The sequence below is a fragment of the Novosphingobium sp. BL-S-34 genome (assembly GCF_056857015.1).
Window position 1 is genome coordinate 843892 of the sequence record NZ_CM166473.1, and the last position, 113022, is coordinate 956913.

Consider the following 113022-nt stretch of genomic DNA (forward strand, 5'->3'; position numbering starts at 1 on the left):
GCGGAAGGGGAAATCGTCGCCGACGGTATCGGAGGCCCCGACGGCCGCGATGTGGGGCGTAACAGCTATTTCCTGGAAGGCTGGCTTCCGCCAGACCCGCCGCCGGGTCATGGGCTGCATGATTATGTCTTCCAGCTCTTCGCGCTTTCCGAGGTGATCGACGTGGATGACAATCCCGGACGGTCGGAAGTGGTCAGTGCGATCAGCGGCCGTGTGCTTGCCGCCGGGATGCTCGTTGGGAACTATTCGCGCGATGAGCCGGCCCGGGTGGAGGATGCTGCCGAAGCGCCAGTGATGGCTGGCACTCCGGGTATACAGGCCGCCTGACGCCTGTAGAACCGAAGCGGGCGCGCTCTCCGAGAGGGGAGCGCGCCCGTCGCGCATCTGATGCTGCTCCGGGAACTGCGTGTCACCGGCCAAATTCGGGATACGCATAAGGGGCGTCGCCGTTGTTCTCAGAGACTGGCGCAGCACGGCGCCCCAGCATCCGGAGAATGTCATGCCGCAAGGTGACAAGAGCAGCTACACCGACAAGCAGAAGCGCAAGGCCGAACATATCGAGGAAGGCTACGAAGATCGCGGGGTCAGCCACAAGGAAGCAGAACGGCGCGCCTGGGCTACCGTGAACAAGGAATCGGGCGGCGGCAACAAGTCGGGCTCCGGTCGCGGCAAGCCCGACACCCACGCCTCGTCATCGCGCGGGGGCAAGGCGCACAAGTCCGGTTCGCCGGAACAGCGCTCCGCTGCCGCGCGCAAAGGCTGGCAAACCCGCAGGCGGAACGGGAACGGCTGAAGCGCTGCGGGCTGAAGGATCTACGCCGACACGCCCCGCTCTAATCCTTTCAGAATCCACACTAACCCTTGTTGCTGCTTGCCGGGCACAAAGGGCGAGCGCGCCTTCGGAGGCGGGCGCTGGACGATCTCTATAGTATAATGGCGGGTCTCGGTGACTTCGCCTAAGTTCGTCCACGGATTGCCAATTATCCGGGAAAAGACCCTTGAGCGGCCTAGCAAAGCGCATCGTGAACAGGCTGCTGCCACGGCCGGTGGCGACCCGGCTCTGGAGCGAGGCGCAGTATAGGCAGATTGCCAGGGCGTTTCCTGCCGGTGCGCCGAAACCTCATGGCCTGCCGGGCGAATTGATCGTCTCGCTCACCTCCTATCCGGCGCGCTACGCCACCCTGCATCTTACCTTGCGAAGTCTCCTGCGGCAGGACACGGCGCCTGACCGGATCGTCCTGTGGATTGCCAAGGGCGATGACGCAGCGCTTCCCGGCAAGACGCGGGAATTGCTGCGCCAGGGTATCGAGATGCGGATCGTCAGCGATGCCCGCAGCTACAAGAAACTGATTTTCGCGCTGCCCGCCTTCCCAGCGGCCTATGTCGCGACGGCCGACGACGACGTGTTCTACCGGCCGGACTGGCTCACCGATCTGGTCGAGGGGCAGCGCGGCGGCGATCCGGTGATTACCTGCCACCGCGCGCACCGCCTCGCTGCGCAGGAAGGCGGCGGCCTGGTGCCTTATCACGATTGGGAATGGGACGTTCAGGACGCCCGCGCACGGCGCCCCAGCGTCGACCTGATGCCCACCGGCATCGGCGGCATTCTCTACCCGCCTCACGCACTTCATCCCGATGCCATCCGGCAGGACCTGTTCGAGCGCTATGCTCCTTCTGCGGACGATTTGTGGTTCTACTGGTGCGCCAGGCGTGCTGGGACGGCCTACAGGAAAGTGGGCGGGCGCTTCGACCAGACGGCCTGGTGGTCTTCGCAGAAGGAGCGTCTCTACGATCACAACCAGCGGGAAAACGACCTTCAGATCGCCTCTCTCGTGCGGGATTTCGGCAATCCCCTGCGCATGCCGGTAGCGGTGAGCAGGGATGCAGCCGCCCATCCGGCGCCGGCCGGCTAGGGCTGCCCCGATGGGAGCCGCGCTAGCCATTTATGGTCATTGATCGCCTTTCGACGCCAAGCCTAACAGAGGCTCCACAACAAGGACGGGATGGTCGCGTGACGTCTATTTGTGTCGTCATTCCATTGCATAACAAGGGCCCGCATATTGCGCGCGCCCTCGATTCCGTCCTGCGTCAGACGGTGCAGCCGGCCGAGATCATCGTGGTGGACGACGTATCGAAGGACGATGGTCCGCAGATCGCGCGCAGCTATGACGGCGTGCAGGTCCTGAGCCGGGATCGGCCGGGACCGGGAGGCTATGCGGCGCGCAATCTCGGTATCCGTACGGCACAATCCGACTTCATCGCCTTTCTCGACGCCGATGACGAGTGGGATGACGCCCACCTGGAAACGCTGGACCGCATGATCCGCAGTTCCCCGCAGGACACCGTCCTGTTCGGCACCGGCTATGACGAGATCCATCCCGGCGGCAGAACGATCGCAGACGTCTACCGGCGCTCGGGCGGGCGGGAGAGAGTGCTCTCCTTTGCGGATTTCGTGAGCGCCTGGCTGGATTGCGGGGAATGCCCGGTCTGGACCTCGGCCATTGCGGCGAGGCGGACGGCGCTGATCGAGGCGGGGCTTTTCCCCGACAAGCGCTGCCGGCGCGGGGGCGACAAGGACCTGTGGCTGCGGCTCGCGCGGCAGGGCGGCACCTGCGTGAATCCGGTGCCGACGGCGATCTACTTCAAGGACTCCCAGAACATGGTGACGTCCCTGTCTCACGACAACGTCTGCCACTGCATGATCGAGACGATCATGACCATGGAGCAGAGCGAGCCGCCGGCGACGCGGAACCTGCTGGTTCGCCTGGCCAATCGCGAAACCTTCCAATATGCGCTGCGCACCGCCAAGAGCCAGCGGGTGCGGCGGGCCAGCTGGAAGCACTTCAAGCCCTGGTACAATCCGTTCCAGTTCGCGGTCCTGCTGGGCCTGTCCTCGCCGCTCGGCCATCCGCTGGCGCTGCTCGGGGTACGCCTCAAGAAACTGTCGGCCAGGGCCTAGGCGGGATGAGGAGATGACCATGCCTGTTCCCATGCGGATCGCGCTGCGATGAGCCGGAAGCCGCAAGTCCATCTGGTGAACCCCATGCTCAACCCTTCGGGCGGCAGCGAATGGCGGACGGTCAGCCTTTACCGGCAGCTCCAGCCTTCGGCCGACGTCAAGATATGGCATTTCCGGGAAGCCCCGTCCGAGGCGTTCTCGGGCATCAGCCTGGCGAAAATCGATACGCGCCGCCTGTCATTTCCGCGCGGGGGCACGCTGGTTTTCGTCGGGGTCTATTTCAACATCAGCCACTGGATCCGGCTCGCCCGGCCCAGGCGGGTGATCCTCACCTACAACACGCCCGATGCCGAACGCCTTGCAGCCAGGGTCGATCTCATCCGCAAGACCTGCGGGATCGAGCCCGAGATCGTGTTCTGCTCCAAGGAACTGGCGGCGCAAGTCCCCTATCGCGGCATCGTGGAGCCTTCGCTGGTGGACCTCGATGCCTTCGCCCCTACCGACAGGACAGGGCGGGACAGCTTCCGTATCGGCCGCTTGAGCCGCGATGCGCCCGAAAAGCACCACCCGGAAGACATGGCGCTTTATGCCCGCCTCGCGGAGCAGGGCTACGAGATCGACGTTCTGGGCGCAACCGCTGAAATGCAGGCCGCTGGCCTCGCCCCCGAACAGGTTCACATGCGCGCGATCGGCAGCGTGAAGGCGCCGGTATTCCTGCAGGGCCTCGACTGTTTCTTCTACCGGACCGCTCCGGAGTGGCCCGAACCCTGGGGACGCGTGATCATCGAGGCCATGGCCAGCGGCCTGCCGGTGGTGACCGATCGCACTTCGGGCGCATCCTCCGTGATCGATCACGGCCGCAACGGCCTGCTGTTCGACACGACGGAAGAGGCCTTCGAACTGCTCATGCGGTTGAAGGATGATCCTGCGCTGCGGCAGTCGCTCGGCCAAGCCGCGCGGTCCACCGCGGAGAGCCTGCTCAGCGAAGAGGTACGCGCGCAAGTGCAGGCCTTCTACCTCCAACCCGATGCGCCGACCTGACCGCCAATTCGAGGAAGACGACATGGAATATCGCTCGTTCGCAGACCTGGCGGAGACCGTGTTCTTCAACGCCCACGCCATTCCGGAAGACGTCGACCTGATCGTGGGCGTCCCTCGCAGCGGATTGCTGCCGGCCAATCTTCTGGCGGTTCAGCTGCACAAGCCATTGCTCGACCTGGAAAGCTATCTTGAGGGGCGCACGCCCACCGTCGGACGAACGGCGCGTGAGACGATTGACGAGAAAGTCCGGCCGCGGCGGGTGCTGATCGTGGACGACAGCATCGCCTCGGGCGAATCGATGCGCGCGGTGCGCGAGCGGGTGCAGGCCGCGGCACCGCAAGTTCCGGCAACCTACCTTGCCGTATATGGCACCCGCGCCGCCCATGAGGATGCCGATCTGATCTTCGAGGCCGTACCGTCGCCGCGCATCTTCGAGTGGAACCTGATGCGGCACAAGCGACTGGCCGATGCCTGTTTCGACATCGACGGTATCCTCTGCCACGATCCGCACAGCTCCCAGAACGACGATGGCGAGAAATACCGCGATTTCCTGCTGACGGCCAAGCCGCTCCTGCGGGCCAATGTGCCGATCAAGCATCTCGTGACCAGCAGGCTGGAGAAATACCGTCCCGAGACCGAGCAATGGCTCGCGGCCAACGGAGTGAAGTACGAAAACCTCTGGATGCTGGATCTGCCATCGGCGGAGGAACGGCGCCGCCAGCGTGCCCATGCCAGTTTCAAGGCCTCGGTCTACATCAAGACCGGTGCCGGGCTGTTCGTGGAGAGCGAGGACAAGCAGGCGCAGGAGATTGCCCAGCTCAGTGAGCGGCCGGTACTGAGCATCGAAGGCCAGCGCATGGTCTGGCCCGGCAACGCCACGGCGGCGCGGCGCAGCTATATCCGGCGCGGCGAAAGCAGCGGCGGTGCCGCGAAACGACTGGTGCGGGCGGTAGCTTTCGGCATTCTCGGAGACCGGACGATCGCGAAGATCAAGCGAAGCCTGCGCCGCTAGGCCCGGCCGAGCCCGCGTCCCTTTCGCACCTGCCCAAGTGGAGGTTTCATGCCCCAGGTTTCAGTCATCATGCCCTGCTACAATGCGGCCACCTTTCTCGACCGCGCGATCGGCAGCCTGCTGGACCAGACGCTGCAGGACTGGGAACTCCTGGCCATCGACGATTGCTCGACCGACGACACCCGTGCCCGGCTGCAGGAATGGTCGCGCCGCGATCCGCGCGTGCGCTGCCTGCAGACGGTGAAGAACGGCGGGCCCAGCGTCGCGCGCAATATCGGGATCCGGGAAAGCCTGGGCGACTGGCTGGCGATCCTGGATGCCGACGATGCCTTCAAGCCCGCCCGCCTCGCCAGCCTGACCGCCCTGGGAGACGAGCGCGCCGCCGACCTCGTCTTCGACGGGCTGATCTATTACGACGATCAGGAACGCCGGGAAACGGGATGCTCGTTCGAGAAGGAGGGCATTTCGACGGTGACGATTGCCGAACTGATCGATGCCGAACGGCCCGGTTCTCCGCTGAAATTCGGGTTCCTCAAGCCGATGATGCGGCGCAGCTTCATCATGGAAAAGGCTCTGCGCTATTCGGAAAGCCTGCGCTTCGCAGAGGACTTCGATCTTTACGCCCGGTGCCTGCTTTCCGGCGCGCGCGGGTTCCTCGATCGCCGGGCGTACTATGTCTATACCACCCAGCTCGGGCAAGTGAGCGGTGCCCGCTCGCAGGGAACCCGAACCCGTTTCACGCCGCAGACCCGCGTCGATATCATGGACGGGCTGATCTCGGACTACGCCGCCAGCACGCCGCCTTCCACGATGGCGGCCCTGCGGCAAGGGCGGCAATGGCAAGTGCTCTATGCCGATGCCCACCGCCTTGGCGAGCTACGCCGGACGGGGCAGTGGGGGGAGTTCCTGTCGCTGGCCTTGCGCCATCCGCGCGCTCTCTGGCGCTTCGTGTCGCGCTCGCGCGTGTTCCGGACCGGCGGCGGGGGCAACAATTCCGCGGCGGGGATCTGAACGCGATACCGGCCTTCGCAAGGCCGGTATCGGCGCTAGGCCGGCTTGAACGTCAGGGCTGCGCCGTTCATGCAATAGCGCTTGCCGGTGGGACGCGGGCCGTCATCGAATAAGTGGCCCAGATGGCCCAGGCACCGGGCACAGCGGACTTCGGTGCGAACCATGCCGAGGCTGCCGTCCCGGCGCAGATTGACCGCGCCGGGCAGGTGGTCCCAGAAACTTGGCCAGCCCGTGCCGCTCTCGAACTTGGTATTGGACGCGTAGAGCGGCAATGCGCAGCCTCCGCAAGCGAACTGCCCCTTCCGGTGCTCTTTCAAGAGCGGACTGGAATAGGCGCGTTCGGTGGAGGCCTGGCGAAGGACGGCATAAGCCTGCGGCGAAAGCCGACGCCGCCATTCCGCGTCCGGAAGGTTCCAGTTCGCCGCATCGGCGCGCGGCGTTAAGACGGAGAAGTCGCAGATCACGGCGGCGACCGCTGCCATGCCGCACTTCGCCAGGAATGCGCGCCGAGCCTCCCTGATGCCAAGGTTCGTCATGGCCGGACCAGCACGGCATTGTTCCGATAGGAACGTGGGAACGCCTGCCTCAAGGCGTCGACCTTGGGCTGGTCGTTGATGCGGATATAGCTCGATTCAGGATGGCGGGTCAGAAAGTCCTGATGGTAGCTCTCGGCCGGGTAAAAGCCCTTGAACGGTTCGATCCGGGTGACGATCGGGCGTTTCCAGACACCGGCCTGCCCAAGCTGCGCAACATAGCGTTGGGCTATGTCGCGCTGGCGCGGGCTCTGGGGGAAGAGGGCGGTGCGATACTGGGTCCCGTGATCCGGGCCCTGGTAGTCGCGCGTCGTGGGGTCGGCCACGACCGTGAAGTAGATCCTGAGCAAGGTGCCGTAGCTGACCTGCCGGGGATCGAAAGTGATCTTCACGGCTTCGGCATGGCCGGTATTGCCGCCCGACACGCTGTCATAGCGCGCGGTCCCGGAGGCTCCGCCGGAGTAGCCTGCCACGGCGCTGCTCACGCCCTTCACATGCTGGAACACGCCCTGCACGCCCCAGAAGCAGCCTCCGGCCAGTACGGCGGTTTCGCTGCGCGCGGGGTTGGGGGTGTCTACGAGCGGGGCGGGCACGGCAGGCCTTGCCTGCGCAGGCACGGCCACGGCCTGTTCCCACTGCCCATGGAGCGATGCTCCCAGCACGGTCGCGAGGCCGGCGATCATCAAAAGGCGCTTGCCGATTATCGGTTGCATGTCGAGCTTTCCACAGCCTTGGCCCTCATAGTACGCGCCAGGAAGCCGGACGGATGCACCCCGAACGGAATATTCGTGCTTTGCCGTTTGGACAGCTTGCGTTCATGCTGAGGGGCGATCTGATCCCTTCTTTCGGCCATGGCGGAGATTGACCATGATCCTGTTTCTCCTCTCCTACCTGGCCGGTGCGCTGACGATCATCAGCCCCTGTATCCTGCCGGTCCTGCCCTTCGTCTTCGCCCGCGCCGACCAGCCATTCCTGCGCAGCGGGTTGCCGCTGCTGCTGGGGCTGGCCGTCACTTTCGCCGGCGTGGCGACGCTGGCGTCGGTCGGCGGAGGCTGGGTCGTCCAGGCCAACAGCTACGGTCGCGCTGCGGCGCTGGTGATCCTGGCGATCTTCGGTCTGCTGCTGCTGTTCCCCGCCATTGCCGAACGCGCGACGCGGCCGCTTGTCGCTCTGGGGGCGCGGCTCTCGCAATCGGCCGCGGGGCCGGTCGCGGGAGCGGGGCAGGGCGGCGCCTCTCCATTCGCGGCCTCGCTGCTGCTGGGGGTGGCAACCGGCCTGCTCTGGGCGCCCTGCGCCGGACCGATCCTCGGCCTGATCCTTACAGGCGCCGCGCTGCAGGGGGCCAGCGGGCAGAGTACCCTGCTGCTGCTGGCCTATGCCCTGGGTGCGGCCAGTTCGCTGGCGCTGGCGCTTCTGGTCGGGGGCAAAGTCTTCTCCGCCATGAAGCGCTCGATCGGCGCGGGCGAGTGGATCCGGCGCCTGCTCGGGCTGGCGGTTCTCGTGGCCGTGGCAGCGATCGCGCTTGGCCTCGATACCGGCCTGCTGACGCGCCTTTCGCTCTCGAGCACATCGACGGTCGAACAAGGGCTGCTCGACCGTTTCCGCGCGGGTACCGGCCAGTCGGCCAGGCCGCGCAGCGACGGGAAACTCGGCGTGGAGGGCGAGTTCCCCTCGCTGTCCGGCGCCACGGAGTGGCTGAACTCCCCGCCGCTCACGCCCGAACAGCTGCGCGGAAAAGTCGTGCTGGTCGATTTCTGGACTTACAGTTGCATCAACTGCCTTCGCTCCCTGCCTTATGTCCGGGCCTGGGCGGAGAAGTACAAGGATCAGGGTCTGGTCGTCATCGGCGTTCACGCACCGGAATTCGCTTTCGAGAAAGACCCCGCGAACGTGCGCAAGGCGGTCCGGGACCTTGGGGTGACTTATCCGGTGGCGCTCGACAACGACCGCGCCATCTGGCGCGCGTTCCAGAACCTCTATTGGCCGGCCCATTACTTCATCGATGGCCAGGGTCGCATTCGCTACCACCACTTCGGCGAAGGCGATTATGCCCAATCGGAACGCGTGATCCGGCAACTGCTCGCCGAGAACGGCACCGGCAAGAGCGACAGCGACATGGTACTTGTGGAAGGTACCGGCATCGCCGCACCGGCCGACCGCAACGCGAACCGCTCGCCCGAAACCTACATCGGCCATTCCCGAGGCGAGCGCTTCGTCTCTGCCGGCGGCTATGTTCCGAACCGGTCCCAGGACTATGTGCTGCCCCGGTTGGAAACGCTGAACGATTGGGGTCTCGCGGGCGCGTGGACGGTGAGTGCCGAGAAAGCCACGCTGGACCGGGCAGGAGGGCGGATCGCCTTCCGCTTTCATGCGCGCGACTTGCACCTCGTGCTCGGCCCGGCAAAAGCCGGCCGCCCGGTACGCTTCCGGGTGACGGTCGATGGGCAGGCTCCCGGCAATGACCATGGCGTCGATATCGATGCCGAAGGCCAAGGCGTGGTCCAGAGCGAACGGCTCTATCAATTGGTTCGCCAGAAGGGCCCGGTGCGAGACCGGACGTTCGAGATCGAATTCGCGGATCCCGGCGTGCAGGCCTTCGCGTTCACGTTCGGATAGGGCAGCCTGAGGACGGACATGAAACTGGGGCGGGGGACCGAAAGTCTCCCGCCCCAGGCATTTTATCTGTCAGAGTGGAGCGGGTCTCTGCCGCGCCTGACCGTTCGCAAATCCGGGAAATCGGCAGATGAGCAAATTTTCCCATCGTGTGCGAATTTTGCAATTGTCGCATACTTCGTAATATCGTATACGATATCTCAATTCAGAGAGAGTAGGAAGATTTACATGGCAATTGGTTGGAAGGGTGTGTTCCCGGCGGTCACCACGCAGCTCCGTGAGGACCTGTCGATCGACCTCGCCGATACGCAGCGCGTCGTCGACGATCTCATCAACGATGGCGTGACCGGCGTGATCGCGCTCGGCACGGTTGGTGAAAACAACTCGCTGGAATACGACGAAAAGGTCCAGGTTCTTTCGGCCATCGTGGAAGCCGTGAACGGCCGCGTTCCGGTCGTCACCGGCGTTTCGGAATTCGATACCCGCCGCGCCGTTCGCTATGCCCAGGCCGCTGAAAAGGCCGGCGCCGATGGCCTCATGCTGCTGCCGCCGATGGTCTACGTGACGAAGCCGCACGAACTCGTCGCCCACTTCAAGGGCGTGGCCGACCAGACCGCCCTGCCGATCATGCTTTACAACAACCCGCCGGCCTACCGCACGGTGATCGACAAGGACGTCCTCACCGCCCTGGTCGACGTGAAGAACATCGTCGCCGTCAAGGAATCGGCTCCCGACACCCGTCGCTTCACCGACTTCCGCAACACCTTCGGCGATCGCTACACCCTGTTCGCAGGTCTCGACGATGTCGCTCTGGAAGGTCTCTACCTCGGCGCCCAGGGCTGGGTTTCGGGCCTCACCAACGCTTTCCCGAAGGAATCGGTCGAGCTGGTCAAGGCATTCGAGCGCGGCGATCACGCCAAGGCCATGGAAATCTACCGCTGGTTCATGCCGCTCCTCCACCTCGATGCCGACCACGACCTCGTCCAGTCGATCAAGCTGGCCGAACAGGTCATGGGCCGTGGTTCGGAGCGCGTCCTGCCTCCGCGCTACGTCCTTCAGGGCGAACGCCGCGCTGAAGTGATCGCGATGGTCGAACAGGCCGCCGCAACCCGCCCCGACCTTTCGGTCGCGGCAGCAGCCTAAGGGAGCGTCGATGCGGCACACGTTTTTCTGCATCGACGGCCACACAGCCGGTAACCCCGTTCGCCTTGTGGCGGGCGGGGCTCCGCTGTTGAAGGGCGCCTCCATGTCCGAACGGCGGCAGGACTTCCTGTCCCGCTTCGACTGGATCCGCACCGGCCTGTGCTTCGAACCGCGCGGGCACGACATGATGTCGGGCGGTTTCCTCTATCCGCCGACCGATGCCGCCAACGACATCGGCATCCTGTTCATCGAGACCAGCGGCTGCCTGCCCATGTGCGGCCACGGCACCATCGGCATGGTGACCTTCGGCCTCGAACACGGACTGATCCAACCCGCGACGCCCGGCAAGCTGCGCGTGGAGGTTCCCGCGGGCGTGATCGAGATCGCCTACGAAACCGATGGCGCCAAGGTCACTTCGGTGCGCATCACCAATGTGCCCGCCTATGTTGCCGAGCACGGCATCGCGGTGGATGTCGAGGGCATTGGCCCGCTCACCATCGACGTGTCCTACGGCGGCAATTACTACGCGATCGTCGAACCGCAGGGCAACTACACCGGCCTCGACGACCTGGGCGCCTCACGCATCGTCGAGCTTTCGGGCCGCATTCGCGAAGCCGTTCGCGCGAAGTACGAGCCGGTCCACCCGCTCGATTCCACGATCCGCGGCGTCAGCCACGTCCTTTGGGCCGACAAGCCCAAACATGACGGCGCCGATGGTCGCAACGCCGTGTTCTACGGCGACAAGGCGATCGACCGCAGCCCCTGCGGGACCGGCACCTCGGCGCGCATCGCGCACCTGCACGCCACCGGCCGCCTGAAGGTGGGCGAGCGTTTCGTGCACGAGAGCTACATCTGCAGCCGCTTCATCGGCCGGGTGGAGCAGGAAGTCATGCTGGGCGACAAGCCGGCCATCATTCCCTCTATCGAGGGTTCGGCCATTGCCACCGGCTTCAACACGATCTGGATCGACCAGGCCGACCCATTCTGGGCCGGTTTCCAGGTCACCTGACCCGGAGGACGGGAAGGCGCAAAGCGCGCCTTTCCGTCCTCGCGCTTTATTGCGGCGCGCGCTCCAGAGGCACGACGAAAGGCAGCGGCCCGGTCATGTCGACATGGCTGGTCACCCCGTAGACCTTGCGAAGCCGCTCGGCCGTCAGGACCTCGCGCGGCGATCCATCGGCGACCAGCGCACCGTTATCGACCAGCAGCAGGCGGTCGCAATAGCGCGCGGCCATCGTCAGGTCGTGCAGCACGGCGACTACCAGTTTGCCGTCATGGGCTTCGCGGGCCAGCAGATCCATGACGTCGATCTGATGTCCGGGATCGAGCGAGGCCAGCGGCTCGTCGACCACCAGCGCCGGGGCGCCGACAGCCAGCGCCCGGGCCAGCATGGCGCGCGCGCGCTCGCCGCCCGAGAGTTCCGTGGCGACGCGTGCAGCGAGCGCCGTGACATCGGCTCGCGCCATGGCTTCCTGGACCGCTGCGCCGTCCGCCGCAGATATTCGCGACATCGGCCCGAGGTGCGGCAACCGCCCCAGTGCGACCAGGCGCTCCACGGTGAGCGGCCAGTGCAGTGTCTGGCCTTGCGGCAGATAGGCGACCTGCCGCGCCAGATCGCGCGGCTGAAGACGGGTCAACGGCGCGCCATCCAGCGACACGCCGCCGCGCTCTGCCGGTACGAGCCCGAGCATGGCCCGCACGAGTGTCGATTTGCCTGCCCCGTTGGGTCCGATAACCCCCACCAGCGCGCCGGGCCGCAGCGTGGCGGAGATCCCCCGCAGGACCTCGCGGCGGCCGAGGCGGACGGCCAGGTTCTCGATGGCGATGGTCACCACAGGCGGCGCTCCCGAAGCAGATGGAAGAGGAACACAGGAACGCCGAGGAATGCCGTCACCACGCCCAGCTTGAGTTCGGCGCCGGTGGGAATGAGGCGAACGAGGATGTCGGCGGCGGAGAGCAGCACCGCGCCGCCCAGCATGGATGGCAGGAGCAGCGCCGAAGGGCTGCGGTCCGTCATCGGGCGGATGAGGTGCGGCACGATCAGGCCGATGAAGCCGATCGAGCCCGAAACGGCCACGGCCCCGCCCACGCCGATCGCCACGCCCAGCATCAGCCGGCGGCGCGTGCGGCGAAGATCGACGCCGAGCGAACGCGCGCCGTCCTCGCCCAGCGAGAGGGCATCCAGCGCGCGCGGATGGGCCAGCAGGAGAACGGCACCTACCGCTACACAGGGCAACGCAATCCAGACGTGCTGCATGGACCGGTTCTCGATGGAACCGAGCAGCCAGGACATGATCTCCATCGCCGCGAAGGGGTTGGGCGAAAGGTTCAGCGCCAGGCTGATCTCGGCGCCCGCCAGCGTCGAGACGGCGATCCCTGCAAGGATAAGGCTCAACGGGCTTTCGGAACGTCCCGCCAGCGCGAAAAGCAGGGTGATGGACACCAGGCCCGTCACGATGGCGAGCAGGGGGAGTATGACCGGGCTCCATTCGGAAATGCCGAAGTAGAGCGCGATCACCGCGCCGAGTGCGGATGCGTTCGAGGCGCCCAGCACGGAAGGTTCGGCCAGCGGATTGCGCAAATAGCCTTGCAGGACCGCGCCCGCGAGCCCGAGCATGGCGCCTACCAGAACGCCGACCACCATGCGCGGCAGCCGCAGTTCGAACAGGATCGCCTGGGCGACGCGGTCCCCCTGATCGCCGAAGGCCGCGATCGTCCGGCTCCACCCCAGCGCCACCGGACCGATACAAAGCGATGCGACGGCAACGAGAACCAGCGCCGCGGCCAGAAGGGGGATCAGTGCGGGATGGCGCGCCGGGGGTGAAATGAGGGGCGGTGAAGCGAGGGGCGACGAACTGGGGCTCTGCACGATAACCTCGCATGCGATCGGCTACCCGTCACGCTTGTGTCCCGGGTCCGTGTTGGTAAGGAGCCCATGACATGGGCATCGGAAAAATCCATCGCTATCTTCGGCTTGTCCCCTGCCTGCTGCTGGCGGGCATGGCCGGCGCAGGCGTGCAGGGCGCTGTTCCGCCTGCCGCGTCCCGTTCCATCGCGGCAGCGAAGCCCAGGCCGCAGCGCATCGTCTCGCTCAACCTTTGCGCGGATCAGTTGATAGTGGCGCTGGCGGATCGCGGCCAGATCGCCGGACTGACCCGCTATGCCTCCGATCCCGACATGTCCGACGTGGCAGACAGGGCGCGGAGCCTGCCCGTATTCGGCGGCTCCGCCGAAGAAGTCATGGCGGCCGACCCGGATCTCGTCATCGGCATGCCCGCAAGGCGCAATTCGGCCATCGCCGTGCTGGCCAGCCAGCACTATGCCTCGGTCGATCTCAAGTCCGCGCATGACTATGCCGGGATTCTGGCATCGATCCGCGAGGTCGCCCGCGCGGTCGGCCATCCCGAGCGCGGCGAGGCCATGATCGCGCGGATGAATGCCGGGTTGGTCGGCCTGGGCACTCGGGGGCATGGAAAAGTTGCGGCCTATTACCAGCGCCGAGGCTACATGACCGGCACCGGCACGCTCGTGGATGACCTGATGCACCGCGTCGGCCTCGTCAATCTGGCCGGGAAGCTCGGCAAACCGGCGCTCTCGCAGATGAGCCTGGAAGAAATGGCCGAAGCGCATCCGGACTTCATCGTGATCGACAGCGCCACGCGGCGAGTGAGCGACCAAGGGACCGAGATGATCAATCATCCGATCCTGCAGGACATTCCACGTATCGCCATCCCCCAATCCTGGACGGTCTGCGGCGGTCCTGCCTACGTCAAGGCTGCCAAGGCGCTGGCGGAACAGATCAGCGCTCGCTGACATTTTCGCGCCAGCCGAGCCGTGCTTGCCAGCCGCGCCGTTCGAGTTCGGGCACCAGGTCCGGCTCCCGTGGATGGCCAAGACAGAGCAGCGCGATCAGGCGCCACTGTTCGGGGACGTCCAGCAGGGCCGTAACGATATCGGCTTCCACCACCGAGACCCAGCCCAGTCCCAGACCTTGCGCGCGGGCCGCAAGCCAGAGCGTATGGATCGCCAGCACGACTGAAAATCCGCGTGTTTCCGGCATTGTCGCTGCGCCAAGCCCGCTTCCGGCCGTCGTCGCCTCGTCGCAGAACACGGCCACGACCTCGGGTGCTTCACGGATCCCGTGGAGCTTCAGCGCGGAATAGGCCGCGCGTCGCTCTTCGCCCATCGCCGCGCCGGCGCGGGCGACTTCCCGATCCGCATGGGCGGCCAGTGCCTCGCGCAATTCCGGCGACCGGACGCGGACGAAACGCCAGGGCTGCGAATTGCCCACCGAAGGCGCGAGTTGCGCGGTTGCCAGCAGTTCGGCCACCATGTTCTCGTCCAGCGGATCCCGGCGGAAATGGCGCACATCGCGCCGCCAGGCTAGCAGCGCGGAGAGTTCATCCTGAAAATCGGGGCCGAACCGGGGCGGCATTTCTAGAACTCGATGCCCGCCTGCGCCTTCACGCCGGAGCGGAACGGGTGCTTCACGAGCGTCATCTCGGTCACGAGGTCCGCCGCCTCCATCAGCCCCTCGGGCGCATTGCGACCGGTGACGATCACATGCTTCATCTCGCCGCGCGCAGTCAGCACTTCCAGCACTTCGTCCAGCGGCAGGTAGTCGTAGCGCAGCACGATGTTGAGTTCGTCCGCCAGAACCATGTCGTAAGCAGGGTCGGCGATCATGCGCTTCACTTCCTCCCACGCTTCTCGCGAAAGCTCGATGTCGCGGGCGCGGTCCTGCGTGTTCCAGGTGAAGCCTTCGCCCATCGGCTTGAATTCCACCTGATCGGGAAAGGCATCGAAGACGACCTTCTCGCCGGTGGTCATCGCGCCCTTCACGAACTGGACGACGCCCACTTTCTTGCCGTGGCCGATCATGCGCACCACCATGCCGAGAGCAGCGGTGGTCTTGCCTTTGCCCTTGCCGGTGTGGACGACCAGAAGGCCCTTTTCGACCGTCTTGCCGGCCATGATCTTGTCATGCGCGGCCTGCTTCTTCTTCATCTTCTCGGCGTGCTGTTCGTCGGTACGCTGCACCATGATCATGCTCCAGAGAGTTCGGCGAGCATCACGCCCGCACTGTTGGATCGGGGTTTCCAAAGGCCGCGCTCCAGCGCTTCGGCCAGCCGCGCGGCAGTTTCCCGCAAGGCCGCCGGGTTCGCCTCGGCCATGAAGGTGCGCACCGTCTCGTCTTCGATGAAGGCGGCGTGGACGGCGTCGAAGTGGTGATCCTTCACGGCGTGGGTCGTCGCGGCGAAGGCAAAGAGATAGTCGACCGAGGCAGCGATCTCGAACGCGCCCTTGTAGCCGTGGCGCATCACGCCCGCGATCCACTTGGGATTGGTGACGCGCCCGCGCACGATGCGGCCGATTTCGTCCTCCAGGGTGCGGATCACCGGGCGCTCGGGGCGGCTGTGGTCGTTGTGATAGCTGAGCGGCGCGCGGCCCTTCAGATGCTCGACGGCGGCGGCGATGCCGCCTTCGAACTGGTAATAGTCGTCGCTGTCGAGCAGGTCATGCTCGCGGTTGTCCTGGTTCTGGACCACGGCATCGACGGAGGCGAGGCGGGCTGCGAAAAGCCCGCGCTCGGCATCGCCTTCGACGCCGCTGCCATAGGCGTAGCTGCCCCAGTCGAGATAGACGTCCGCCAGATCGCTGCGTTCGTGCCAGATCTTCTCATCGATCATGGCCTGAAGCCCGGCCCCGTAGGCGCCCGGCTTCGATCCGAAGACACGCGTGCCGGCGCGGCGGGTGGCCTGCGTTTCCGCCTCGCCGCCCTCAACGAGTGCGGCGGCTTCGGCGCGGTGGCGTTCGGCGGCGGGATTGTCGCCCAGCGGCTCGTCGAGTGCCATTACGGCGCGCGCGGCGCTGTCGATCAGGTCGATCTGCTCGGGGAAGGCATCGCGGAAGAAGCCGGAGACGCGCAAGGTCACGTCCACGCGGGGGCGGCCAAGTTCGGCCACAGTCATGATCTCGAAGCCGACCACCCGGCCCGAAGTCCAGTCCCAGCGCGGCCGCGCGCCCATCAGCGCGAGGGCCTGGGCGATGTCGTCGCCGCCGGTGCGCATGTTGGCGGTGCCCCAGGCCGAGAGGGCGATGGCCTGCGGGTATTCGCCCTCGCGCTGGAGGTAGTCCTCCACCAGCAGATCGGCGGACTTGCGCCCGAGTTCCCAGGCGACGGCCGTGGGCACGGCGCGGGTGTCGACCGAGTAGAAGTTGCGGCCGGTCGGCAGCACGTCGGGCCGTCCGCGCGTGGGCGCCCCAGAGGGGCCGGGCAGCACGAAGCGACCGTCGAGACCCGCCAGCAGCGCTTCGGCCTCACGCGGGCCGCAGAGGTCAATGCGGGGGGCGAGGTCGGTCTGGATGGCGTGGAGGACGGCGGTGGTCTCGCTGCCGAGGTTGTCACTCGGCGTGTCGACCAGTTCGGCCGCCAGGAGTTCCAGTCTCTCGACGGTATCGCCATGCGTGCGCCACGGCTCGTCCGATACCGCAGCGAGCGCCTGCGGCCGCGCGCCGTCCCAGCGATCGCCCATGCGGCAGTCTAGCGGATCGAAGTCGAGCCCCAAGTCGATGGCCATGGCGCGCAGCAGCGAGGCCTGCCCGGCATGATCGTACCCGCGCGGCGTACGGGCCAGAGCCACCAGCAGATCGCGCCGCAGCCGGCCCTCGGGCGATTGCGTGAAGACATGCAGCCCGTCGCGGATCTGCAATTCCTTCAACTCGCACAAGTAGTTGTCGATGGCGGAAAGCGCATCGTCATCATCGCCGCTGGCGCCGGCATCGCGGTCCAGCCCATGGCTGCGCGCAAGGTCTAGAATGTCGCGTCGCAGCCGGTCGAGGCGGCGCGGGTCCATGCCGGCCGCGAGGTAGTATTCGTCCACCAGCGCTTCCAGCTGCTTGAGCGGGCCGTATGTCTCCGCGCGGGTAAGCGGCGGGGTCAGGTGGTCGATGACCACCGCGCTGATGCGGCGCTTGGCCTGCGTGCCTTCGCCGGGATCGTTGACGATGAAGGGATAGAGCTGCGGCAGCGGCCCGGCACAGATCTCCGGGAAACAATCGCGCGAAAGCGAGATTGCCTTGCCCGGTAGCCATTCCAGATTGCCGTGCTTGCCGACATGGACGAGGGCCTGCGCGCCGAAGTCCTGCGCCAGCCAGACGTGGAACGCGAGGTAGGCGTGCGGCGGAGGCAGGGCCGGATCGTGGTAGCTGGCCTTGGGATCGATATTATAGCCGCGCGCGGGCTGTACCGCGATGGCGAGCTTGCCGAAGCGATGAACGGGCAGCCGGAACGTGCCGTCGCGCACGAAGGGATCGGCGGAGGGTTCGCCCCAGCGTTCCAGCATCGCCTTGCGCGCGCTTTCGGGGACTGCGGCGAAGGCGCTTTCGTAACTTGCGAGCGGCAGGGAGACTTCGCCGGACCGGTCCAGCGAGGTAAGATCGTTGGTCACGCCGCCGGTCATGACGCGCATCAGTGCGGCGCCGTCGCGCGGGGCATCACCGGTATCATAGCCCGCCCCGGCCAGCGCGGCGATGATGGCGGCGGTGCTGGCGGGGGTGTCGAGTCCGACGCCGTTGCCGATGCGCCCATCGCGGTTGGGGTAGTTCGCGAGTACCAGCGCCACGCGGCGCTCGGCCGGGGCGCTGCGACGCAGACCGGCCCAACCGGCGGCCAGATCGGCGACGAAGGCCACCCGGTCCGGTGCGACGCGGGGGACGACGATGCCGCATTGGGTCACGTCGTCGAAACGTTCGGCGGCCTTGAAGGCCACTGCGCGGGTAAAGATGCGGCCGTCGACTTCGGGCAGCGCCACGTTCATCGCCAGATCGCGCGGGCCAAGACCGCGCGCGGCGCCCTGCCAATCGGCTTCCTCCACGCCCGCGAAGGCGACTTGCAGGATCGGGCAGTTCGCCTTTTCGAGAATGCCAGGCTTGCGGTCGTCGCCTGCGGAGGAGGAGGCGAAGCTGGTGGCGTTGACGATCACATCGGGCGCGATTTCGCCGAGCAGGCCGCCCAGCCAATCCACCGCGAAAGGCTCACGCAAGGCGCGGACGTGGACGGCGGCGACATTGAAGCCGCGCTCCCGCAGCGCCGCGATCATGGCGTCCACCGCGTCGAGCGTGCCTGCGATCATCAGCGCACGGTAGAACACCAGCAGCGCCAGCGGCCGGCCTTCGACCCATTCGGCCTGCACGTCCGCAAGCCCGGCGCGCTCCGTGCCTGCAAGATAGAGCCCGGCATCGGCCACCGGCACGGGATCGTCCGGCTCTCCCGCATCATGGCCGATGGCCCGTGTGGCGGTCCGCAGGAAGGAGAGGGCATTGGCAGTACCGCCCTGCCGCAGATAGTCGCGCAACTTCTCGCGCATCTCGGCAGGCAGGGTGGAAGCGTGATCGAGCGCCGGATCGGCCTCTCGCCCATCGGCTATCGCGGCGAAGGCAATGCCGTTCTCGCGCGCGACGCGGGCGATCTCGTCGATGCCGTAGCCCCAGTAGCTCTTGCCGCCGAGCAGGATCACGCAGACGAATTTGGCGTGCGCGATCACTTTCTCGACATAGAGGTCGATCGAGTAGGGATGGCGCAGTTGCAGCAGGTTGGCGAGGCGGACGCTGGGAGCATCGGAGGGCAATCGCGCCGCCGCGCTTGCAAAGCAGGCGAGTTCGCTGTCCGCCACGGTGAGGATCACCATGTCGCCGGGAGACTGGTCGAGGTCGATCGCCTCTTCGCCGTTGGAGATCGTCCCCGGCGTGGCGGACAGCAGGTGCATCAGGCGTTCCCCCCGACACCGCGACAGAACTCTTCCTCGTCATTGCGAGCGAAGCGAAGCAATCCAGGGCGGCTCTGCACAGCTCTGGATTGCTTCACCCGCTTTGCGGGTTCGCAATGACGAAGTGGGGAGGGGAGCCTGTGCTTCACGCTGCCACAGTGCCGAGAACTTCGGCCAGGCCCGCTTCGATGGTCGCGCGGTTCAGTCCCTTCTGGCCGATGGCCACGAGCTGGGTGCGACGCGCTTCCTGCGGCAGCCAGGCGCGGTCGTAGAAGTGCTGGATGCGCGGGCCGACGGCCTGCACCACAAGGCGGCTCGGCTTGCCGCCGACCGCGACCATGCCCTTCACGCGCAGCACGTCATGCTCCGCGATCAGGTCCTTGAGGCGGGCGAGCAAGGCGTCGAGATCGGCGACATCGCCGCCCGAGACGACGAAGCTGTCGAAGTCGTCATGGTCGTGATCCGCGTCCAGTCCGTCGATGTGCGAGGGGCGGGAATCGAGGTCGTCCTCGGCAGCGGCAGTGATGCCCAGCAGCGCCGCGATATCGACCGCGCCGTGATCGGCGCGCACGATCTTCACGCCGGGGCGCGTTTCGGCCAGCACCAGCGTTTCGACATGGGCGAGAGCTTCGGCATCGACGAGGTCGGTCTTGTTGAGCACGACCATATCCGCGCAGCCGAGCTGTTCCTCGAACAGTTCTTCCAGCGGGCTTTCGTGGTCCAGCATCGGATCGGCGGCGCGGGCTGCGGCGAGGGCGACCTCGTCGGTGGCGAAGCGGCCGGCGGCAACGGCATCGGCGTCGATCAGAGCGACCACGCCGTCCACGGTGGCGCGGGTACGGATGTCAGGCCACTGGAAGGCCTTCACCAGTGGCTTTGGCAGGGCAAGGCCGCTGGTTTCGATAATGATGTGGTCGGGCTTGTTCTCGCGGTCGAGCAGCTTCTGCATGGTCGGCAGGAAATCGTCGGCGACGGTGCAGCAGATGCAGCCGTTGGCCAGTTCGACGATGTCGTCTTCCGGGCAGGCCTCGTCATTGCAGCCCTTCACCAGTTCGCTGTCGACGCCGACGTCGCCGAACTCGTTGATGATGAGCGCGAGGCGGCGGCCCTTGGCGTTCTGGAGCAGGTGGCGGATCAGCGTGGTCTTGCCGGCGCCGAGGAAGCCGGTGATGACGGTGGTGGGAACTTTGCTCATATCTCGTCTCCCGCGCGCCAGCGACCTGAAACGGCGGGGCGTCCCGTCGCGGGCGCGACGATGGCGGCACGCCGCGACGGACCGGCGCACGGGCGCCCGACGCGATATGCCGCTGCGGCCCCGGCCGCATGCATCACGTCGCTCAGACGGAAGAGTTACCGTGCCTTGGCCATTCCCTGGACCCGGGCAAGAGCGACATCGACGCCGGCAGGTTTCCTGGCTCGCGGGTCATCACGCGATGCACGGCCTTCCCAGGCCTCGCATGACTTAGCGTCCGGCCCAGTGGCTGCGGTGGGGGGCTTGCCCCGCCGCGAATGTGCATCGCGCTCGCCGCTTACAGTTGCAGGGACAGCCGCGGATCGGGACGGCGAACCGTCCTTACCGCGTTCCCGTATTAAGCCCCTTGCGGGGCACCGGCGCGATCTTCGTCGGGCCGCCAGAAGGCATCCCGAACCCGGAGGCGATTAGCCGGGGACGCCCCGCACCGCAAGACCCAGAGACTGCAATCGCCAACTCCGGTTGAAGGAAAGAACGGTACAGGAGAGCGGCGCCACATCGATGGCGAGCGCTGCGCGCAGCGGCAGTTCCAGCGCATGGGAGATGGCGGCGCGGATCGTCATCGGGTGCGTGATGGCGCAGGTCGGCGCGTCGGAGCCGGCAACGCGGTCCATCCATGCACCGATCCGCGTGCGAACCTGATCCAGTGTTTCACCCGCGGGCGCGCCTTGCGCGGGTTCGGCCAGCCACCGGCCAAGCTGTCCGGGATCGCTTGCCTCGATCTGCGCGAAGGACAAGCCTTGCCACTCGCCATGATCGATATCGGCAAGCGCCGGTTCGGTCCTGGCCGTAAGCCCCATCGCCGAGGCGGTCTCGGCAGCGGCGCGGGCAGGGCTGGCTTGCAGCGCGGCGTGGTAGCGTTGGGGCAACCTGGCCAGGGCGGCATCGCGTCGCCCTGCCGCATCCAGCGGTTCCGCCGGCTCGGGAAACCGGCCTTCGCGGCTCGACGCCGTGGCGGCGATGCAGATCAGCAGGAGGGGTGTCGCCAAGGGTAAATTCCGTGGGGTCGTTGACGCCGCGGCCCGCGCGGTCCTAAGGAAGCGGCGTCGAGTATCGAAGAAGCCGGTGAGAATCCGGCGCGGTCGCGCCACTGTAATCGCACGGGAACCATCCCGTCGAGAGCCAGACCTTCCTTCTTGGCAACAGGTTTCCCGGGGACGCGCAATCCCGCCAAGGAGCATGACAATGGCTGTTTCCACCGCAGTTTTCGACGACGCTTTCATTCCCGTGCCGGGCGGTAACGCCATTCCCCTGGAAGACATCGCGCCCTGGGCCGTGCTCGGCACGCTGCTGGCCGTCATCTTCATCTATTTCGTCAGCACCGAACAGGGCGCCTTCTCCCTGTTCCAGGGCATGTACGTCCACGAATTCGTCCACGACGGGCGTCACCTCCTCGGCTTCCCCTGCCACTGAGGCGCTGCACATGACCAGGGACTTGCTCTGGCGCGGGATGCTTGCCGGCATTCTGGGCGCACTTCTTGCCACGCTTTTCGCGCGGGGCTTTGCCGAACCGCAGATCGATCTGGCGATCGGTTACGAGGAAAGCCACTCCGCGCATGATGCCCCGTCCGGCCATGCCGGGATGGCCATGCCCCACGCTGGCACGCCGGCCGAGCCGCAGGAAGAGGAACTCGTCAGCCGCGATACGCAGAAAGGTGCGGGACTGGTGACCGCGCTCGTGCTGTACGGCGCTGCGGTGGGCGGGATCTTCTCGCTCGTCTTCGCTTACGGCTACGGGCGCATGGGAAATCTGGGCCCGCGCAGCTTCGCACTCATGCTGGCCGCGCTGACATTTGCGCTGGTGGTGTTGGTACCGGCGATCAAATATCCCCAGACCCCGCCAGCCGTGGGCAAGCACGAAACCGTGGCCCTGCGCACTGCCGCCTATTTCGGCATGATCGCGCTGTCGCTCGGCGCGGCCGTCGTGGCAGCGCGTATCAGGAGCGCCCTTGCACGACCGGGACGCGGTTTCGATGCCACGCTGCTCGGTCTTGTGATCTATCTGGGCCTGGTGGGCCTGGGGCAGTTTCTGCTGCCTGCCGTGAACGAGGTTCCCACGGACTTCCCGGCCGTGCTTCTGTGGAACTTCCGCGTGGCCTCCATCGGCACGCAGCTGGTTCTATGGGCGACGATCGGCCTCGCTTTCGGACTTTGGGCCGAGCGCGTGCTGCAGAAGGCAAAGTGCTGATCGTTCAATCGGTTGGAGTGCAGAGCTGCCTGGTTCAGGAACTCTGCACTTTGGCCACGAGACGGAGCGGCGCACGGCTCATCTCGTTGCCCGCCTGCGTGGCTTTCTGGAGCACTCTCAAGAAGACATCGCGCTCGTCCCGCGACAGGTGGACGACGAGATCGTCCTGAACCTTGTCGACCCAGGGTTCCGCGATATCGAGCGTCACCAGTCCCGCACTGCTGAGCATGAGCACTCGCGCCCGCCGGTCGGTAGGGCTGACTTCCCGGTCTACGAGGCCTTTCTGCACCAGCCTGTCGATGACGCCGCCAATGGTCACGCGGTCGTAGGCGATCATGCCGGCGAGGGTCTGCTGATCCAGTCCGGGGTGGTCGCGAAGCGTGAGCAGCGCCGCATATTGCACGGACGTGAGATCGAGACCGGCTTCCGCCATGCGCGAGGCAAAGCGCGCAAGGGAAATCTGCTGCAGGCGGCGGATCAGATGTCCGGGCATTGTCTCGAGGTCGCTCATGGATAGCCACCTAGCGTGAGAACCGCCGCCTGCTCAAGATGATGTTGCGCCGGAAGGGGTTGTCGGCGTTATTTTACAAGGATTTCATCCGCCCCGGCGATCAGGATCGTTCTCCGGCATGGTCCTGAGCGGTAAAAATCGGCGACGTGTCTAGATTTCGTATTCCGGTTGCCATGTTTTGGCGGCGACGCGTTCCTGCTTCTTCACGGGCAGCCCCTGTTGCCGTCGGGCCATCTCGCCATGAAGCTTGCGAACCATGTCGCTGCCGGCGTGGGTGAGCAGGCCGGGAACGAACCCGTGCAGCATGGTCCCAAGGCCGGCCACCACCATGCGCAGGCCGAAGCGATTGGCGACCAGCCAGTGCTCCCCATAGCTTTCGTTTACTTTTCGCGGGTGCTCGATGAAAAGGGCTTTGAACATCCTGGCTTCCTCTTTCCGCCTTCGATCACGCGGTGGGCGGATAGGGGTGATGGCCGAAGACCCAGTGCGTTCGCGGATCGGCCTGATCGTCAATCAGGAGGACCTTGGCGCTGTGCCCCTTCATGCCGACCTGATGCGCGGCATCGATGGCACGGTTGAGTGCGGCTCGCTGGCTTTCGAATGCGGCCAGGAACACGCCATGAAGGCTTACCGCCCAGTCGAGGCCCTTGCGGACGACGTGGAAATCGCTGTGAGGCATGAAACCATACTCCCTTTCGATTTTGACACTGGCCAATCCCGTTTGTGACGTAGCGTCGCGGTTGGCTCGATCGCTGTCAATCTGCCCCTTGAGGGGCGGTATTCTCGGAGGCCGGCTCGCGGCCTTGTTTGTCAACTTATTTACTTGAGAATGTATCGTCAAGCCCGGTGTTCCCATCCCCGTGGATCTGGCGGTGAATGGCGGCTACCTTGCGACCGGCTGCAAACGATCGTCCGTCGACACGATCTGCAAAAGCGGAAAACTGCCATTTTTCGCACTTCACAAGGGTATCATCCGAAACTCGAACGCGTCCGGCGCGTTTCAGGACAGGACAAGTTCGGCGCGCCGCTGTCCGGCCGCCGGCACCATTGGGAGCCAGGAAAAGTGGATATCTACGCAGGACCGCGGAGCCATGTCGCAAGGCCCGCTTCGCGAGAGGACGAGTCGCTCGGCAAGCAGGGGCGCAGCGACGCGGCCGTTCTTCAGGTACATCTGCTGGGCGATTCGGTGCGCGCCGCAGGGCAGTTCCAGCGCTCCGCGCTCGGCCATATGGACCACGAGAACTGGATAGAGCGCGTCCGGGCAGACGGGCAACGGCTGATGGATCTGCTCAGCCAGATGGGTTTCAGCCCGAATTCGAGTGGTTCGGCGCGAACCTCCGAAGTTCGCCGATAACACCGGCTCCCGCTGCAACCCACGGAAGAGTTGTCGGTTTAACCTCTTCGGAAAAAGCCATGCTCCGCGAGCATTGGAAAGGAGAGGGACATGACGGCACCGCGCGAAAGCAAGACGTCCATCGGCAACCATCGGCTTCATCCCGATACCCTGATGCTCAATTACGGCTACGACCCGCTCCTGTCCGAAGGAGCGGTGAAACCGCCGGTATTCCTTACCTCCACATTCGTATTTCCCACCGCCGAAGAAGGCCGCGACTTTTTCGACTATGTCGCGGGCCGCAAGGAACCGCCGCCGGGACAGGGGCGGGGCCTGGTCTATTCGCGCTTCAACCATCCCAACAGCGAGATCGTCGAGGACCGCATGGCGGTCTACGAAGGGGCGGAAGCGGGGGTGGTGTTCTCCTCGGGCATGGGCGCGATCACGACCACGATCCTGACGTTCGCCCGGCCCGGCGATGTCATCCTCCATTCCCAGCCCCTTTACGGCGGCACCGAAACGCTTCTTGCCAAGACACTGGCCAACCTCGGCATCAAGGCGATGGGTTTCAGCGACGGGCTGGACGAAGAAGCCATAGCCGGCGCCGCCAGGCAGGCCATCGCCAATGGCAGAGTGTCACTGGTGCTGATCGAAACGCCGGCAAATCCCACCAACAGCCTCGTCGACATCGCACTGCTGAGGCGCCTGTGCGAGGATATCGAGCGGCAGCAGGGGCACCGCCCGCTGCTGGTTTGCGACAATACGCTGCTCGGTCCCGTCTTCCAGCATCCCCTGCGGCTCGGCGCGGATATTTCTCTCTATTCGCTGACCAAATATGTCGGTGGTCATTCGGACCTCGTGGCGGGTGCGGCCCTGGGGTCGGCCAAGCTGATGCGCGAGGTGCGGCTGCTGCGCAGTGCCATCGGCACCCAGCTCGATCCGCATAGCTGCTGGATGCTCGGCCGCTCGCTGGAAACGCTGGGCCTGCGCATGGAGCGGGCCAATACCAACGCCGCGGCGGCGGCGAACTTCCTGCGATCCCATCCCAAGATCGTGGGCGTGGCCTATCCGCCCTTCTACCCCGAAGGAAGCCGGCAGGCCGAAGTCTTCGCCGCGCAATGCAGCGGCGCGGGCTCCACGTTCGCCTTCGATATCGCGGGCGGACAGCCGGCCGCGTTCCGCTTCCTCAACGCGCTGGAGATATTCAAGCTGGCGGTGAGCCTGGGTGGTACCGAGTCCCTGGCCAGTCATCCGGCGACGACGACGCATTCCGGAGTTCCGGTGGAAGTCCGCGATCGGATCGGGGTGATGGAATCGACCATTCGCCTGTCCATCGGCATCGAACACCCGGACGACATCGTGGCCGATCTCGCCCAGGCGCTGGACGCCAGCTAGCGCGATCAATCGTCGATGCGATAGTCGATCGGCTTGAACGTCCCGCCATTGCTCGCATAGGCCGAGCAGGCGGTGAGGCCGATGACAAGGTCCTGTTCGGCACGGAACGACACGCTGTCACCGGCACGACTGGGCGGCGGCAGCACGGAAATGCCCCCGGTGCTGTCTACCGGCACGTTCATGAAGCAATTGAAGGCCACCGGAATATCGTCCGGCGAGACACCGTAGGGCGCCAGCGCTTCCGCCAGGTTGCCGAAGCAGCCCCGATGTTCCGGCTTGTCCGGATAGAAATGCCTGAAGGTATCGACGCTGCACGGGGTCAGCAGGAAATCATGGCAGCCCACGCTGTCTTCCTCGATCGTGAGCAGGACGCGGGAGCGGTTGGACCAGATCCGGTTGCCGCGCGTGAGCCTGAGGGTTTCCTCATAATCGAAGGTCCGGCCATTGCTGATCACTTCGCGCACATCACTGGCGGAGAAAGCCAGCAGGTCGGACACTTGCGTACCGAGCGGATCGACTACCGTGAGCAATTGTCCACGCGCCAAGGGAAACGCCGCGCCGCTGCGGGGCATGATGCGGTTCATGTCGCTCACCGTGCGGAGCGCGGGTTCTGGAAAGGGCACTGCCATTCCGGGCCGACCAGGCGGCCGCTATATTGCGCCGCCTCGCTCACCTCACCGTGGCGCGCGAGCATGGGATTGATCGAACCGGCCATCTTCACATCGCGCTCCAGGATCGTTTCGCGTATCTTTTCATAGCTTCCCTGCGCGCGAAGCTGCTCGAATTGGTCATGGAGATTGAATACCATGACCGGCCGCTCGAAACGACGGGCAGGGCGACTGGCCTGCGGGTGCATGCCGACGACGAAGAACGCCTCGCCGCCAAAGCTCAGCGAGAAATGCGGGTCGTCCGGATCGCTGCTGACGCGGCGATCGTAAGGCAGACCCAGCCAGGCATCCTTGTCCGTGAGGGACTGGACGCGGTTCCACAAGGCATGTTCGAACCGATCTTCGCTCAACGGGCCGTCATCCGCGAAGATCACGGCCAGACTGCGGAACAGCGACGGGTCCTCCTGATAGCTTGCTGACCAGTCCAGCAGCTTTTCATAGATGACGAGATCGTCCCACGAACTCTCGATCGAATGGCACACGGCAATCGCCAGAGTACCGCGCGAGAGCGCCGATTTCGCGCCAACGCAGGGGAACGCCCTGGACTCGATGAATGCCCTGAAACGTTCTTCCCAGAGCGAACGATCTTCTTCGGAAAACACGCTGCTTCCTCTCCAGCTTCGGCTTCGGTGGCAGTGAACCGATGCTTCGATTATCTTGCGTTTCAGTTCAGGCCCTTGCGTTCCTGAACACCGGTACGTTCTTCCTGATCGAGGCGCTCCGCGTGCCAGATGTTGCGGCCGACGAAGATCAGCACGATCATGGCCAGCAGGATCACGACAACGGTGATCCCTGCGCGTTGCAGGCGGCGCTGGCTGGGCTTGTCGCGGTCCCTCATCATGCCGCCAGCAGATTGAGAGCGGTCGGCCGTGCCGGGGGAAGGCCGTCGGCCCTGGCCTGGGCGATCAGTTCCTGCTTGCGGGCCATCATGCGGTCTCGCAAGTCGACAAGATCGACACCGGCCTTTCGGCATTGCGCGAACATGCCTTCGGCGGGCATCTCTTCCTCGTGAACATGGTGCTTGATCTCTTCGGACAGCACTTTGACCTTTGCCACGAAGAAATCGTCCTCGGGAGAGGCCGCTTCGATATCGTTGATCAGGACTTTTGCGCCATCGTGCTCGACATAGGCCTCGTCCAGCGTGTCATTCTCGATCTTGCCGCGGAATGCCGGATAGAAGATTTCCTCTTCGATCAGGGTGTGGATCTTCAGCTCGATACAGACCTGATGCGCGATCTTCTTCTTTTGCGACGAAGACTTCGCAGCGGTGAAGGTATCGAACAGTGTTTCGACCTTGCGATGATCGGCCTTGAGGAGGGCAATGGCGTCGGTGAAGGATTCGGTCATGGCGTCTTCCTTGTCGGATTTGCCCTGTTAAGCTCGCAGATGTTCCACGCGTTCCCGCTCTATTGATCTATGTTTCTTCGATTGTCTGGGCTTGCTGCAAGAGACCGGAATAGTGCGATGAACCGTTATTTCCCGTATTGGTGCGCTTGAAGCGGAACGAGTACGCGGGCTCGCGACTTGTCCTGGCTGAGCGGCTTAGCCCGCACTTCCAGCAAGGACGCACCGCTCCATGAAGAACCAGGCCGACGCTCACACCGAAACGCCCAGCCTCAAGGGTCGCAAGGCGATCATCACCGGGGGAACGACCGGCATCGGCCGCGCCATCGCCGTGCTACTGGCCAGCGAGGGCGTGGACGTGTTCATATGCGGTCGCTCGCCGGAACACCTTGCCGATGCCCTGGAGCGGATCCGGGAAGTGGGGAACGGCGAGGGCGTTGCTCTGGACCTTGCAGATCCCGAACAGCTGGACACCTTCTTCGCAGAGGCGCGCGCCAGTCTGGGGCAGCCAGACATCGTGGTGGTGAATGCCGCCGTGCCCGCCCGCGCCCTCTCGGACATGACCTCGGACGAAATCCGCTATGCCGTGGCCGTGGACTTCACGGCCTATATCCTGAGCGCCAAAGCCGCGCAGGAAGCGCTGGTGGACCAGGGCGACATCGTCCTCATCGGCTCCATGTCAGCCCATGTGCTCGGCCCCGGCTCGACTGTCTATGCCGGAATGAAGGCCGGGATCGCCGGCTTTTCGGAGGCGCTTCGCCGCGAACTCGGACCGCAGGGGATCAAGGTCGCACTGGTCGAGCCCGGCAAGACCGGCGCCGATTTCCAGTACCCCGACATCCCGGCGGAAAAGCAGCGCGAGATGATCGCCGAGGAAACCATGCTGCGCGCAGAGGACATCGCTGTGGGCGTTCACTACCTGTTGACGCAGCCGCGCCGTGCGGTGGTGCAACAGCTCACCATCGCGCCCCGCGCTCAGGCGCAGGAATGACCGCGCGCGCCTTCCGTTACAGCGACACCGCAAGGTGGCCCAGCGCGAGGGCAATTCCTGCGCAGGATATGGCGGCACCGAGGCCGAGTTGGACGGGGCCGACCCATTGGCGGAGGGGCAGGGCGAGGTCTTGTTCAAGCTTTGTCATGTCGCCAGACTAGCGCGCCTGGGCTTCAGGAAGGATCGCGAAAAGCCGTTATCTGTGATCGGCTTCCGTCATGACTTCGCAGGCAAGCCTGCGAACCATTCGGCATAAGGCGTGTTCGGGACCAGATGTCGATTGAGGTCCGGCTCGCCGTCCTTCCACCATACCGGACCTCGCTCGCCCAGGGCGCGTTTAGCATGATCGACCTCCTGCCGCGCGGCGGCTTCCCCGGCGGCATCACCGGTGCGCATGGCTGTTCCCACGGCGCGCCGCGCGCGCATCAGCTCCTTCACCAGGGCGCTGCGGTGCTCCTCTGTCAGCGAGGGGTCGGACTTGCGCCACAACCGCCCGCGCACCACGAAGTAGCGACCGTCCGGTGTCTCGGGATATTGCCCTCCTTCGCTCATTCCCGTCCAAACCCGCAGAAGAGGGCAGGGTTTCCCCGAGCAGCGGCCCGAGGGATTTATCGTTGCGGCTTTATCGTTTCTCCGGCGTGGGATAGAGCGCGCATCCTGGACGAGAGCAAGGACGACAGGTGAAAGCTGAAACGAAGGGCCGGGGTAACAGCCGTGCCGCGCGCGGACTGTTCGTCGCGACCATTCTGACAGGCAGCTTCCTGCTGTTTCTGGTGCAGCCGATGGTCGCGCGGATGGCCTTGCCGCGTCTCGGCGGCGCACCCAACGTCTGGAACAGCGCGATGCTGGTCTACCAGGCCCTGGTGCTTGCAGGCTACGCCTACGCCCATCTGCTCGGCAGGTTGTCCTTGCCGAAGCAGGCATTCGTCCATCTCGGCGTGCTGGTCCTGGCAGGCCTGACTTTGCCGGTCGGACTGGTGGATCTCGCCCAGCCCAGGGGTCTGCCCGAAGCCCTCTGGGTGCCGGTACTCATGGGCCTGAGCATCGGCCCGGTGTTCTTCGCCGTCTCCGCGCAAGCCCCGCTGATGCAGCGCTGGTTCGCTGCAGACCCGGCGGCGGGAGCGCCCTGGGCGCTTTACGCGGCCTCCAATCTCGGCAGCTTCGCCGGACTGCTGGCCTACCCGCTCGTGGCCGAGCCGATGTTGACGCTGCGCAGCCAGAGCCTTGCCTGGTCGCTCGGCTTCGGCGTGCTCGTACTGCTCGTCGGGGTCGCCGCGGCGAGCCGGAGAGGGCTGCCGCCTATCTCTCTAGCGCAAGAGGTCCAGGAACCCGCGCCCCGGATCGACGGCCGGACCACGGTGCGATGGCTGGCGCTGGCGGCGGTTCCCTCCGGCCTCATGCTCTCGACGACGACGCATCTGACCACCGACATCTTCGCCATGCCGCTGCTCTGGGTCATTCCGCTTGGTCTCTACCTCCTGAGTTTCGTGGTGGCCTTCGCTGATCGGCGCGGGCCGGCGCTGGCGATTTCCCGGATAGCGCCTGTCGTGGTCCTTTTCGCGGGCAGTTATGCCATGTTGTCCAATGGTTCCGGCACGCTGTGGATCGCGGGCGGGGCCTGTCTCATGCTGTTCTGCATCGCCGTTTCCCTTCACAAGCGGCTCTACGACCTCCGGCCGGGACCGGCGCAATTGACCCGCTTCTATCTCGTGATGTCAGCGGGGGGAGCGTTGGGGGGGCTGTTCACGGCCCTGGTCGCACCGCTCGTTTTCGATTGGGCATGGGAGCATCCGCTGCTGGTTCTGGCCGCGGCTATGCTCATGCCGCTCGAACCGCTGCTGCGCTGGCGTAGCGGCGAGGGGATCGAGCCGGGCATGGCCGGCGTGGCGCTTGTGCTCCTGCTGGCGTTCGCGGCGTTTCTGGGCTGGCAGCTCGATCAATTTGCCCTGCGCCCGGAAGAAGGCCTGGCGGCGGTCCTGCTCACGGTTTTCCTGGTGGGCACCGGCGTCATGGTCATGGCCTGGCGCTGGGCTTTCGTAGCCGTCCTGGCCGTGGCGATGGTCGCGCAGGGCGGCATCTGGACGATCCGTGCGACGCTGGGCGGTGAGCGTACCCGCAGCTATTTCGGCATCTATACCGTGCGCGACACGGCCGACGGCACCTTGCGCACGCTGGCGCACGGCACGACACTCCACGGCGAGCAATCGCTGGAGCCCGGCCGCGCGCGGGATGCCTTGACCTATTACGGCCCGACTTCGGGCGTGGCCCTGGCGCTGGCCGCGGCACCGCACCTCGAAGGACCGGGCGCCCGCGTGGGTGTCGTCGGGCTGGGCACCGGTTCGCTGGCCTGCCGCGCGGCGTCGGGGCAGCACTGGACTTTCTTCGAGATCGACCCGGTGATCCTGCGCTTCTCGACCGAGGGCCGGTTCACGTTCCTGCGCGACTGCACGCCTCAGGCCAAGGTCGTCCTCGGCGATGCGCGTCTGGAACTGTCGCATATGCCGGCCCGCGCTTTCGACGTGCTGGTGATCGATGCCTTTTCGAGCGATGCCATTCCGGTCCATCTGCTCACGACGGAAGCGCTGCAAGTCTATGCGCGGGCACTGACGCCGCGCGGCCTGCTTCTGCTCCATATCTCCAACCGCTACATCAATCTGGCGCCCGTGGTGGGCACCAATGCGGAAGTCAGCGGAATGGCGGCGATGTCGCGCCTGGACCATCCCACGGACACGGATCACTACACACCGTCACGCTGGATCGCGCTGTCTCGGGATGGGGGCGTGCTGAAGGCTCTGGACCGGATGAGCGCCGACGCGCCCTGGGCGCCGCTCGACGAGCGGGCGGCTCGATCCTGGACCGACGATCACGCCTCGATCCTGCCATTCGTTCGATGGGACCGGATGACCGGTCAACCATGAAGGGGCCGTCCCGTAGATCCGAGACAGGGCGGCGAAAAGCGCCAAGCTCGAAGCTCCTTATACAGGATCGATAATATAGATTATGTTAAACTATGGGAGTGACTAACGCACGGTTTTCACGGCGCTTTCGAGGCCCCTCCCGTGCGGCTCTCATGTGGGCGCTACGGAATGGCCCTGAAGCCGAAGCTCCAGGGCCATTCGGCAAACGTCAGTTCGCCAGCGTCGCGTTGTCGATCACGAAGCGGTACTTCACGTCGCTGCGCTGCATGCGGTCGTAGGCCTCGTTGATATCCTTGATGTCGATCATCTCGATATCGGAAACCACACCCTTTTCCGCGCAGAAGTCGAGCATCTCCTGCGTCTCGGCGATACCGCCGATCAGCGAACCGGCGATGGTGCGGCGGCGGAAGATCAGCGCGCCGACGTTCGGCGACGGATGCGGATGCTCGGGAACGCCCACCAGGGTCATCGTGCCGTCGCGCTTCAGCAAGGCCGTGAAGGCATCGAGATCGTGGCTGGCGGCGACCGTGTTCAGGATCAGATCGAAGCTGTTGGCATGGGCTGCCATCTCGTCGGGATTGCGCGAGACGACGACCTCATCGGCGCCCAGCTCCAGCGCCGCGTCGCGCTTGCTTTCCGAAGTCGTGAAGGCAACCACATGCGCGCCGAGAGCATGGGCGAGCTTGACGCCCATGTGGCCAAGGCCGCCGATGCCGACGATGCCGACCTTCTTGCCCGGTCCGGCATTCCAGTGACGCAGCGGCGACCAGGTGGTGATGCCGGCGCAGAGCAGCGGCGCCACGGCGGCGAGCTGTTCGGCCGGATGGTTGATCTTCAGGACGAACTTGTCGCTGACCACGATGTTCTGCGAGTAACCGCCAAGCGTGTGACCCGGCGCATCCGCAGTCTGGCCGTTGTAAGTGCCGACGAAGCCATTGTCGCAATATTGCTCCAGGCCTTCGTCGCACGCCGAGCAATGCTGGCAGCTGTCGACCATGCAGCCGACGCCGACCGTGTCGCCGACGGCGAAGGCAGAGACTTCGCTGCCGACGGCGCTGACCGTGCCGACGATCTCGTGGCCCGGTACGCAGGGATAGAGGGTCCCTGCCCACTCGCCGCGGGCCTGGTGAAGGTCGGAATGGCAAACGCCGCAATAGGCGATGTCGATTGCGACGTCGTGCGCGCCAGGCGCGCGGCGCTCGATATCGAGCGCCACGAGCGGCGTCTTTTCGGTGACGGCTCCGAAAGCTTTCGTCATCGTTGCTGAATCCTTGATGCTGAGAGAATGTGGTGACGGTCCGCCACCAGCTCCCAATTAGTGCGCAAACGAATGCATATCATCCCCGCGCGCGTCGAACGCAGCGATGAATGAAATTCAGCTTGATCGCCTCGGGACGCCCTAGAGCCCCATCGGGCGTATCTCCCGGATCAGGTCGATCAGCAGGCGAAGTCCCGAAGGCACCTGCCGCCGACTGGAATAGTAGATGTGGAAGGCCTCGCCCATCGAGCCCCATTCCTCCAGAACGACCCGAAGACGGCCGGCAGCCACCTCGGCGGCGATCGACGGTTCCGCCGAATAGACGAGCGCCGCGCCGCTGAGCGCCATCTGCATGCCGATCCGCGAATTGCCGATCGTCACCGGACCGGGCGCGGCAATGACGTAGGCCTCTTCGCCGCGTTCGAACTCCCAGTTGTAGATGCGGTCGTTGCCGAGCCTGATCCTCATGCAGCGGTGACGTTCCAGGTCCTGCGGCACTTCCGGCACGCCGAAACGCTCGAAATAGGCCGGCGATCCTGCCACGACCCAGCGCATGGTGGGGGACAGCCTCTGGACGATCATGTCCTCGGGCACGGTGCCGCCATAGCGGATGCCCGCGTCGAAACCCTGTTCGATGACGTCGACCATGCGGTTGTCTATCGAAAGGTCGATCTCGATGTCGGGATAACGGTCGATGAACGTGGGCAGGACCGGCGCCAACAGGAGTTCGGCCGCATCTTCGGGCACATTGAGACGGATGCGCCCGGCCGGTGCGTCCCTGAAGCGGTTGAGGACTTCGGCGGCATTGTCGATGGCATCGAAATGGTCGGAAATCGCATCGCGAAAGGCTTCGCCCGCGGCCGTGAGGGTTACACTGCGGTTGGTGCGGTTGAGCAGACGCACGCCGTGGCGATCCTCCAGGCCCTTAAGCGCATGGCTGAGCGCGGAGGCGCTGATGCCCAGTTCCAGGCTGGCACGGCGAAAACTGCGGTTACGCGCAATCGCCAGGAAGTAGGCGAAGTCCGCGAGATCGGAACGGCTGAATTTCATGCCGACCGTTCTTGGTCGAGCCTGCCGCCATGTCCAGCCCTGCCGTGCAGGGAAGTTGAGAGAAATTCGCCTCGCAAGGGCAGTCCGGCCGGTATCGAGGCCATCGAGACCGGCCGGACCCCTGCAGGGTTTCAGTTCTGCGGCGTGGCGGAGGCCCCTGCTCCGCCCGATCGTTGTCCTGCCGCCTGCTGTTCGTCAGCGAGGCCGCCGCCCAGCGAGCGGTAGAGTTCCACCAGGTTGCTGGCCTGGGTCAGGCGGGTGCCGACCAACTGCTGTTCCGCCGCGTAGGCGGTGCGCTGGGCGTCGAGCGAGGTCAGGAACGAGTCCACCCCGGCCTTGAAGCGCGCGTCGGAAAGGCGCGCGGCAACCTGGGCGGATTCGGCGCGGCTCGACTGGGCGCGGACCTGGTCGCCGATCTTGCCGCGCTGCGCCAGAGCGTCCGCCACTTCGCGGAACGCGGTCTGGATGGACTTTTCGTAAGTGGCGACGGCCGCCACTTGCGAAGCCTTGGCATAAGCCAGGTTGCCAGCCCGCTGGCCACCGTCGAACAGCGGCAGGGTCGCTCCCGGAGAGGCGGTATAAGTGAAAGTGCCGCTCTTGAAGAGGCCCGACAGCGCCGTGCTGATCGTGCCGATGGTACCGGTGAGCGAGATCGTCGGGAAGAACGCCGCGCGGGCCGCGCCGATATTGGCGTTTTCCGCGATGAGCAGATGCTCGGCCCGAAGCACATCCGGGCGGCGCAGCAGGACATCGGACGAGATATCCGCCGGCAGCGCATCGCGCGTCACCGGGGTCGACGAGAGCCCTGTCGGCAACTGCTCCTGCGGCACCGTGGTGCCCACCAGAAGGTTCAGCGCATTCTGGTCGAGCGCCACGCTGGCTTCCAGCGCGGCAATGTCGTTCACCGCGCCCTGATAGTTGGTGTCGGCCTGCCGCACTTCGAGTTCGGACCCGACACCGATGCGGAACTGCTCGCGGGTCAGGCGAAGCGTTTCCTCGAAAGTCTTGAGCGTCTCGCGCGAGAGGCGGAGCCGCTCATTGTCCGAGGCCATGGTCAGCCAGGCGGTGGCGATTTCCGAGATCAGGCTGATGCGGGTGGACCGCTGCGCTTCCTCGCTGGCGAAGAATTGCTCCTGCGCGGCCTTGCTCAGGTTGCGGATCCGGCCGAAGAGGTCGAGTTCGAACGCGGAAATCCCGGCGGTCGCCGAATAGATCTCCACGTCCTGAGCGCCGACGACACCCGCGCCGGTGCCGCCGCCGACGGCGCCCGCGATATTGTTGGTATACGTCGCGGTGCCGCCCGCATTCACGGTCGGGAACAGCGAGGAACGCTGGACCTTCAACTGCGCGCGGGCCTGGAGCACGTTGGCGGCCGCGATCCGCAAGTCGCGGTTGTTGGCAAGCCCGGTCTCGATGACCTGCCGCAGCCGGTCATCGAGGAAGAAATCGCGCCACCCGATACGGGTCACGTCGAGGGCGTCGGTCGGGGCGACCGGATAGACACCGCCTTGCGGCAGCGCCACCGGAACCGCACCCACGGGCCGCTCATACCGCGGCGCCAGATTGCACCCTGCCAGCATCGTGGTGCCGGCGATCAGGGCGATAAGGGACTTTTTCATGTTCAGATTCCCTGCGGCTCGGTGCCGTCGGAGGAGCGGGGACCGGCTTCGGTCTCGACATGGGCCTCGGTTTCCTCGTGGCGGTCGGTCTGCCCGTGCTTGAACAGGCGGCTGACGACCACGAAGAACATCGGCACCAGGAAGATCGCGAGGATCGTGGCCGAAAGCATGCCGCCGACGACCGCACGGCCGATGGCGTTCTGACCGCCTGCGCCTGCGCCTGTCGAAACCGCCAGTGGCAGCACGCCGAACACGAAGGCCAGCGAGGTCATGAGGATCGGGCGAAGGCGAAGCCTTGCCGCCTCGATGGCTGCGCTGAAGGCATTCATGCCGGATTGCACGCGTTCCTCGGCGAATTCGACGATGAGGATCGCGTTCTTCGCGGAGACGCCGATCGTGGTGATCAGGCCGACCTGGAGGTAGATGTCGTTGTTGAGGCCGGTAAGTTTGGCGGCAAGAACGGCACCGATGACGCCCAGCGGAACCACCAGAAGCACTGCGATCGGAACCGACCAGCTTTCATAAAGCGCCGCGAGGCAGAGGAAGACCACGAAGAGCGACAGCGCATAGAGCGAGGGTGCCTGACCGCCGGACAGGCGTTCCTCGTAGGACAGTCCGGTCCATTCCAGCGAAGTGCCCGCGGGCAGCTTCTGCTGGATTTCGGTGATGGCCTCCATCGCGGCGCCGGTGCTGACACCCTCGCCCGGTGCACCCTGCAGCTGCACGGCGGGCCGGCCGTTATAGCGGGTGAGGATGACCGGAGCCGTCTTCCACGACAGGTTGGAGAAGGAACCGAAGGGTGCCATCTGGCCGTCGCTGCTGCGAACGTAGAAGTTCTCGATCGCCTCGGGCGAGGAGCGATACTGCTCGTCCGCCTGGAGGTAGACGCGCTTGGTACGGCCGCGGTCGAGGAAGTCGTTCACATAGGCGCCGCCCCACGCGGTCGAGATTTCGCTGTTCACCGCGCTCAGGTCGAGGCCGAGCGCACCCGCCCTGTCCTGATCGATGTTGACGTCGAGCTGCGGGGCGTCGTCGAGGCTGACCGGGCGAACCTGCGCCACGCGCTTGTCCTGAGCGGCAAGGCCCAGAAGCTGGTTGCGCGCCGCGATCAGCTTGTCATGGCCGATGTTGTTCTGGTCGACCAGCCACATGTCGAAGCCGGTCGCATTGCCGAGTTCCTGCACCGCCGGCGGAACCAGCGCGAAGATCATGGCATCCCGGTACTTGGAGAAGGCGCCCATGGCGCGGCCGACGATGGCCGGAGCACGGTTGTCGGCACCGCTGCGGTCTTTCCAGTCCTTCAGCTTCACGAAGGCCATGCCCGCGTTCTGACCCTGGCCGTTGAACGAGAAGCCGCTGATGGTGAAGACGGATTCGACGTTGGCCTTCTCATCCTTGAGGAAGTGGTCGCGCACCACGTCCAGGCCGCGCTGGGTACGCGGCAGCGTGGCACCCGGAGGCGCCTGGACCAGCGCGAACATCGTGCCCTGGTCTTCCTCGGGAAGGAAGCCGCTCGGCAGGCGCCAGAAGATCAGGCCCATGGCGACCACGATCAGCAGGTAGACGAGACCGGAACGCTTCCAGCTGCGTGCCGAAGAGCGCACGCCCTTCTCGTACTTCTCCGTGCCGCGGTCGAACTTGTCGTTGAACCAGCGGAAGAAGCGCGAGAGCAGTCCGTTGCCCTCGTTCTTCGTGGGATCGTGCGGCTTGAGGATGGTGGCGCAGAGCGCGGGGGTGAGGATCAGTGCGACCATGACCGAAAGCGCCATCGACGAAACGATCGTGATCGAGAACTGGCGGTAGATGACGCCGGTGGAGCCGCCGAAGAAGGCCATCGGCAGGAACACCGCCGAAAGCACCATGCCGATGCCGATCAGCGCGCCGCTGATCTCGTCCATCGATTTTCGCGCCGCTTCCTTCGGTGTCAGGTGCTCCGTCTGGATCAATCGTTCGACGTTCTCGACCACGACGATGGCGTCATCGACCAGCAGGCCGATCGCCAGCACCATACCGAACAGGGTGAGCGTGTTGATGGAGTAGCCCAGTGCCTGCATGACCCCGAAGGTGCCGAGCAGGACCACGGGAACCGCGATCGTGGGAATGATCGTCGCGCGCCAGTTCTGCAGGAACAGGAACATGACGAGGAAAACGAGCACGACGGCTTCGAACAGGGTGTGGACCACCTGCTCGACGGAGAGGCGAACGAACGGCGTGGAGTCGTAAGGATAGACGACCTTCACGTCCTGCGGGAAGTTCTTGGCGATGCGTTCGACTTCGGCCTTCACCAGGTCGACGGTGTCGAGCGCGTTGGCGCCCGATGCCAGCCTGACGCCGAAGCCCGATGCGGGCTTGCCGTTGTATTGCGTGTCGAAGCCGTAGATTTCGGCGCCGAGTTCCACCCGGGCGACGTCGCGCAGGCGCACGACCGAGCCGTTCTGGCCCTGGCGAAGACGGATGTTGCCGAACTGCTCGGGCGTCTGAAGGCGGGACTGGACGGAAACGGTGGCGTTGAGTTCCTGCTCCTTCGAAGCGGGAAGCTGACCGATCTGGCCGGCGGAAACCTGCGCGTTCTGCGCCTGAACGGCCGTGCTGACATCGGCGATGGTCAGGTTGTAGCTGCGCAGCTTCAGCGGATCGACCCATATGCGCATGGCATATTGGGTGCCGAAGATCTGCAGTTCGCCAACGCCGTTGATGCGGCTGACCGGATCCTGCACCTGGCTGACGATGTAGTCCGACAGGTCGTTGGCGCTATGGCTGCCGTCCTGCGAATAGATCGCCGCAACCAGCAGGAAGCTCGCCGCCGACTTGGCGACGGTGACGCCCTGGCGCTGGACTTCCTGCGGCAGCAGTGCGGTGGCCGCCTGCAGCTTGTTCTGGACTTGAACCTGGGCGATGTCGGGATCGGTGCCCTGCTCGAAAGTCAGGGTGATGGTGACATTGCCGGCCGAGGACGACTGCGCCGAGAAGTAGCGGAGCTGGTCGATGCCCTTGAGCTGCTGCTCGATGATCTGGGTGGTCGTGCGTTCCAGCGTTTCCGCGTCGGCGCCGGGATAAGTGGCGCTGATGGTGACGGTGGGCGGCGCGATCTCCGGGAACTGCGAGATCGGCAGGCTGCGGATGGCCAGTGCGCCGAACATCATCAGCACGATGGCGATGACCCATGCGAAGATGGGTCGGTCGATAAAGTAGCGTGCCATGATCGGTTACTGACCCTGTCCGGCCTGATTTTGGCCAGTCTGAGTTTCGCCGGCCTGATTTTGGCCGGCCTGCGGCTGACCGGCACCCTGGCCTTGTGCGGCAGGTGCCGCGCCTGCGGGCTTGGCGGCCTGTGCGGCCACCGGCTTCACGGCGGCGCCGGGACGCAGCATTTGCGCACCGTCGAGAACCACCTTGTCGCCAGCCTTCAGGCCCGACGTCACCAGCCAGCTGCTGCCGACGGTCCGCGGCGCGGTGAGCTTGCGCATCTCCAGCTTGTTGCCGGCGCCGACCACGAGCGTCGTCGGATTGCCCTTCTCATCGCGGCTGACTGCCGATTGCGGGACCAGGATGCCGTTGCTCCGGGTGCCTTCGACCAGCTCGGCCCGGACATACATGCCGGGCAGCAGCAGGCCGCGCGCATTACCGAACTGCACGCGCACCACCTGGCTGCCGGTCGAGGGATCGACCGTCACATCGGTGAACTTCAGCGTGCCCTCTTCGGAATAGTCGCTGCCGTCTTCAAGCTTCAGGCGCACGCGGGCGGCGCCGCCGCTCTGCGAAAGGTCGCCCGAGAGCAACTGCTGGCGCAGGCGCAGCACGTCGGCGCTGGACTGCTGGATGTCTACGAAGATCGGATCGAGGCGCTGGATGGTGGTCAGCGCGTCGGCCTGCGAGGCGGTGACGAGCGCTCCGGTCGTGAAAGTGGAGCGGCCGATGCGGCCCGAGATCGGTGCGCGAATGGTCGTGCGGCCGAGATCGATCTGAGCGCTACGCAGCGCCGCTTCCTGTGCGGCCACGTCCGCCCTCGCCTGCGCGGCACTGGCGGATGCGTTCTCCGCCTCCTGCCGCGAGATCGCGTTGATCTTGACCAGTTCGCCGTAGCGGCGGGCCAGCGCAGCAGTGTTGGCGATATTGGCACGGGCACGGACGAGCGCGGCGCGCGCGCTGGCGGCCTGGGCCTCGTAAGGCGCCGGATCGATGCGATAGAGCGGCTGACCGGCGCGCACCATGTCGCCCTCCTGGAACAGGCGCTGGAGGATCAGGCCGTTGACCTGCGGGCGGACGTCTGCGGATTCGTAGGCCGTGGTACGGCCCGGAAGCTCGGAGCTGAGCGTCACCGCGCCCTCCTTCACAGTCACGACTCCGACCTCCGGGGGACCGGCAGGAGCCGGCTGCTCTCCACCGCCGCCGCACGCGGTCAGAAGCAAGGCAAGAGCCGGGGTGATCTTTTTCATGGAGCAAGCCCGCAATGAGAGTTAAAACGTGAGTGAATGTTCACTCATTGATTCGCGCGATGTGTATTGGGTCGCTAGAACGATTGCAAGGTGAGGAGGATGCAGTGAAAGATGACACAATTATGGATCGCTCGCGAGCGGCGCGTTCGGTCGCCCGCCGCGAGCATCTTCTGGACACGGCCAGAAAGCTCTTTGTGGAGCAAGGGTTCCATCGCACCGGCATGGCGCAGATCGCCCTGGCCTCCGGGATCAAGGTCGGCCAGATCTACCGGGACTTCGAGAACAAGGAGGCGATCATCGCTGCCATCTGCGAGATCAACCTTCTCGCCTGGCTGGAGGAAGACAAGCTGGAAGCCGCGGTGGCAGCCCGCGATACGGCGGCAATCCGCGCCTGGATCGAGCGTTTCTGCCTGGACGAGCCGACCCTGGAAGACCGCCGCTTGATGGCAGAACTCCTGGCAGAAGTCGGTCGTAACCCCATCATTGCCGCCATAAACCAGAAAACCGACGACCGCGTGCGGCTGCGGCTGGACGAAGCGCTTGAATCCCTCTTGCCCGGCGTGTCGCGAGAGCGCCGGTCGCTGGTCGTGGATCTCATCTTCCTGCTCTCGTGGGGGATGATGGCGATGATGGAACTGTCGCCCGACAAGAAGCATGCGCCGGTGCGGGATCACATCGTTTCGGTGCTCCGCAAAGAGCTGGCCGCCTTAAACGATTGAGGGACGGACATTATTCCCGGCAGCCAAGTGATATTGCGTTTGTTTCGCAAGATGGTCGGTTTCGAGACCGATCATTGCGCAAACCTGTCATGATGACTGGACAGGCCGTTCGAATCGTATCATCCTCCAACGAGACGCGACCCTCCAGAAAAGTCGCGCGGAGGATGCCGATAATGATCGAGAAGAACGAGGTGGACTCAGGCGAGAAGGCGATGATCCTGTTGCAGAGCCTGATCTGCTATTTGCGTGAAAAGAATGTCCTCACGCGTGCCGATATCGAAGAGCTGCGCGACAAGGTCGAAGCGCGGATCGCCGATGCCGAGAGCCACCTGCCCTGCGCCAGTGCGCTGGCAACGGCCGCCGCCACGGAAATGCGCCAGCTCGAACAATTCTGCGGAAAGAAGTTCGGCGGCAAGCACCGTCACCGGGTCAACTGACGCACGCGATCTTCGATCGCGTTTGGCGTCGGATGCGAAGGTGATAAGCCAAGGCTGATGTGAAAGATGCAACTCAGGTTGCAGTCTTTGCCGAGGCCTTGAGCGCCCTTAGTTGCGCCTTACGCAAATCATCTGGCTCAGCAGGAGCCAAGAATCGAGGTGCTCCTCAGACCCGATTCTTCGATCATCGTGCAGAACGTCATCGAACTTCGGCCGAGTGGTTCCGATCGGGATCAGTTTCCTGCGGACACAGCGCCTTCAGGCGCCGCATCCGCAGGTATCGGGTTCAGACCTGCTCGAGTTGAGCGGCTGCGATAGCCGTGAGATTGAGGATGCCGCGCGCGGTGACGCCAGGCGTCAGGACGTGGATGGGCTGGGAAAGGCCCATCAGCATCGGGCCGACAGTAGGCGAACTGGACGAAGCCGAGAGCGCCGTCAGCGTAATGTTCGCCGCATCGAGGTTTGGCATCACCAACAGGTTCGCGGGTCCCTCGAACCGGGCATCCGGCACCAGGCGATCGCGAAGGGCCTGGCTGAGCGCGGCATCGGCATGCATTTCACCGTCGATCTTCAGATCCGGTGCTGCGGCCTTCACGATGTCCAGGGCGGCGCGCATCTTGCGCGCGCTCGGGCTATGCGAAGCGCCGAAATTGGAGTGCGAGAGCAACGCGACGCGAGGACGCAGGCCGAAGTGCTTGAGCTGGGTGGCACCGAGCTGCGCCATTTCGGCGATCTGCTCCGGTGTGGGATCCGGCACCATGTGCGTGTCGGTGATAAACAGCGCGCCGGCATCCAGGATCAGACCTGAAAGTGCGTAGACGCGGCTGCTGCCCGGCTCGCGGTCGATCACGCGCAGGACGTGCTCGATCTGGCCCCAATATTCGGAGCGCCCACCGACCAGGGCCGCATCGACCCGGCCGGTGCGCAGCAGGAGCGCCGCGGTCAGTGTCGGGCGCCGATAGACATGGCGCGGGATCTCGTCGGATGGCACGCCCTTGCGCGAAGCCACCGCGCGATAGGCCTCGACGAGCTCGCCCATGACCTCATGGTCGGTTTCGGGGTCGATCACTTCCACGTCGCGGTCGAGCTGGAAGCCGAGACCGAGGCCGGGCAGCTTTTCTTCCAGGACGCGGCGGCGGGCGACGATGGTGGGACGCGCGATTTCTTCGTCGAGCACGTCCTGGATGGCGCGCAGCACGCGCTCGTCTTCGCCTTCGCCGTAGACGATGCGGCGGCCGGAGCCGCGCGCCGCCTGGAACACCGGAAGCATGAGCTGTCCGGAACGCGTGTTCTGGCGCGTCAGCTTGCGCTTGTATTCGTCGAGGTCGACGGTCTTGCGGGCGACGCCGCTGGCCATGGCCGCCCGGGCAACAGCTACCGCGATCTCGCCGATCAGGCGCGGATCGAAGGGCGTCGGGATGATATATTCGGGGCCGAACACCAGCTTGCGACCGCCGTAGGCCTGGGCAACGCTGTCATGCGCGGGCAAGCGGGCGAGTGCGGCGATAGCCTCTGCCGCAGCCGCCTTCATTTCTTCGTTGATCGCCGTCGCGCCTACGTCCAGCGCGCCGCGGAAGATGTAGGGGAAGCACAGGACGTTGTTGACCTGGTTCGGATAGTCCGAGCGGCCGGTGGCGATGATCGCATCCGGGCGAACTTCGCGAGCGATTTCGGGGCGGATTTCGGGCTCGGGATTGGCGAGCGCGAAGATCAGCGGGTTCGGCGCCATCAGCGGCAGCCATTCCGGCTTGAGCACGCCCGGCGCCGAAAGGCCGAGGAAGAGGTTCGCGCCGGGCAGAACTTCCGGCAGCGACCGCGCATTGGTCTCGCGCGCGTAACGCGCCATGTTCGGCAACATGCCCTCGCGGCCCGAGTGGATGACGCCGTCCTTGTCGGTCAGCGTCACGTTCTCGATCTGGAGGCCCATCGAAACCAGCAGGTCGACACAGGCCAGCGCTGCCGCGCCCGCGCCCGAGGTGACCAGCTTGGCTTCAGCCAGGGTCTTGCCCTGAAGCACCAGCGCATTGCGGACCGCGGCGGCGACGACGATGGCCGTGCCGTGCTGGTCGTCATGGAACACCGGGATGTTCATGCGTTCCTTGAGCCGCGCCTCGATGGCGAAGCATTCGGGAGCCTTGATGTCTTCGAGGTTGATACCGCCGAAGGTCGGTTCCAGCAGAGCCACCGCTTCGACGAACTTGTCCGGATCGGTGGTGTCCACTTCCAGGTCGAACACGTCGATGTCGGCGAATTTCTTGAAGAGGACGGCCTTGCCCTCCATCACCGGCTTCGAGGCCAGCGCACCGATCGCGCCCAGGCCGAGCACTGCGGTGCCGTTGGAGATCACGGCCACCAGATTGCCGCGCGCGGTATAGTCCATCGCCTTGTCGGGATCGGCAGCGATCTCGACGCAGGGTGCGGCGACCCCCGGCGAATAGGCCAGCGCCAGGTCGCGCTGGTTTACCATGCGCTTGGTCGGCTCGATACGGAGCTTACCCGGCTGCGGATGGAGGTGGTAGTCGAGGGCGGCGCGGCGGAGATTGTCGTCCATGGCGGCCCTCATAGGCAAAGGATTCGCGCTTGCCTATGCCTTCCGGACCAGCATCTTTTCCTCTCCTTCCAGAAGCATCCTTATACAATGGACGGCGCGGCGGCCCGGTCCTCGCGAAGATGTGCCGCGTGCACGGGGGTTTTACCGCCCCATCCACTCGCTATCCCGCGGTTTTGCCGATTTTATCCACAGAGCATTTTTGACCGTTCGCGGCACCCGCAGAGCCACGCAGAACAAGCCGAAGCCCGCAGGAAACCTGGCTCCTCCAGCCCTGCAAAGGCGAGACGGGCCGGAATTCTGACTGTCATCAGAATGACTTGTTCACTTCGGTGCAAGGCCCTGGCCTCCACTCGGTGGCTGCCCGGAAGAGGGCCGGGGAAGAAAGATACTGGAGTTTGAATATGCGTATTGCACTTGTTTCGCTCGCCGCGGTTGCCGCCGTCGCTGCCGCCTCGCCCGCTTTCGCGAACGAGGCCCGCGTGGAAGCGCGCACCGGCGTGATCTGGGACGGTAGCGACAGCGATGCAGTAGCTGGCGTCGCTGCCGGTTACGACTACGATCTCGGCGAAAAGTTCTTCGTGGGCGTGGAAGGTTCGGCCGACAAGGTGCTGACCGACAACACCCGCGTCTCGTGGGGCGTCGGCGGCCGCGCCGGTGTGAAGGTCACGCCTTCGACCAAGCTCTATGCCGCCTCGACCTGGCAGTCGAAGTTCACCAAGTACGGCAACAGCGCCGTCGGCGTGGGCGGCGGCCTGCAGCAGGACCTGAACGACAAGTTCTACGGCAAGGTCGAATACAAGCACCTGCTCGTCGGCGACAACACGCCGGATGCGGATGTCGGCCTGGTCGGCGTCGGCATGAAGTTCTGATCTGACGCCTTCGTCCGGCCGGCATCACGGCCAGCCACCGGGAAGGCCGGACGAGGACGAGGAAAAGGCGGCTCGCGAGAGCCGCCTTTTTTGCGTTACGGCCGTGTCGGGCTGCCGAAGACGGTCATTTTCATCCAACCCCATTCCGCAACCGCTTCTGTTTCTATATCAAATCGGGGTGGGTGGGATTTTCGGATCACCAGACAGGAACACGGACATGACGGACATTGCACTGGGATTTGCAATCCTCGCCGCCGCGAGCCTGCCCGCCTTGACCGATGGCGAGGACCCCGCAGCACTCACCGGGCGCGCCGCCGTGGAGCGGCTTGCAGGCAACACGCTGGAAGAAGACGATTCCCAGCTTCCGGGCGAGCACGTCATTTTCCTCAAGCCCGGCGGCATCGCCCGCATGCGCGAGCATGGCCAGGGTCACAGGGTGATGCAGCAGCGCTGGGCGATCAGCCCCGAAGGACTGCTTTGCGTTTCCGAGCGCCGCGCAAAGGATGTCGGCGGCCCGGAAAACCGCGACAGCGAATGCGCCAGCATCTCCATCAGCGGCGACCGCGTGGAGATGAGCGTGCCGGACCTCGACGAACCGCTGACTGCCCGCCTGCTTCCCGGAAACCCCTACAAGCTTTGAGCCTCGCCCTGCCCTATGCGGCCCGCAGGTCGAAAGCGCGCCGCGATTCTTCCACTTCGTCGAGATTGTCGAGAGTCCACCGGTAGAGCGCCTTGAAAGGTGCATGGAGCGATTGGCCCAAGGCCGTGATCTCGTACTCCACGCCGACCGGCGAAGTCGGGATCACCCGGCGGGAAAGCAGGCCGTTGCGCTCCAGTTTGCGCAGGCACTGGGTGAGCGCCTTCTGCGTCACGCCCTCCATGTGCCGCTTGATGGCGTTGAAACGCATCGGCCCCGGAACGAGCACGGTCAGCACCATCATCGACCACTTGTCCGCGATCTGGTCGAACAGTTGCCGGCTCGGGCAGCCGATGTCGAAATGCTGGCATTCGGGCAAGCGGTATCCTCCAGTATACCTAGGCGATTAAAGGTGCCTCATTGACACTAGGTTTCCAGTTTATACCTAAGGGCCTTCCTGTTTCAATGGAGACCTGCCTGCATGTCGGCATCCAATACCGAAGTCCTGTTCCGCCCCTTCAGCATCCGTTCGCTCGACCTGCCGAACCGGATCGTCATGGCGCCGATGACGCGCGGATTTGCGCCAGAGGGCATCCCCGGTGCTCCGCAAGCGGCTTATTATCAGCGCCGCGCTGAAGGCGGCGTGGGGCTGATCCTTTCGGAAGGCACGGTGATCGACCGCCCCGCCTCTCGCAACATGGCCGGTATTCCGCTGTTCCACGGCGAAGAAGCACTGGAGGGTTGGAAAAGCGTGATCGGCGCGGTCCATGCCGCCGGTGGCAAGATGGGCCCGCAGATCTGGCACACCGGCTCCACGGTGGGGCCGGATGGCTGGGATCCGGGCGTGCCGGTCGAGAGCCCTTCCGGGTTGCTGGCGCCGGGTCAGCCGCGTGGTTCGGCCATGAGCGAGGAAGACATTGCCGATGCCGTCTCCGCCTTCGCCCGCGCCGCAGCGGCTTCGAAGCGCCTCGGCTTCGACACGGTCGAGATCCATGGCGCGCACGGCTACCTGATCGACCAGTTCTTCTGGTCCGGCACCAACGAGCGTGCGGACCGCTACGGCGGCGCCACGATCCGCGAACGATCGCGCTTTGCCGGTGAGGTCGTCTCCGCCGTGCGCGAGGCCGTCGGGCCCGACTACCCCATCATCCTGCGCCTCAGCCAGTGGAAGCAGCAGGACTATCTCGCCCGTCTGGCGGAGACGCCCGATCTCATGGCCGATTGGCTGCAGCCGCTGGTCGATGCCGGGGTGGACGTGCTCCACTGCTCGCAGCGCCGCTTCTGGGAGCCGGAATTCGCCGAAATCGACGGCGAAAAGGGCCTGAACTTCGCGGGCTGGGCCAAGAAGCTCACGGGTGCAGCCACGATAAGCGTCGGCTCGGTCGGCCTTTCCGGCGAATTCCTGGCAGCCTTCGGCGGCGAAAGCTCAACCTCCACTGCGCTGGACGATCTGGTCGAGCGCATGGAGCGCGACGAATTTGACCTGATCGCGGTCGGCCGCGCGCTGATTGCCGATCCGGACTGGGTCAGCAAGATCGGCAAGGGCGAATCCGGCAAGCTCAAGGGCTTCGACGCCGCCACTCTGGGCGAACTCGTCTGACACTGCGACGGGGAGCGCTTCGGGGATTAGTCCCCGCAGCGCTCCTCATCACCCTGTCGCCGTCTCCCGCGCGAGGCGCAGCCCGAACAGCGCGGCAGCCAGCGAGGCGAAACCGAGTACGCCGATCAATTCCGGCACGTCGAGCCCCGCTGCCAGCAGCCCCGTCATCGCCAGCACGACCCCGACCGTCACCGCGGCATTGACGATGTTATTGGCGGCAATGATGCGGGAGCGTTCCTCTGCGGCGCTGTACATTTGCAGGATCGCGTAGAGCGGCACGATGAACATGCCGCCCGAGAAGGCCACCAGCACCAGGTCTGCCAGGATGCGCGGCGCGCCGGGGTTTGCCAGGAACTGACGGAACGAAGCCTCCTGCGCGGCGGGGATGAAACCGCTGGTGGAGAGCCAGAGGTCGATCAGGCCGATCGCCAGCCCCAATGCCGAGATCGGCACATATCGCGCAGAGACTTCGCCGCCCAGCAGCTTGTTGACCGCCAGCGAGCCCAGCGCGATCGTCACCGAAAAGATCACCAGGAACACCGTCGCCACTTCCTGCCGGGCCGCCAGGGTACCACTCACCAGCGGCGCGAATTCCGACACGAGCACGGCGCCTGCCGCGAAGAACCAGCTTATGCCCAGGACCGAGAGCCAGACGGCCCGGCCGCTTCGCGCGGTTCGCAGCACCTCCATAGTCCCGCGCCAGAGGTTCCAGTCGACCGGATGCTCGCCGCGAACCGGCGGCGCCGGCGGGATGGCGCGAGCGAAAAGGTAGCCGAGAAATGCAATGCCCATGGCGGCCAGGCCCGCTTCCCAGGCCGGGATCACGCCGGCCACGAGCTGCCCGCCAAGGATCGCCAGGAATGTTCCCGCCTCGATCAGGCCGGTGCCACCCATGATCTCGTGCGCGGCAAGATGCTGCGGCAGGATCGAATATTTCACCGGTCCGAAGAGCGTGGAATGAAGCCCCATCAGGAACAGCGCCGTCATCAGCACGGGGATCGACTGGAGCCAGAACCCACCCAGGCCCACGGCCATGATCGCGATTTCGGCCAGCTTGATCCAGCGGACAAGTCGCGCCTTGTCGATCCGGTCGGCAAGTTGTCCGGCGAGGGCGGAGAACAGGAAATAGGGCGCGATAAACACCCCGCTGGCGATGGCCGCCAGCATTCCCGCCTTGTCGGCCTCACCGGCGAAGATCACGAAATTCGCCAGGAACAGCATGGCGAATTTCAGCAGGTTGTCGTTGAAGGCGCCCAGAAACTGGACGACGAACATCGGCGCGAACCGCCGCTTCGCCAGCAGCGAAAGATCAGGTGCGGACATGGCGAACTCCCCCCATGGAGAGTTCGTTAGCGGCATTTGCGAAAATGCCCGAGAGCTTTTCGCGTCCTATCGGCTCAAAACGGGTTGCCCCCGTTCAGGCTGCCTGGCGCTGGAGCCAGTTCCGCAGCAGGAAGTTCACCTGCTCGGGATGTTCGAGCGCCGCCATATGGCCGCAGGCGCCGATCATGTGGAAGCTGGAGCCTTCGATCCGCGAATGGATCTCACGGGCGTGATCGGGCGGGGTGATGCGGTCCCCCTCGCCTACCACGATCATGGTCGGAACGCGGATGGCTCCCAGGCTGTCCAGCGAATCCGGACGCATCATGATCGCATGCTGCTGGCGAATGAAGGCATCACCGCCGACGCGCGAGGCCATGCCGCGCATCTCGTCGGCAACCGGGCCGACGGTGTTGTCCGCATGGACCAGATCACCCAGCAGGCGGTGCGTGATGCCCACGAACTTGCCGCGGCGCAGGGACTCGATGCCGGCCTTGCGCTGCCGGCTGCGTTCGGGCGTATCGCCGCGAGCGCTGGAATTGATGAGAGCCAGGCGCGAAACGCGCTCGGGCGCCCGGCGCATGATCTCCAGCGCGACGTAGCCGCCCATCGAGAGACCCGCCAGCGAGAAGCGGCGCGGCGCGGCAGCCAGGGTGCGCTCGGCCATGGCGCCGATCGTGTCGTCGAGGGTAAGATCGGCGATCATCGGCGCAGCGACATCGGCCAGCGCATGGACCTGTCGGCGCCAGAGCGACTGGTCGCAGAGCAGGCCGGGCAGGAACACCACGGGCTCCAGAGCCGGCACATGGTCGGCGCTGGCGCGGTTCCATGCGGTCTGCCCCGGCGCGGAATGCGCCTCGGTCGTGAACTCTGCAGTGTCGGTTGCCAAACTAGCCATTTCAAATCTCCTGAGGCCGAAATGGGCTTGTGCGCTCCATCTGTCCAATTCATGATGAAGGCGATCTCAATATGTTTTAGATATGAAGCGAAGGCGGCAGATGGAACTCAGACACATCCGGTATTTCCTGGCCGTGGCTGAGGAACGCCACTTTACGCGCGCCGCCCAGCGCCTGGGGATCGGACAGCCGCCGCTCAGCCATCAGATCAAGGATCTGGAACGCGAAGTAGGCACACCCCTTTTCCACCGCATCCCGCAAGGCGCGGAATTGACCGAGGCCGGGCGGGCCTTCGAAGCCGGTGTGCGTCAGATTCCCGGTCTCGTCGGAGAGGCCGTCGTTGCCGCCCAGCGCGCCGCCGCCGGTGAAACCGGCCGCATTCGGGTGGGTTTCACCGGCTCGGCCGCGTTCAATCCCCGCGTTCCTCAGGCAATCCGCATCTATCGCCGCCGCTTCCCCGACGTCGAACTGAGCCTGGCCGAGCACAATTCCATCGGCCTGGTGGAGGGCCTGAAGAACGGTTCGCTCGATGCAGCCTTCCTGCGTCCCGACGCCGTGGACAAGCAGGGGCTGCGCCTCTTTCACCTGGCCGACGAGCCCCTGATTGCCGCCCTCGCCTCGGCGCGAATGCCGCATGGCGAGCCGATCCGGCTGGAGCAGCTTGCCGAAGACGCCTTCATCCTTACCCCGCGCGCGCTCGGACCCACCTTGTTCGACGCCACGCTGGAGGCCTGCCGCCGCGCCGGGTTCGAACCGATACTGGGCCAGTCGGCGCCGCAGGTCGCTTCGGTTCTGGCCCTCGTCGCGGCCGAACTGGGTGTGGCGCTTGTGCCGGAATCCATGCGCGACGCCTCGTTCAGGGGCGTGACCTATCACGACCTTACGGGCAACGCCCCCAAAGTCGCGCTGGCCCTGGCAACGCGAAACGACGAGCAGGCGGCAACCGTCGCGGCCTTCGTGGCGGAAGCGCGCTTCCCCTCGGAAGCGGAGCCCGGATGAGAGGCCGAGCCAGGCCGAAATGGCGCCCGGCGGAAACCCGCGGTCAGGCAAGTTACCCATTTACAGGATGCTAACCATATTCCACTAGCCATGCGCGATGCCCCGTTCGTTCCCCAGACGACTTCGCCTGCCGCTGCGCGAGGCCGTTCTGACAGCCACGACTTATTTCGTCTGCGCGGCCATCGCCCTGCAGCTGACGCGTTTCGACGCCGGCATCGCCATCGTGTGGCTTGCAGGGCCGATCCTTTTCGCAAGGCTGAGCAGCACGCCGCGCTGGCGCTGGGCGGGCATCGCGCTGGCATGCGCGCCGGTCGGGTTCTGCGCCTCCATGCTTTTCGGCTTCCACGGCCTGGTGGCCGTGCCGCTCTCCCTGCTCTGCATTGCCGAGGCGGTCTCCGCCGCCTGGCTGGTGCGCCGGCTTTATCCGCGTTTCGGCAGGTTCCAGTCGCTGCCCGAAGTCGGCATGTTCCTGCTTGTCGCAGGACTGCTGGTCCCGGCGGCAGCAGCTTTCGGCGCGGCCCTATGCGCCCATGCCGCAAGCGGCATCCCTTATTGGAAAGCCTGGCTCGACTGGTATGCCGGCCATGCGCTCGGCTTCGTGACTTTCGCACCGCCGGTGCTTCTGTCCCTGCGCGGCGAAACCCGCCAATGGATCGCCGCAGCCGGAAGCAAGCGGGTGGGCGAAGCGGCCATACTGCTCGGACTGGTGGTGGCGGCCTCGCTGATCACCTTCGGTCAGAACGTGATACCGCTGGTCATCATTCCCTTCGTGCCGATGGTCGCGGCCACTCTGCGACTGGGGCGGTTCGGTGCGATTTCCTCCATCGTCATCCTGGTGAGCATCGGCCTGTCGTTCTCCCTGGCAGGACGCGGGCCGACGACCCTGCTTCATGGTCCAATGGCCATGAAGCTCCAGGTCCTGCAGATCTATTTCGCCTCCATCGTGCTTATCATCCTGCCGCTGGCCGCCGAACTGCGCTCGCGCCGCCGCCTGGTGGACCGCCTGCACGCCGCCGAGGCGCTGCACCGCGCAGTGCTCGACCGCATGAGCGACATCGTCGTGCGCGTGAGCGCGGACGGTACGGTGCGCTACGCCTCGCCTTCGGCCAGGCAGGTCACCGGCTATGCGCCTGCCGAACTGGTGGGAAGCTCGATGTTCAAGCTCATCCTGCCGGACGACGTGCCCACCATCCTCGAAGCACGCAGCCGCGCGCTGGCCGACCCTGACCAGACGGCGATCCTCGAATATCGGGTCTGCTGCAAGAACGGCGACATCGTCTGGGTGGAAAGCCATATCCGCGGCATCCTCGACGAGGACGGGCAGACTTCGGGCACCGTCAGCATCATCCGCGAAATAACGCGCCGACGGCAGCTGGTGGAAAGCCTCACCGCTCAGGCCATGACCGACCACCTGACCGGCGCCTGCAACCGCCGCGCCTTCGACGAGGCGCTTCTCGCCGTGCTCGGCCAGTCCCTTGCGGAACCCGCTGCCGACGAAGCCCCGACGGGATGCCTGGCACTGTTCGATCTCGATCATTTCAAGCGCATCAACGACCGCCACGGCCATGCCACCGGAGACGATGTGCTGGTGCGCTTCGTCTCGATTCTGCGCGGCGCTGTTCGCGAGGGCGATCTCGTGGCCCGCCTTGGCGGTGAGGAATTTGCCGTATTGCTGGCCGGTCTCGGCGTCGACCAGGCCCATCTGGTCTGCGAGCGGATCCGCATGCGGTTCGAGGAAACGACGATCCGCGATCCCCTCGGCAACGCCGTGGAAGCGACCGTAAGCGTGGGAATTGCGCTGATCGTGCGGGGCGAAGAAAGCCGCACGATCATGACCCAGGCTGACGACGCGCTCTACCGGGCCAAGCAGGGCGGCCGCAATCGGACGGGCCTGCCGCTCCCCACCGACCCCGAGGAACGACGCAGCGCCTGATCGCAACCGCACTGCATCAACTGTGGCTCGTCATGCGCTAGGCTCTTGCGCCGAACCGTTGTCGCCTTCACAATGCTGCAATGCAAAATCTACCGAATACCGAACTGGCTTCTACACGCGCATGATCGATACCCGTCTCTCTCTCATGGAAGCGATCTCGTTTCGCCGCACCGTCAATGCCCGCTATAACGGCGGCATCATCAAGCTCGCCCCGCATTTGATGTTCGAGCGCCACGGAGACCTCTTCGTCAGCGCGCTGAACCTGAGCAAGGCATGGCGCTCGCCCGAAGAACGCCGCCTCGGCCAGTTCAAGCTCGCCGGCCTGGAAGTGACCGAACTGCTTGAAGAGGTTTTCGAACCGCTCCCCGATTTCGAGCCTGCAGCGCCGCGAAGCGACGACACGCTGCTGCTGACGGTCTGATCGTCCGCCTGCACTTTCAAATGACCGATGTCTGATCTCTTCGCAGGTTCCGGGCCGGCCGGCAGGATGCCGCTTGCCGCCCTGCTCCGCCCCGCCTCGCTGGACGATGTTATCGGCCAGGGCCATGTGGTGGGCGAAGGCTCGATCCTGCGGCGGCGCGTGAAGGCGGGAGCGCTGGGCAGCGTGATCCTTTACGGGCCGCCCGGCATCGGCAAGACCTCGATCGCGCGGGCCGTGGGCGCCATGCTGGGCAAGACCTTCCGCCCGCTCAATGCCACGCGCGCCGGAGTCGCGGAAATCCGCAAGCTGGCGGATGAAGCGCGCGTCCATCCCCTGCTGATCTTCGTGGACGAAGTGCAGCGCTTTTCCGCCACCCAGACCGACGACCTGCTGGCGATCTGCGAAGACGGCATCGCCGACTTCATCGGCGCGACCACCGGCAATCCCTATCATGTCCTCACTCCGGCGCTGGTCTCCCGCTCGACCATCCTCAAACTGGAACCGCTCTCGATAGAGGACATGGAAAAGGTGGTGCGCCGGGGGATCGAGCACCTCCACGCCGAGGGCGCTGCCATCGCCATGACGCCCGAGCAGGTACGCATGGTCGCGGGGCGGTCCGGCGGTGATGCCCGCCGTGCGCTGACGACCCTCGAAAGTCTGGCACTCGGGCATGGCGACGCGGCGTTCGAAGTTACCGATGCCATGCTGGAAGAGGCCTACGCCGCCGCGCCGGTAAACCACGACCGGTCGGGCGACGCCCACTACGATGTCGTTTCGGCTTTCGTGAAGTCCATGCGCGGCTCCGATGCGGATGCCACCCTCTACTGGTTGGCGCGCCTGGTCCACGGCGGCGAAGATCCCCGCTACATAGCGCGGCGGATCATGATCCACGCCTCCGAAGACGTGGGCCTGGCCGACAACACCGCCTTGCAGACAGCCGTGGCAGCGCTCCACGCCGTCGAGAAGATCGGCTATCCCGAAGCCCAGATCGTCCTGGCCCATGCAGCCCTGCACGTCGCCCGCGCGCCGAAATCGGCTTCCGCATCACGCGGCATCTCGGCCGCATTGCAATTCGTGGCCGGGCAGCCGCCCGCGCAAGTGCCGCTGCACTTGCGCGATGCCCATTACAAGGGCGCCAGCCAGCTCGGCCACGTCGGATATATCTGGCCTCACGACGATCCGCGCGGCTGGGTGGATCAGGTTTATTCGCCCATGCCCAAAGGCTCTCTCTACCGCAGCGAGGCACGCGAAAGCGGCACGTTCGAGCGCCGCGCAGACGAGCACTGGCGCCGTGTCACCGGCGCCGAGCAGCCCCGACGCGAGCCCGGGTAACCGGGCTTATCCGCGCCGGAACACGGGCGGACGCTTTTCGAAAAAGGCGATGAAGGCCTCGCGCGCCTCGGGCGATTGCAGCGCCTCTCGGAAGATCCGCGCCTCCTCCTCGATCCGGGCGGAAACGAGCGCCGGATCGCCTTTCATCAACCGGCGCGTCGCCAGCAGGGCCTCCGGCGGCTTGGCCATGAGTGCCGCCGCCTTGGCCCGGGCATGGCCGAGCAAGGCGTTTGCCGGCACTACCGCCGTGACCAGGCCCGCACGCTCCGCGCCTTGCGCATCCAGCGGTTCGCCCAGCAGCAGCATGGCCGCCGCCTTGGCATGGCCCAGAGTGGCAGGCGCGAGCAGGCTGGATGCCGCTTCCGGCACGATACCCAGGTTCACGAAGGGCATGACGAAGGCGGCGTCTGGGGCGGCATAGACGAGGTCGCAGTGAAACAGCATCGTCGTGCCGACACCCACGGCCAGCCCCTGCACGGCCGCAACCAGCGGCTTTTCGAAGACCGCGATCGCCCGGATGAAATTGAGCGCGGCCTCGGCGCCATCCGGCCCGGACATGAAATCGGCAAGGTCGTTCCCGGCGCAGAAGGCATCCCCCAGCCCGCCGACCAGCACCACACCGATGTCCGGCCGCGCCGACGCCGAAGCCAGAGCGGCCGTCATCGCGCGGTACATCGGCGCGGTGAGGGCATTCTTCTTTTCGGGCCGATCGATCAGGATCTCGAGAACGCCGCCGCTATCGATCACCAAAATGCCTTCACTCATGTTTCTCTCCAACGCCTGCCCGAATTCCATGCAGGAGGCCAAGCTCTAGCCGATTACCGCCAAGCCTCAAGCCTCCGTGAAATCAGCCTGCCTTCGAAGTCGCGCATGGATTTTGTTAAGCACGTTTATCGACATTCGAGAGATTCACCCGCAATTCAAATGTTGATTGCAACTTGTGAATGGTCCTAGACTTGAGTGCGACGGGGGCGTCATTTACCGCAGCGCCGCCGTGACCAGGGGATTTGACGCCGATGCCTTCAACCATCTGTTCCTCTATTGGCGCGCTGGCCGTGCTGCTGGCCGCCGGCATTGCTGCGCCGGCCCTCGCCCAGCCTTCCCCGGCCGTTTCGCCCATGGCGGCTGTCCCCTCCGTGGACGTTCCCGAAGGCTTCACCCTCGCGGCGGATGGGACCACGCTTGTCCACACCGCCAGCGGGCTGCGTTTCCCGGCAGAATTCCAAGGTTTCAAACGGCTTAGCGAGAAAGCCTACGACCCAAGCGGAGAATATGTCGCCATCGGCTACGACCGGCAGATCGGCAGCGGAAGCGACAAGATCGCCGTGCGCATGGCGATCCTCCATATCGACGATATGTCTGCGCGCGATCACTACATGATCATGCGCCAAGCCGCGATGGCGCACTTCGCTGCCCCCGCCATCGTCTCGGAAGGTCCCACCAAGATCCCGACCAACCGCAAGCTGGACGCCTATCGCGGCACGTTCAGCGGTTATCGGGACAACCAGCCCTGGCTGTTCAGCTTGACCACGGTGAACTACGGCTATTGGAGCGGGCGGATGACGGCCGCTTTCCCCAAGAGCCAGTCGGCCGAAGCCGAGAAATACCTCGGCCTGCTGCTGGGAGAAGTGCGATCCCAGAAACCGATGGCACCGAAGAACTGATCTCAGGTCTTTTCTTCGAGGCGGCATCAAACCGTTGAAATTGCTGAAAACATGGTGCAATTCCCGGTCATGAATCGTTTTGCCCTGCTCGTCGCCGCGCTGGCCGCACCTTCCCACGCTGCGGCGCAGACGCCGGACTTCCTTGCCGCTGCCCTTTGTGAACCGCCCTATTCCACCAGCAACGCCATGGACCTTTACGAAGCGGCGGAGAAGCTTGCCAAGCCCGACACTTCTTCGCTCGGCGCCGCGATCTATCATCTGCCTGCGCCGATCGAGCGGGACGGCTTCAAGACACAGGATGTCGTCTTTGCCGGGATGTCGGTCGGCGTGCTGCTGGAGGGCGCCGTGGCGGCGGAACTGGGCAAGCGGTACGCTCTGTCGGCCGAGAAGAGCCACCTTTTCGGCGCCTCCACGACTGGCTTTGCGCGGGTTCTGCCTGAAGAACAGCAAGGCATGAACGACCTGGGCCTGATCTCCATCGTGGCGCGGGAGGGTCCGGCGATGCCGGGCAAGACGCTGCTGGCCTGCGAATTCGTATCCAATGAAGACCGCGCGGCGCTGGAAGCCTACGACCAAGGGAGACCCTGACCCTGGCCCCCGGCAGTAAGGGCACGGATCCGCCGAAGCTGCCGGGCAGCTTGTCGCAAGCCGGACCCTCACCGAAAGTCGGAAGGAGGACAGCGGTTCGGCGCGATGCTAAGGGGCCGCCATGCGCGCCATCCACCATATCGCCATCATCGGATCGGACTACCAACGCTCCAGAGCGTTCTATCACGAGACGCTGGGCCTGCCGATCATCCGCGAGGTCTTTCGCGAGGAGCGCGCCTCCTGGAAATGCGACCTCGACGCGGGCAACGCCCAGATCGAACTGTTCTCCTTCCCCAAGCCGCCGCCACGTCCGTCGCGGCCGGAAGCCTGCGGGCTGCGCCATCTTTCCTTCGCCGTAGCCGACCTCGATGCCGAAGTGGCCAGGCTTGAAGTCAGGGGCGTGGCCTGCGAACCGATCCGTATCGATCCTTACACGGACAAGCGCTTTACATTCTTTACCGACCCCGACGGGCTTCCGCTCGAACTTTACGAGGTCGATCCGGTTGGATAGCGAAGGATGATCGTGTTTTAAAACAGTGACTTGTTGTTGATAGTGAGGACGAGAACTTACATGAACCGGCTTGGTTTGACGGCATGGCTCTGTATGGCGGGCCTGTTGCCGGCACCCGCTTATGCCACCCCCGGAAAGGTCATCCGGACCGTAGACCTGGCTGCTCCTTTCGAAGCGCGCTCGCCCTGGCAATTGACCGTAAGGCAGGGCGGCGAGGAGGAAGACCCTTCCGGCGAAATGGCCCCCGGACCCATCACAGCCTGTATCTCCCGGGATCGGGAACGGTCCTGCCATCCCGCGACTTCTGCGGCCTTGCGGCTTCCTGCTGGAGACGACGCGTTCTCCGTCCCGCACTATCTCCAACGTGCGGACGTGGTCCGGCCGGGCAGCGAACATCCGCTGCTGCTGGTCCAGTTCGCAAGTTTCCACGCCGGCAACAACGACCAGCGCATCGGCCTGCAACTCTACGCCTATGACCGGGTGAAAGACGATTTCGCCCTGGTATTTGCGCGGAGAACCGGCCGGAACAACAATCAGGAGCTGCGCTATGTCGAGGCGGGACCGCTGCAGGGCGCCGTGATCGCTGCCGAGCCTACTGGCGATGCACCCTATGGCTACTGGATCACCGTCGATCGCCCCTCTCCGCAAGGCCCCTATCGGCAGGTCCTGCGGTTCCGCAGTGCGACGACCTATGGGGACGGAAATCCTCTCGCGGTCATAGATGCCGAAATGCCGAACATCTACAATCGGCTCGGCCTGTGGCGCGCGGGCCAGCCTCTGCCGCTGCCCGCCTCTGGGTGCCCGCAGCCTCGTCTCGTGAAAATGGCACTCTGGTGCAGATAGCAGCCGCAGGCGATTGATTTGCTTGCGGCAACTGGCAAGAGCCTCCGGTTGCTGTATGGAGTGCACCATGCGTTATCCGACTCTTGCCGCCTCGCTCTTCGCTGCCCTCGGCGTCGCCCTCACCCCCACTGCGCCGGCCATGGCCTGGGGCGCGATTGGGCACCGCATCACCGGCGCCATCGCGGACGAGAACCTGAGCGGCGTCGCCCGGGCTCAAGTACGCCTCCTGCTCGGCAACGAAGACCTGGCCGAAGCAGCGACCTGGCCGGACGACATGAAGTCCGACCCTTCCGATTTCTGGCAGAAGAAGGCCAGTCCCTGGCACTATGTCACCGTGCGCGAAGGCGATGCCTACAAGGCTTCCGACGCGCCGCCGGAAGGCGATGCGCTGACCGCCCTGCCCCGCTTTGCCGCCACCTTGCGCGATCCGAAGGCATCGATCGAGGACAAGCGCCTGGCCCTGCGCTTCATCGTCCACATCATCGGCGATCTGCACCAGCCTCTCCATGTCGGCGGCGGCACGGACCGCGGCGGCAATGACTTCAAGGTGACGTGGTTCGGCAAGGAAACCAACCTGCACTCGGTGTGGGATTCCGGGATGATCGAACAGCGCTCGCTGTCCTACTCCGAATATGCGCACTGGCTGTCGCGCAAGATCACGCCCGAGCAGGTCGTTGCCTGGAACGTCCGCGACCCGCAAGTCTGGACCTCGGAGAGCATCGCCCTGCGCAAGACGATCTATCCGAAGCAGCCCTCCATTTCCTGGGACTATGCATATCAGCACCGCGCCGAAATCGATGACCGCCTCGAACGCGCGGGTGTCCGTATCGCGGCCTACCTGAACTGGATCTTCGATCAGGAAGCGCCCGCCGCAAAGTGACGGGCGGGGCCAATGATGTGCGGACATCGAAACCTGGGGACACCATGAGCTTTTGCGAAACGATCTGGGCCGATGTGGCGCCCCTGCGCCGTGCGATCCTGGCTCATCCGTTTCTGGACGAGCTGGCCGAGGGCACGCTCGCGCCCGAGAGCTTCCGCCACTACATCGTACAGGATAGCCTCTACCTTGCCGAATATGCCCGCGTGCTGGCAATCGCCGCGGCCCGCGCGCCCACGGCGGCAGGTCGACTGGAATTCTCGGATGGCGCCAAAGTGGCCGTTCAGGTCGAGGAAGCGCTGCACCAGGCCTTCTTCGCCCAGTTCGGCGTGACGGCGGAAACGGCGGCAGGCAGCGAGGCTTCGCCCGCGTGCCTGGGTTATACCGGCTACCTTGCAAGCCTGGCTGCGACCCGCAGCTACGAAGAACTGATCGCCGGAATCCTGCCCTGCTTCTGGGTCTATTGGGAAGTCGGCTGCGCGATCAAGCCGCGCGCGGCCTCTCCCAATCCCTATGCCGCCTGGATCGACACATATGCCGCGCCGTCCTTCGGAGAGGCGACCGACCGCGTGTGCAGGCTGATGGATGAAGCCGCAGCACATGCCTCGCCCGCGACCCGAGAAGCCATGGCAACGGCCTTCCGCAACGCCACGCGCTTTGAATGGATGTTCTGGGATTCCGCCCACCGCCAGGAGCAGTGGCCGATCTAGGCCTTCCCGGCGCCGGGCTTCAAACGCGTCAGGCGGATTCCGCGGCGACCCATTCGTCGAGATCCGGCGACTGCCCGATGAGCGCAAGGCCATGCGCGATCGAGGTCAATTCGTTGCCGGTGGCGATGCGGCCATCCCCGAAACGCTGCTCGAACAGAGCGCGCACCGCGGGAATGAGCGAGGAGCCACCGGTCAGGAAAACGTGGTCGATCTCATCGGCGAGCAGCCCGGCCTGAGCCAGAGCACTGTCGACGGTCTCGCCGATGCGCTGGAGATCCGGCGCGATCCAGCTTTCGAATTCATCGCGGCTGACATCGGCCGAGATGGTCAGTGCCTCGCTCTCGAAGTGGAAAGCGCCGTGGTCCGCGCCTGATAGCGCTCGTTTCAAGCGGCCGACAGCCTCGTAAAGCCCGAAGCCGAGTTCGTGCTCCACCACGGCGATCATGCGATCGATGGCGGCCGGATCGGTCGCTCCGTGCTTCAGCTTGGCCAACTGCTCCAGCGTGCGGCGGTTACGCATCATCGCCAGGCGCGACCAGTCGCCGAAGTCGGCGAAGTGGCCGGGCGGGATTTCCAGCACTTTGTCGAAGGAACGATAGGTGCCGCCCTTGCCGAGCAGCGGCAGCACCAGATGGTCCATGATGCGGTAGTCGAAGCGGTCGCCGGCGATGCCGATACCGGCAGAGCCCAGCGGCTCGCAGCGCCGCGCCGTGCCCGGTGCGTTCACGCGCACGATCGAGAAGTCGCTGGTGCCGCCGCCGAAGTCGGCCACCAGCAGGGTCGCGGGTTCCGTCAGGCGCGACGCGAAGCTGAATGCCGCGCCGATCGGCTCGTAGACGTAGTGAACCTGACGCCCGAGCAGCTTGAACATCGCATCGTAGCGTGTCCGCGCCAGGGCCTCATCCGGCCGGGAGCCGACGTAGCGCACCGGCCGGCCGACCACCACGCGCTCGGGCAAGGCGCGCAGGGCATCCCCGGCATGGGCGACGAGGTGCTTGAGAAATACCTGGCCCAACTCTTCGAAACGCAGGCGCTTCTCGAAAAGCGTGGCCTGCTCGAAAGCAGGATTGGCCGCTACCGACTTGAAGGATTGCAGGAAGCGCGAGCCTTGCGGGAATTCGAGGAATTCCGAGATCGCCCAGGGGCCGGCCTCATGCGCCAGCCCGCCGGGCACGCCCTCTTCCTGCCAGAAGCAAAGCGCCGAACGGAACACCGAACCGGGGCCACCCGGCGCGGCGAACTCCACGAGTTCGGCCCCTCCGGCATCGTCTGCCAGCGCGATGACCGAATTGGTGGTCCCGAAGTCGATACCGACCGAGCGAGGACCATCGGAACGGGAAGTGACCGTGCTGGCCGGCATCTGGGAGGTCCTTGCTGCAAACGCGAAAAAACGGAGCGCCGCGCCTATCGCAGGCGCGCCCCGCTCGCGCAACTCCCTCTCTCTCGGCTGCCCGCGGTTTACTTGCTCAAGGTTCGCCGCACGGCATCGTGCCAACCGTCGATCAGCACCTTGCGGGTCTGGCCGCTCATCTGCGGGGTGAACAGGCTTCCCTGAGTCCAGGTTGCCGCCAATGCGTCGAGGTCAGGCCAGACGCCCGTTGCCAGACCGGCATGGAAGGCGGCGCCCAGCGCGGTCGTTTCCAGATGGACAGGCCGTTCCACCGGGGCGTCGAGCATGTCGGCCAGGAACTGGCAGAGCCAGTCGTTCGCCGCCATGCCGCCATCCACGCGCAGCTTCGCAAGTTCCTCACCACCGTCCGAGACCATGGCGCGGGCGAGGTCCATGGTCTGGTAGGACACCGCCTCCAGCGCCGCGCGCGCGAGATGGGCCTGGGTGGCGCCAAGCGTCAGCCCGAAGATCGCGCCGCGCGCGTCCGGGTCCCAGTGGGGCGCCCCGAGGCCGACGAAGGCGGGCACCATGTAGACGCCGTGGTTGCTCGGAACCTGCGTGGCCATATCGTTGGTTTCGCGGGCATGGGTGATGACGCCGATGCCGTCGCGAAGCCACTTCACGGCAGCGCCAGCCACGAAGATCGAGCCTTCCAGCGCATAAGTCATCTTGCCGTCAAGGCGGTAGGCCGGGGTGGTGAGCACGCGATTCTCCGATGCCACCGCTTCCGATCCGGTGTTGAGCAGCATGAAACATCCGGTTCCGTAGGTCGACTTGGCCATGCCGGCTTCGAAGCAGGCCTGTCCGAAGAGCGCGGCCTGCTGGTCCCCGGCGACACCGGCCAGCGGGATCTCCACGCCGAACAAGTCCTTGCTGGTCATCCCGAAGATATGTGCATTATCATGCACTTCTGGAAGCATCTGCACAGGCACTCTGAACAGGCGGCACAGTTCCTCGTCCCAGCGCTGTTCGCGAATGTTGTAGAGCAATGTCCGCCCGGCATTGGTGACGTCGGTGGCGTGGACTTTCCCGCCCGTCAGGCGCCAGAGCAGAAAACTGTCGATCGTACCGAAGGCCAGCTCTCCGCGTTCGGCGCGCGCACGGCCATTGTCGACATTGTCCAGGATCCAGGCGAGCTTGGTCGCAGAGAAATAGGGATCGATCAGCAGGCCGGTGCGGGCGCGCACGTCGGGTTCGGCGCCGTCGGCCTTGAGCTCGGCGCAGAGCCGGGCCGTGCGCCGGTCCTGCCAGACGATCGCCCGATGGATCGGCTTGCCGCTTTCGCGCTCCCAGACGACCACGGTCTCCCGCTGGTTGGTGATGCCGATCCCGGCTATGGCCGCCGCACCGACGCCGCTACGTTCGATAGCCTCACGCGCCACTTTCACGGTGTCGCGCCAGATGTCCTCCGCATCGTGTTCGACCCAGCCCAGGTCGGGGTAGTGCTGCTCGAACTCGCATTGGGAAGTCGCGACCGGGCGAGCGGCGTCATCGAAGATGATCGCGCGCGTCGAAGTGGTGCCCTGGTCGATGGCGAGAACGTGGCGGGGCTGGGTCATAGCGGGGACTCTCCGAGGGTATCTTGTCGTTTCAGTCAAGCGTCAGATGCGGCGGCGTCCTGCCCCGATTTGCGACCCGAGGGCAGGTAGGGCTTTATGGCGATCTGGTAGAGGCCCGCTCCGGCCACGCCGCCCACAAGGGGCCCCGCGATCGGAACCCACCAGTAATTGCCGGGGCTGGGCAGCGCCGAACTGCCCCAACCGGCGAAGTAGGCAAACAGGCGCGGGCCGAAATCGCGCGCCGGATTGATCGCCCAGGCTTCGAGGTAACCGCCCGAAGCGCCGATCATGGCAACCAGCAGGCCGATCATCAAGGCGCCCGAATTGGCGCGCGGTGCCATGTCGTTGAACTCATCGGTAATGGCGAAAATGCCCAGGAGCAGCATGCCGGTGAGGATGACCTGATCCCAGAATGCGTGGATCGGCGTGATATGTTCACCGGGATGCGTGAAGAACACGCCCGCCGCGCCGCCGGTGGCGCGGGTCATGCCGTGGGCGGCGTTATAGGCGTCGATCACGGGATGATAGAGTTGCAGCACCAATGCCGCGCCGATCATCCCGCCCAGCACTTGCGCGGCCCAGTAGGGCAGCACTTTCCTTTTCGGAAATCCGCGAAACAGCATGAGCGCCAGCGTGACGGCCGGGTTGGCGTGAGTGCCGGAGACGGAGCCCGTCACATAGATCGCCATGGTGACGGCAAGGCCCCAAGCGATGCAGACGCCCCAATAGGCCTGGGCGTATGGGCTGGGATCGTAGAGCGTGATCATGGCAGCGGCGGAATCGCCGATCGTGATGATGATGATCACTGCCAGCATTTCGGAAATCAGTTCGCCGCGCAGCGCGCGCAGGTCATCTGCCACCATGGATCCTCTCGCAACTCTGCTTGGTTCGGGCATCTGCACACGCTTTCGAACGAACGTCAACAGTTTCGTTTGCATTTTCGTATTTCGAACTCTATTTTCAGAAAACGAAAGTCATCCCGTGAAGTTGCCAGAGAACCGAAATGCCCAAGCCCCAGGGAGAAGTCGCCATGCAGCCCCCCGCCCCGGACGATGTCTATGACCTTCTGATCGTGGGCGGCGGCGTGAACGGCGCAGGGATCGCGCGCGATGCGGCGGGGCGCGGCCTCTCGGTGCTGCTGGTGGAGCAGGACGATCTCGCCAGCCACACCTCCTCATCCTCCACGAAGCTCATCCACGGCGGACTGCGCTATCTGGAGTACTATGAGTTCCGGCTCGTGCGCGAAGCACTGATCGAGCGCGAGCGCCTGCTGGGCATGGCGCCGCACATCATCTGGCCGCTTCGTTTCGTACTGCCGCAATCGCTTTCGCCGCGCCCGGCCTGGATGGTCCGCCTGGGCCTGTTCCTCTACGACCACCTCGGCGGCCGCAAGAACCTGCCCGGCACCGAGACGATCGACCTCGATCGCGGCCAGCAGGGCAATGGGCTGAAAACGCAAAATTCGAAAGGCAAAGGAAAGGCTTTCGTCTATTCGGACTGCTGGGTGGAAGACAGCCGCCTGGTCGTGCTCAACGCGATGGACGCCGCCGCGCGCGGAGCCCGGATCGAGACCCGCACGCGCCTGACCGGCGCCGTCACTCAGGACGGCGAGTGGCTGGCCACGGTCGAGAATGCCCACGGCCCGCGCCAGGTCCGCGCGCGCATGCTCGTCAACGCGGCCGGTCCCTGGGTGGATGCGGTCCTGCGCAACCTCGGCCGGGCGAAGGACGACCGGGGCGTGCGCCTGGTCAAGGGCAGTCACATCGTCGTGCCGCGCCTTTACGAGGGCGACCATGCCTTCATGCTGCAGAACCCCGACCGGCGGATCGTCTTCGCAATCCCTTACGAGCAGGATTTCACGCTGATCGGCACGACCGACGAGCCCTGGACCGAAGCCCCCGGCAAGCCCTCGATCAGCCCGGGCGAGGTCGATTACTTGTGCGAAACCGTCAACCGCTACTTCGACCGGGGCGTGACCCCGCGGGACATCGTCTGGAGTTATGCCGGAATCCGGCCGCTCTATGACGACCATGCCGCCAACGCCTCTGCCGTGACGCGCGACTACGTGCTCGATTTCGAGAAGGGCGATGCGGGACAGGCCCCCATGCTCTCGATCTTCGGCGGCAAGATCACGACGTTCCGCAAACTGGCCGAACATGCGATGGAGCACATCGCCGAGCTCTTCCCAGAGGCCGCCAAGCCCTGGACTGCAGGCGCGGTGCTGCCGGGCGGAGACATTGCGAAAGGCGATTTCGAGGGCTTCCTTGGCGAACTGGAGAGCACTTATCCCCAGATGCCGTCTGCGCTTCTCCGCCGCCTCGCTCGCGCTTACGGCACGCGCGCCCGCACGATCCTGGCCGATGCCCGCACCCCTGCCGATCTGGGCCAGGACTTCGGCGGCGGCCTCCATGCCCGGGAGATCGACTATCTGAAGGCCGCGGAATGGGCGCGCGACGCGGAGGATATCCTGTTCCGCCGCAGCAAGCTGGGCCTTCATGTGCCCTCCGGCGCCGCCGAAGCGATCGATACCTGGCTCGCGCGCGATTGATCGATGCGGCCCGGCCGCGCTAAGGGTTCGATCCATCCAGGGGCGAGACCGCAAGAAATGATCGAGAGCACGGCGGAGAGCAACGGCGACATCGTGGCCCAGCGCCGCGCACATATCCTGGAGATCGCGCGCGGTGCCGGCAGCGTGAGCGTGGACGATCTTGCGGAGCGCCTGAGCGTGACCCCGCAGACCATCCGCAAGGACCTGAACGTCCTGGCCGGGCAGTCTCTGCTCTCGCGCGTTCACGGCGGCGCGCTCATCACTTCCGGCGTGGACAACCTGGCCTATGACAAGCGCCGGGATGTCGCCTCCGATGCCAAGGCGCGGATCGGCGCTGCCGCTGCGGCGTTGATCCCGGACGGGGCCTCGCTCTTCGTCAACATCGGCACGACCACCGAAGCCGTGGCGGCCAACTTCACACACCATCGCAATCTGATGGTGATCTCCAACAATCTCAACGTGATCGACACTCTCTCCAGCCATCCCGCGCTCGAGCTGGTCAGCGTGGGCGGCAAGGTCAGGACCGGCGACCGGGCCGTGGTAGGCGCGCTCGCCATGCGCTTCATCGAGAATTTCCGCGTCGATTATGCCCTGATCGGCATTTCCGCACTGGATGCCGATGGCAGCCTGCTGGACTTCGCCATCGACGAGGTCGAAGTTTCGCAGACGATCATCCGCAACGCCCGCAAGGTGATCCTCGTGGCCGATTCCTCGAAAGTCGGGCGTTCCGCCCCGGTGCGGGTCTGCGGGATGGAAGCCATCGACTTTTTCGTCTGCGACCGTATTTCCGATCCCGAGTTGCGCAGCGCCTGCGAGCGTAACGGCGTGAACCTGATCGAAACGCAGCTGCCCGGCGCCTGAAAGGCTCTCAGGGTTTCAGGATCCAGGAGTGAAGATGTCCCGCGCGAAACGGTGGAAGACGGTATTGCCGGCCGCGCTGGGCGTGGCAGCGGCAGGGTTCGCCCTGATGCGCGCCAACCGGCTGCCACGGCGCGACGTCCCTTCCGAACCCCCTGCCCGCCATCGTGGCGAACCGCCGCTGGCCCGCGCGGCCAGCGAGCGCGCCGCGCGCAATCCGGGACAGTCCGGCGTCCATCTCTTGACCGACGGGGTCGATGCCTTTGCCGCGCGTCTGCTCCTCGCCCGCGCCGCAGAGCGCACGCTCGACCTGCAATATTACATCTGGCACGGCGACCGTACCGGCACCCTCCTGCTGGAAGCGGCTTTCGAGGCGGCCCAGCGGGGGGTCAGGGTGCGTCTGCTGCTGGACGACAACGGCATCGCCGGGCTCGACCGCGTACTCTCCGCGCTGAACGACCATCCCAACATCGAAGTGCGCCTCTTCAATCCCTTTCGCATCCGCTATCCCAAGGCGATCGGTTTCGCGGTGGACTTCGGCCGGCTGAACCGCCGGATGCACAACAAGAGCTTCACGGTCGACGGGGCCGTTACCATCGTCGGCGGGCGCAATATCGGCGACGAGTATTTTGGCGCAGGCGACGGTGCGCTGTTCGCGGACATGGACGTACTGGCCATCGGGCCGGTCGCCCGCGACGTGGAAACCGATTTCCAGCGCTATTGGGACTGCCAGTCCGCCTATCCCGCCCGCCAGATCCTTCCACGCGTCGGTGCACGCCAGCTTGCCAAGCTGCGGTCGCGCGCCTCCATCGTCGAGCGCGACCCTTCGGCGCGCCGCTATGTCGAACGTCTGCGCAGCCTGCCGCTGGTCCGTGAATTCGTTGCCGGCGAGCTTGATTTCGAATGGACCGAGGTCGAGCTGATCAGCGACGATCCCGCCAAGACCCTTGCGGACCTCGATCACGAGCGCCTGCTTGCAGGCAAGCTGGACGGCGCGATCGGCGATCCGCACCGAGAGCTGGCCATCGTCTCGGGATACTTCGTCCCCGGCGAACAGGGCGCCCAGCAGCTCTGCGCCCTCGCCCGTGACGGCGTCCAGGTGACCGTGCTCACCAATGGCTATTCGGCGACCGACGTGGCGCTCGTGCACGCGGGCTACGCACCCTGGCGCAAGACGTTGCTAGAAGCTGGCGTGCGCCTGTTCGAAACGGCGGCCCAGGTCCGCGATGCGCCGTCCAAGAAACAGCGCCGCGAGGGTAATCGGCTCGGCATCGGCAGCCGGTTGCGGGCATCGGGCAGCGGATCCTTCGCGGCCTTGCGCTCGGGTGCCTCGACGATCCACGCCAAGACTTTCACGGCCGACCGCGAGCGTGTCTTCATCGGATCGTTCAACTTCGATCCGCGGTCGCTGAAGCTCAACACCGAACTGGGCTTCATCATCCACAGCCCGCTCATCGCGGGACAGGTTGCGGACGCCTTCGAAACGATCGTGCCCGATGCCGCCTATGCCGTGACGCTCGGGCCGGACGGCGCCCTGACGTGGAGCTGCGGCACCGGGAGCGAACGCACCGTCCAGCGGAACGAGCCGGGCATGGGCTCGCTCGATCACCTGCTGGTCGGCGTGGCGAGCCATCTTCCGATCGGCTGGCTGCTCTAAAGGGCATTTTCCAACCGGGTGGCATCGCCTGATGACCCGGAAAGTACGACAAACCAACTGCGCTGACCGGCGTGCTGCCTGAGGATCGGAGATAGGCTCTGGTCTTGTCCGGCATGTTCGGTCATCCTGCGGATCCGGTTCTTTCAGGCCCGGTTCTTTCAGGAGACTGCGTGTACCAACCGACGATGTTTGCCGTGGGCGCCATGATCGCCGCTACCGCCGCCGCTCCGGCTGCGCTGGCGGATACACCGCGCGAGATCCTGACCGCCGCGGCATTCCAGGCCCCTGACAAGAAGAAGGCGCTTACGCTCATAGGACAGGCAATCGCCGCCTCGGACCGGATACTCGCCGCGCGCCCGGGTGACCGGGAAGCCACGCTCCAGCGCGGCGTCGCCATCGGCTACCGCGCCAAGCTCACGCGCAGCCGAACCGACGCACGCACCTCGCTGGAGATCTTCCAGCGCCTCGCCGCGCAGAACCCCCGCGATCCCGAAGCACAGATGGTCATCGCCGGCTGGCATCTCGACGCCATCGACCAGCTTGGCGGGCTCATGGCCCGCACCATGGTCGGTGCCAGGGCCGATGCCGGAGAGGCCGCGCTTTCCCGCGCCGTTTCGCTGGGGGGAGACAGGGCGTTCTACCTCGGCCTGGCCGCCATGATGCACATCCGCAAGGACCCCGCCGATGTCGCGCAGGCCCGCCGCTGGGCCGAGGCTGCGGCCAGCGCTTCCGCGCCGACACCGCTCGACGCCCAGATGAAGCGCGCCGCGGCAGCCATTCTCCCCTCCCTTCGCGCCAACGACGGCAAGGCCGCCGCCCGGCTCGCCCGCAAGCTGCTGCCGTTCGGCAAGCTGGCGGACTAGGCTGGAAAGGCAAACCGCGGGTTTCATTTCGCGGCCGAATGCCTATATGCCTGCTGTCGGCACGCCCGCGTGACAGATGGACGGCCAATTCGACGGAGGGGATCTTACAAGTCCGCGAATTCGAAAGTTGCCCATGTCCCTTCCCCTCCCCAGCTCGCAGGCCCCATGTTGAGGCCGCGCCGTCGCGGCATGGCCTCGGTCAACGCGGAAGTGCGCGACGGTATCGTCCCCGCCGCAGGTTCGCTCGCCAAGACACGCGATGAAGGCCCCGCGGTTTCGGGTGCGAACTATCGGCTGGTGGCGCTCATCATCGCTTCTGCCCTGTTCATGGAATTCGTGGACGCAACCGTTCTGGCAACCGCCTTGCCGACCATGGCGCGGGACTTCGGGGTGCGGCCGCAGGAAATGAGCGTGGCGCTCACCTCCTACCTGCTAGCATTGGCGGTCTTCATCCCGGCTTCGGGCGTGATCGCGGACCGCTTCGGATCGCGAACGGTGTTCCGCGCCGCCATCCTGCTTTTCGTTCTCGGCAGCCTTGCCTGCGGCCAGTCCTGGACGCTGGAGATGATGGTCGTCTCGCGGTTTCTCCAGGGCGTTGGCGGGGCCATGATGATCCCCGTCGGCCGGCTCGTCCTGCTGCGATCGGTGGCGAAGCAGGACATGGTCAATGCGATGTCCTGGCTGCTGGTGCCGGCCCTGATCGGCCCGATCATCGGCCCTCCGCTGGGAGGCTTCATCGTCACTTACCTCGACTGGCGCTGGATCTTCTACATCAACCTGCCGATGGGCGTGCTCGGCTTCTGGCTGGTCGGCCGCTTCATCGCCAACATCCGCGAGGACCAGCCCGCGCCGTTCGACACGCTGGGCTTCGTGCTGAGCGGGCTCTCTTTGGGCTGCCTGCTGTTCGGTTTCGAGATGGCCAGTCGTCCGAACGAAGGCGCCCTGGCGGCCGCGCTGATCGTTGTGGGCCTCGTGACGGGGACGTTCTATGTCCTTCACGCGCGCAAGCGGGAAAGCGCGATCCTGGACCTTTCGCTGCTGCGTGACGAGACGTTTCGCCTGTCGGTGATCGCCGGTTCGATCACGCGCATCACGCAGGGCGCGCAGCCCTTCCTCTTGCCCCTGATGATGCAGGTCGGTTTCGGTTTCTCGGCAGCGCGCAGCGGCACCATCACGGTGGCCACGGCGATCGGCTCGCTGGCCATGAAAAGCTTCGCCCCGCGCGTGCTGCGCCGCTTCGGTTTCCGGCGCGCGCTGGTATGGAACGGCGTGATCGCCACGGCCGGCTATGCGATCTGCGGCCTGTTCAATCCGAGCTGGCCGGTATGGGCGATGTTCTGCGTGCTGGGCCTGTCCGGTTTCTTCATGTCGTTCCAGTTCACCGCCTACAATACGATCGCCTATGACGGCATCGACAAGACGCAGATGAGCCGCGCCACCGCGTTCTACTCCACTTTCCAGCAGCTCATGCTCTCGCTGGGCATCTGCGTGGCCGCACTTGCGCTGCACCTCGCGATGATGGCCAACGATCACTTCGCGCCGTCATTGGCCGATTTCTCCATCGCCTTCTGGGTGGTGACGGCGATCTCGCTGACGGCCTCGTTCTGGAACCTGCGCTTCGCGCCCGACGCCGGGTCCGAGATCAGCGGTCACGCCGAAACCGAACAGCCCGAGCGCCGGGAAGAGCACGCCTGACGAATTGACCTCGATCATGGTGCCCTGCCTTCCAATAGTGCAGGCACTCCCGGCGAGGAATGGAAAAGAGAAAGCGCGATGATGACGCATGACGTTGTGGTGGTGGGTGCCGGTCCCGCAGGCCTCGCTTTCGCCGCCGCGCTGGCGGGATCGGGACTGCGCATCGCCGTGATCGAGCGACAGCCCGCCTCGGTACTGGCCGATCCGCCCATGGACGGGCGCGAGATCGCCCTGACCCATCGTTCGATCCGCGCCTTGCAGGAACTGGGCGCCTGGCCGCTCATCGACGCGGAGGCGATCGCGCCGCTGCGCGAAGCCCGTGTGCTGAACGGCGGTTCTCCTTTCGCGCTCTCCTTCGGGAGCGGCGATGCGGAAAGGCTGGGGCAGCTCGTCCCCAACCACCTCATCCGCCGCGCGCTGTTCAGGGTCGTGGCGGACTTGCCAGAGGTCGAGGTGCTGGCAGGGCGGAGTGTTGCATCCATGGACGGCGCAATCGGCAACGGCGCGCAAGGCGTATCCGTCAGCCTGGAAGATGGCAACCGGCTCGAAGCGCGCTTGCTGGTGGGCGCGGATTCCCGGTTATCCTTCGTGCGCGAGCAGTTGGGCATCGGCGCGGAAGTGAACCGTCTGGGCCGCTCCATGCTGGTCTGCCGGGTCGCGCATGAAGGCGATCATCAGGGCATCGCGACGGAATGGTTCGACCATGGCCAGACGATGGCGATGCTGCCGCTGAACGGCCGCCGGTCTTCCGCCGTGCTGACGCTGGCGTCGGCCGAGATCGCGCAATTGGCCTCGCTCGATGCCGAGGCGCTGGGCGCCGAGCTGACGCGCCGCTACGAAAGCCGACTGGGACGGATGCAGGCCATCGGTAGCCCTCATGTCTATCCCCTGGCCACGACCTATGCCCATCACTTCGCGGCCCGGCGCGCGGCGCTGATCGGCGATGCGGCCGTCGGCATGCACCCGGTGACCGCTCACGGCTTCAATCTGGGCCTGGCAAGCGCCTGCTCTCTGGGCAAGCTGGTCGCTCAGGCGGCCTTGCAAGGCGGCGACATCGGGGGTGGCATGCTGCTCCGCCGCTACGAGGCTGCGCACCGGCTGGCTACCCGGCCGATCTACACCGCCACCAACCTGATCGTCGGCCTCTACACGGCCGAGCATCCCGCGGCGCGCGCGGCGCGCCATGCCGGGTTGAGGGCCGCGGTCCGGCTGCCGCTCGTCTCCAGGAGCGTCAGCAGACTGCTGATGCAGCGCTGAGCCCCCCTTGCCCCATCACCCGTATTGCTGTTCCACCAGCCCATGAACGCGGCGGAACGCGGCATTGGCACCGTCGATCACCCGCATTTCTTCCGCCTTGTCCAGCGCCACCTCGTCCAGCGCCCCGGTGAACGAGCGCCAGTGCTGGGCTCGGCCATCGGGATGACCGGCCAGGTGGCGCGCGCCGTGGTTCTCGTCGAGCCCCAGCGCGCGGGCCATCTTGAACAGGAAGGCCGCGCCGAGGTTGGATCCCTCGGCCACATAGAGCCAGCCCAGCGCCGTCGGCACGTCGATCTCTCCGCGCGCGAAGCGGGATGCCTCGGTCGGCTCTGCCGGCGCAAGCGACAGGTCCGCCAGATCCTGCCCGATCTGCGCAAAGCGCCGACGCTCGGCGAGATCGGGCACCAGAGCCACGATTGCGGGATCGTCGTAGAGCGCGTCGATGTCGCGGTGAAAGGCGTGTTGCACGGCCAGGAAGCGACCGTAATTGGCCAATGCCGCGAAGGGCTCGCCCGCCATGATCCGCTTGTCGAGCTGGTCGTGCGCCTGCGTGGTAGCCGCCTTGAGACGCTTCGCCCTTCCGACTTCGGATCCGCTACCGGCTCCGATTTCGGGGCCGGTTTCAGCCGGGGTCTGAAGTGTCGTATTCATGGGAAGTCCTTCTTCGATTGCCACATGAAAACCGGGGCGCGGCCTCAGCGCCCCGGCATGTCATGTCAGAACGCCAGTATCATCGAGGCCTTGTAGGTCCGTCCCGGCTGGCTGTAATAGCTCTGCGAGACCGTGGCGCTGTCCGAAATGTCGAGCGCGTTGTAATAGGTCTTGTCGAGGATGTTGTATACGCCGCCCTGGAGGCGCAGGCCCTCGAACAGCCCCGGCTTAACCCATGCCGTAAAGTCGACGATGCCGTAGCCCGGCGTCTTGTTGATGGTCGATGTCGGGTCTTCGACCTTGTTTCGCTTGGCGGCCACGGTGGCGGAAAGGTCGGCCCCGAAGCGCTCCTGGCTATAGCCGAACCCGGCGATGCCGCGCAGCGGCGGGATCGAGTTCAGGTAAGTGTCCTCGTCCGTGTCCTTGCCGTGGGCATAGGCGATGGAACCCCAGACGCGCCAGTTTTCCGTCAGCGCCCACTGGGCACTGGCCTCGATGCCGTAGATGCGGACATGGGCGCGGTTGACGTACTTGAACACACCGAAGGGATAGCTGCCGCTAAGCCCTGCGGCCGAGGCCGTCGTGGTGATGGTGTCGATGAAGTTGCGATAGTAGTTGTCGTAGAAGCTGACTTTGGCGCCGCGCTTGGCATCGCCGAATTTCAGGCCCAGTTCGTAGCCCTTGCTCGTTTCCGGCTTCAGGTCCGGGTTGCCGATGCTGACGTAGCTGCCGGTGCCGCCATAGGTCAGATAGAGTTCCGTGGCGGAAGGCGCGCGGAAGGCCTGGGCATATTGCGCATAGGCCGTCAGCCCCGGCACGACATCGTATTCGGCCATGATCTTGGGCGAAAAGCGGGAGTCGCTGGAGCGTTCGGGAAGGCCCTCATAGGCCGCATTCACCGTATAGCTCGGCGTGTCCTGGGGTGTGCGGCGATACCAGTCGAAACGCAGGCCCGGCGTAAGGTGGAAGGCGCCGAACGTCATCCGGTCCTGCAGGAACAGGCCAAGATCGATGCCGTCGACATCGGGCATGTCGGACTGGTTCACATGAAGAAACGAGCACGAGTAGATCGCCGCCGTGCAGTTATCGACGCCGGACGCATACTGCGTCGTCCTGGTCGCATAGACTTCGCCGCCGAGGCTGATCGCATGTTGCACCGCGCCGGTGGCCGCGCGCCCGACGATGGAGCCGTTCGCACCCCAGGATTCGTCCTGAAGGTCGCTGTCGCGGTCATACTGCCCTATCGGCGCGGTCTTGCGCATGGCCTGCGTATACGTGCGCAGGTTCAGGCGCTGCCAATAGCCTACGAGGTGAGCCTCCTGAACGAAGCCCTCGCCTTCGGCCTGATAATCGTAGGTACCGGCAATGCGCTTGCGCTTGTTCTGCTCCAGAGTGCCATAGGACGAATAGGTCGACCCGATGCTGGTGAGCGTGTCCTCGTCGTAGCTGCGCTTGAAGGTCTCACCCGTCAGGCCGATGCGGTGGCCGCCGCCCAGGTACTGGTGGACCTTCACCAGCAGGTTTTCCTGGTCATAGGCCGCAGGGTTCCGGGCGGTCCGCGTCGTGCCGGTACCATAAATCTTGCCCTGGTTCTCGGTTTCGTGGCCGTTCTGGTAGCCGCCCTGAATCAGGACCAGCGTGTCTCCGGTCCGGAAAGCGGCAGCCTGGTTGAGATAGACGCTGTCGCTGGCGCTGTCATACGTGGCCTTGCCGAGCGCGCCCTGCTTCTTGCCATCCGTCAGCAGGTCTTCGGGATCGAGCGTGCGCACCGCAAAGACCCCGCCGAGCGCGCCTTGGCCGAAGTAGCTGGAATCCCCGCTTTTCACGACATCGATCGCGCTCAGCGAGTTGAAATCGAAGGCCGCGACGCCGCCCTGGACGCCCCGCGCCCCGTCGCTCATCCACGGCAGACGGATCCCGTCCACCGTCGTCAGCACGCGATTGGCGTCGAGGCCGCGGATGTTGATGCTCTGGTTGTTGGTGTTGAAGTTCACCCCCGCATCCACGCGCCGGGCGTAATCGGCGATATTGTCGACCATGCGGTCACGAAGCGTCTCGGCCGTGGTGGTGGTGGTGAGGACGGCCGGCTTGCCGGCGGCATTGCGATCGACGCCCTGCTGCTGATTGCCGATCGCCGTATCCTCGACGCGGACGGAACCGAGCTTGACGGGGTCTTCGCTGGAGTTGGCGGCACCGTCGGCCGCCTGGGCCTGTGCACCGGCGCAGAGGATCGCCGCGGCGGCAAGGGCGGAAGTCTGTTTCAGCGCGCGCAACAGCGCACGCCGCTTGGGAGAAGTCATTGATGCAAGATCCTACTGCTAATGATTCGCAGAAGCGTTACTTGCACAATGTCACAGCGAAATTTCAATCCGCCTTTTCAATTTACGGTGGAGATCGGAACTTTCCCGCCAGCCTCGTTCGCAATCCCGCCGTGCGTCGCCGGAACGTTTCCGAACCGCCACCGCGATATGATGCCCAGGGGAGATTTCACCTGCTCGCAGGATCGTGGAAAATGGCGGCAACCGGCAGGAAAGCCGGATGGGGAACGGGAGGACACATATGCCGCGAATTTCGAAGCTGAAACGAATGGCGTCGCTGGGGGCGCTTGCATCGGCCCTGGTCGCGGGATCGGCCAGCGCGCAAACAGGAAGCGAAGTCGCCCCCGCTGCCGCACCGGCCTCGGCTGGTTCCAACCCCCTGGGCCAGAACGGCGAAATCATCGTCACGGCCCAACGCCGTGCCGAACGGTCCGTGGACGTGCCGATCACGGTGACGACGCTCAGCGAGGAAACGCTGAAGGACACCGGTGTGCGGCAGCTTTCCGACATGTCCAAGGTCGTCCCGGCCCTGCGCTTCGACAAGGCGGGCGTCTACACCCAGCCCACGATCCGCGGCGTCGGAACGGCGATCACCACGTCCGGCGGCGGCCCCAACGTGGCGACTTACGTCGATGGCTTCTTCCTGCCCAGCGCCGCCGCAACGGACTTCCAGCTACTCAAGGTCCAGAACATCCAGGTTCTGAAAGGGCCGCAGGGTACTCTGTTCGGCCGCAATACCACCGGCGGCGCGATCCTGGTCACCACGGCCGAGCCCAGCCAGGACGCAGCGGGCGAATTCCGCGTGTCCTACGGCCGGTTCGATACGGTCGAAGTCCAATCCTATGCAACCTCGGGCATTACCGAGGGCGTCGCTTTCGATGTGGAGGGCCTCTATCGGCGCAGCGACAACTTCCAGCGCAACATCATCGACGGCAACGATCAGGTCGGCAAATACAACCGCTGGTCGATCCGCACCGGCCTGAAGGCCGATCTGACACCGGATATCAGCGTGCTGCTGCGCTACACCCATGCGCAGACGGACGATCCCTCGTCGCTGATGCACAATGCCTTCGTGGACGAACAGGGCACCCCGTGGATCTACCAGTTCACGCCTGCGGGTCTCTACGCCACGAAACCCAACGAAGTGGCGCTCAATCCTGCGGACGGCATCGGCGCCCGTACCAACACCGACGTGATCCAGGGCACGATCAAGGCCGATCTCGGGTTTGCCAACCTCACTTCCTACACCCAGTTCCGCGACGAACGCGTCACCAGCGTGCAGGACCTCGACGCGACGGCCCTGCCGATCTTCACGATCCGCATCGGTTCCAACAGCAAGACTTTCACGCAGGAGGTACTGCTGAGTTCGAAGGCCGGATCGCCGCTCCAGTGGACCACCGGCGTCTACTACTTCCGTAACCGGGACACCTGGCCCACCGATGCCAAGCTGGGCACCGCGCCTTTTGCCCGCAACGGCGAATCCGGGACGCTATCTCAGTCCATCGCCGTCTTCGGCGACGCCACATACGAGGTCACCCCGCAGTTCTTCGTGACGGCCGGTGCGCGCTACAGCCACGACTGGGTCGACCAGGCGTACTTCCTGCGCGCGCTTACCGCCTCGGTCTACGAGGATGAGAACGGCAACGCCGTGCCCTTTGGATCCTTCGCGACAACCCCTCTCTACACCAGTTTCGACGTGCCCAAGCTGACGAACAACCGCGTCACCCCGCGTTTCGTCCTGCGCTACAAACCTAACGAGGAATCCAGCGTCTACGCCTCGTTCACGCAAGGCTACAAGGCAGGGCTGCTGAACGTCGGCGGCTATTCCTACCGCCCGGTCAAGCCCGAGAAGATCAATGCCTACGAACTGGGCTACAAGTACGGCGATGGCCGCTTCACCGCCGAACTTTCCGGATTTTACTACGACTACAAGAACCTGCAGGTGTCGAGCTTCCAGGCGGGAACCGCCCGCATCACCAATGCTGCCAGCTCGGAGATCTACGGCATCGAAGGCCAGGCCAGCGCCCGCGTCACCAACGACCTGACCGTCAGCGGCGGGCTTGCCTGGACTCACGCCCGCTACAAGACCTTCCCCAACGCACCGTTTTATCAATTCTGCGACCCCGCGGCCGTCTTCGGTACCTCGCCGGTGGCCTGCACGCCGCCAAGCCTTGGCGGCCTTGGTCCCGGTGCCCTGGTCGAGACCACCACGGATGCCAGCGGCTTCAAGATGCAGCGTACCCCTGCGCTGACCGGCAACCTGGCGGTGTCCTACGGCATCGACCTGGCGGGCGGCCGGCTGAACCTGTCCAGCAACCTCTACTACACGTCCTCCTTCTATTTCGGCATCGCGGAGCAGTTCAAGCAGAGCCAGTACGCGCTCCTCGGCGTGCGCGCAGAATGGGTCGATCCTTCGGACAAGATCTCGGTCGCGCTGTTCAGCGAAAACGTCACCAACCATCGCTACCGCGCCGCCGTGAACTACGCCTCGCTCGGCGTAGGCAGCATCTGGGCCGATCCGATCACTTACGGCCTCACCTTGGGGGTGAAATACTGATCCGGCGCGGAAGCGCCTCTGCCTGAAAGGCGACGCCTTTTCGTTGCGCAATCGGCCGGGTCAATCTAGGATATCGAATGTCCATGATTGACCCGGCCGGCGCATGAATCTCAAGAACCAGGTGGAATGGGCGCTCCATTGCTGCGCCGTGATGGCCGGTCTGCCCGAAGGCCGTTATCTCTCCACCCGCAGCCTTTCCGAATTTCACGGCGTGCCCAAGGAATATCTCGGCAAGGCCTTGCAGGGCCTGTCCAAGGCCGGGCTTGTGCATACGACGCTGGGTCCAAGCGGTGGCTACCGCCTCGCCAGGCCGGCGCAAGCCATCACCTTCCTCGAAGTGGTGGAGGCGGTGGAAGGCCGCAAGTCGACATTCCAGTGCAGCGAGATCAGGGCGAACAACCCCTGCCGTCCGAAAGGCCTCTGCGACGACAAGCCTTGTGCCGTCGCCCGCATCATGTGGCGCGCGGATGAGGCCTGGCGCCAGACGCTGGCGGCCGTGACTCTGGCAGACCTGCAGGAAACCTTGCAGGAGGACGTGCCCGCCGACCTGCTCAAGCGCAGCTTCGACTGGCTGATGGAGCGGGCAGGCTGAAGGGGGCGAAAACCGCCCCTTTCGCGCAAGGCTGCCCGCGCCAGTTCAGGCCAGATTGGCCTTTTCGAGGCCGTAGAGCTTGTCTGCCGAACCGGGCACGGCCTGGAACGCTATGGCCAGTCGGTTCCAGGCGTTGATCGTCATCACCGCGAAGTTCAGGTCGACGATCTCCTTCTCGGAAAACGCCTCGCGAACCTCGGCATAGACCGCGTCCGGGACGCCGCCCTCACCCAGTCGGGTCACCGCCTCGGTCCAGGCCAGAGCCGCCCTTTCGCGCGCATTGAACAGCGGCGATTCCCGCCAGATCGCGACGTGATGGACGCGCAGGTCCCGCTCGCCGTGAATTCTCGCTTCCTTGACGTGCATGTCGAGGCAGAACGCGCATCCGTTCAACTGCGATGCGCGGATGTCCACGAGCGTCAACGTGTTCCGCTCGATCGAGCCGTTCTTCACCGCTGCCGAGAGATCCATCATCTTGCGAACGAGTTCGGGAGCCTGCTTCGCATAATCGATACGCTGGGACATTCGCTTCATCCTTGGGAATTGCTAATACGGATATTAAATATCCGTATTAGCAATTCCGTCAAGCGCCCTTATCCTGACAAGGGCGTCTCATCCGTGCCGCCGGTGTCGTCGGGCAGTCACGTCGACAGGCCATAAGGCGGCTGTGACCCTTCCGATTCCCCGCACCATCGCCCGCTTCGAGAACGATCGGTGCCTTCATGCGTTTATCCCCATCACGATGGCAGTCGCCGGACGGGACATTCTCCTCTCCGACAGCGCGCCGTCTCCCGAGCCGCCGGCCGCGGCCTGTCAACCGGAGGGCCTGCCATGACAGCGGTCGCGAACGAGGAAGCCGAGCTCAAGCTGGAATTGGCCCCGGACAGCGCCGATCAGCTCGAAGCCTCGGGGTTGTTCGCGGGCGAGGCCGCCCTCATCCCGCAACATGCCATCTATTTCGACACCCCCGATCACGACTTGTCCAAGGCCGGGCTATCGCTGCGCGTGCGTCGCGACGGTTCGAAGCGGGTGCAGACAGTCAAAGCCGACGGCCCCTCGGCCGGCATGTTCATCCGGCCCGAATGGGAGCGTCCCGTTCCGGATGACGAGCCGATCATCGACCATACCACGCCGATCCCCGCGCTGTTGGGAGACCGCATTGCCTCGCTCGCCCCGGTGTTCACGGTGGACAACGAGCGCCGCCTCTGGGTCCGGGACGGCATCGAGATCACGCTCGATCGCGGCCATGTCATTGCGGCCGAGCGTGAAACCCCGGTCTGCGAAGTCGAACTGGAACTGAAGGAAGGCAGCGCCGCCGCGCTCTTCGCCCTGGCGCGCCGGATCGATGCGATAGCTCCCGTTCGCATCGGCGTATCGAGCAAGGCCGAGCGCGGCTATCGGCTGCTCGGCCCGGCCCCCACCGCGACCAAGGCGCCCCGTGTCGTGCTCGAAACCGAGATGGACGCCGGCAAGGCATTCCAGGCGATTGCAGCGGCTTGCCTGCGCCATTTCCGGCTCAACGAGCCACTGGTACTGGATCACCGCGACGGCGCAGCCCTGCACCAGTCCCGCGTCGCCATCCGCCGCCTGCGCTCCGCACTGACGCTCTTCAAGACCCTGTTCTCCGACGAGACGCGCCGCCGCTTCAATGGCGAACTGCGCTGGCTGGCCGGGGAACTGGGCAAGGCGCGAGACCTGGACGTGCTTGCGGACCAGGCGAGCGAAGGGCCGCTTTTCGACCGCATCACGACGGCACGGGATGAGGCCTATCTGGGGGCCATCGCCGCGCTCGATTCCCGGCGCGCGCGCATGCTCATGCTCGACCTGTCGGAATGGCTCGTTATCGGAGACTGGCTGACCGACGAGGATCGCCGCGCCTTACGCGAAACCACGGCGCGCGAATTTGCCGCCAATGCCCTCGAACGCTTCCGCCGCAAGGTCAAGAAAGGTGGGCGCCGGCTGGAGAAGCTGGACGATCATGCGCGCCATGAAGTGCGCAAGACCGCCAAGAAGCTGCGCTATGCCACGGACTTCTTCGTGGCGCTTTTCCCCGAGAAGCGCGAGCGCCGCCGCCACAAGCGTTTCGTTTCCGCGCTGGAGGAACTGCAGGATCGCCTGGGTCTGCTCAACGATCTTGTCGGCGCCCCGGAACTGCTCGACAACCTTGGTCTCGCCGATGCGCCCGAGGCATCTCACCTGCTGGGCCACGACAAGAAGGCGGACCTTCTGGAAGCCGCCGCAGAGGCTTACGAGACTTTCGTCGATGCAAAACGCTTCTGGCGCTAAGCGGCGTCGTCCAGGTCAGCAGGGAAGATGGAGACGCGCGAAGTCCCCGTCGGTCGAGCGGCCCAGCATCGCTCGGTAGTCCGCGAAATGCGGCATGGCGTCCGTGACGAGGCCTAGCGGCGGACCCTCTCCCTCCGGCAACTTGCGCAAGGCGAGCGGTGCGGCGGCGGGTACGAGCTGCGACCCGCTGCCCACTTCCAGCGTTGTCAGTATCCCGAAGAGCTGACCATCGATCGTGGACCGCGACAGGATGGCCAGGCGGTACTGGCCCTGCTCGTTCGTCACCAGATAGATATGTCCGGACAGGTTCGGCATCGAGACATGGCCGGCCTGCTCGAACCGGGAATCCGAACGGCCTGATTCCGCAAAGCCGAGGAAGGCCTTTTCCGGCACCCAGCGCACGGTAGTGAGATAGGCGAAAAGGCCGCCCGGCGTGCCGAAACTCGGCCTGATCGTCAGATAGCGACCTTCGAGCCAGGCAACGGCCGAGCGGGCATAGGCCCCCATGGACTCCGGCGCCACGTCGCCCAGGACCGGCGCCGCGGCAGGCGCAGGACGGCCCGCGCGCAAGTCGACACCCAGCGCCTCCTCGATGCGCAGCAGCGTTGCCAGCGTGAAGGAGCGCTTGCCTGCCAGCGCCTTTTCCAGAGTGGACAGGCTGATGCGCGCCATGTCCGCCAGCGCCTGACGCGAGATGCGGCGGCGGGCGATCTCCTCGCGCACGAGGCGAGCGGTCTCGGCGCCCTCGGCCGAAAGCGGTGAGGAATCGGCGGGCTCTGTTTCGGTCACTGTCATCGTGCGTCTCTTTCCGCACAAATCCGCACATGTCGTCAATCATTTCGTGCGCGTTCCGCATTCCCACACATGCATTCCGCATTTCCGCACATCTCGTGCCGGAACCGGCCGAAACTGCTCGTGGCTGTGCGGCATGGCATGCGCATAGACGAAGGGCTCCCCTAGCAGATGGAGCCCCGCCATGCCGCAGTCCCCCGCCCCTCGTCCTCTCGGTTCCAGCCATTCCGGCCCCGGCATTCTGGCCATCCGCCGCGCCCTGGTCCCGGCAATCGTCCTGGCGCTCGGCGCCCCGCTTGCCGTGGCGATCCATTCGACGGCCGCCGTCGCCGACGAAACCGCCGTTGACGATGCCGCTCCGGATGACGGCCCCGCCGCCGGCACGCTCATGCTGCGCGGACAAGGCGTGGCGAAAAGCCTTCCGGCGGTCCGCCTCGGCACTGACATGGACGTCGCCGTGACCGGACAGGTTGCCCGCGTGCGCGTAACCCAGGCCTTCCGCAACACCTCTGACAAGTGGATGGAGGCCAGCTATCTCTACCCCCTGCCTCAGGACGGCGCGGTGGACTCGCTGAAGATGGTGGTCGGCCAACGCGTGATCGTCGGCCACATCGAACCGCGCGCGAAAGCCCGCGAAACTTATGAGGCCGCCAAGGCCAGCGGCCGCAAGGCCGGTCTCGTCGAGCAGCAGCGCCCCAACATGTTCAGCACGATGGTCGCCAATGTCGCCCCCGGCGAGACCGTGCTGATCGCGATCGAATATCAGGCACCGGTCAGCCAGGCGAACGGCACGTTCTCGCTGCGCCTGCCGCTGGTCGTGGGGCCGCGCTATACGCCGCCGCATACCTTGCGCTCGGCCGCGGCTGTCGAGGACGCCCATGCCGTGACCGCCGCACCGGTTCTGGATCCCGCGCTTGGCGCCAGACTGGGAGGCAGGCGGGGCGAAGGGCTCAATCCCACCTCGATCTCGGTCCATCTCGCGCCCGGCTTCGAGGTTGCCAACCTGATCAGTCGCTATCACCGGATCAACGTAGCCGGGGCCACCGACAACCGCACCGTGACCCTTGCGGACACCACCGTTCCCGCCAACCGCGATTTCGTGCTCGACTGGCGCTCCGCTTCGGCCGACCCCGCGCTCGGCCTGTTCGCCCAGCATACGGACAAGGGCGACTACGTCATGGCCGCAATCACGCCGCCGGCCAATCTCGACGGCCTTCCCCGCCCCCCGCGCGAGATGGTCTTCGTGATCGACAACAGCGGCTCGATGGGCGGCGACTCCATGGAGGAGGCCAAGGCCAGCCTCATCCACGCGCTCGGCACATTGCGCCCGCAGGACCACTTCAACGTGATCCGCTTCGACGACACGATGACGCGCCTGTTCGAGCACAGCGTATCCGCCACCTCGGACCAGGTGGCGCTCGCCACCCGCTTCGCGGAATCGCTCCAGGCGCAGGGCGGCACCGAGATGCTCCCCGCGCTCAAGGCCGCGCTGGACGATGCCGGGACCGGAGGCGGCACCAGTCCCGAGGTGCTGCGCCAGATCGTGTTCCTCACGGACGGCGAGATTTCCAACGAGCGCGAGATGATGGCCGCGATCGGGGACGACGGGGGGCGCAGCCACGTCTTCATGGTCGGCATCGGCTCCGCACCGAACGACTTCCTGATGGAGCGCATGTCGACCATCGGCGGCGGGGTCTATACCCATGTCGGCGCGCCCGGCGAAGTGGCTGCCAAGATGATGCCGCTACTCGATGTGCTCAGCCATCCGGCGGTGCGCGATCTCTCGGTGCGGGTCGAAGGCGGATCGCTGGATCTCACCCCCTCGCGCCTGCCGGACGTCTACGCCGGACGGCCGCTGGTGCTCGTCGGCCGCAGCGACAAGCTTTCCGGAACGCTCACCGTCTCCGGCAACATCGGCGGCAAGCCCTGGGTACAGCGGGTGGATCTCTCGGCTGCTTTGCCCAGCCCCGCCATCGAGAAGCTCTGGGCCCATCGCCGCATCACCGATGTCGAGGCCGACCGCGCCCTCGGCAAGCTGGAGGACGACCGCGCCGATGCCGAGATCGAAAGGATCGGCATGGAGCACGCGATCGTCACGCGCCAGACCAGCCTGGTCGCCGTCGACGAGACGCCTGCGCGGCCTGCCGGTGCCCGCCTGACGCGCGAGGAACTGCCCATCAACCTGCCGGCCGGCTGGGACTTCGAAGCCCTCTTCGGCCAGGACGCGGTGCAGGCAGCGCCCGGACAGGCAGGAACCGGCAGTCTCGCCGCCATGCAGGCCCAGGCCCTGGAACTGCCGCAGACCGCGACCGGCTTCCTAGGCCTGATCGGCAAGGGGCTGGCGCTGCTGCTGGCGGGCATGACCGGCTTCGCCCTGCTCCTGCGCCGGAGGGCGGCATGAACGTCGCAATCCTGCGAACGGCGCCCCTCTGGTCCAACCGTTTGAAGGAGGTCGCGCGGGGACGCGGCCTCCTGGTCATCCTCCTGCTCGGGCTGTGCCTGACCGGCCTGGCGCAGATCGCATGCGGGCTCTACATCCCCGCCAAAGCCGCAGTGGCCCAGGTCCTGCTGGACCGCGCCTTCGACCGCAGTCGCGTCGATCACGCCCCGCGCAAGCCTTGGCCCTGGGCCGACATGACCCCCACGGCCCGGCTGGTGGTTCCCGGCCTTGGCATCTCAAGGATCGTGCTGGACAGCGGATCGGGCCAGGCTCTGGCTTTCGGCCCGACGCTGCTGCCGGGTGGAGCGGCGCTGGGACAAGCTGGAACCGCCGTGGTCGCCGCCCATCGCGACACCCATTTCCGGTTTCTGCGTAATATGAAGAAAGGCGATCTCATCTTCGTCCAGACCCGCGAAGGCCTGGAACGGCGCTACCGTGTCACCGGTGCCGAAGTGGTGCGATGGGACGGCTACGCCGTGGCCGATGCGCCGCTCGGCGAAAGGCTGGATCTGGTGACCTGTTTTCCCTTCGACGCGATCCGGAGCGGCCCGTGGCGCTACGTCGTCCATGCCGAAGCGGTCAGCCGGTGAACCGCACCGCAGATGAAATGCCTCGCCGGCCGGTTCCATGAACCGGGACCGGCGAGGCCGTTACATCAGAAGTGGAACTTCACTTCGCCGCCAATGATGCGCGGCTCGTTGACCATGCTGGTCAGGTTGTTGAAGTCGATGGCGCCGACGATGCGGATCTGGTTGGTGATGTTGCGCGCGAAAGCGGCCACTTCGATGCCCATGGCATTGTCACGCCAGCCTGCACGCAGGCCGCCTTCCAGCGATGCCTTGCCGGTGAATTCCACTGAATCGTAGAGGAACAGGTTGACCGAGCTGCGGTAGGCCCAGTCGGTGTAAGCGAAGACTTCCTGGTTCTCGCTGATCGGCACCGTGTAGCTGGCCGTCCAGTTGGCGATCCAGCGCGGCGCCTGCGGCAGGCGGTTGCCGTCGATGGAGACGAGCGAGGTGCCCGCCACGACCGGATCGAGCACGGTGCAGCCGCCCGAGCAAGGCTCGACCCTCAGGTCCGAGTCCTTGAGCTTGGTGAAGTTGTAGCTGCCACCTGCGGTCAGGGAGAGGCCCTCCACCGGCGTGATCGCCATTTCGCCCTCGACGCCCCAGCCGATCGCCTTCTTCGCGTTGATCAGCGTGGTCGTGTTGGACGCGCCGCCCACGGCGGTGAGCTGGATATTGCGCGTGTTCATGTAGAACACGTCCGCCGAGTAGCTGACCAGTCCGCGCTCTTCGCCCTTGAAGCCGACTTCGAACGAGGTCGTGGTCTGCGGCTTGGCTTCCGAGGCGACACCCGAGACCGCGTCGTTCTTCAGCGAAGCGCCCAGGTAGCCCGAAGCGGCGCGGGCATAGAGCGAGTGGTCCGGGTCCAGCTTGTAAGTGGCGCTGCCATCCCAGGAAACCTTCGAGCCCTTGGCCCGGCCTTCGGAAAGCAGCACGCCATCGGCGGCGTTGAGGTTGCCGTACTTGCGGTCATGCGACCAGCGCAGGCCGCCGCGCAGGATGAGCGATTCCACCGGGGTATATTCGACCGAGCCGAACACCGCATAGGTCTCGTTGTCGAGATGGCTGGTGTTGCCATTGGTCTGGACGTTGGTGGTGCTCCAGCTCAGGGCCTCGGTGTCGAGGTTCTGGTTGAAGTAGTAGGCGCCGGCCTGGAAGCTGACGTCGCCGAACTTTTCCGAGGCAAAGCGCAGTTCCTGCGTGAATTCGCGCGGCTTGGCCTTGCTGCCGCTCTCGACCGAGAAGGGCACCGCGGCAGGATAGCTGCCGTCCACGTCACCGCGCGAGAAGACCTTCACCTTTTCCCAGCCGGTCACCGAGAACAGGGTGCCCAGGCCGTCGAAATCGTAGCTGGCCTGGACGTTGGTGCCCCAGCCCTCAAGGCGCTGGGGGTTGGAACCGTTCTGCGCGGTGTGCTCGACGTCGAAGCCGTCCACGAAGTCGTTGGTGCCGGGCTTGATGGTGTTGCCGCGGAACACGCGGGCCGAACCGCGCAAGTGGCGGCCATGGAGGTTCACCAGGACGTTGAGCGGGCCGTTGTCGTATTCCAGCAGGGCACGGCCGGCGAGATCGTCGTAACCGTCGAAGCGGCGCTCGTTGATCGTCTCGGCGTAGTCGTTCTTCACCCAGTCGTCGCGGTGCTGCAGGTTGCCGGCAACGCGGAAGCGCAGGGTTTCGGTGATCGGGCCGCTCAGCGCGAGTTCGCTGTTGATCGTGTTGTAGGTGCCCCAGGAAACACTGCCGTGGCCGGTGTAATGGTCGGTCGGGCGGGCCGAGGTCAGCTTGATCACGCCGGCCGGGGTGTTGCGGCCGAACAGGGTACCCTGCGGGCCCTTGAGCACTTCGATGTTCTCAAGGTCGAAGGCCGGGAAAGCCTTCAGGAACGGGCTTTCAAGCGCGATGTTGTCGTATACCACCGAGACCGGCTGGGCCGCGTCCGACGAGAAGTCGGTATTGCCCAGGCCGCGGATGTAGAAGCGCGGGAAAGTACGGCCGAACGACGATTCCGCCAGGAGGCTGGGCACGCGGCCGGACAGGAAGCGGATATCCTGGCCGCTGGAATTGATCGCGGCGAGCTTGTCGCCGCTCAGCGACGATACGGCGATCGGCACGTCGACGGCGCGTTCTTCGCGGCGGGTCGCGGTGACCACGATATCGGTGCTGCTGGCGCCTTCGCTGGCGGGCGAGGCGACGCTCTGCGCCTGCGCTGCGGCCGGCACGGCGCAAGCAAGAGCGATGAGCGAAACGGCGGCACGATGGCGGAATCGACGCTGAGTCATGTTTTTATGAAACCCTGATTACCCTGAGACCTTGTTTGTCGCGCGGAGTAGGGACTTGCGGGTGCACTCGCAAACGCATTGTTTTCGATGCTGCGTTGCAGAAATAAGATCGGGCGGAAATGTTGTAGAAATATCACGGTGCCGCTTCGTTGCGTGGCTCTCCGATGTTTTTGCGGCGCACCATCAACGTCGTTGACTTCGATGGGCTTTTTCTCGCCCTCGGCAGAGTCGCATGGTGCTGCCGGGTTTTCGCGCCAGAAGTGCCGTCCAGCAAAAAGTCGATCCGCGGTTCATGCGCGCAGCGGGGCGCCGTCCGGCATCCATTGCAGCGGCGCACGCCGGGCCTGCGGTTTCGCCAGGATAGTGGCAGACAGTCCGAACAGCCCCAGCGTCAGGAAAGCGGGACGCCCGCCGAAGGAGGTGAAGAACAGCATCTCGCTCAGCATCACCAGCACCCCGAACACGAAGGCCGCGGGAGCCTCTCCCGGCGTGCGGCGCAAGACGCGGCGGCGCTTCCACAGCGAAACGAGAGGGTCGAGGAAGTTGCCGATGAAGATCGCTAGCCCTGCCGATCCGGCGATCAGCGCGATCCAGAGGTAGGTGTTCACGAAATCGATGATTCCCTCTCCCTGCCGCAAGTCTGCCAGCAGCACATTGAGCCGCGGCATCGAATGCCCGAACATCGGGCTTTGCCAGAACACTTCCTTGCCCTTTTCGAAAAGATCGCGGCGATAGGTCGTGGTCTCGTTGGCGCCCCCGTCGGACAGCCCCAGCGCCTCGGCAAAAGTGGGGGAAAGCTGGGCCGTCACGAAGACGATGCCCAGCGCCAGGCCGATCCCACCGGCACAGGCCAGCAGCGAGCGCCAACGCCCCCGGTAGATCGCCATGGCCACCGATGCGAGCGCGAGCCCGATCCAGGCGCCCCGCGATTGCGGCGCCGATACCCCGAGGAACGTGATCGCCAGCAGCCCGGAATGACGCAGGGCAGATCGAAAATCCTCCCGCAGCAGGCTGAGGGCAGCGAAGCACATCGCCAGGACGAGCGCGATGGAGGTCGGCTCCACGAACGGTCCCCCGGCCCGCATCAAACCGCCCCGGGCCTTCACCAGCAACATCATCGGCACGTTATACTGGCCGTAAAGCTCATTGTAGATCGGCCAACTGCGCCAGATTTCCAGGACCAGCACTGCCGTCAGCGCCACGCCCCCGCAGGCCAGCCAGCGCAGGGCCATGCGTTGCCCCTCGGTGCTCGTTACGCCGCGGCTGAGGATATAATAGGGTAGGCCCAGGTCGAGGACGAGATTGACCGTCGTTCTAAGGAAATTCGTTGCCGTGGTCTCGCGCGAGAGGGCAAGGCCCAGCATGAGCAGGAACGCGGCGACCCATCCATCGCTGGTCAGCCGCCGCGGCGCGCTTTCCGATTTCCGGAACTTCAACCAGATCGCCACTGCCGCGCCAATGGCAAGCCCGTCCTGCACCCCGAAATCGAACAGCTTCAACCCGCCGATTTCCACCGGGGCGTCCAGCGGAGGCAGCGACAGCATGCTGAACAGATAGAGCGGAGCGATACGTTCGCGCCGCCCCGCCACCACCGGCACCCAGAAACACATCGCCAGATGCAGCAGCCGCACCGCCGGGAGCGACCAGGCCAGCATCGGCAGCGCCATCACGCAGAACAGGCTGCGCATGGCCATTTCCTCGCGGTGGACGCGGCGCAGGCAAATCAGGAACAGCGCGACGCCCGCCCCGCTGGCACAAGCGACATAGAGCGCCGAATGGATGCTGTAATAGGCGACCGCCAGCAAGGCGAAGAGCCCGCCCGTCCCCATCATCGACTGAACCGCGTGGCGGTTCACGGCGCTTCCGCCTGAAAGCGGCGCACGGCCGAGAGCTTCGGCGTCTCGGCCGCAGGCTGGCCGGCATATTCGCGCAGGCCCCATGAGCCATATTCGCCGATCGGCGCGGTCGCCGCGTAGAGTACCAGGGTATCGCCGAAACGGCGGCGCCAGCCTTCGAGGTAGCGCAGATAGACCTCGCCCATGCGCGGATCGCGCTGCACGGCGCGCGCGAGGTCCAGATCGGTGGTGACGAGATGCTGGCCGCCTTCATAGGCGATGTAGCGCAGGCCATGCCGGGCCGCCACGGCGCGATTGGCCGCCGCCATCGCCAGCGTCCGCTCCATCGAACCCGGCATCTGCGTGAAGATGCGATCGAGATCCCGCTTGCGATAGCCGTCAAGTTCCAGCCAGAGATAAGGCGCGGTTGCCAGAGCATCCACCCAGCGGTCCGCATGGCCATAGTTCAGGACCATGCGCGCAAGCTCGGGATTGGCATGCTGGCTGGCGCATACCCGGATCAGCGCCTGCGGCCGGTCGGCATAGATCGCGGTCCAGATGCGCATGGCCGCGACCATGCGCTGGGAATAGCGCTCCATCCGTGCCCGCATGGGATCGCCGCCGCCAAGCCCGAGGGCCAGTCCCTCCCGCTCAGCCTGGCCCGAGGCGTCGAAGATGTCGTTCCACACTTCGTTGCCAAGTTCGACATAGACTTTGCGCCCCGGATCGAGGCGCGCGTGGACGAGCGCCGCGAAGCCGCGCAGATAATCCGCGTCGGCATCATAGGGCATGAGGAACCACGGGTCCGCGCCGGCGGCATTGGCCAGGTCGACCATGTCCTCGACCGAGGCGCCCGCCACGCCAACCTGAGACCCGCTGCCGGGAAGGCTGCGGGTCGCCCACAAGGCTGGCGCATTGTCGTTCGTGCGCTGCCAGTCGAGAAAGCGAACGACCTTGAAGCCGGAGAGGAAGGCGAGGAATTCCGGGTCGAACCGCTGGCTGCGCGGAGCGCCCGCCTTGCGGCAATCGAGTTCGCGCAAGGGATCGGCCGGGTCGGTGGAAATCAGCTCGACCCAGGCGCCCTCGCCTTCCGCTCCCGTTGGCCGCAGTTCCAGATCGACCGCGCCGGCAGAAGCGCCGAGAACGCGTGCCACACCGCCAGCCTCCAGCCCGCCGCGGCCGGCAAAAGTGCACCGCACCGCCATTGCCCGAAACGGCGCAGCAGGCAGGACCAGCGGACGCGGCGCCGTTTGCCCCGGTTCCAGGCTGCGCACCCACCCTGTGGCATCGAGCTGCTGGGAAGGCATCGGCGTCCAGCCATCCCCGCGCGAGGAGAACCACTCGCTTTGCAGGATCATGTTGGAGAAGACCTGCTGCCGATTGAAGGTCTGAAGCCCGAACAGATTGATGCCCAGGGCGGTGGGAGGTGCGGCTGCCGGAACGATGTTGGACCGCAGCGCATCCTGCGCCGAGCGTGCCTGCTCCACGAGAGAATGGCGGCGCACGGCCTGAGGTCCGAAAACCGCCACGGCCGCTGCCGCGACCGCGCATAGCGACAGCGCGATCGCGGTCCGTTTCAGGGTGTCAGTCCCCCGGCCGCGTTCTGGAGCCCAAGGGTCATCCTCCGCCAGGTCTGGTGGATGCGGAATATCTGCGGCCCATCGATCAGGTAGCGCCGCCACAAGCGCTGCGGATCGGATCCCAGGCGGTAGAGCCACTCCAGAGACATCTGCTGCATCAGGCGGGGCGCGCGTTCCTGGTCGCCGGTGAGGAACTCCAGTCCCGCTCCCACGCAGAAGCCGATACCGCAGGCCGCACCGGCCCTGGCGAGGCGCCGGGCAATGATCTCCTGCTGCGGCGATCCCACCGCCAGGAAGACATACCGAGCCTTGGTGTTGGCCAGGAACCTTACGGCCCGCGTCACTTCGCGCGGATCACGGATGAAGCCCATCGGCGGATTGTAGTGGTGCAGATCGCAGAGCCCGTAACGGGCGGCGATCCGGGCCACCATGTCCTCGCTGCCGCCCAGGATCGCGACCCTGTCGTTCCGATCGATGTGGTGGTCGAACAAGGCGGCGGTGAGGTCGCTGCCGGTCACGACGGGAAGGTCCTGCCCCACGGCCCTGGCCATCTTCGCCAGGATCCTGCTGTCGCAGAGTGTCATCCAGGCGCCGCGATAAGCGGGCCAGAGGTCCGAGCGGCGGCGCTGCAGCCGAACCACATGGTCGACATTGGGCGTCACCACATAAGCGAACGGTGCGGACGGTGGGCGCGAAACGATGGCGTCGAGCGCCCCTGCCATGTCGATCCGCGTGAAAGCCAGTTCGAGAAATTCCACGGAACCGGGATCCGGCCGCTCAAGTGCCGAAAGAGGCTCTGCCAGAGTTGCAGAAGTGGCCGCCACCAGAGCAGCCAGCTCGCGCATGTCAGCCGGCGCGAATTCTCCCGAAGTCTTGTGGAACTTGTCGAGGTACATGGTGTTTCTCCCCGTGGACGAATATGCCGCAGGGGCGGTCGCCGATCTCTTGTGGCTACCGGGACCGTGCATCCGCCTGCGAAGATTCCGGTCCCCCTTTCCGCCATCCGCATTTGCCGATCCGCTTCCGCCGTCCTGTCGATGCAGGCGCCGATGAGGCCACTGGCGAATTCTCCTACCCGTGAAGCCCGCCCCCCGATCGAACGATTACGGGCGTTTGGCCCGACCGATACCCTCCTGACCGGACTGCGGGAGAGAGCCCGCGTCCAGGGAGGTATCGTGTCCTTTGCCCGCGCGTCGTCCATGCGTTCCGGAAAGTCAGGCCGCCGCGCCGCGCGCATTCTTCGCGCATTCGCCGCATGCCTGGCGCTCCTGTCATGGGGCATGTGCGGTCACCTTGCGGCCAAGGAGGCCGGTGAAGCCGTGACGGCGGCGGCCGTATCGGCGGCAGGCGCCCAGCCGCAGTCCGCTGCCTCCACCCGCTATACCGTGAACGCGGGCGACGAACTCGAGGTCTTCGTGTGGGGCGAGGAGCGGATGCAGCGGCAGGTGCTGGTCCAGCCCGACGGAACCTTCGCGTTCCCCCTCGCCGGTACGATCAAGGCGAGCGGGCGCAATGTCTCCGACATAGCGGCGGAGCTGCGCGAGCGCATTTCCCTCAACTATCGCACGACGCCGCCCGATGTCACCGTCTCGCTGCGCGGGGCGACGGGCATGCGCTTCTATGTCCTGGGCAAAGTCCGCACGCCCGGCAGCTTCACCAGCGGCACCGCGCCGAACGTCCTTCAGGCCCTCAGCATGGCCGGGGGCACCGCCGAGTTCGCGGATGTCCGTCATGCCGTGATCCTGCGGCAGACGGGGCAAGGCCAGGTGGTGGAACCCGTGCAGCTCCAGCGCCTGCTGAAGGGCGGTCGCAGCCTCGATCCCGGCAATCTCGCCAAGCCGCTGCCGACCCTGTCGAGCGGCGACGTCCTCGTCATTCCGTGAAGGCGCGGCAGCGTGGTCCGCTTCCTGCTCTCGCGATCGGCGCTCTCGCACTCGCCGCAATGCTGCCGGCACGGTCTGCGGCGCAGAACCAGCCCCGTATCGAGGTCGACATGAGCCTGTTCGCCGCCCGCAATCCCTTCCTGCGGCCCGGTGACGATGCCGTCACCCTGGGCGGGCAGATCGCCGGAAAGGCCAGCGCCGAATGGCCACTCGACTTCCGCACCAGGATCGAGACCGGCGGTTCGCTGGCCTATCGCCAATATACGCGCGAATACGGAAATTTCCTGACCGGCAGCGCCGAACTGGCGCTGGTCCACCGCCGCAACGAATACCTGTCGCTGCGCACCGAACTTTCCTTCGAGCGTGTCCTGCCGGTGGAGGCCGTGGCCTCCAGCCTCGACAGCGCGATCGACCCGGTCAGCCTTCAGGACCGCTACGAGGTGGCCCAAGGCGTGACCGTCCATACCGACGCCCGCACCGCACTGAATGCCAGGCTGGGCTGGAGCCGCATCGATCCGCGCGGCTCCCTGCTGCTGACGCCGACCGACGCCGTTTCGCTCGACTTCGGCGCGGATAACCGGATCGATGCCGCCACCACGCTCGGCCTGGGCGGACAGATCACGTCGAGCCGCTCGAGCAGCGGCGGCGATCCGCACGCCTGGGCCGTCCAGGCCAAGGCGATCCGGCGCTTTCCCCGTGCCTGGAATGCCGAGATAGAGATCGGCGTAACCCGGCTCTCGCGCCTCACGCCGGGCAGCGGGCGCGAGAGCGGGCCGGTGCAATTCTCTGGGAACGGCAGCCTTTGCCACGAGCCGGGACATATCCGCTTCTGCGCTTCCGCCGCCGTCGCCTCGGTGGTCAGCAGCTTCGGCGGCATCCAGCGCGAAGTCTCCGCCGCGACCAGCCTGGACTGGCGCAGCAGCGAGCGAGGGCGGCTCATCGCGCGCGGGGAATATCGCCGTTCTCCCCAAAGCGGCGGCCCGGCCGGCAACCTGCCGGACATCGAAGTCCTCAGCCTCACCTCCCGCTACGAGCACCGGCTGGACGGACAGTTTTTGCTTTATGGCGGCGCGGAATTTCAGCAAAGGACGGGACTGAGCGACATCAGGCTGAACTCGCTGACGTTCCGCACCGGGCTGCTCTACCGGATACCCCGGCCATGAACCGGCCCTCACCCTCGCCTTCACGAGGCCCGGCACCTGCACGAAGCAGCGACCAGGCCCTTTCAGTGCTTGGCGTCGATCCCGACAGCATCGGCATCTACCCGCGCGAGATCCTGGCGATGTTCCGCCGGCGCTGGCGCTGGATGATCGCGCCGATCGTGCTGGGTCTTCTGGCCGCGGGCATTGCCGTGGCCTTGCGCAAGCCGGTCTACCAGTCGGCGGCAACGCTGCTGATCGATTCCCCGCAGATCCCCACCAGCCTCATCGCCTCGCCGCTGACCGATATCGCGGACGAGCGGATCGCGAAGATCCGCCAGCAGATCGTCAGCCGCGACAGCCTGGCCGGGCTCATCCGCAGCAACGACCTCTATCCCGACAAGCGCACCCGCATCGATTTCCCCGGCCTGTTGGACGTGATGCGCGGCGACATCGGCGTCGATCTGGTCGGCGCCGACCAGGCACGCGGCGGCGGCAGCACGATCGCTTTCACGCTCTCTTTCAAATACCCCGACGCGCTCAAGGCGCGCAACGTCACCGAGCAGCTCACGCGCATGTTCCTGGTCGAGGACAAGCGCTTCCGCACCGAACAGGCGACGGGAACGGCCTCGTTCCTGGAGAGCCGCTCGGAGGAACTGCGACGGCAGCTGCGGGACCTTGAGGACAAGCGGCGCAGCGTGGAGGCGCATTATGCCGGCGCCCTGCCCAGCAGCGTGGCCCTCAGCGCGCAGTCCAGTTCGGCCCTGCGCGCCGAAGTCTCGCGCACGGATGCGGAAACGCAAGGGCTGGTCCAGCAGAACGGCCTGCTCGCCGCCCGCCAGCAGGAGCTTCGACAGGCCCCGCCCAGCGGCGCCGACGGTGTGCGCCGGGCAGAGGACCGGCTGGCGCAGCTGCTCGCGGTCCATTCCGATGTCTTCCCGGACGTCGTGGCGGCTCGGGCCGAACTGGAGCGGCAGAAGGCCTTGCAATCGCACCTGCCCCCGGCCGGAACCAACCTCATCGAAACCGAAATCGCCGCCGGACGGCAACGGATCGGCGTGCTTGCCAGCCGGCGGGCCGAGCTGGTGCACACCATGGCCGATCTCGACCAGCGCGCCGCGCAGGCCCCGCAGGCCGCCTACGAACTCAACATGATCGAGCGCGAGTACGACAACATCAAGCGCCAGTACGATTCCCTGCGTGAAAAGCAGCTGGAGGCGCAAGTCGCGGCCAACCTCCAGTCGGAAGACAAGGGCGAGCGCTTTACCGTGGTCGACCAGCCCAGCCTGCCGCTGCAACCGCTGGGGCTGAAACCGGCGATACTCCTGGCCCTGGGCATTGCCGGAGGGGCCGCAGTGGGCCTTTGCATGATCCTGGGCTTCGAACTGCTGAGCGGCACCATCCACGGCGCCGATACATTGGCGCGGACCATGCAGGTGCCCTCCTTCGGCGTCGTGCCGCTGGTGACCGAGGAGAGCCGCTTCTCGCGTCTGGCGGACGAGACCCTCACAAGGCTGCGCGCCTATCTGCCCGGCCTCTCCACGGAGGTGAACCGATGAACGCCGAGCCCGGTATCCCGCCGCTGCTGCGAACGGCCGGCATTCCGGACGAGGCCCCGGCACTGCTCGATCCGCGGCACCTTGCAGAGAACCGCATCTGCGGTTTCGGGCAGATGAGCGAGCAGCTCTATCCCTTCTTCATGATCCGTTCCACGCTGCTGGCCCATGTCGAGGCGACCGGGCATCGCACTTTCGCCATCACCTCGATCGAGGCGGGGAACGGCAAGACCCATGTCGCGACGAACCTCGCGGCCGTACTCAGCCGCGTGCGGCCGACCATACTGGTCGAACTGGACTTGCGCCGCCCCACCCTCGGCGCGCGCCTCGGGCTGGCGGGCGCCGGGCCGGGGATCGACGACTACCTGGCAGGAGAAGCTGCCTGGAGCGACACGGCGACCCGCATCGACGGGGTCGACCTAGCCGTCCACCGCGTCCGCCGCGCTCACCCGAGCGCCGAGCAACTCCTGGCCTCCCCGCGCCTTGCCCATGCCTTGCGGCACATCGCCGCCGAGGCGGAAGAGGCGATCTGCATCATCGACACGCCCCCGGCGCTGATTGGCGACGACCTCGTCCACATCGCCCGCAACATCGACGGCGTGCTTCTGGTCGCGCAGGAGGGCCGGAGCCGAAAGAGCGGCGTGCGCGAAGTGACCGGCGCGCTGGGCGGCACGCCAATCATCGGTTCGATCCTCAACATGTCCCTTTCTCAGCCCACGCGGCGCAATGAATACGGCTATCCCGCCGGTCGCGGCCCGGACCGCGAGATGTCCGGCAGGACGGCGCCCGCAACCGGACGGAAGCGGACATGACCATCGCCCGCGCCGGTTCCTTGTCGCCGCGACATGGCTTTCGGGTTCAGGCGTCCATGCGCCGGGGAGACGCGCCATGATCGGCCTCAAGGACAGTCAATGGCTGCGCGACCTGCCCGCGCGCACGACGCTGAAGCTGTTCAACCAGCGCCACGTCCGCAACTGGCTCGGCCATCGCTACGACACCACCGTCCTGCGCCACCGCGCCTCCCTGCCCCCGCTGTCACTGCCCGACGCAGGGATCGTCGAAGACCTCGACACGCGGGGAATCCACGTCACCACGCTTGGCGCGCTCGGCATTCCGGGGGGAGAGGCCGTGCTGTCGCGCGCCGCGGCGCTGGCGGAGGACTTTGCGGATTCCGCCCGTGCCCTCTCTCGTGAGGGCCGTTCCTTCATCATCGTGCCGCCGGAAAAGATCGTGCGGAGCGCCATGATCTTCCGATGGGGCCTTCAGGACCGCCTGCTGGACATTGCCGAAGCCTACCTGGGCCTGCCGGCCGCCTACGACGGCGTCGCCATCAATTACACGGTCGCCGACGGCAGGGCAGTCTCAACCCGCAAGTGGCACCGCGACTGGGAGGACCGGCGCATGTTGAAAGTGGCCGTCTATCTCCATGCCGTCGATGACGCGGGCGGGCCCTTCCAGCAGATCTCGCGGCCCGATACCCTGCAGGACGACCTTAAGGGTTTCACCTATGCCCTGTCCGACGACCGTGAACTGGAGCAGCGCCTTGGCGCGGGCTATGAAGCCGATGTAGTGAGCTGTGAAGGCCCGCGCGGCACCGTGGTCTTCTGCGACACGGCTCGCTATTTCCACCGCGGCAAGCCGGCCATCTCACGCGATCGCGCCGCCCTGTTCTACAGCTACTTCGCCGACCCGCCGCGCCACCCGTTTCTTTGTGAGCGGACCGGCCTTTCCCGCGCGGACATCGAGTGGATGGTGCGCCGTCTGCCGGAGCGGCAGCGGCGCGCAGCGCTCTGGCGCCGCCGTCTGCCGCCGCTGCTCAAGCTGATCCCGCCCGCCAGTCTGTGAACACGGGCCCTGCACTCATGACGATGCCGCAGCCGGACGCGCCATGCGAATGCCCCCGCATCGTCCTTGCCTCTCCCAACTTGTCCCGGCGGATGGGCGGCGAAGCGCTCAAGGCCCTGTCGGTCTTCCTGGGCTACCGCGAACTGGGCTTGGACGTGACCCAGGTCACGCATGCCCGCGTGCGAGGGGAGTTGACGGCCTACGGCATCGACAGCGGCGTGGTCTATGTGAAGGACGGGCCGCTGCAGCGCGGCCTCGATCGCTACCGGCTGCACTGGCTGCTCGGGCTGGTGGATAGCTGGCTGCTGCATCGCGCCGTCCAGCGCGAGGTGGACAGGGTGCAGCCCTGGATCGTCCACTTCACCGCCCCGATCGCGCCCAGCGGCATCAGCTTCCCCATTCGCGGCGCGCCGGTGGTGATCGGCCCGCTCAACGGCAGTATCCTTCATCCTCCCACCCTGATGTTCCGAGAGAGCTGGGCCAAACGGCTGGGCGCCATGCTGACGCGGCCGGTGCAGCTATCGAGCCGCCTGCTGTTTCGCGGCAAACTGCAGGCACGCCTGTTCGTCTCGGGCGGCGAACGCACTGCCCGCACGCTGGAGCTGGGCGGATGCCGCAGGGACCGGATGGTCGCGGTCATCAACAGCGGCGTCGATCCGCGCCTGCGCGACCATCGCCGCATCGTGCACCAGAGCCAGAACTGGAACTTCGTGTTCCTGGGCAGGCTGGTACGCTACAAAGCCTGCGATCTGGTGATCCGTGCGCTGGCCAGGGTGCCGCAGGCAAAACTGGAAGTGATCGGAGACGGCCCCGAAAGCCGCAGGCTTCGCGAACTCGCCTTGCGCCAGGGCGTCTCCTCGCGGCTCGTCTTCAAACCCTACAGCACCGACCGGGAGGCCCTTTTCGCGCATCTGCGCCAGTTTCGCGGCTTCCTGTTCCCAACCCTGGCGGAAGCGAGCGGCACGGTCATCCAGGAAGCGATGATGCTGGGGCTCCCCGCGGTTTGCGTGGACTGGGGCGGGCCGCAGATGCTGCTCGATGCCCAGACCGGCATTCTGATCCCACCCGAAAGCGAGGAAGCGATCGTCAAGGGCCTGGCAACCGCCATGACCCGCCTCGCCCGCGATCCGGACTTCGCCGAGACACTCTCCATCAAGGCCCGGCACAAGGCGGAAACCGTAGGCTACGACTGGCCCAGCGTCCTGCGCAGCTGGATCGCGCTTTACGACCGCCTTTTCGAGGAAAGCGGGTCGACACGGCGCTTCGCCACGTTCCTGGCCATGCGCACGGGCGGCGACATCCTGTCCTCAATCCTGTCGAATCTGGGCTGACCCCCGACTGCAACCTGACTTTGCCTGCACGAGCGGCGCAAGCAGGTCGGCAAGCTGCTGGGCGCTGCGGCCGGGATCATGCCGTTCCAGCACGCGCCGGCGCCCGCGTTCGCCCATGGCGGCCAGTTCTCGCGGCGATGCATCGAGCGCGGCCTCGATCGCGGCGGCCATGGCATCGGAGGAACCGGACGGAACCAGCCACCCCACGCGCTCGTCCACCAACTCGGGGATACCCGCGATCGCGGTGGTAATGACCGGGCGCCCGCTGGCCATCGCCTCCATCAGCACGACGGGAAGGCCTTCCGCAAAACTCGGCAGCACCAGCGCCCGAGCCTGCTGCAAGGCGGCGCGGATCGCCTCTGGCGTGGCCCAGCCAAGCAGCCGGACGCAGCGCTCCAGCCCGGCTCGCACGATCTGGCGCTCTATCGCGGCGCGGTCCTCGCCGTCGCCGATCACATCGAGCGTGACCGCGCGATGCGCCGCGACCCGTTCCATCGCCTCGATCAGCAAGGGCAAGCCCTTCTGCGCGCTGAGCCGCGCCACGCAGAGCAAATGCGGCGCCGGCGGAAACTCAACCGGAGAAGCCCCGGTTTCGGACGCCGGGACGAACGATGGAGAGGGAGCGCAGCGCACGACATGAAGGCGCTGCCAATCGCCCGGCGAAGCCCAGCGCATCAGTTGCCCGCGTCCGAAGCTGGAAACACCGGCCACGAAAGCCGCCTCGTCAATCTTGCCTCGTAAATCCAGCCCGCGAGGATCGTCGAACTCGTCCGGGCCGTGAACGGTGAAGCTGTACGTGATCGGGGCCAGCCTTGCCGCCAGTCGCGCCACTGCCGCCGGGTTGGTGCCGAAATGCGCATGGACATGGCTTATACCCCGGCGCGTCAGCCGCTGCGCCAGCAGGGCGGCCTCGGCGAAATAAGCAAGAGCCTTCCGTCGCCCGCCGGCTCCCGCAGTTCGCCAGGCCAGCGCGAGCGCACCCATGGCGGCACCCGGCCGGACCACGCAGGCGGAGATTGCCGCCAGCACCAGTGCGGCGCGATGCTCCAGCAGGGCATGGGTGCAGGCGGCCTCGATCCGATCCGACACATCCTCGAAGCGCTCGCCCGACCGGCGAACCGTGAAGCGGCTGACCACGAAGCCGCGGCGTTCCAGCGCCTCGATCTCTGTCTTGATGAAGCTGTGGCTGATCTTGGGGTAGACGTTGGTGAAATAGGCCACTTTCAGGTGATCGTCCGCCACCGTCTCCCGTGCAGGGACACGCTCGGCGCTTGGCGCCGCGCCGCCGGTTCCGCGCTCCCGAAAGGCGAACGCCCTCGGGGCCACCTGTTCCGCAATCTCCGTCATGCCGCGACTATGGCCGAGCCCCGGGCCTCGCGGCATTGCGAGTTTTCACAATGGAATTTGACCTGTGGGGCGTGGGAACCCCATCGCCCGGATGCGCCGGAAGGGCACGACATGCGAACTTGCGCAGAGTTTGCGGAGACATGCCTTGCCACTATCCTGCCCCCTGCTGCTGTCTCCTTCCCGCAAGCAGGGCTCTTGCGAATTGGCCCCGTCATGAACGCCGGCCTCTTCAGGCCCCTGACCGTGGAAGCCCCGCGCCCCGCGCCGCCGCAGGCCTTGTCGCTGCGCCCGGCCATGGCGCTCGCTGCCAGACTGCTGCGGCAACCGCGCCCCGACATCGCCCAGGCCGCCGTCGAGCGCTGGCAGGTGGCGCCGGGCTCCTGCACGGAGGTAAAGCGCGCGAAAGTGCTGCCCGGCCAGTTCGAGCGCATTGCGGGCAGCGAGTTCGCCTCGATCAGCGAGGTGGTGCGCCAGTTCAAGGGCGACTTCGAAGCCAAGCAGTCCGCCACCATCGGTTACCGGCTGAAGAACGCGCTGCTTCACGACGGCGTGCTCTATGCCGGGGGCACGCTCCGGCACTTGCAGCGGCGTTCGCGGTTCCTGCCTGTCGCCCGCGCCCCGCGCGAGGAAACGCGCATGGCCCTGTTCGAATCCTGGCTCGGCAATCGCTGGTTCGGAAACTGGCTCAGCGACGATTGCCTGACCTACCGCCTGGCAGAGAACGCCGGCATTCCCTTCACCACCCATGGGTCCAGCGGCCATGTCCCCGACTACGAACGCGCGCTGGACATGCTGCCGGTCAGGGGCCCATCGGCGTTCTTCCGCGAACTGGTGCTGTTCGACGATGCGGCCCACAACGAGAACAAGCGATTGCGGGCCGAGGCCATGCGGCAGCGGCTTATTCGCGGACCGATCGAACGGCACCCCGGCGTATTCCTGCTGCGCGGGCGCAGCGGCGATGCACGGTTCCTGACGAACGAGAGCGAAATTGCCGAAACCCTTGCCAGACGGCGCGGCTTTCAGGTGCTCGATCCCAGCCACGCCGGTCTCGAAGAGATCGTCCGGGCCTGCGGCGGCGCCAAAGTCGTCATGGGGGTGGAGGGAAGCCATCTGGTCCACGGCCTGGCGATGATGCCGCCCGATGGCTGCGCCTTTGTCATTCAACCGCCGCTGCGCGCGGTCGCGGCGCTCAAGCTGCTGACCGACCGGCAGGGGCAGGACTACGCGCTGGTCGTCGGGGAAGGAACCAACCATGCTTTCACAGCGCACATCGACGAGATCGAGCGCACGCTCGACCTCGTCTGACGGCACCGTGCCGCGCCTGCCCGCTGCAGCCGCTCCGGGGGGCTGGTCCACGTTGAAAGCGGACTATCGGCGGCATGGCGGCACGCTGACGAGCGGTGCCTTCATCGCGCTGAGCCTTTACCGCTACGGCCGCTGGGGCCGCAGCCTGCGCAATCCACTCGGCCGCGTTCTGGTCTCCAGGACGTACGGCTTTGCCCACGTCTTCGTGGCGAACCTCACCAAGATCTGGATACCGCCCGCCACCACGCTGGGGCGGGACTTCCACATCGTCAACAACGAGGGTTCGCTCTCGATCCACCCGGAATCGGTGATCGGCGACCGGCTGGGCGTGATGCACAATGTCACCATCGGCTCCAACATGCGCGAAGGCGCGCCGGTGATCGGGGACGACGTGTTCATCGGCGTCAATTCCACCGTGCTCGGCGCCATTCGCGTGGGAGACCGGGTGCGGATCGCCGCCAACACCGCCGTCACCACGGACGTACCCTCGGACTCCATCGTCGTCGGATCGCCCGCGCGCATCTATCCGCGACTGGGGCCGCTGCGATGAGCGCGAACACGCTCCACGAACTTTTCGCGGCCAATCTGCCGCAGCGGTCCGGCAAGACCTTCCTCATCGATGCCGGCCGCCAGGCGACATACGGCGAAGTCGACGCCCTGGCCGGGGCGATCGGCGCCCATCTCACAGCGCGCGGCGTCGGCGCAGGAGACCGCGTGCTGGTCCAGGTGCGTAAGGGCATCGCCGAGGTCTCCACCCTGCTCGGCGTGACGCGGGCAGGCGCCGTGCTCGTCGACATCAGCACGGCCTGGACGGCCGAGCAGGTCCGTTTCGTCGCAGAAGACTGCGGCGCCTGTCTCCTGATCGTCGAGCCGGCCATGGCCCGGATCCTGGCCGCCGAGGGGATCGACCCCGCCCGCCTCCTGCCGGTGTCGGCTGCGCGCGGGCTGGAGAGCCTTCCCTGCCTTTCCGACCTGCCGGCGCTCCCTTTCGAGGCCTTGCCCCGGCGCGCCGACGACCTGGCGGCGATCATCTACACGTCCGGCTCCACCGGCAAACCCAAGGGCGTCATGCTCAGCCACGCCAATGTCCTGGCAGGTGCGCGTTCGGTTGCCGAATACCTGGAGCTTGACGAAAGCGATCGGCTGCTCAGCGTGCTGCCCTACAGCTTCGATTACGGCTTCAACCAGCTGACGACGATGATGCTGGTGGGTGGCAGCGTGGTTCATCAAGGCGTGGCCATGGCGAGCGAGATCGTGCGTGCCATCCTTCGCCACGAAGTCACCGGCCTGGCGGCCGTGCCGCCGCTGTGGATCCAGATCGTGCGCCTGCTGGCCAGCGCGCCCACGCCGCTGCCGAGCCTGCGCTTCATCACCAACTCGGGCGGAAAGATCCCGCTGAGCACTCTGGAACGTATGCCAGGTATCTTCGCCAAGGCACGGATTTTCCTGATGTATGGCCTGACGGAGGCGTTCCGTTCGACTTACCTTGCTCCTGATCGCTTCGCCGCCAAGATGGGTTCGATCGGACAGGCGATCCCCGGCGCCGAAGTCTTCGTCATCCGCCATGGCGAGGGCGTCGCGCGTCCCGGCGAGCAAGGCGAACTCGTCCACCGCGGCCCGCTGGTCAGCCAGGGCTATTGGAACCGCCCCGAAGCGACGGCGGAGAAGATCCGCCCCTGCCCCGAACTGCGCGACCGGATCGGCGACGAGCCGGTGGTCTATAGCGGAGACATCGTGCGCATCGACGAGGACGGCGACTTGTGGTTCGTCTCCCGCAACGATGCGCTGATCAAGACCAGCGGCTACCGCGTCAGTCCCGACGAAGTGGAAGACCTGGTCTATCGCAGCGGCCTTGCCGCCGATGTCGTCGCCTTCGGGGTCCAGGACGACATGCTCGGCCAGTCGGTACAGGTCGCGGTGACGTTGTTGGGCGAGGCGAGCCGCGAGGCGCTGCTGGCGCACTGCCGGGCAGCGATGCCCGCCTACATGGTACCGCAGCGCATCCACGTCTGGCCGGAACCCATGCCGCGCACGGCCAGCGGCAAGCTCTCCCGTCCCGACGTCATTCGCGGCTGCAGCGACACTTCCAGCCTTCATCCCGCTCGCTGAGCATCCCGTTCAAGAGGACCTCCCCGTCATGGCCCTGACCGAAGACAGCCTGATCCGCAGCATCGAGGAGTTCGCAGCGCTCCATGGCGAAGTCGATGCCGAAACCCCGCTGTTCTCCAGCGGCACGCTCGATTCCGTGGCCATGCTCAATCTGATCATGTTCGTTGAACGCGAGACCGGCACCGAGATCCGCGCCGAGGACGTGACGCTGGAGAACTTCGATACCGCCACTCGCATTCTCGATTTCGCGAGGAAGCTGGCGGCATGACGCCAGACGGCGAAGACGGGCTTCTGGAGCAGGCGGCCGAACGTTTCGGCACGCCGTGCTTCGTCTATTTCAGCGAGCGGATCGAACAGCGCATCGCCCTTCTGCGCGCCCATTTCGGAGACAGGCTGGAACTGAGCTACGCGGTCAAGGCCAATCCCAACCCGACGCTGCTGGCGTGGCTCTCCGGCGGGATCGATCTGCTCGACATCTCTTCGATCGGAGAACTGCATCTGGCGCAGGAGGCAGGATGGAACCCCGCACTTCTGAGCTTCACGGGGCCGGGCAAGCGCGAGACCGAGATCCGCGACGCAATCCGCGCCGGCGTCGGCCACCTCGTGATCGAATCCCTGCGGGAAGCACGGCTTGCCGACCGGATCGCACGGCAGGCGGCGCGTGTGCAACCGGTGCTGCTGCGGATCTCGCCCGACAGCCTTCCCAAGGGCTTCGGAGACCAGATGGCCGGCCGCCCCACGCCCTTCGGCATAGACATCGAGGATGCAGACGCCGCCGTGGAGGAAGTCCAGACCCTGCCGGGCCTGCACCTTGCGGGCTTCCACATCTATGCCGGAACGCAGTGCCTGAAAGCCGATGCCATTGCGGAAACATATCGGCACCTGATCGCGATATTCAGCCAGCTCTGCGCGGCTCATGCGGTCATTCCCGAGATGCTGGTCATGGGCTCCGGGCTGGGCGTGCCCTATCACGAAGGAGACACGCCTCTGGATCTTTCCGCAGTAGCCGAACCGCTCCTTCACGAACTGGCCGTGCTGCGGGAAAATCCGCGATTTGCCCGCACCAGAATGGTGCTGGAACTCGGCCGCTATCTCGTCTCCGAAGCGGGCTTTTTCGTCACCCGCGTGGTCTCTACCAAGCTCTCGCGCGGGAGACGCATCGCCATTTGCGACGGCGGGATGAACAATCACCTGCCCGCTTCGGGCCATTTCGGCATGGTCGTGCGGCGAAACTACCTGATGCACCGGATCGGGGGGAGCGATGAGGACGCGGTCGAGCCGGTGGATGTGGTCGGCCCCCTCTGCACCTCGATCGACCGCCTTGCCGGCAACATCGAACTGCCCCGGCTGGAAGAGGGCGACCTGTTGGCCGTCCACAACAGCGGCGCATACGGGCTGACCGCCAGCCCGGTCCATTTCATCAGCCATCCCCTGCCGGAAGAAGTGCTGGTCATGTCCGGCGCCCTGCTTCGAGCGACGCGGACGTTCAGCGGATCGTGCCGCGCCCCGGTGGAGGAGGCGGTGAGGCTGGTGGATTCGGCCCACCCCGCCGCCGCCAACCAGAACGCATGACGCCCGGCCGCGTTTCGTGATGCGGCCGGGTGCCCTGCTGCTCGGCGTGGCGGTCATGCTGGCTCCGGCAAGTCACGGTTCCGGACGCAGCCTGCCGGTGGCGCGCGCTGTCGCTCCGGAGACGCTGCCCCCGCCCTCCGGCGCGCCAAAGGCCGCCGCGCTGGCCCGCGCGATCAATGCCGCCGCACCGCTTGCAACAGGGTTTCTGGCGCCGGCGCGGCCCTTCCATCTCGATGCAGGTGCAGAGGACCGGGCCAGAGCGATCGACTGCCTTGCCGCCGCCGACTACTACGAAGCGGGGCGGGAGCCTGCGGACCAGCGCGCCGTGGCGCAAGTGGTGCTCAACCGCGTGCGCCATGCGGCCTTTCCGGCCACCATTTGCGGCGTCGTCTTTGCGGGGGCGGAGCGGGCGACGGGCTGCCAGTTCACGTTCACTTGCGACGGATCGCTCACGCGCCGCCGCCCTTCGGCTGCCGACTGGCGCAGAGCGCGCGAGACGGCGGGCGAAATGCTGCTGGGCCGGGTCGAAATCGGGGTAGGCAAGGCCACGCATTACCATACCGACTGGGTCAGCCCGTCGTGGGACCGGACCATGGAGAAGCTGGCCGTCGTCAAAAGCCACTTGTTCTTCGGTTGGCCGGGAGCCGCCGGCAAGGCCGCCGCTTTCATTCGCCACTATGCCGGAGGCGAACCCCGCATCGCGCAACTGGCGCAGCTTTCCGCCGCCCATCTCGGCCAATTGCCCGCTGGCACGGCCCCGGCCGTATCGGACGTCATAGCGCCCGAACCCTCGATGCCCGAAACCGCATGGGCGGCACCCGATCCCGGCCTGTTCCTCGTCACTTTGCCCGCCAATGCGCCCGGCACTTTCCCGGAACTGGCCGAACGGCGCTGCGAAGGGCTGGAGGAATGCCGTTTCATCGGTTGGACCGACCCTGCCCGCCGCGCCCAGGCCCTCCCCCTGCCCGGTGGTTCGGTGGACGCCATTTCCTTCACTTTCGTCCGCCGCCCCGGCGCTGCGGACCAGGCCCTCTGGAACTGCGCCGAGTTTGCGCGTACAGTGCGCGCGCAGTGCCTTACACGCGGAACCTGATCGCGCGGACCGCCATTGCCGGAACCTTGCTCGATGGTTTCGAACTATTTCCCGTCAGAAACCTTTCGTAACAATCGCGCACAAAGCAAGACACCTGGCATGACCAGATTCGGCTCCAACAGCTTGGAGACCCGATCGACATGAAATCCACCCTCATCGCCATTGCCGCCGCTTGCGCCCTTGCCCTGCCTGGCGCCGCGCTTGCCAACAACACGGTTGCGCACCTCAAGGGCCACACCGCGGTCGCCGCACCGGCGAAGCCTTCCACGAACAAGGCCAAGCCCCGCGCCGTCTGCCATCCCGACCCCTCGAAGGGTCGCGCCTGCCGTCACCACAATGCCCAGGCCGAAGCGAAGACAGCCGCGCCGGCACTGGCCAGAGCGGAAGCCCCTCGCACCCGATAGCCCCCCGCAGCCCGGCGGTTGCGGCCCATCCTGCCGCCGCCGGGCCTTGCCGCATTGCCGGCAAATCGCGGGCGTCGTTTGCAAAGCGGCGCGTGAAAAACTACATCTGTGCATGAAGAGACGATGAGCAACACAACAGCCCCCATCTATCGCCATCTCGACGAAGGTCCGATGCCCACTCCGACGATCCTGTTGGTGGAGGACGATGGTCCTCTGCGCACGCTGACCGCGCGGGCCCTGCGCCAGACCGGCTTCAACGTGCTCACCGCCGCAACCGGCGCGGAAATGTGGGTGACCCTGCGCGAAGGGCCGGTGAGCCTGGTCGTGCTCGACATCATGCTTCCCGGCACCAGCGGCTTCGACCTGTTCCGCCGTCTGCGCCGCGAATGCGACATCCCGGTGATCTTCATCAGCGCCCGCGGCAGCGAGGAAGATCGCGTGCTCGGACTGGAACTGGGCGCGGACGACTACCTCGCCAAGCCCTTCAGCACCCGCGAACTCGCTGCCCGCGTCAGCGCGGTGCTGCGCCGCGGCGGCAACAATCCAGCCACGGCAGATTTCACCGGAAGCGAGACCGTTGCCGACGGACGCACGCCGGAATCGATACGCTTCGAAGGCTGGAACCTTTCCATGGCCCGCCGCGAACTGCGCTCGCCCACCGGGGCCATGGTCGACCTGACCGGCGCCGAGTTCGACCTGCTCGCCACCTTTCTCGCCTATCCGCAGCGCGTTCTGGGCCGCGAGCGCCTGATCGAACTTTCGCGCTCGCGCCTGGGCGACAGCTCGGATCGCAGCGTGGACGTGCTCGTCAGCCGCCTGCGCCGCAAGCTTCAGGCCGAGGGCGGGGAATCGCCCATCGTCACGGTTCGCGGCGTCGGCTACATGTTCAAGGCCGAGGTCACGCGCGCCTGATGTCCTTGCGCCGGTTTCGTCTGTTCCGGCGCTTCGGCCTGCCCGAGCGACTGATCGCCGTCCTGCTGCTGGTCTTCGTCATCGACGTGATCTGCAACACGGTGCTGTTCGAACGCGCCAATACGTTCGAACTGCGCCGGGACGACGCCCAGCGCATCGCCGAAAACCTGGTGCTGGCAAGCCGCGCCATCGACCATGCAAAGACCGACGATCGCCAGATCGTGACTTCCGCGCTCAGCACGGCGCAGTTTTCGCTGAGACTGAACGAGCAGGGCAAGCGCTATCGCGGCTCGCTGGGCCTTGCAAACTTGCGCGCGCAAGTGATCGAGATGGCGCCGGAACTGGCCCACAGCGATCTCGAACTGCATCTGGAATCGATCCCGAGAGACGGCAATATCGGCGGCTCTCTGCGGCTGGCCGATGGCGCCGTCCTCGATTTCCGCACCCATGCCCGCTCCGCCTGGAAACTCAGCATCGGCCGTTTCGCCAGCCTGGTCCTGCCGACGCTCCTGCTCATTTCGCTCGCCTGGCTGCTGCTGCGCGCCGCGCTGCACCCGCTGCGCTCCCTGATCCGCGCCACCCGCAACTTCGGTGCCGGCCCGCCCCGCCTCGTGCCGGAGCGCGGCCCCGACGAAATGCGGGAACTGATCCGCGCGATGAACGAGATGCAGGAGCGCATCCACCAGTCGCTGCTCGATCGTACGCACACGATGCTGGCCATCGGCCACGACCTCAAGACGCCGCTCGCCCGCATGCGCCTGCGGCTGGACGACGGCGACGTGGACCCCGTGGTGCGCGATGGCATCAACCATGACATCGACGAGATGCGAATGCTGCTCGATTCGATCCAGGCCTATGTCGATACCGGCGGCACCCAGATCCCGGCCGAGCGCATCGACCTGGCGATCATGGCCGAAACCCTGGTCGACACCGCCGCGGATCGCGGCGCCGATGCGACTTATTCCGGCCTTCCGAGCCTGGAAATTATGGCCCGCCCTGTCTCCATCCGCCGCGCGCTGTCCAATCTGATCGAGAACGCGCTCCACTATGGCGGCAACGTCCGCGTCGGTCTGCGGCGCGACGGCGGAGCGGCCGAGATCACCGTGGACGACGACGGCCCGGGCATCCCGGAAGAGCGCATCACGGACGCACTCCAGCCTTTCGTCCGGCTGGACACCGCGCGCGCCCGCGACACCGCCGGCATGGGCCTGGGCCTGCCGATCGTGCGCAAGGCGGTCCGGCTGGAGGGCGGCACGCTCGACCTCAGGAACCGCCCCGAAGGCGGACTGCGCGCCACGATTCGCCTTCCCATCGTGGCCCACTGACGCGGCCTGCCTTCGGCGCGCCTCAGAATTACCCAGCCAAGTTCCTGTTATCGTTCCGCAATAGCCAGCAACACCATCCGGTCTTCGGTAAAACCACCGAAGACCGGGGGATTCCGGCGGAAAGCCGTTCCCTTACGCTGCAGCGCAGCAACATTTCCTGACAAAGGCGCACGACAGCCGAAAACAGCGATCCGTACTTTTCTCGATCAAGCTCCGCGCCCCGTTCCCCCACCCCTCCGGAGAGCGCGGAGCACCTAAAATCAAGGAAAGGTGACGAGAGTGAATGAACTGATCGGACGCGTCTTCCATTTCGAGAAGACCATCTTCCCCGCCAGCAGCGAACTGTTCGGCAAGCTCGCCAACGAAGGCCAGGAACCCAAGGCCCTCATGATCTCCTGCGCCGATTCGCGTATCGTGCCGGAACAGATCATGCAGGCGCAGCCGGGCGACCTGTTCGTCTGCCGTAACGCCGGCAACATGGTGCCGCCTTACGCCACGCTCAACGGCGGCGTCACGTCCACTGTGGAATACGCCGTGGCCGCCCTCGGCGTCAGCGACATCATCGTCTGCGGCCACTCGGGCTGCGGCGCGATGAAGGCGCTCAGCGACCCGACCGGCCTCGAAGCCATGCCGAACGTTGCCGCCTGGCTCAAGCACGGCGCGGCTGCCGAGCACATCGTCAGCACCTGCCACGGCGAACTTGACGGCAATGAGCGCATTCGTGCCATCAGCCTCGAAAACATCATTGCCCAGATTGCCCACTTGCGCACGCATCCTTCGGTCGCCGCCGCGATCGCCCGCGGCGACGTGACGCTTCACGGCTGGTTCGTGGACATCCACGCCGGCCAGGTCCTCGGCCTCGACGGCGAGACCGGCCAGTTCGAACCGCTTCGCGAGAATGCACCGCTTCCGGTCGCGCTTCGGGCCAAGACCCGCATCGCCACCGAATTCGCAGAGGCAGCAGAATGACGACCGCAACCGCCACCTCTGCGGAGGAAACCCGCAGTGGGCCCTTCGCCCACCTCGCCAGAGACTTCACGGCTTCGATCGTGGTCTTCCTGGTGGCGATGCCGCTCTGCATGGGCATCGCCATCGCCTCCGGCGTGCCGCCTGAAAAGGGCTTGGTCACCGGCATCATCGGCGGCTTGGTCGTCGGCCTGCTGGCAGGCTCGCCGCTGCAGGTGAGCGGCCCGGCAGCCGGCCTTGCCGTCATCGTCTTCGAATTCGTGCGCGAGCACGGCCTCGAAGCCCTCGGCCCGGTCCTGCTTCTGGCCGGCGTGTTCCAGCTCGTGGCCGGCGCGCTGCGCCTCGGCGGCCTGTTCCGCGCCATCAGTCCGGCCGTCGTTCACGGCATGCTCGCCGGCATCGGCGCGCTGATCGTGATCGGACAGTTCCACATCCTCTTCGACGAGAAGCCGATGTCGAGCGGGCTCCAGAACATGGCGATGATGCCCGCCCGCGTTCTCGGCCTTGACCCCACCAACATGGCCTCCACCGAAATGGCCGTCATGCTCGGCGTCCTGACGATGATCGTCATGATCGGCTGGGAAAAGGTTCGTCCGAAGAACATGGGCCTCGTCCCCGGCGCGCTTCTCGGCGTCGTGGCGGCAACGGCCGTCGCCTGGACCATGGGCCTCGACGTGGCGCGCATCGCCGTGCCGGAATCGATCGGCGCGGCCTTCGCCCTGCCGACCAGCACCGGCTGGTTCGCCCCGCTCGCCAATCCGGCCCTGATCGTGGCGGCGCTTGCCATCGCCTTCATCGCCAGTGCCGAGACGCTGCTTTCGGCCGCTGCGGTGGACCGCATGCATGACGGCGTACGCACCAAGTACGACAAGGAACTGCGCGCGCAGGGCATCGGCAACCTGCTCTGCGGCGTATTCGGCGCCCTGCCGATGACCGGCGTGATCGTTCGCAGTTCGGCCAACGTCCAGGCCGGCGCCCGGACCCGTCTTTCGACGATCTTCCACGGCGCCTGGATCCTGGCGTTCATCGCGCTGCTGCCCTGGCTGCTGCGCGAAGTGCCGATGGCGGCCCTTGGCGGCGTCCTGGTCGTGACCGGCTTCCGTCTGGTGAGCCTCAGCCATGTCCGTCACCTGTTCCATGCCTATGGCGCCTTCCCCGCCGTGATCTGGGCCGTGACTTTCGTGCTGGTCGTCACCACCGACCTGCTCACTGGCGTCCTCGTCGGCCTGGCTCTGACGGTGCTGGAGCTGGCTCCGCACTTCAAGAACCTGCGCCTGAACGTGGAAGAGCACGACACCGGCGAATCGACCCGCCTCGCCCTCGGCGGCGGCGCGACGTTCCTTGGCCTCACCCGCCTCAACAAGGTCCTGGAAAAGCTCCCGCATGGCCGCCCGGTCCACCTTGACCTCGGCCAGCTGAAGGTCATGGACCACACCACTGCCGAGACCATCAGCGAATGGCTCAACCGCCGCCGCCAGAGCGGCCATGCGGACCGCGTGACCGGCCCCGAGCTGATCCTGCGCCCGCTGCCTGTCGCGGCATGACGACGTTTCACATCTCGTAAGACGCGGACCTCCTCACGTCCGCGTCCCTCTCCTTGCCGGACGGTTCCCCGCGGACCGTCCGGTTTCTTTTTGCGCGAATGACGCCGCTTCGTTCGAGAAACACTTTGTCACCGATGCGACACGCTAAGGACAATGATTGGACGTATTGGTGGTCCTGTCTGCATGAAACGAACTCGCCATGTAAGTAGAGTTCGGCTGCAGGCCGCAGGATGGAACGCGACAACAATCATGAGGGCGTTCCATATGAAAATCCGTCTTGCCGCAGGCCTGCTTGGCCTTGCTGCCTCCGGTCTTGCTTTCGCCGCACCGGCCATGGCGCAAGAAGAGGTTCCCAGCGAAATCACCGTTTCCGGCACTGTCGGGCTCGTGTCCGACTATCGCTTCCGCGGCGTTTCGCAGAGCGACAAGGAAATGGCCGTTCAGGGCGGCCTCACCGTATCGCATGAAAGCGGCATCTACGTCGGCACCTGGGCCTCGAACCTGTCGGGCTGGGGCACCTTCGGCGGCTCCAACATGGAACTCGACCTCGTGGCCGGTTACGCCACCGAGATCACCAGCGGCGTGAAGCTGGACGTCGGCCTCACCTGGTACATGTATCCGGGCGGCGCGGACGATACCGACTTTGCCGAGCCCTACGTCAAGCTGTCGGGTGCCGTCGGCCCGGCCAACCTCCTCGTCGGCGTGGCCTACGCCCCCAAGCAGCAGGCCCTCGGCAAAGTCTACGCCAGCGGCGCCGACTATGCGGACGGCATCGGCAACTTCGGTGCCAAGACCGACAACATCTACCTCTGGGTGGACGGCAACACCGCCATTCCCGACACCCCGCTCACCGTGAAGGCGCACTTCGGTTATTCGAACGGCAACTCGGGCCTTGGCCCAAACGGCACCAGCGTCGCCCCCACCGGCGAATATCTCGACTGGATGCTCGGCGCCGACCTCGCGCTCGGCCCGGTCACGCTGGGTGTCGCCTATGTCGACACCGATATCTCGAAGTCGCAAAGCGCCTATCTGCAGCCGAATTTCTCTTCGACCAAGAACGGTTCGCAGATCGCCGGCTCGACCGTGCTGTTCTCGGTCGGCGCGAGCTTCTGATCTCGACCTGACCTGAGCTTTCGGGAAGACGCCCGGCGCGGCCATGCCGCCCGGGCGTCGACCTTTGCCTCTAGCCGTCCCGGCGCAACCCGGCGACGATCCGCGCGGCCTGGTCCAGACTGTCGTGCATTTCCGCCTCCGGCCTGCCGATCAGCGCGCGCCGCTGCCCGGAAATCATGCTGGAATAGAGCGCGGCATCCAGCGGAGAAATCCGGGCACCCGGCTCCAGCTGCGCCTGAAGCTGCAGCCCGCTGCTCCGGCCGCGCAAGTAGCGAAGCTGCGGCGCGAAATCGCGAAGCTCCGGATCGCGGGCAACCGCCAGCATCAGTTCCTCCATCGCGACGAGCCGGCGCGGCTGCGAGGAGAAATCGCGCCAGGCCGCGGTCCATTCACCCCGTTTCATTCGCTCTACTGGCCCCTCGCGCGAGACTTCGGTGAGCCCGCGATAGATCGTGTTGAAGGCCGCCCGCACCAGATCCGCGCTCGTGCGGAAATTGTAGGAGGCCACTCCCAGCGTCACTTCGGCGCGCGCCGCCACCGCGCGGTGAGTCAGCGCGCTTACGCCGCCTTCCTCGACGATATCGGCCGCCGCGTCCGAAATCCGGGCCGCAACGCCGTTCTGCGCCGGCACTTCCGGTGCCGAGGCCAGGGCGATCTCACGCGCATGTCGGCGCCACGGGCCCTCCTCGGCCAGTTTGCCCGACAGCCATTCCCCCCAGCCGGTGCAGAATTCATCGAGCGCCGCACGGTCGATGGTGCGGTTCCAGCGAATGAGATGGAACTGCACCGTCGCTTCGAAGACATGTGCCGTCAACGCGGCATAGTGGCCGAGCCCTGCGCGCCCGCAGACCTCGCGCCAGAAATCCGCCCAGAGGTCACGCCACGAATTGATGGCGACGAGATAGGCTTCGTCGCGCTGGGCAAGCAGATGGCACTGGTTTGCCGCGAAGGCCAGTTCTCTCCGCTCGCTCGTCCAATCGTCCACCAGCACCGCAAGCGCCCGGGCAATCGATTGCGCTCCGAGGCCTTCCGGCCAACCCGCAAGATCGTCCAGCCGATCGGTCCACCATGTCTGCGCGGCATCGCGCGCATAGGCCTGAGCCGATTGCAACAACTGTTCCATCGAACCAAAGTGATGATAGATGCTGGAGGTCGGCAGGCCAGTCGCGCGTGACAGAGTGCGCGCGGACATCGCGGAATGGCCCTGATTCGCCCAGACGTCCAACGCCGCCCGGATCAGCTTCTCTTGCGACGAAAACTCTTGAAATTCATGATCTATCACGTCTTGCCGACAGCCTTGTTCCAGGATCTACGCCAGGCGCGGGCGTGGACTCGATGACTTTGCCATAAGCCTGAATGCGCAGACAAGCGAACCGTTCCAGCGCCTGTCACGATTCCCAACAAGCGTAACACAGTTGACATACAGACGTTCTAGCCGACGCCTCGTCATCACCATGAGGGTCGTTTCATGTCCGTCCGCCGCTCTTCCACCTTCCGTTCCATAGCCCTGGCCGGCAGCGCGCTCGGCGCGCTGCTCGCGGCCGGTTCCGTTCACGCCGCCGAAGTCGCCGATGCCGCAGCCGATGCGGCTGCCGAAAGCGCCGAATCCGGTTCCGGCCTCACCGACATCATCGTCTCGGCCCAGAAGCGCGAGACGAGCCTTCAGACCACGCCGATCTCGATTGCGGTGCTGGGCGCAGAGGATCTCCAGAACCGCCACGTCGTCTCGCTCGAATCCCTGGCCGACGGTTCCATCCCCTCGCTGCGCATCGCGCCGATGTTTTCGCGCAGTTCGGCCCTCACCGTGGGTATGCGCGGCGTCGGCACCTTGGGTGACGCCAACCAACCTGCCCGCGACCAGGGTGTCGGCGTCTACATCGATGGCGTGTTCATGGGCCGTGCACAGGGCCTTGGCTCGGCACTCTACGATGTCGAGCGCATCGAGGTTCTCAAGGGCCCGCAAGGCACGCTCTTCGGCCGCAACACCGAAGGCGGCGCGATCAGCATCGTCACCAAGAAGCCCAGCGGCGAATTCGGCGCGCGCGCCACGGTCGGCGTCGGCAGCTACGATTCCCGCGAGGCCGGCCTGCACCTCGATCTGCCGAGCTTCGCCAACATCTCCGTCAAGCTGGACGGCCTGATCACCACCCGCGGCGGCACGGTCGACAATCCGCTGGCCGGCGAGCACGATTTCAACGCCTACAACAAGAAGGGCCTGCACGCCGCCGTGCTGTGGGAGCCCTCCAGCAGCTTCAACGCGCTCTATTCCTTCGACATCTCGCGCGATGAAACCACGCCTTACTATCTGCAGCTGCTGACCCGCACCACCGGTCCGCTGCTCCAGATGCAGTCGGATCGTGCCAAGACCGCCAATATCGGCGTGCCGCAGCCTTGGGCGCTCGGCAAGACGCATGGTCACTTGCTCACGCTCGACTGGACGGTTTCACCCGAACTCGAAATCAAGTCGATCAGTTCCTATCGCCAGCTCACCCAGACCCAGAACGACAACGGTTCCAGCAACCTCGGCGTGTTCATCCCGGGATATAGCAACAACACCAATTTCGCCCGCTTCAGCCTCGCCGACGTCTGGCAGAAGCAGTATAGCCAGGAAGTGCAGCTCATCGGCACCATGGAGCAGCTGAACTTCGTGGTCGGCGGTTTCTACTATCACGAGAAGGTGAGCGATAACGCCTGGACGCCTTACACCAACAAGTGGAACGCGGACGGCACCAGCTACACCATCCTCCCCACGCCGACGTCCTCGATCCCCTTCCCCGATCGCGCCAGCCACGCAGTCACGGAGAGCATCGGCGTCTTCGGCCAGGCGACGTATACGCCGGCCATGCTGGACGACCGCGTCCACCTCACGGCCGGCGGACGCTTCACGCATGACAAGAAGACCGGC

The 113022-nt window shown here is 65.7% G+C and carries 103 protein-coding genes and 1 riboswitch (2 of these 104 cut by a window edge); of the genes, 62 read left to right on the forward strand and 41 right to left on the reverse strand.

Translation table 11 applies throughout. The features are described 5' to 3' along the window. From AC1VV3_RS17670 to AC1VV3_RS17700, 7 genes are all read left to right on the forward strand, one after another. On the forward strand, nucleotides 1-327 hold the 3' portion of the coding sequence (locus tag AC1VV3_RS17670) for a YbhB/YbcL family Raf kinase inhibitor-like protein (RefSeq protein WP_482963103.1). It extends 321 nt beyond the left edge of the window; the window shows 327 of its 648 coding nt (coding positions 322-648); the start codon falls outside the window, past its left edge; its stop codon occupies nucleotides 325-327. A 172-nt stretch (nucleotides 328-499) separates the two neighbouring features. Then, entirely contained in the window at nucleotides 500-793 is a 294-nt protein-coding gene (locus tag AC1VV3_RS17675) for a plasmid stabilization protein (protein ID WP_482963104.1), read from the forward strand. Nucleotides 794-998: 205 nt separating this feature from the next. After that, nucleotides 999-1913 (forward strand): glycosyltransferase family 2 protein, encoded by a 915-nt coding sequence (locus AC1VV3_RS17680; RefSeq protein WP_134095493.1) that lies wholly within the window; start codon nucleotides 999-1001, stop codon nucleotides 1911-1913. Nucleotides 1914-1945: 32 nt separating this feature from the next. Next, nucleotides 1946-2959 carry a glycosyltransferase family 2 protein gene (locus AC1VV3_RS17685; RefSeq protein ID WP_482963105.1) on the forward strand — a complete coding sequence of 338 codons (1014 nt, stop codon included), beginning with the start codon at nucleotides 1946-1948 and terminating at the stop codon, nucleotides 2957-2959. A 48-nt stretch (nucleotides 2960-3007) separates the two neighbouring features. Beyond that, nucleotides 3008-4000 carry a glycosyltransferase family 4 protein gene (locus AC1VV3_RS17690; RefSeq protein ID WP_482963106.1) on the forward strand — a complete coding sequence of 331 codons (993 nt, stop codon included), beginning with the start codon at nucleotides 3008-3010 and terminating at the stop codon, nucleotides 3998-4000. A 22-nt stretch (nucleotides 4001-4022) separates the two neighbouring features. Continuing rightward, nucleotides 4023-5012 carry a phosphoribosyltransferase gene (locus AC1VV3_RS17695; protein WP_482963107.1) on the forward strand — a complete coding sequence of 330 codons (990 nt, stop codon included), beginning with the start codon at nucleotides 4023-4025 and terminating at the stop codon, nucleotides 5010-5012. Between the two features lie 48 nt (nucleotides 5013-5060). Next, nucleotides 5061-6023 (forward strand): glycosyltransferase family 2 protein, encoded by a 963-nt coding sequence (locus AC1VV3_RS17700; RefSeq protein ID WP_482963108.1) that lies wholly within the window; start codon nucleotides 5061-5063, stop codon nucleotides 6021-6023. Nucleotides 6024-6058: 35 nt separating this feature from the next. Here the strand turns inward: AC1VV3_RS17700 and msrB are convergent, their stop codons facing one another. Both msrB and msrA read right to left on the reverse strand, forming a co-directional pair. Then, nucleotides 6059-6559 (reverse strand): peptide-methionine (R)-S-oxide reductase MsrB, encoded by a 501-nt coding sequence (msrB, locus tag AC1VV3_RS17705; RefSeq protein WP_482963109.1) that lies wholly within the window; start codon nucleotides 6557-6559, stop codon nucleotides 6059-6061. Beyond that, the gene (gene msrA, locus AC1VV3_RS17710; protein WP_132265648.1) at nucleotides 6556-7269 is read right to left on the reverse strand and encodes a peptide-methionine (S)-S-oxide reductase MsrA; all 714 of its coding nucleotides are present in this window, start codon (nucleotides 7267-7269) and stop codon (nucleotides 6556-6558) included. The genes msrB and msrA overlap by 4 nt, the downstream gene beginning before the upstream one ends. A 154-nt stretch (nucleotides 7270-7423) precedes the next feature. On the opposite strand from msrA, the gene AC1VV3_RS17715 reads away from it, so the two are divergent. The 3 genes from AC1VV3_RS17715 to AC1VV3_RS17725 all read left to right on the forward strand — a co-directional run bounded on the left by AC1VV3_RS17715 (nucleotide 7424) and on the right by AC1VV3_RS17725 (nucleotide 11321). After that, nucleotides 7424-9172 (forward strand): cytochrome c biogenesis protein DipZ, encoded by a 1749-nt coding sequence (locus AC1VV3_RS17715; RefSeq protein ID WP_482963110.1) that lies wholly within the window; start codon nucleotides 7424-7426, stop codon nucleotides 9170-9172. Nucleotides 9173-9397: 225 nt separating this feature from the next. Then, entirely contained in the window at nucleotides 9398-10312 is a 915-nt protein-coding gene (locus AC1VV3_RS17720) for a dihydrodipicolinate synthase family protein (RefSeq protein WP_132265652.1), read from the forward strand. A gap of 10 nt (nucleotides 10313-10322) precedes the next feature. After that, the gene (locus tag AC1VV3_RS17725) at nucleotides 10323-11321 is read left to right on the forward strand and encodes a 4-hydroxyproline epimerase (RefSeq protein ID WP_482963111.1); all 999 of its coding nucleotides are present in this window, start codon (nucleotides 10323-10325) and stop codon (nucleotides 11319-11321) included. Nucleotides 11322-11367: 46 nt separating this feature from the next. On the opposite strand, the gene AC1VV3_RS17730 is transcribed toward AC1VV3_RS17725, so the two are convergent. Next, the gene (locus tag AC1VV3_RS17730; RefSeq protein WP_482963112.1) at nucleotides 11368-12147 is read right to left on the reverse strand and encodes an ABC transporter ATP-binding protein; all 780 of its coding nucleotides are present in this window, start codon (nucleotides 12145-12147) and stop codon (nucleotides 11368-11370) included. Then, a complete protein-coding gene (locus tag AC1VV3_RS17735) occupies nucleotides 12141-13139 on the reverse strand; it encodes a FecCD family ABC transporter permease (protein WP_482963159.1) in 999 nt (332 codons plus the stop codon). The genes AC1VV3_RS17730 and AC1VV3_RS17735 overlap by 7 nt, the downstream gene beginning before the upstream one ends. Before the next feature lie 113 nt (nucleotides 13140-13252). Between AC1VV3_RS17735 and AC1VV3_RS17740 the strand changes: the two genes are divergently transcribed. Continuing rightward, on the forward strand, nucleotides 13253-14125 hold the full coding sequence (locus AC1VV3_RS17740) for an ABC transporter substrate-binding protein (protein WP_482963113.1): 873 nt from the start codon (nucleotides 13253-13255) through the stop codon (nucleotides 14123-14125). On the opposite strand, the gene bluB is transcribed toward AC1VV3_RS17740, so the two are convergent. From bluB to AC1VV3_RS17765, 5 genes are all read right to left on the reverse strand, one after another. Then, complete coding sequence (gene bluB, locus AC1VV3_RS17745) at nucleotides 14112-14747, reverse strand: 5,6-dimethylbenzimidazole synthase (RefSeq protein ID WP_482963114.1); 636 nt, start codon at nucleotides 14745-14747, stop codon at nucleotides 14112-14114. The genes AC1VV3_RS17740 and bluB overlap by 14 nt on opposite strands. A gap of 2 nt (nucleotides 14748-14749) precedes the next feature. Then, on the reverse strand, nucleotides 14750-15355 hold the full coding sequence (cobO, locus tag AC1VV3_RS17750) for a cob(I)yrinic acid a,c-diamide adenosyltransferase (RefSeq protein WP_134095504.1): 606 nt from the start codon (nucleotides 15353-15355) through the stop codon (nucleotides 14750-14752). A gap of 2 nt (nucleotides 15356-15357) precedes the next feature. Next, on the reverse strand, nucleotides 15358-19080 hold the full coding sequence (cobN, locus tag AC1VV3_RS17755) for a cobaltochelatase subunit CobN (protein ID WP_482963115.1): 3723 nt from the start codon (nucleotides 19078-19080) through the stop codon (nucleotides 15358-15360). Between the two features lie 145 nt (nucleotides 19081-19225). Continuing rightward, nucleotides 19226-20275 carry a cobalamin biosynthesis protein CobW gene (cobW, locus tag AC1VV3_RS17760; protein ID WP_482963116.1) on the reverse strand — a complete coding sequence of 350 codons (1050 nt, stop codon included), beginning with the start codon at nucleotides 20273-20275 and terminating at the stop codon, nucleotides 19226-19228. Between the two features lie 189 nt (nucleotides 20276-20464). After that, a riboswitch (cobalamin riboswitch) is annotated at nucleotides 20465-20707 on the reverse strand. Between the two features lie 32 nt (nucleotides 20708-20739). Next, nucleotides 20740-21321 carry a histidine phosphatase family protein gene (locus AC1VV3_RS17765; protein ID WP_482963117.1) on the reverse strand — a complete coding sequence of 194 codons (582 nt, stop codon included), beginning with the start codon at nucleotides 21319-21321 and terminating at the stop codon, nucleotides 20740-20742. Between the two features lie 196 nt (nucleotides 21322-21517). On the opposite strand from AC1VV3_RS17765, the gene AC1VV3_RS17770 reads away from it, so the two are divergent. Beyond that, the gene (locus AC1VV3_RS17770; RefSeq protein WP_442045927.1) at nucleotides 21518-21745 is read left to right on the forward strand and encodes a CbtB domain-containing protein; all 228 of its coding nucleotides are present in this window, start codon (nucleotides 21518-21520) and stop codon (nucleotides 21743-21745) included. 10 nt (nucleotides 21746-21755) lie between these two features. Beyond that, complete coding sequence (locus AC1VV3_RS17775; protein WP_431568979.1) at nucleotides 21756-22520, forward strand: CbtA family protein; 765 nt, start codon at nucleotides 21756-21758, stop codon at nucleotides 22518-22520. Between the two features lie 34 nt (nucleotides 22521-22554). On the opposite strand, the gene AC1VV3_RS17780 is transcribed toward AC1VV3_RS17775, so the two are convergent. The 3 genes from AC1VV3_RS17780 to AC1VV3_RS17790 form a co-directional block, all read right to left on the reverse strand. Further along, nucleotides 22555-23031 (reverse strand): MarR family winged helix-turn-helix transcriptional regulator, encoded by a 477-nt coding sequence (locus AC1VV3_RS17780; protein ID WP_134095510.1) that lies wholly within the window; start codon nucleotides 23029-23031, stop codon nucleotides 22555-22557. Nucleotides 23032-23181: 150 nt separating this feature from the next. Then, the gene (locus tag AC1VV3_RS17785) at nucleotides 23182-23451 is read right to left on the reverse strand and encodes a DUF6356 family protein (protein WP_132265671.1); all 270 of its coding nucleotides are present in this window, start codon (nucleotides 23449-23451) and stop codon (nucleotides 23182-23184) included. A 25-nt stretch (nucleotides 23452-23476) separates the two neighbouring features. Continuing rightward, a complete protein-coding gene (locus AC1VV3_RS17790) occupies nucleotides 23477-23710 on the reverse strand; it encodes a hypothetical protein (protein ID WP_134095511.1) in 234 nt (77 codons plus the stop codon). A 150-nt stretch (nucleotides 23711-23860) separates the two neighbouring features. On the opposite strand from AC1VV3_RS17790, the gene AC1VV3_RS17795 reads away from it, so the two are divergent. Both AC1VV3_RS17795 and AC1VV3_RS17800 read left to right on the forward strand, forming a co-directional pair. Next, on the forward strand, nucleotides 23861-24385 hold the full coding sequence (locus AC1VV3_RS17795; protein ID WP_482963118.1) for a hypothetical protein: 525 nt from the start codon (nucleotides 23861-23863) through the stop codon (nucleotides 24383-24385). A 90-nt stretch (nucleotides 24386-24475) separates the two neighbouring features. Continuing rightward, the gene (locus AC1VV3_RS17800; RefSeq protein WP_482963119.1) at nucleotides 24476-25759 is read left to right on the forward strand and encodes a cystathionine gamma-synthase family protein; all 1284 of its coding nucleotides are present in this window, start codon (nucleotides 24476-24478) and stop codon (nucleotides 25757-25759) included. A 5-nt stretch (nucleotides 25760-25764) separates the two neighbouring features. Here AC1VV3_RS17800 and AC1VV3_RS17805 read toward each other — a convergent pair whose 3' ends face one another. The 4 genes from AC1VV3_RS17805 to AC1VV3_RS17820 all read right to left on the reverse strand — a co-directional run bounded on the left by AC1VV3_RS17805 (nucleotide 25765) and on the right by AC1VV3_RS17820 (nucleotide 27774). Continuing rightward, nucleotides 25765-26343 carry a DUF1989 domain-containing protein gene (locus tag AC1VV3_RS17805; RefSeq protein ID WP_482963160.1) on the reverse strand — a complete coding sequence of 193 codons (579 nt, stop codon included), beginning with the start codon at nucleotides 26341-26343 and terminating at the stop codon, nucleotides 25765-25767. A gap of 5 nt (nucleotides 26344-26348) precedes the next feature. Beyond that, the gene (gene gntA / locus AC1VV3_RS17810) at nucleotides 26349-27029 is read right to left on the reverse strand and encodes a guanitoxin biosynthesis heme-dependent pre-guanitoxin N-hydroxylase GntA (protein WP_134095515.1); all 681 of its coding nucleotides are present in this window, start codon (nucleotides 27027-27029) and stop codon (nucleotides 26349-26351) included. A gap of 62 nt (nucleotides 27030-27091) precedes the next feature. Continuing rightward, nucleotides 27092-27268 (reverse strand): hypothetical protein, encoded by a 177-nt coding sequence (locus AC1VV3_RS17815; RefSeq protein ID WP_482963120.1) that lies wholly within the window; start codon nucleotides 27266-27268, stop codon nucleotides 27092-27094. Next, nucleotides 27265-27774, reverse strand: coding sequence for a hemerythrin domain-containing protein (locus tag AC1VV3_RS17820; protein WP_482963121.1), 510 nt, complete (start codon nucleotides 27772-27774; stop codon nucleotides 27265-27267). Before AC1VV3_RS17820 ends, AC1VV3_RS17815 begins: the two co-directional genes overlap by 4 nt. A 229-nt stretch (nucleotides 27775-28003) precedes the next feature. Between AC1VV3_RS17820 and AC1VV3_RS17825 the strand changes: the two genes are divergently transcribed. Then, nucleotides 28004-28762, forward strand: coding sequence for an SDR family oxidoreductase (locus AC1VV3_RS17825; protein WP_482963122.1), 759 nt, complete (start codon nucleotides 28004-28006; stop codon nucleotides 28760-28762). Between the two features lie 16 nt (nucleotides 28763-28778). Here the strand turns inward: AC1VV3_RS17825 and AC1VV3_RS17830 are convergent, their stop codons facing one another. After that, nucleotides 28779-28910, reverse strand: a complete 132-nt coding sequence (locus AC1VV3_RS17830; RefSeq protein ID WP_482963123.1) for a hypothetical protein — start codon at nucleotides 28908-28910, stop codon at nucleotides 28779-28781. A gap of 68 nt (nucleotides 28911-28978) precedes the next feature. Then, nucleotides 28979-29314, reverse strand: coding sequence for a hypothetical protein (locus AC1VV3_RS17835; protein WP_482963124.1), 336 nt, complete (start codon nucleotides 29312-29314; stop codon nucleotides 28979-28981). Nucleotides 29315-29442: 128 nt separating this feature from the next. Here AC1VV3_RS17835 and AC1VV3_RS17840 point away from each other — a divergent pair, with 128 nt between their 5' ends. Beyond that, nucleotides 29443-31680 (forward strand): fused MFS/spermidine synthase, encoded by a 2238-nt coding sequence (locus AC1VV3_RS17840; protein ID WP_482963125.1) that lies wholly within the window; start codon nucleotides 29443-29445, stop codon nucleotides 31678-31680. 208 nt (nucleotides 31681-31888) lie between these two features. On the opposite strand, the gene AC1VV3_RS17845 is transcribed toward AC1VV3_RS17840, so the two are convergent. From AC1VV3_RS17845 to AC1VV3_RS17865, 5 genes are all read right to left on the reverse strand, one after another. Further along, nucleotides 31889-32938, reverse strand: coding sequence for an NAD(P)-dependent alcohol dehydrogenase (locus tag AC1VV3_RS17845; RefSeq protein WP_134095520.1), 1050 nt, complete (start codon nucleotides 32936-32938; stop codon nucleotides 31889-31891). 141 nt (nucleotides 32939-33079) lie between these two features. Further along, a complete protein-coding gene (locus tag AC1VV3_RS17850; protein WP_465126984.1) occupies nucleotides 33080-33988 on the reverse strand; it encodes a LysR family transcriptional regulator in 909 nt (302 codons plus the stop codon). 131 nt (nucleotides 33989-34119) lie between these two features. Then, on the reverse strand, nucleotides 34120-35607 hold the full coding sequence (locus tag AC1VV3_RS17855; protein ID WP_465126985.1) for an efflux transporter outer membrane subunit: 1488 nt from the start codon (nucleotides 35605-35607) through the stop codon (nucleotides 34120-34122). Between the two features lie 2 nt (nucleotides 35608-35609). Beyond that, nucleotides 35610-38807: an efflux RND transporter permease subunit gene (locus AC1VV3_RS17860; protein ID WP_132265692.1), complete on the reverse strand. Its 3198-nt coding sequence runs from the start codon at nucleotides 38805-38807 to the stop codon at nucleotides 35610-35612. 6 nt (nucleotides 38808-38813) lie between these two features. Beyond that, on the reverse strand, nucleotides 38814-40043 hold the full coding sequence (locus AC1VV3_RS17865) for an efflux RND transporter periplasmic adaptor subunit (protein WP_465126986.1): 1230 nt from the start codon (nucleotides 40041-40043) through the stop codon (nucleotides 38814-38816). 104 nt (nucleotides 40044-40147) lie between these two features. Between AC1VV3_RS17865 and AC1VV3_RS17870 the strand changes: the two genes are divergently transcribed. After that, nucleotides 40148-40762, forward strand: a complete 615-nt coding sequence (locus tag AC1VV3_RS17870; RefSeq protein WP_243654205.1) for a TetR/AcrR family transcriptional regulator — start codon at nucleotides 40148-40150, stop codon at nucleotides 40760-40762. A gap of 173 nt (nucleotides 40763-40935) precedes the next feature. Further along, entirely contained in the window at nucleotides 40936-41199 is a 264-nt protein-coding gene (locus AC1VV3_RS17875) for a hypothetical protein (protein WP_132265696.1), read from the forward strand. A gap of 286 nt (nucleotides 41200-41485) precedes the next feature. Here the strand turns inward: AC1VV3_RS17875 and AC1VV3_RS17880 are convergent, their stop codons facing one another. Beyond that, entirely contained in the window at nucleotides 41486-43750 is a 2265-nt protein-coding gene (locus AC1VV3_RS17880; protein WP_431567568.1) for an NADP-dependent malic enzyme, read from the reverse strand. 401 nt (nucleotides 43751-44151) lie between these two features. Here AC1VV3_RS17880 and AC1VV3_RS17885 point away from each other — a divergent pair, with 401 nt between their 5' ends. Both AC1VV3_RS17885 and AC1VV3_RS17890 read left to right on the forward strand, forming a co-directional pair. Continuing rightward, the gene (locus AC1VV3_RS17885; protein WP_132265699.1) at nucleotides 44152-44619 is read left to right on the forward strand and encodes an outer membrane protein; all 468 of its coding nucleotides are present in this window, start codon (nucleotides 44152-44154) and stop codon (nucleotides 44617-44619) included. 217 nt (nucleotides 44620-44836) lie between these two features. Continuing rightward, nucleotides 44837-45259, forward strand: a complete 423-nt coding sequence (locus AC1VV3_RS17890) for a hypothetical protein (protein WP_132265701.1) — start codon at nucleotides 44837-44839, stop codon at nucleotides 45257-45259. Between the two features lie 13 nt (nucleotides 45260-45272). On the opposite strand, the gene AC1VV3_RS17895 is transcribed toward AC1VV3_RS17890, so the two are convergent. Continuing rightward, a complete protein-coding gene (locus AC1VV3_RS17895; RefSeq protein WP_132265702.1) occupies nucleotides 45273-45635 on the reverse strand; it encodes a winged helix-turn-helix transcriptional regulator in 363 nt (120 codons plus the stop codon). Between the two features lie 102 nt (nucleotides 45636-45737). On the opposite strand from AC1VV3_RS17895, the gene AC1VV3_RS17900 reads away from it, so the two are divergent. Next, a complete protein-coding gene (locus AC1VV3_RS17900; protein ID WP_314466412.1) occupies nucleotides 45738-46856 on the forward strand; it encodes an NADH:flavin oxidoreductase in 1119 nt (372 codons plus the stop codon). A gap of 48 nt (nucleotides 46857-46904) precedes the next feature. On the opposite strand, the gene AC1VV3_RS17905 is transcribed toward AC1VV3_RS17900, so the two are convergent. Beyond that, entirely contained in the window at nucleotides 46905-48179 is a 1275-nt protein-coding gene (locus AC1VV3_RS17905) for an MFS transporter (protein ID WP_431567570.1), read from the reverse strand. Between the two features lie 94 nt (nucleotides 48180-48273). Then, nucleotides 48274-49074, reverse strand: coding sequence for an alpha/beta fold hydrolase (locus tag AC1VV3_RS17910; RefSeq protein ID WP_431567571.1), 801 nt, complete (start codon nucleotides 49072-49074; stop codon nucleotides 48274-48276). Between the two features lie 100 nt (nucleotides 49075-49174). On the opposite strand from AC1VV3_RS17910, the gene AC1VV3_RS17915 reads away from it, so the two are divergent. The 4 genes from AC1VV3_RS17915 to AC1VV3_RS17930 all read left to right on the forward strand — a co-directional run bounded on the left by AC1VV3_RS17915 (nucleotide 49175) and on the right by AC1VV3_RS17930 (nucleotide 53757). Beyond that, nucleotides 49175-50071 (forward strand): LysR family transcriptional regulator, encoded by an 897-nt coding sequence (locus AC1VV3_RS17915; RefSeq protein WP_431567572.1) that lies wholly within the window; start codon nucleotides 49175-49177, stop codon nucleotides 50069-50071. A 97-nt stretch (nucleotides 50072-50168) separates the two neighbouring features. After that, entirely contained in the window at nucleotides 50169-52004 is a 1836-nt protein-coding gene (locus AC1VV3_RS17920) for a sensor domain-containing diguanylate cyclase (protein ID WP_465126987.1), read from the forward strand. Nucleotides 52005-52125: 121 nt separating this feature from the next. Next, nucleotides 52126-52425: a hypothetical protein gene (locus tag AC1VV3_RS17925; RefSeq protein ID WP_132265711.1), complete on the forward strand. Its 300-nt coding sequence runs from the start codon at nucleotides 52126-52128 to the stop codon at nucleotides 52423-52425. Between the two features lie 27 nt (nucleotides 52426-52452). Then, nucleotides 52453-53757: a replication-associated recombination protein A gene (locus AC1VV3_RS17930; RefSeq protein ID WP_465126988.1), complete on the forward strand. Its 1305-nt coding sequence runs from the start codon at nucleotides 52453-52455 to the stop codon at nucleotides 53755-53757. A gap of 6 nt (nucleotides 53758-53763) precedes the next feature. On the opposite strand, the gene AC1VV3_RS17935 is transcribed toward AC1VV3_RS17930, so the two are convergent. After that, complete coding sequence (locus AC1VV3_RS17935) at nucleotides 53764-54522, reverse strand: enoyl-CoA hydratase (protein WP_465126989.1); 759 nt, start codon at nucleotides 54520-54522, stop codon at nucleotides 53764-53766. Nucleotides 54523-54773: 251 nt separating this feature from the next. Here AC1VV3_RS17935 and AC1VV3_RS17940 point away from each other — a divergent pair, with 251 nt between their 5' ends. The 6 genes from AC1VV3_RS17940 to tenA all read left to right on the forward strand — a co-directional run bounded on the left by AC1VV3_RS17940 (nucleotide 54774) and on the right by tenA (nucleotide 58950). Then, nucleotides 54774-55421, forward strand: coding sequence for a hypothetical protein (locus AC1VV3_RS17940; protein ID WP_243654207.1), 648 nt, complete (start codon nucleotides 54774-54776; stop codon nucleotides 55419-55421). A 69-nt stretch (nucleotides 55422-55490) separates the two neighbouring features. Then, nucleotides 55491-56009: a hypothetical protein gene (locus tag AC1VV3_RS17945; RefSeq protein ID WP_465126990.1), complete on the forward strand. Its 519-nt coding sequence runs from the start codon at nucleotides 55491-55493 to the stop codon at nucleotides 56007-56009. Nucleotides 56010-56130: 121 nt separating this feature from the next. Next, nucleotides 56131-56520, forward strand: coding sequence for an SMU1112c/YaeR family gloxylase I-like metalloprotein (gene gloA2, locus AC1VV3_RS17950; protein ID WP_465126991.1), 390 nt, complete (start codon nucleotides 56131-56133; stop codon nucleotides 56518-56520). A gap of 93 nt (nucleotides 56521-56613) precedes the next feature. Further along, nucleotides 56614-57363, forward strand: a complete 750-nt coding sequence (locus AC1VV3_RS17955; protein WP_482963126.1) for a hypothetical protein — start codon at nucleotides 56614-56616, stop codon at nucleotides 57361-57363. A gap of 67 nt (nucleotides 57364-57430) precedes the next feature. After that, nucleotides 57431-58243 (forward strand): S1/P1 nuclease, encoded by an 813-nt coding sequence (locus tag AC1VV3_RS17960; protein ID WP_465126993.1) that lies wholly within the window; start codon nucleotides 57431-57433, stop codon nucleotides 58241-58243. A 44-nt stretch (nucleotides 58244-58287) separates the two neighbouring features. Then, nucleotides 58288-58950, forward strand: a complete 663-nt coding sequence (gene tenA / locus AC1VV3_RS17965; protein ID WP_482963127.1) for a thiaminase II — start codon at nucleotides 58288-58290, stop codon at nucleotides 58948-58950. Nucleotides 58951-58978: 28 nt separating this feature from the next. Here tenA and AC1VV3_RS17970 read toward each other — a convergent pair whose 3' ends face one another. From AC1VV3_RS17970 to AC1VV3_RS17980, 3 genes are all read right to left on the reverse strand, one after another. Further along, on the reverse strand, nucleotides 58979-60310 hold the full coding sequence (locus AC1VV3_RS17970) for an Hsp70 family protein (protein ID WP_465126994.1): 1332 nt from the start codon (nucleotides 60308-60310) through the stop codon (nucleotides 58979-58981). A gap of 98 nt (nucleotides 60311-60408) precedes the next feature. Then, a complete protein-coding gene (glpK, locus tag AC1VV3_RS17975; RefSeq protein ID WP_482963128.1) occupies nucleotides 60409-61899 on the reverse strand; it encodes a glycerol kinase GlpK in 1491 nt (496 codons plus the stop codon). A 35-nt stretch (nucleotides 61900-61934) separates the two neighbouring features. Next, nucleotides 61935-62762 carry an MIP/aquaporin family protein gene (locus tag AC1VV3_RS17980; RefSeq protein ID WP_482963129.1) on the reverse strand — a complete coding sequence of 276 codons (828 nt, stop codon included), beginning with the start codon at nucleotides 62760-62762 and terminating at the stop codon, nucleotides 61935-61937. Between the two features lie 140 nt (nucleotides 62763-62902). Between AC1VV3_RS17980 and AC1VV3_RS17985 the strand changes: the two genes are divergently transcribed. From AC1VV3_RS17985 to ubiM, 6 genes are all read left to right on the forward strand, one after another. Next, nucleotides 62903-64447 (forward strand): glycerol-3-phosphate dehydrogenase, encoded by a 1545-nt coding sequence (locus AC1VV3_RS17985; protein WP_465126997.1) that lies wholly within the window; start codon nucleotides 62903-62905, stop codon nucleotides 64445-64447. A gap of 57 nt (nucleotides 64448-64504) precedes the next feature. Then, nucleotides 64505-65308, forward strand: coding sequence for a DeoR/GlpR family DNA-binding transcription regulator (locus tag AC1VV3_RS17990; protein ID WP_465126998.1), 804 nt, complete (start codon nucleotides 64505-64507; stop codon nucleotides 65306-65308). Nucleotides 65309-65342: 34 nt separating this feature from the next. After that, on the forward strand, nucleotides 65343-66962 hold the full coding sequence (locus AC1VV3_RS17995; protein ID WP_482963130.1) for a phospholipase D family protein: 1620 nt from the start codon (nucleotides 65343-65345) through the stop codon (nucleotides 66960-66962). Nucleotides 66963-67147: 185 nt separating this feature from the next. After that, nucleotides 67148-67825 (forward strand): hypothetical protein, encoded by a 678-nt coding sequence (locus AC1VV3_RS18000; protein WP_431567705.1) that lies wholly within the window; start codon nucleotides 67148-67150, stop codon nucleotides 67823-67825. A 165-nt stretch (nucleotides 67826-67990) separates the two neighbouring features. Continuing rightward, on the forward strand, nucleotides 67991-69520 hold the full coding sequence (locus tag AC1VV3_RS18005; protein WP_465127000.1) for an MDR family MFS transporter: 1530 nt from the start codon (nucleotides 67991-67993) through the stop codon (nucleotides 69518-69520). 81 nt (nucleotides 69521-69601) lie between these two features. Beyond that, nucleotides 69602-70777, forward strand: coding sequence for a 5-demethoxyubiquinol-8 5-hydroxylase UbiM (gene ubiM, locus AC1VV3_RS18010; RefSeq protein ID WP_465127001.1), 1176 nt, complete (start codon nucleotides 69602-69604; stop codon nucleotides 70775-70777). A 15-nt stretch (nucleotides 70778-70792) separates the two neighbouring features. Here the strand turns inward: ubiM and AC1VV3_RS18015 are convergent, their stop codons facing one another. Further along, nucleotides 70793-71428 carry a biliverdin-producing heme oxygenase gene (locus tag AC1VV3_RS18015; RefSeq protein ID WP_482963131.1) on the reverse strand — a complete coding sequence of 212 codons (636 nt, stop codon included), beginning with the start codon at nucleotides 71426-71428 and terminating at the stop codon, nucleotides 70793-70795. A gap of 65 nt (nucleotides 71429-71493) precedes the next feature. After that, on the reverse strand, nucleotides 71494-73728 hold the full coding sequence (locus tag AC1VV3_RS18020) for a TonB-dependent hemoglobin/transferrin/lactoferrin family receptor (RefSeq protein WP_465127003.1): 2235 nt from the start codon (nucleotides 73726-73728) through the stop codon (nucleotides 71494-71496). Between the two features lie 259 nt (nucleotides 73729-73987). Between AC1VV3_RS18020 and AC1VV3_RS18025 the strand changes: the two genes are divergently transcribed. After that, complete coding sequence (locus AC1VV3_RS18025) at nucleotides 73988-76303, forward strand: TonB-dependent receptor (protein WP_482963132.1); 2316 nt, start codon at nucleotides 73988-73990, stop codon at nucleotides 76301-76303. 103 nt (nucleotides 76304-76406) lie between these two features. Continuing rightward, a complete protein-coding gene (locus tag AC1VV3_RS18030) occupies nucleotides 76407-76895 on the forward strand; it encodes an RrF2 family transcriptional regulator (RefSeq protein ID WP_465127005.1) in 489 nt (162 codons plus the stop codon). 45 nt (nucleotides 76896-76940) lie between these two features. Here the strand turns inward: AC1VV3_RS18030 and AC1VV3_RS18035 are convergent, their stop codons facing one another. Then, on the reverse strand, nucleotides 76941-77420 hold the full coding sequence (locus AC1VV3_RS18035; protein WP_431567593.1) for a carboxymuconolactone decarboxylase family protein: 480 nt from the start codon (nucleotides 77418-77420) through the stop codon (nucleotides 76941-76943). A 306-nt stretch (nucleotides 77421-77726) separates the two neighbouring features. Between AC1VV3_RS18035 and AC1VV3_RS18040 the strand changes: the two genes are divergently transcribed. Continuing rightward, nucleotides 77727-79181, forward strand: coding sequence for a CYTH and CHAD domain-containing protein (locus AC1VV3_RS18040; RefSeq protein ID WP_465127006.1), 1455 nt, complete (start codon nucleotides 77727-77729; stop codon nucleotides 79179-79181). A 15-nt stretch (nucleotides 79182-79196) separates the two neighbouring features. Here AC1VV3_RS18040 and AC1VV3_RS18045 read toward each other — a convergent pair whose 3' ends face one another. Further along, entirely contained in the window at nucleotides 79197-79976 is a 780-nt protein-coding gene (locus AC1VV3_RS18045) for a helix-turn-helix domain-containing protein (protein WP_482963133.1), read from the reverse strand. A 181-nt stretch (nucleotides 79977-80157) separates the two neighbouring features. Between AC1VV3_RS18045 and AC1VV3_RS18050 the strand changes: the two genes are divergently transcribed. Then, nucleotides 80158-82374, forward strand: a complete 2217-nt coding sequence (locus tag AC1VV3_RS18050; RefSeq protein ID WP_465127008.1) for a marine proteobacterial sortase target protein — start codon at nucleotides 80158-80160, stop codon at nucleotides 82372-82374. Further along, a complete protein-coding gene (locus AC1VV3_RS18055; RefSeq protein WP_465127009.1) occupies nucleotides 82371-83003 on the forward strand; it encodes a class GN sortase in 633 nt (210 codons plus the stop codon). The genes AC1VV3_RS18050 and AC1VV3_RS18055 overlap by 4 nt, the downstream gene beginning before the upstream one ends. 65 nt (nucleotides 83004-83068) lie before the next feature. Here AC1VV3_RS18055 and AC1VV3_RS18060 read toward each other — a convergent pair whose 3' ends face one another. From AC1VV3_RS18060 to AC1VV3_RS18075, 4 genes are all read right to left on the reverse strand, one after another. Next, a complete protein-coding gene (locus AC1VV3_RS18060) occupies nucleotides 83069-85258 on the reverse strand; it encodes a TonB-dependent receptor (RefSeq protein WP_465127010.1) in 2190 nt (729 codons plus the stop codon). Between the two features lie 290 nt (nucleotides 85259-85548). Then, a complete protein-coding gene (locus AC1VV3_RS18065) occupies nucleotides 85549-87114 on the reverse strand; it encodes an O-antigen ligase family protein (RefSeq protein ID WP_482963134.1) in 1566 nt (521 codons plus the stop codon). Beyond that, complete coding sequence (locus AC1VV3_RS18070) at nucleotides 87111-88598, reverse strand: hypothetical protein (RefSeq protein WP_465127012.1); 1488 nt, start codon at nucleotides 88596-88598, stop codon at nucleotides 87111-87113. Before AC1VV3_RS18070 ends, AC1VV3_RS18065 begins: the two co-directional genes overlap by 4 nt. A gap of 71 nt (nucleotides 88599-88669) precedes the next feature. Beyond that, nucleotides 88670-89569, reverse strand: coding sequence for a WecB/TagA/CpsF family glycosyltransferase (locus tag AC1VV3_RS18075; RefSeq protein WP_465127013.1), 900 nt, complete (start codon nucleotides 89567-89569; stop codon nucleotides 88670-88672). 303 nt (nucleotides 89570-89872) lie between these two features. Here AC1VV3_RS18075 and AC1VV3_RS18080 point away from each other — a divergent pair, with 303 nt between their 5' ends. From AC1VV3_RS18080 to AC1VV3_RS18105, 6 genes are all read left to right on the forward strand, one after another. Then, nucleotides 89873-90556, forward strand: a complete 684-nt coding sequence (locus AC1VV3_RS18080) for a polysaccharide biosynthesis/export family protein (RefSeq protein ID WP_465127014.1) — start codon at nucleotides 89873-89875, stop codon at nucleotides 90554-90556. A 59-nt stretch (nucleotides 90557-90615) separates the two neighbouring features. After that, nucleotides 90616-91719, forward strand: coding sequence for a hypothetical protein (locus tag AC1VV3_RS18085; protein ID WP_465127015.1), 1104 nt, complete (start codon nucleotides 90616-90618; stop codon nucleotides 91717-91719). Next, nucleotides 91716-93254, forward strand: coding sequence for a GumC family protein (locus tag AC1VV3_RS18090; protein ID WP_482963135.1), 1539 nt, complete (start codon nucleotides 91716-91718; stop codon nucleotides 93252-93254). Before AC1VV3_RS18085 ends, AC1VV3_RS18090 begins: the two co-directional genes overlap by 4 nt. Continuing rightward, nucleotides 93251-94063 carry a CpsD/CapB family tyrosine-protein kinase gene (locus AC1VV3_RS18095; protein WP_465127017.1) on the forward strand — a complete coding sequence of 271 codons (813 nt, stop codon included), beginning with the start codon at nucleotides 93251-93253 and terminating at the stop codon, nucleotides 94061-94063. Before AC1VV3_RS18090 ends, AC1VV3_RS18095 begins: the two co-directional genes overlap by 4 nt. Nucleotides 94064-94139: 76 nt before the next feature. Further along, the gene (locus tag AC1VV3_RS18100; protein WP_465127018.1) at nucleotides 94140-95096 is read left to right on the forward strand and encodes a hypothetical protein; all 957 of its coding nucleotides are present in this window, start codon (nucleotides 94140-94142) and stop codon (nucleotides 95094-95096) included. A gap of 17 nt (nucleotides 95097-95113) precedes the next feature. Continuing rightward, nucleotides 95114-96427 carry a glycosyltransferase family 4 protein gene (locus AC1VV3_RS18105; RefSeq protein ID WP_465127019.1) on the forward strand — a complete coding sequence of 438 codons (1314 nt, stop codon included), beginning with the start codon at nucleotides 95114-95116 and terminating at the stop codon, nucleotides 96425-96427. Here the strand turns inward: AC1VV3_RS18105 and AC1VV3_RS18110 are convergent. Beyond that, complete coding sequence (locus AC1VV3_RS18110; RefSeq protein ID WP_465127020.1) at nucleotides 96404-97774, reverse strand: glycosyltransferase; 1371 nt, start codon at nucleotides 97772-97774, stop codon at nucleotides 96404-96406. The genes AC1VV3_RS18105 and AC1VV3_RS18110 overlap by 24 nt on opposite strands. Before the next feature lie 213 nt (nucleotides 97775-97987). On the opposite strand from AC1VV3_RS18110, the gene AC1VV3_RS18115 reads away from it, so the two are divergent. The 12 genes from AC1VV3_RS18115 (at nucleotide 97988) to AC1VV3_RS18170 (ending at nucleotide 110117) form a co-directional block, all read left to right on the forward strand. Continuing rightward, nucleotides 97988-99079: a glycosyltransferase family 61 protein gene (locus AC1VV3_RS18115; protein ID WP_465127021.1), complete on the forward strand. Its 1092-nt coding sequence runs from the start codon at nucleotides 97988-97990 to the stop codon at nucleotides 99077-99079. Then, a complete protein-coding gene (locus tag AC1VV3_RS18120; RefSeq protein WP_134095567.1) occupies nucleotides 99027-99629 on the forward strand; it encodes a serine acetyltransferase in 603 nt (200 codons plus the stop codon). Before AC1VV3_RS18115 ends, AC1VV3_RS18120 begins: the two co-directional genes overlap by 53 nt. Next, the gene (locus AC1VV3_RS18125; protein WP_465127022.1) at nucleotides 99626-101188 is read left to right on the forward strand and encodes an AMP-binding protein; all 1563 of its coding nucleotides are present in this window, start codon (nucleotides 99626-99628) and stop codon (nucleotides 101186-101188) included. Before AC1VV3_RS18120 ends, AC1VV3_RS18125 begins: the two co-directional genes overlap by 4 nt. A gap of 28 nt (nucleotides 101189-101216) precedes the next feature. Then, nucleotides 101217-101456, forward strand: a complete 240-nt coding sequence (locus AC1VV3_RS18130) for an acyl carrier protein (RefSeq protein ID WP_132265778.1) — start codon at nucleotides 101217-101219, stop codon at nucleotides 101454-101456. Further along, nucleotides 101453-102760, forward strand: a complete 1308-nt coding sequence (locus AC1VV3_RS18135; protein ID WP_465127023.1) for a type III PLP-dependent enzyme — start codon at nucleotides 101453-101455, stop codon at nucleotides 102758-102760. The genes AC1VV3_RS18130 and AC1VV3_RS18135 overlap by 4 nt, the downstream gene beginning before the upstream one ends. A 19-nt stretch (nucleotides 102761-102779) precedes the next feature. Further along, a complete protein-coding gene (locus AC1VV3_RS18140; RefSeq protein WP_465127024.1) occupies nucleotides 102780-103853 on the forward strand; it encodes a cell wall hydrolase in 1074 nt (357 codons plus the stop codon). Nucleotides 103854-103993: 140 nt separating this feature from the next. Continuing rightward, nucleotides 103994-104257, forward strand: coding sequence for a hypothetical protein (locus AC1VV3_RS18145; RefSeq protein ID WP_465127025.1), 264 nt, complete (start codon nucleotides 103994-103996; stop codon nucleotides 104255-104257). Between the two features lie 171 nt (nucleotides 104258-104428). Continuing rightward, a complete protein-coding gene (locus AC1VV3_RS18150; protein WP_132266225.1) occupies nucleotides 104429-105169 on the forward strand; it encodes a response regulator transcription factor in 741 nt (246 codons plus the stop codon). 5 nt (nucleotides 105170-105174) lie between these two features. Next, complete coding sequence (locus AC1VV3_RS18155; protein WP_243841167.1) at nucleotides 105175-106494, forward strand: ATP-binding protein; 1320 nt, start codon at nucleotides 105175-105177, stop codon at nucleotides 106492-106494. A 279-nt stretch (nucleotides 106495-106773) separates the two neighbouring features. After that, nucleotides 106774-107463, forward strand: coding sequence for a carbonic anhydrase (locus AC1VV3_RS18160; RefSeq protein WP_132265786.1), 690 nt, complete (start codon nucleotides 106774-106776; stop codon nucleotides 107461-107463). Next, complete coding sequence (locus AC1VV3_RS18165) at nucleotides 107460-109004, forward strand: SulP family inorganic anion transporter (protein ID WP_132265788.1); 1545 nt, start codon at nucleotides 107460-107462, stop codon at nucleotides 109002-109004. The genes AC1VV3_RS18160 and AC1VV3_RS18165 overlap by 4 nt, the downstream gene beginning before the upstream one ends. 264 nt (nucleotides 109005-109268) lie before the next feature. After that, entirely contained in the window at nucleotides 109269-110117 is an 849-nt protein-coding gene (locus AC1VV3_RS18170; RefSeq protein WP_132265790.1) for a TorF family putative porin, read from the forward strand. A gap of 70 nt (nucleotides 110118-110187) precedes the next feature. Here AC1VV3_RS18170 and AC1VV3_RS18175 read toward each other — a convergent pair whose 3' ends face one another. Then, on the reverse strand, nucleotides 110188-111399 hold the full coding sequence (locus AC1VV3_RS18175; protein WP_482963136.1) for a TetR/AcrR family transcriptional regulator: 1212 nt from the start codon (nucleotides 111397-111399) through the stop codon (nucleotides 110188-110190). 186 nt (nucleotides 111400-111585) lie between these two features. Between AC1VV3_RS18175 and AC1VV3_RS18180 the strand changes: the two genes are divergently transcribed. Further along, nucleotides 111586-113022, forward strand: partial view of a TonB-dependent receptor gene (locus AC1VV3_RS18180; protein ID WP_465127026.1) — the 5' portion only. 843 nt of this gene lie beyond the right edge of the window; the window shows 1437 of its 2280 coding nt (coding positions 1-1437); its start codon is at nucleotides 111586-111588; the stop codon falls past the right edge of the window.

Excerpts from the sequence above, each read along its gene's own strand:
- ubiM (WP_465127001.1), top strand. The coding sequence starts at position 69,602 with ATGACGCATGACGTTGTGGTGGTGGGTGCCGGTCCCGCAGGCCTCGCT.
- gloA2 (WP_465126991.1), top strand. The coding sequence starts at position 56,131 with ATGCGCGCCATCCACCATATCGCCATCATCGGATCGGACTACCAACGC.
- AC1VV3_RS17900 (WP_314466412.1), top strand. The coding sequence starts at position 45,738 with ATGTCGGCATCCAATACCGAAGTCCTGTTCCGCCCCTTCAGCATCCGT.
- AC1VV3_RS18105 (WP_465127019.1), top strand. The coding sequence starts at position 95,114 with ATGACGATGCCGCAGCCGGACGCGCCATGCGAATGCCCCCGCATCGTC.
- AC1VV3_RS17910 (WP_431567571.1), bottom strand. The coding sequence starts at position 49,074 with ATGGCTAGTTTGGCAACCGACACTGCAGAGTTCACGACCGAGGCGCAT.
- AC1VV3_RS18145 (WP_465127025.1), top strand. The coding sequence starts at position 103,994 with ATGAAATCCACCCTCATCGCCATTGCCGCCGCTTGCGCCCTTGCCCTG.
- AC1VV3_RS18130 (WP_132265778.1), top strand. The coding sequence starts at position 101,217 with ATGGCCCTGACCGAAGACAGCCTGATCCGCAGCATCGAGGAGTTCGCA.
- AC1VV3_RS17830 (WP_482963123.1), bottom strand. The coding sequence starts at position 28,910 with ATGACAAAGCTTGAACAAGACCTCGCCCTGCCCCTCCGCCAATGGGTC.
- AC1VV3_RS18170 (WP_132265790.1), top strand. The coding sequence starts at position 109,269 with ATGAAAATCCGTCTTGCCGCAGGCCTGCTTGGCCTTGCTGCCTCCGGT.
- AC1VV3_RS18000 (WP_431567705.1), top strand. The coding sequence starts at position 67,148 with ATGTTTGCCGTGGGCGCCATGATCGCCGCTACCGCCGCCGCTCCGGCT.
- AC1VV3_RS18050 (WP_465127008.1), top strand. The coding sequence starts at position 80,158 with ATGCCGCAGTCCCCCGCCCCTCGTCCTCTCGGTTCCAGCCATTCCGGC.
- AC1VV3_RS17720 (WP_132265652.1), top strand. The coding sequence starts at position 9,398 with ATGGCAATTGGTTGGAAGGGTGTGTTCCCGGCGGTCACCACGCAGCTC.
- AC1VV3_RS17700 (WP_482963108.1), top strand. The coding sequence starts at position 5,061 with ATGCCCCAGGTTTCAGTCATCATGCCCTGCTACAATGCGGCCACCTTT.
- AC1VV3_RS18165 (WP_132265788.1), top strand. The coding sequence starts at position 107,460 with ATGACGACCGCAACCGCCACCTCTGCGGAGGAAACCCGCAGTGGGCCC.
- AC1VV3_RS17955 (WP_482963126.1), top strand. The coding sequence starts at position 56,614 with ATGGCGGGCCTGTTGCCGGCACCCGCTTATGCCACCCCCGGAAAGGTC.
- AC1VV3_RS17905 (WP_431567570.1), bottom strand. The coding sequence starts at position 48,179 with ATGTCCGCACCTGATCTTTCGCTGCTGGCGAAGCGGCGGTTCGCGCCG.
- msrA (WP_132265648.1), bottom strand. The coding sequence starts at position 7,269 with ATGCAACCGATAATCGGCAAGCGCCTTTTGATGATCGCCGGCCTCGCG.
- AC1VV3_RS17845 (WP_134095520.1), bottom strand. The coding sequence starts at position 32,938 with ATGACGAAAGCTTTCGGAGCCGTCACCGAAAAGACGCCGCTCGTGGCG.
- AC1VV3_RS17800 (WP_482963119.1), top strand. The coding sequence starts at position 24,476 with ATGACGGCACCGCGCGAAAGCAAGACGTCCATCGGCAACCATCGGCTT.
- AC1VV3_RS17770 (WP_442045927.1), top strand. The coding sequence starts at position 21,518 with ATGGCTGTTTCCACCGCAGTTTTCGACGACGCTTTCATTCCCGTGCCG.
- AC1VV3_RS18135 (WP_465127023.1), top strand. The coding sequence starts at position 101,453 with ATGACGCCAGACGGCGAAGACGGGCTTCTGGAGCAGGCGGCCGAACGT.
- AC1VV3_RS17865 (WP_465126986.1), bottom strand. The coding sequence starts at position 40,043 with ATGAAAAAGATCACCCCGGCTCTTGCCTTGCTTCTGACCGCGTGCGGC.
- cobN (WP_482963115.1), bottom strand. The coding sequence starts at position 19,080 with ATGCACCTGCTGTCCGCCACGCCGGGGACGATCTCCAACGGCGAAGAG.
- AC1VV3_RS18025 (WP_482963132.1), top strand. The coding sequence starts at position 73,988 with ATGCCGCGAATTTCGAAGCTGAAACGAATGGCGTCGCTGGGGGCGCTT.
- AC1VV3_RS17820 (WP_482963121.1), bottom strand. The coding sequence starts at position 27,774 with ATGACCGAATCCTTCACCGACGCCATTGCCCTCCTCAAGGCCGATCAT.
- AC1VV3_RS17940 (WP_243654207.1), top strand. The coding sequence starts at position 54,774 with ATGCCTTCAACCATCTGTTCCTCTATTGGCGCGCTGGCCGTGCTGCTG.
- AC1VV3_RS17925 (WP_132265711.1), top strand. The coding sequence starts at position 52,126 with ATGATCGATACCCGTCTCTCTCTCATGGAAGCGATCTCGTTTCGCCGC.
- AC1VV3_RS17785 (WP_132265671.1), bottom strand. The coding sequence starts at position 23,451 with ATGTTCAAAGCCCTTTTCATCGAGCACCCGCGAAAAGTAAACGAAAGC.
- AC1VV3_RS18100 (WP_465127018.1), top strand. The coding sequence starts at position 94,140 with ATGATCGGCCTCAAGGACAGTCAATGGCTGCGCGACCTGCCCGCGCGC.
- AC1VV3_RS18090 (WP_482963135.1), top strand. The coding sequence starts at position 91,716 with ATGAACCGGCCCTCACCCTCGCCTTCACGAGGCCCGGCACCTGCACGA.
- AC1VV3_RS18080 (WP_465127014.1), top strand. The coding sequence starts at position 89,873 with ATGCGTTCCGGAAAGTCAGGCCGCCGCGCCGCGCGCATTCTTCGCGCA.
- AC1VV3_RS17835 (WP_482963124.1), bottom strand. The coding sequence starts at position 29,314 with ATGAGCGAAGGAGGGCAATATCCCGAGACACCGGACGGTCGCTACTTC.
- AC1VV3_RS17790 (WP_134095511.1), bottom strand. The coding sequence starts at position 23,710 with ATGCCTCACAGCGATTTCCACGTCGTCCGCAAGGGCCTCGACTGGGCG.
- AC1VV3_RS18055 (WP_465127009.1), top strand. The coding sequence starts at position 82,371 with ATGAACGTCGCAATCCTGCGAACGGCGCCCCTCTGGTCCAACCGTTTG.
- AC1VV3_RS17855 (WP_465126985.1), bottom strand. The coding sequence starts at position 35,607 with ATGAAAAAGTCCCTTATCGCCCTGATCGCCGGCACCACGATGCTGGCA.
- AC1VV3_RS17815 (WP_482963120.1), bottom strand. The coding sequence starts at position 27,268 with ATGATGAGGGACCGCGACAAGCCCAGCCAGCGCCGCCTGCAACGCGCA.
- AC1VV3_RS17945 (WP_465126990.1), top strand. The coding sequence starts at position 55,491 with ATGAATCGTTTTGCCCTGCTCGTCGCCGCGCTGGCCGCACCTTCCCAC.
- cobO (WP_134095504.1), bottom strand. The coding sequence starts at position 15,355 with ATGGTGCAGCGTACCGACGAACAGCACGCCGAGAAGATGAAGAAGAAG.
- AC1VV3_RS18060 (WP_465127010.1), bottom strand. The coding sequence starts at position 85,258 with ATGACTCAGCGTCGATTCCGCCATCGTGCCGCCGTTTCGCTCATCGCT.
- bluB (WP_482963114.1), bottom strand. The coding sequence starts at position 14,747 with ATGCCGCCCCGGTTCGGCCCCGATTTTCAGGATGAACTCTCCGCGCTG.
- AC1VV3_RS17980 (WP_482963129.1), bottom strand. The coding sequence starts at position 62,762 with ATGGTGGCAGATGACCTGCGCGCGCTGCGCGGCGAACTGATTTCCGAA.
- AC1VV3_RS18075 (WP_465127013.1), bottom strand. The coding sequence starts at position 89,569 with ATGTACCTCGACAAGTTCCACAAGACTTCGGGAGAATTCGCGCCGGCT.
- AC1VV3_RS18095 (WP_465127017.1), top strand. The coding sequence starts at position 93,251 with ATGAACGCCGAGCCCGGTATCCCGCCGCTGCTGCGAACGGCCGGCATT.
- AC1VV3_RS17970 (WP_465126994.1), bottom strand. The coding sequence starts at position 60,310 with ATGCCGGCCAGCACGGTCACTTCCCGTTCCGATGGTCCTCGCTCGGTC.
- AC1VV3_RS17675 (WP_482963104.1), top strand. The coding sequence starts at position 500 with ATGCCGCAAGGTGACAAGAGCAGCTACACCGACAAGCAGAAGCGCAAG.
- AC1VV3_RS17860 (WP_132265692.1), bottom strand. The coding sequence starts at position 38,807 with ATGGCACGCTACTTTATCGACCGACCCATCTTCGCATGGGTCATCGCC.
- AC1VV3_RS18140 (WP_465127024.1), top strand. The coding sequence starts at position 102,780 with ATGCGGCCGGGTGCCCTGCTGCTCGGCGTGGCGGTCATGCTGGCTCCG.
- AC1VV3_RS17805 (WP_482963160.1), bottom strand. The coding sequence starts at position 26,343 with ATGAACCGCATCATGCCCCGCAGCGGCGCGGCGTTTCCCTTGGCGCGT.
- AC1VV3_RS18015 (WP_482963131.1), bottom strand. The coding sequence starts at position 71,428 with ATGAATACGACACTTCAGACCCCGGCTGAAACCGGCCCCGAAATCGGA.
- AC1VV3_RS17880 (WP_431567568.1), bottom strand. The coding sequence starts at position 43,750 with ATGGACGACAATCTCCGCCGCGCCGCCCTCGACTACCACCTCCATCCG.
- AC1VV3_RS18045 (WP_482963133.1), bottom strand. The coding sequence starts at position 79,976 with ATGACAGTGACCGAAACAGAGCCCGCCGATTCCTCACCGCTTTCGGCC.
- AC1VV3_RS17930 (WP_465126988.1), top strand. The coding sequence starts at position 52,453 with ATGTCTGATCTCTTCGCAGGTTCCGGGCCGGCCGGCAGGATGCCGCTT.
- AC1VV3_RS18005 (WP_465127000.1), top strand. The coding sequence starts at position 67,991 with ATGTTGAGGCCGCGCCGTCGCGGCATGGCCTCGGTCAACGCGGAAGTG.
- AC1VV3_RS17935 (WP_465126989.1), bottom strand. The coding sequence starts at position 54,522 with ATGAGTGAAGGCATTTTGGTGATCGATAGCGGCGGCGTTCTCGAGATC.
- AC1VV3_RS17695 (WP_482963107.1), top strand. The coding sequence starts at position 4,023 with ATGGAATATCGCTCGTTCGCAGACCTGGCGGAGACCGTGTTCTTCAAC.
- AC1VV3_RS17875 (WP_132265696.1), top strand. The coding sequence starts at position 40,936 with ATGATCGAGAAGAACGAGGTGGACTCAGGCGAGAAGGCGATGATCCTG.
- AC1VV3_RS18110 (WP_465127020.1), bottom strand. The coding sequence starts at position 97,774 with ATGACGGAGATTGCGGAACAGGTGGCCCCGAGGGCGTTCGCCTTTCGG.
- AC1VV3_RS17780 (WP_134095510.1), bottom strand. The coding sequence starts at position 23,031 with ATGAGCGACCTCGAGACAATGCCCGGACATCTGATCCGCCGCCTGCAG.
- AC1VV3_RS17985 (WP_465126997.1), top strand. The coding sequence starts at position 62,903 with ATGCCCAAGCCCCAGGGAGAAGTCGCCATGCAGCCCCCCGCCCCGGAC.
- AC1VV3_RS18120 (WP_134095567.1), top strand. The coding sequence starts at position 99,027 with ATGCTTTCACAGCGCACATCGACGAGATCGAGCGCACGCTCGACCTCG.
- cobW (WP_482963116.1), bottom strand. The coding sequence starts at position 20,275 with ATGAGCAAAGTTCCCACCACCGTCATCACCGGCTTCCTCGGCGCCGGC.
- AC1VV3_RS18020 (WP_465127003.1), bottom strand. The coding sequence starts at position 73,728 with ATGACTTCTCCCAAGCGGCGTGCGCTGTTGCGCGCGCTGAAACAGACT.
- AC1VV3_RS18030 (WP_465127005.1), top strand. The coding sequence starts at position 76,407 with ATGAATCTCAAGAACCAGGTGGAATGGGCGCTCCATTGCTGCGCCGTG.
- AC1VV3_RS17775 (WP_431568979.1), top strand. The coding sequence starts at position 21,756 with ATGACCAGGGACTTGCTCTGGCGCGGGATGCTTGCCGGCATTCTGGGC.
- AC1VV3_RS17850 (WP_465126984.1), bottom strand. The coding sequence starts at position 33,988 with ATGAAATTCAGCCGTTCCGATCTCGCGGACTTCGCCTACTTCCTGGCG.
- AC1VV3_RS18035 (WP_431567593.1), bottom strand. The coding sequence starts at position 77,420 with ATGTCCCAGCGTATCGATTATGCGAAGCAGGCTCCCGAACTCGTTCGC.
- AC1VV3_RS17890 (WP_132265701.1), top strand. The coding sequence starts at position 44,837 with ATGACGGACATTGCACTGGGATTTGCAATCCTCGCCGCCGCGAGCCTG.
- AC1VV3_RS18085 (WP_465127015.1), top strand. The coding sequence starts at position 90,616 with ATGCTGCCGGCACGGTCTGCGGCGCAGAACCAGCCCCGTATCGAGGTC.
- AC1VV3_RS18115 (WP_465127021.1), top strand. The coding sequence starts at position 97,988 with ATGAACGCCGGCCTCTTCAGGCCCCTGACCGTGGAAGCCCCGCGCCCC.
- AC1VV3_RS18125 (WP_465127022.1), top strand. The coding sequence starts at position 99,626 with ATGAGCGCGAACACGCTCCACGAACTTTTCGCGGCCAATCTGCCGCAG.
- AC1VV3_RS17740 (WP_482963113.1), top strand. The coding sequence starts at position 13,253 with ATGGGCATCGGAAAAATCCATCGCTATCTTCGGCTTGTCCCCTGCCTG.
- AC1VV3_RS18150 (WP_132266225.1), top strand. The coding sequence starts at position 104,429 with ATGCCCACTCCGACGATCCTGTTGGTGGAGGACGATGGTCCTCTGCGC.
- tenA (WP_482963127.1), top strand. The coding sequence starts at position 58,288 with ATGAGCTTTTGCGAAACGATCTGGGCCGATGTGGCGCCCCTGCGCCGT.
- AC1VV3_RS17690 (WP_482963106.1), top strand. The coding sequence starts at position 3,008 with ATGAGCCGGAAGCCGCAAGTCCATCTGGTGAACCCCATGCTCAACCCT.
- AC1VV3_RS17715 (WP_482963110.1), top strand. The coding sequence starts at position 7,424 with ATGATCCTGTTTCTCCTCTCCTACCTGGCCGGTGCGCTGACGATCATC.
- AC1VV3_RS17920 (WP_465126987.1), top strand. The coding sequence starts at position 50,169 with ATGCCCCGTTCGTTCCCCAGACGACTTCGCCTGCCGCTGCGCGAGGCC.
- AC1VV3_RS18040 (WP_465127006.1), top strand. The coding sequence starts at position 77,727 with ATGACAGCGGTCGCGAACGAGGAAGCCGAGCTCAAGCTGGAATTGGCC.
- msrB (WP_482963109.1), bottom strand. The coding sequence starts at position 6,559 with ATGACGAACCTTGGCATCAGGGAGGCTCGGCGCGCATTCCTGGCGAAG.
- AC1VV3_RS17795 (WP_482963118.1), top strand. The coding sequence starts at position 23,861 with ATGTATCGTCAAGCCCGGTGTTCCCATCCCCGTGGATCTGGCGGTGAA.
- AC1VV3_RS17725 (WP_482963111.1), top strand. The coding sequence starts at position 10,323 with ATGCGGCACACGTTTTTCTGCATCGACGGCCACACAGCCGGTAACCCC.
- AC1VV3_RS17885 (WP_132265699.1), top strand. The coding sequence starts at position 44,152 with ATGCGTATTGCACTTGTTTCGCTCGCCGCGGTTGCCGCCGTCGCTGCC.
- glpK (WP_482963128.1), bottom strand. The coding sequence starts at position 61,899 with ATGACCCAGCCCCGCCACGTTCTCGCCATCGACCAGGGCACCACTTCG.
- AC1VV3_RS17960 (WP_465126993.1), top strand. The coding sequence starts at position 57,431 with ATGCGTTATCCGACTCTTGCCGCCTCGCTCTTCGCTGCCCTCGGCGTC.
- AC1VV3_RS17685 (WP_482963105.1), top strand. The coding sequence starts at position 1,946 with ATGGTCATTGATCGCCTTTCGACGCCAAGCCTAACAGAGGCTCCACAA.
- AC1VV3_RS17915 (WP_431567572.1), top strand. The coding sequence starts at position 49,175 with ATGGAACTCAGACACATCCGGTATTTCCTGGCCGTGGCTGAGGAACGC.
- AC1VV3_RS17990 (WP_465126998.1), top strand. The coding sequence starts at position 64,505 with ATGATCGAGAGCACGGCGGAGAGCAACGGCGACATCGTGGCCCAGCGC.
- AC1VV3_RS17995 (WP_482963130.1), top strand. The coding sequence starts at position 65,343 with ATGTCCCGCGCGAAACGGTGGAAGACGGTATTGCCGGCCGCGCTGGGC.
- AC1VV3_RS17825 (WP_482963122.1), top strand. The coding sequence starts at position 28,004 with ATGAAGAACCAGGCCGACGCTCACACCGAAACGCCCAGCCTCAAGGGT.